The sequence below is a fragment of the Citrobacter sp. JGM124 genome, assembly GCF_018257795.1.
Taxonomy (GTDB): Bacteria; Pseudomonadota; Gammaproteobacteria; order Enterobacterales; family Enterobacteriaceae; genus JGM124.
The window spans coordinates 1-115,343 of the sequence record NZ_JAERJD010000006.1 but is presented as its reverse complement, the minus strand read 5'-3'; the positions used below and the strand labels follow the sequence as shown (position 1 = coordinate 115,343).

Genomic DNA, 115,343 nt, shown 5'->3' with positions numbered 1-115,343 from the left:
CTCACGGTGAAGAAAGGTGAGATGATTGCATTACTTGGGCCTTCTGGTTGCGGAAAAACCACCTTATTAAATGCACTTTGTGGTTTTATTCCGGTACAGCAAGGGAACATCACCGTTGCGGGCCGGGATATTACAGTCAGTGAACCTGAAAAACGTAATATTACGATGGTTTTTCAAAGTTATGCTTTATGGCCACACTTATCAGTAGCGCGTAATATTGGTTATGGCTTAAAACTTCGCAAATGGCGTCGTGATGATATTAAACAGCGGGTTGAGCAACTCTTACAGATAGTCAACCTGCGTGGTCTGGGGGAGGCTAAAATAACCGAGCTTTCTGGAGGACAGCGTCAGCGTGTTGCCCTGGCTCGGGCACTGGCAATAGAACCTGATGTCCTGGTACTGGATGAACCCCTGTCCAATCTTGACGCGAAAGTACGCTTGAGTGTGCGTCATGAAATAAAACAGTTGCAGAAAAAGTTGGGTTTCACCTCTGTTATTGTTACCCATGACCAGCAAGAGGCCTTAGTTATGGCTGATCGTGTTGTTGTGCTGAACAATGGCAAAATTGAGCAAGTGGGAACCCCGGAAGATATATATCAACGTCCCGCTACCCCATTTGTTGCTGATTTTATGGGGGCAGAAAATCATATTTCTGTAAATGAAGTCACTACCTCTGGCAGTAATGCTATGCATCTTGATTTGGCTGATGAATATCAACCAGAAAACTTTATCTATTTCCGTAGTACTGATGTTGAACTTTTTGAAAAAACCCAGGGTAAATCGCCAAAGGGATTAATTTTTGAAGGCATTGTAGAGCAGAGTGCTTTTATTGGGCATCACTATCGCCATAGTATTCGTTGTCACAATCATCTCTTTCTTGCGGATTCACCACAGTGCTGGGCGATGAATTCTACGATTAAACTGCAGGTGCCAGCAGCCGCCTTACATATTTTTAAAACCTTTCATACACCTTAAATGATTCCATTATTTCGAGGGCAATTTATGTTTACCAAAACAAAACTCGCGCTGGTCACTGCATTATTCCTGAGCAGTGTGGCACATGCTGAAACTGTATTAAATGTTGCCACTGCAGGTGACCAAAATATGGTGGACTATGTTAAAACCTGGCTCGGGCCTAAATTTGAAGCAACCCACCCTGGCGTGAAGGTCAGGGTCATTGGAACCGGTCCTGGGGATGCGGGTTCTAACAAGGTGATTGAAAAATTAGCCGCGCAAAAAGAGAGTGGGGCTAAAACTTGGGATATTGATGTTGCCGTTGTCCATCAAAAAGCAGGTGGGGAGCTGGTGGATCAAGGTTTGCTTGGAAAATATCGCCAGCAAATTAAGACGGGTTCAATGGTCAGTGCGGATAATGCAAAAAATGCACTTGGTGTGAACGTTGACGGCTATGTGATGCCGATGTTTTTAAGTCAGACAGCCATAGCCTGGAATAGCGAGGCAATAAAAACCCCGCCTTCTTCCTATGAAGAACTGACGAGTTGGGTACAAAAACACCCCCAGGCTTTCGGTTATAATGGCATCAAAAATGGAATGTCGGGTGTCAGTTTTGTTGTGGGCTGGATCTATGCTTTTGGCACTGACGCTAAACGGTTATCCGCATTGCCGTACGATAAAAGTGTTGAAAAAAATTGGCCACAAGCTTTTGAGAAACTAAAAGATTTTAATAAATATGTAACTTTTACGCCGGGTAATGCAGGGACGCTTGACATGCTGTCACGGGGAGAGATCAGCATGGGGCCAGTATGGGTAGATATGTTCTATAGCTGGAAAGACCAAGGGAAGTTGCCCCCATCACTGAAGCTCACACTATTAGCCCCTGGTATGCCTGGACAACCGATGTACTATGTTATTCCGGCGAAAGCCGCCCAGCCCCAGTTGGCCCGTGAGTTTATTGAACTGGCAACCAGCCCGGAAGTGCAGGCCGAAGGCATTGTTAAACAGTTCAACTGGTATCCAGGAATTGATGCAGACCATGTGAAATCGAAGCTGGACGCACAAACCTGGCAGAAACTGTTTGCTGAAATATCGCCGAAAGCATTAGCTGAATACGGAAAAAGCTTCCCGATAGCACCTTATTTTGACGATATAAAAGAAGGCTACGAAAGTCAGGTTAGCAATAAATGATTTCCTGGTGCTCAGGGGCAAACAGGTTTGCCTCCTGAGCATCTCTCTTTTGTTCCATAAGGTTTGTCATGCGCTTATCGTTAAAATATCTCTTGCTGATTAGCCCGGCCGCTTTGATGATTGTGGTTCTGTTCCTTTACCCTCTTGGTTTTTCACTGATCTCTGCTTTTACATCAAAAAAACAGGGATTCACTCTGGAGCATTTCAGTAAAGTTTTCACGCTTTATTCCAACGATATTCTGTTTACTGTGATTATCGTTTTGATCTCTGTGGCACTACTGGCGTTAATATCCATTACGCTTTCCGCAGTGATTACTTTATCGCCTTATAAAGGCGTGGTGCGCGCACTGGCCTTTCTGTATCGTTTGCCCTTGTTCATCCCTTTTATTGTCGCCGCCCAGATGATGCGTACTTTTCTGGCTAAAAATGGCCTGATGAATAATATGCTGGTTGCAACCGACTGGGTCAGCCCCATGGATACCCTCTCATGGTTAGGCTGGAAGGGGATCATTATTACTTTCGTCTGGAAACAACTGGCTTTTGCTACCCTGTTAATTTGTGGCGCTATGGCCGCCGTGGAACCGGCACAAATACTGGCCGCAAGAAACTTGGGGGCATCGAGGCCACGTATTTTGTTTGGCATTATTTTGCCACAGGTGATGCCCGCTATTGGTGTTGCGTTGGTTCTCTCCACTGTCGTGATGATGTCGGTACTTTCAGTACCTTTAATGATAGGAACAGGGGAGCCTACTATGCTGACGGTTGATATGGCTTTTCGAGTTAATTCCTATAGTGACTATGCGTCTGCCAACGCCTTGGGCGTGATATCCCTGCTGATTTGTGGTGCGCTTTCCTGGTTTTATCTGCGTCACAGCTTGCAGCAAAAAGGAGGGGAGTAAGAATGACACAATATGTACTATCAGGAGCTGAAAATTTTCTGATAAAAGGGTGGAAAAAAATTGCCGGTAGTCTGCTGTTGCAAACCCTGTTAGTTATTTTCATTACTTTTATTATGTTCGGGCCTCTGGTTAATTTACTGATTTGGACTGTAACTGAAAGTTGGTTTTACCCTCATACCTTGCCCAGCCAATGGGGGCTGAAATACTGGTACCAAGTATTTAGTCCCTATAGTGATGTGTCCAGTTCGTTATTCACCAGTATTTTTATTGCGGTTTTATCAGTGATACTGTGCTTATTTATGGCGATCCCCGCTGGTTATGCACTGTCACGGCGGGGCATGCCTCTGCGAATATTCTTTATGTTGTTGTTTCTTATCCCTCAGGCTTTTCCCAACCTGACGGTATATATGAACATTGCACGTATTTTTTACCAGTGGGGGCTTAACGGGACGATCGCAGGCGTGGTACTGGTTCACAGTGTGCATGGCTTGATGTATGCGGTATGGATCTGCGTGGCTGCATTTTCTGCTGTGGATCCTCTTCAAGCCAGAGCCTCTCGTAATCTGGGTGCTGGCCCGATATTTACCTTCTGGTATGTGATTCTGCCACAAGCGTCACCGGGGATTATTGCTGCCGGTATTTTTGTGTTCCTTGAATCACTGGACGAGTTTACCGGAACATTTTTCGTTGGTGCCCCGGAAATAACCACCCTGCCTTTACTGCTGTATAACGCCAGCATGTCTGGTAACTACCAGGTATCATCAATCACCGCCTTGATTCTGCTGGTTCCCTCGATATTGTTTATGCTGACGATAAATCGATTTATGCGTCCTGAGATGTTGTCGAAAATGGGGAAATAATCAGTAAGCATGAGCCGTTCAGATTGACGAAAAGATGGTGGGGCAGGGAATGCCCGGTCATCTTTTCGTCAAAATTCGGGCCAAGGATGTTAAACCACCGGTGATACCGCTAACCCGTCCTCGCGAACAGAAAAAATTCGGTTATAATTGAGCATAATTATTGATTTATCTTATTGAATTATTATCTGTTCCACTCAACAATACCATTAATATAAAGTCACCGGAATTTGTCACTTTTCAACTGAAGTGGCCTGCATAATTAATTAGGGATATCAATCAAATGACACTTTATAAAAAATATACTGCTCTTGTATTTTTAGTTTTGGGCTTATTCACTACAGCACAGGCTAATACCCTGTCACCGCAGTCTACGCCTGAAAATGGTAAAGAATATATTACCCTGGCGACGCCTGTCATTTCGTCACCCAAGGTGGTTGAATTTTTCTCTTTTTATTGTGGCCCTTGTTATCAGTTTGCTGAAAAGTATCCGGTTGCTGAAGCCATCAATAAAATCTTGCCAGAAGGTGAAACAGTCACTAAGTATCATGTTGGCGCGATGGGGCCACTGGGAAATGAGCTCACCGAGGCCTGGGCCATTGCGATGACAATGGGGAAAACTGACGCAGTTGAAAAAAAACTTTTTGAGGTTGTACAAAGCAAAAAACTGAAGAGTGTGGATGATATTAAAGCCGTTTTTGCTCAGGCTGGCATTGATGCAGACACCTATGACAATGCCCGTGGCAGTATGCTGGTAAAAGCGGCCATTGCGAAACAAAATGAAGCCCTGAAAGCGTTCAAAGTTACCGGAACACCGACCTTTTATGTGGATGGTAAATTCCAGATAAATAATGGCGGTATAGCCGTGTCCAGTCTTGAAGACTACCCTGCTGCATTTGCTCAGGTGGTAAAGTTCTTACTGGAAAAGTGAGTTTTCACTGACAATAATTGTCACCATCAGGCTGATTATCACACTCCACCGGGAAAGGGTGAATGCCCCTGAAAGGTCAAACCATGTCCTTCAGGGGCTGGTACAGCACTTATATTTTCAGGTGATCAGCAGGCTGAGGATATCGTCGTGGATCTCCTGCCATTCCTGGTCACTGAATTCATAAAATCCAAAGCCTTTTAGAGTAAAGGTTCCTTCTGTTGCCAGTAACGCCAGCCTGAGGCGGCGACCCGCCAGACTTGATGCATCGAACATCGAAAACAGATTCTTATAAAATGTACTGGTTTCGCTCTGGAAGACAGGGGCTCGCATAAAGCTCACCATCAGGGCGACAGCGCGCTGGATAACCTCAGTGTCTTCATTCCTATTCGCCTCAATATAAGCATGAATACGGTTTTTTGGCGTGTCACCCTGGCGGGCTAAAAAATCCTCAACATAGTGATCATAACTGGCCATGACACGGCGCAGCATGGCATCAATCAATTCATCTTTGGTTGCAAAGGCGTAAAGAACGCCCCCTTTACTGACACCGGCTTCACTGGCGACCGCATCAAAAGTCAGGCTGCCAGCGCCGGAGCGCAGGACGACAGCCTCCGCAGCATTAAGCAGTAATTCTCGATCTATTGTTTTATGTCGTCCCATCACCCTTCTCTTTTAAAACCGTCCGGACGGATATATATTACGATTCAGTTTATCCCCATGCAATGCCCCTCACTGACCCGAAGGTTTTTATATGCCATTTTTTCAAAATCGCTGGTTTGTACTGCTCTGTGTTCTTCTGGCATTTTTACCCATTATCATCGACATGACGATTCTGCATATTGCCATCCCTTCGGTGACCCTGGCTCTGGGGGCGAGTGGCACTGAAATTCTGTGGGTCATTGATATCTATCCACTTATTATGTCTGGCTTACTGGTTCCCATGGGGACGCTATCAGACCGGGTGGGGCACCGACGTATGTTACTGGTGGGGTTATTTATCTTTATGGTCGCTTCCTTAGCCGCAGCCTTTTCGCCCACGGCAGGGTTCTTGATTGCCGCGCGTATCCTGCTTGCCGTAGGTGGTTCTATGGTCATGCCAAATATACTGGCGATCATCAGGCATACATTTGACGATCCTAAAGAACGTGGTATTGCTCTGGGGCTCTGGGGCACGATAGGTTCAGCGGGAGCCGCTTTTGGTCCTTTGGCTGGGGGGGCTCTGCTTGAACATTTTTGGTGGGGTGCTGTTTTTCTGATCAATGTTCCGGTTATTTTAATCGTACTGTCACTTGCCTGTCTGAGCCTTCAGCATCACACGCCAGCAGCAAAGGGGGAATGGCCAATAAAACAGGCGTTGGTACTTATTGCGGGGTTGCTCGCCTCGGTTTATGCCGTGAAATCCGGGTTTAAGGTCGAGACACCACTATTGACTACCTGCCTGATGCTGGGAGTGGGACTTGGCCTGCTTGCCTGGTTCATCCGCCAGCAGCTTTCCAGTACTGACCCGATGCTGGATCTCTCTTTATTCAGTAAGCCCGCTATCCGTATTGGTATTATTATGGCCCTGGTTGCCAGTGGGGCGTTGACGGGCGTGGAGCTGACACTGGCGCAGGAGTTACAGTTTGTTGTCGGTTATTCCCCATTACAGGCGGGTATTTTTATGGTGCCATTAGCTATCGGATCTGCACTGGGAGGCCCCCTGGCAGGTTACACGACAGCACGGTTCGGGCTGGGTAGTGTCGCCGGGACTTCCCTACTGGCGGCAGCGGTATGCCTTGGCGGATTAAGCCTCAGTGATTTTTACCAGCCAAATATTCCAGTTATCACGTTGCTTGTCGTATTAGGGGTATCGCTCAGTATTGGCTTGACGGCCTCATCGATTGCCATCATGAATAGCGCACCACCGGCGAAAGCGGGAGCCACTGGTTCGCTGGAAGTCACAGGTTATGAACTGGGGGCCGGGCTGGGTATCACTTTTTTTGGCGTATTACTTTCAACAGCTTATTCAAAGACCCTTGTTTTTCCGGTAGATTTCCCAGCCGCGCTTCAATCCAGGGCTGTCAGTTCTGTCAGTGATACGATGGTTGTGGCGGATCAACTGGGATCAGCGGGTAATGCTTTAGCACAAGCCGGGCGTGAAGCCTTTTCCAGTTCACATGCTGTTGTGCTCCTGACAGCCGCAACCATGATTGCTCTGTTAGCTGTTGCTGCATTTATTACATTGCGAAATTATCAACATCCAACCCATGAGTAATTTTGTTTTGAGCTCGTTCTCATCATCAAGCCGTGCTGTGGAGATCCGCTCACAGATAAAAAATAGTGAAGTGCGCCAAAATGGCCCCTCTTTATGATCATTTCGGTCACGTCCCGGTTAATTAACCTCCACGTCGATGTGCAATGCGTCGTAGCGCCAGTATTCCAAGTCACAATCAATCACCCGGTCATACTGGTCACGGTTAGTGCGAGTAATAAAAAGGGCCGGGCTGCCAGATGTAACTTTTAAAGCGGAAGAGGCACTTTCGGGCAGGCGCGTTGGCAGCATATCAAAACGCACGCGCCCGTAGCTGATTCCATATTTTGACTGGTAGAGATCGGTGAGTGATTGCGTTAAATCAGCCCCAAGAATGTGGGGGAAAAATGTCGGGTTAAGGTAGTGTTCAACGTACAACACGGGGCGTTCATCAATGTAACGCAGGCGTCGAATGCAGTAGACGGTACTTCTCTTGGGCAATAGTAGTTTCAAACATACGGCATCACTTGCAATTAACTTCTTTGTATCAATGACTTCTGTTCTTGCTATACGCCCTTGTTCTTTCGCCATTGCGTGAAAATGACTGCGTTGCAGCGGGTTATAAATAATGCGCGGGGGAGAAACAAACCAGCCTCGCCGGACTTGTCGATAAATTAATCCCTGCCCTTCGAGTTGAATAAGTGCTTCTCGTAAGGTAATTCTCGTCGTCGTAAATTGTTCACTTAATACCCTTTCCGAAGGCAGACGGTTCTCGGGAGTAAAAAGACCGGCGGCAATACCTTCGCGCAAACTCAGGCAGATAGCCGCCACGGCGGTCAGTGATTCACTCATTGTGGACAAACCTCATTTCGGTGCGTTTTGGCACCAGCATGGAGTACGGGAACGGAATGATGGTGTGTTGTTAGCAGCTTGCGCCAGAAAGAGCCAGGTTTTTTGCGCTGTAATATAAACATCATAATTGATCGTTAAATTGGCTCTGTTCTTGCTGGACTAGACCAGCATTCACGCATACTACCATCCGGAGCATCCGTTATGAAACAGTTGTTCGCTTCAGTGTTCACCAGCGCAATAGTTCTCTCTTCCTCTTCGGCTTTTGCCGCGGAACCCCAGGCCGATTTGATCAAAGCCGCCCAAGCCGAAGGAACGGTTAACAGCGTCGGTATGCCTGATTCATGGGCAAACTGGAAAGATACCTGGGCTGCTTTAAGTAGCCAGTATGGTTTGAAACATAGTGATACTGATATGAGCTCTGCTCAGGAAATTGCAAAATTTGCTGCGGAAAAAGATAACGCCAGCGCAGATATTGGCGACGTGGGTGCCGCATTTGGTCCGATTGCAGTACAGAAAGGTGTAACGCAGCCTTATAAACCGACAACCTGGGATGAGATCCCTGCATGGGCGAAGGATAAAGACGGTATGTGGGCGCTGGCCTATACCGGAACCATTGCTTTTATTATCGACAAATCCCAAGTTCAGGATAAACCACACAGTTGGGCTGAGTTGCTGAAAGGCAAATATAAAGTGACTATTGGTGACGTTGGTACGGCGGCGCAGGCATCTAACGGCGTACTGGCCGCAACGTATGCCATGGGCGGCAACGAGAAAAACCTTAAACCAGGGCTGGAATTCTTTGGCAAACTGGCCAAAGAAGGACGTCTGGGGCTGACGAACCCAACTATCGCCTCCCTGGAAAAAGGGGAAGTACAGGTCGGTGTGGTATGGGATTTCAACGGCCTGAACTACCGCGATCAGATAGACACTTCACGCTTTGAAGTACTGATCCCCTCAGATGGCTCCATCACTTCGGGTTACACCACCATCATCAATAAATTCGCCAAACACCCTAATGCCGCAAAACTGGCGCGTGAATATATCTTCTCTGATGCGGGCCAAATTAACTTAGCCCGTGGTTATGCTCGTCCTATTCGCGCCGATAAAATTACGTTGCCAGAAGATGTGAAAACCAAGTTATTACCTGCCAGCGAATATAAAAACGCTCACCCAATAACAGACACTGAAGCCTGGGATAAGAGTGCAAAAACGCTGCCACGTCTGTGGCAAGAAAACGTGATGATCAATATGCAGCAATAGTTAACGCACGTGCACCAGTCTAGTCATATTAGTAACAAGGCAATAATTCAATGAAAAGCATTTTAGTGGTACTGGATGGCCTGAATTACCAGGTCGCCCATGATGCAATGGGATATTTACAGGCACAGTGTGTTGCTGGACGCGGCCGCTTGTATCAACTGGAATGTGAGCTACCTTCATTGTCACGGCCGCTGTATGAATGCATTCTCACGGGTGTAACGCCCGTTGAGAGTGGCATTGTTAACAATCAGGTGGCGAGGCTTTCCACACAGCGTAGTATTTTTCATTATGCCCGCGATGCCGGTTTGACGACCGCAGCCGCGGCCTATCACTGGGTGAGTGAGCTCTATAACCGGACGCCATTCGACCCGGCACGCGACCGCCATACCAGTGATGAAAAACTGGCTATCCAGCATGGGCATTTTTATTACGATGATACTTACCCTGACTCGCACCTTTTTGACGATGCTGAAAGCCTGCGTCGCCGTTTTTCCCCGGATTTTTTGTTGATCCATCCGATGAATATTGATGATGCAGGCCATCAATTTGGGTTATCGACACCACAATATCGCAACAAGGCACGTAAAGCAGATGGTTTACTGTCCCAGTATCTTGATGGCTGGTTAACTGAAGGCTACCAAGTGATAGTCACCGCCGACCATGGAATGAATGATGATCGTAGCCATGGCGGAGTGCTACCCCAGGAACGTCAAGTCCCGCTATTTGTCTTCGGTTCAGCCTTCAGTCTTAACGATGCGATTCCCCGGCAAACGGAATTGTGCGGCACAGTATGCCAGTTACTCAATGTTGCCCATGACAAGCCCTACAGTGCGGACTTGCTGGCTCAATTCGTCACAGCCTGAGGAGTGTCGATGAAAGCTAAGTGGTTAGCGGCACTGTTTATGTTGCCGTTTGCAATTTTTTTCATTGCTTTCCAACTGGCTCCGCTGGTCTGGGTTGCGGTGAGCAGTTTTTACAGTGAAACTTATGAACAGTGGGGACTGGGTAACTACACGGATATACTGACGTCTTCCTTCTACTTACAAGCCATGCGCTTCTCGCTGGATATCTCTATCTGGTCGAGCCTCTTCGGTCTGTTGATTGCCATGGTGGGTAGCTATTCTTTGCGTCAGTCAGGCCGAACCCGACTGCATGATTTTGTAATGTCCTTCACCAATATGACCAGCAATTTTGCGGGTGTGCCTTTAGCTTTTGCCTTTGTGATTCTGCTCGGGCTGAACGGTTGCCTGACATTGTTGTTGAAGAAGTACGGTGTGATTGACGGGTTTAATCTCTATTCCCGGGACGGGCTTATTGTTCTTTACACCTATTTTCAGATCCCACTCGGCGTGCTTCTGCTTTATCCCGCTTTTGACGGGCTGCGTGAAGAATGGCGCGAATCTGCGGCATTGCTTGGTGCCGGTCGCTGGCGTTACTGGCGATATATTGGACTGCCGGTGATGTTTCCCGCCTTAATGGGCACCTTTATTATCCTGCTGGCCAATGCCCTGGGGGCTTATGCCACGGTTTATGCCTTAACCAGTGGTAATTTCAACGTGGTACCAATACGAATTGCTGCACTGGTTTCCGGTGATATCTCTCTCGATCCCAATATGGGCAGCGCATTGGCCATGTTACTGGTGGTGCTGATGGTATTTATTACTTTGATTCATCAATGGTTATTGCGCAGGAGTTATTTAAATGTGCGCTAAAAATAGGGTTAATGACCAGGGAGGATGCTATGTCTCGCATTGAAGGAGGGTACCATCGCCTGGTGGTTTGGATCTTGATGATCATTTTGTTGTTACCTTTGGCGGCGACACTGGTCTATGCGTTAGTCAGCGAGTGGGGGGCAACCATTCTGCCAAGTGGGTTTACGTTTAAATGGATGATTGCTTTGTGGAGCGATCCGCGTTTCCTGATTGCGCTGGGCCATTCATTACTGATCTGTTTTGGGACATTGGTCTTGTCGATGGCACTGATATTGCCGTTGATGTTTGTCATTGCTTACTACTTTCCAAAGCTTGATACCTTGATGAATGTCTTGATTTTACTGCCTTTTGCCGTGCCGCCCGTAGTCTCGTCTGTTGGTCTGATGTCGCTTTACTCTTCAGGGCCGTTAACTTTGACCGGTACACCTTGGATCCTGATAGGTTGTTACTTCACTATCGCGTTGCCGTTCATCTACCGCGCCATTGCCAACAATATGCAAGGGATTCATTTACGTGATCTCATGGATGCGGCGCACTTGCTGGGTGCCAGTACCTGGAAAGCGGCCCTGTTGGTTGTGCTACCGAATTTGCGTAAAGGCGGAATGATTGCGGTGCTGCTCTCCTTTTCCTTTTTAATTGGCGAGTTTGTGTTTGCGAACCTGCTGGTGGGCAACCGTTATGAAACACTGCAGGTGTATCTGTTTAACATGCGCAACGGCAGTGGGCACTTCACGAGTGCGTTGGTGATTTCCTATTTTTTGGTGGTCCTGATTTTTACCTGGATTGCTAACTCCCTGAACAAGGAAAAAAGCTGAACATGTCATATTTACAGGTCACGACACTGAACAAGCATTACGGCCAGACACAGATTTTCAACGACATTGATTTCAGCGCCGAAAAAGGTGAGTTTGTGACGTTACTGGGGCCAAGTGGTTGCGGAAAATCGACATTATTACGCTGCCTTGCCGGGCTTACAGCGGTGGACAGTGGAAAGATTATATTGCAGGGACAAGATATTGTGCCCCTGAGTCCCCAGGAACGTGGTATCGGTATGGTGTTTCAGAGCTACGCTTTGTTCCCTAATATGACCGTAGAAGGTAACGTGGCGTTTGGCCTCAAAATGCAAAGTCTACCCGTCAATGATATTCGCCGCCGTGTGGGTGAAGTTCTGGCACTGGTTGAAATGCAGGATTATGCCAAACGCTATCCTCACCAGCTTTCTGGTGGTCAGTGCCAGCGGGTGGCATTAGCGCGTTCCCTGGTGACTCGGCCACGTTTGTTACTGCTTGATGAGCCGTTATCCGCCCTGGATGCCCGTATTCGTAAACATTTACGTGAACAGATACGCAGAATTCAGCGCGAATTAAATTTGACGACTCTTTTTGTCACCCATGATCAGGAAGAAGCACTCACCATGTCTGACCGTATTGTGCTGATGAATAAGGGACAAATTGTGCAGAACGCCGATGCAGAAACCCTGTATACCGAGCCGGTTAATGCATTTGCTGCTGGATTTATCGGTAGTTATAACTTGTTATCCCCTGAGCAGGCTCAGGCCCTGACGGGGCTGAAGTACCAGGCGCAGGTGGCGATACGGCCTGAATCAATAGTGATATGTGCGCCAGAGCAGGGGATCCCCGCCCGAATTCTCAATCGTAGCCTGTTGGGTAACATTGTTCGTTACCGTGTACTGGCGAACAATATTGAGTTATCTGTCGATGTATTGAACCGCTCCGTGGCCTCACTTCTTGCCGATGATATTGAAATTGGCCTCCAGTTGGATCTTGTTACCTTACGGGAAGTCGCATGAGTCTGGCACTGTTTGATCTCGATGAAACCCTGATTAGCGGGGATTGCTCCAGTTTGTGGTCAGCTTTTATGGTGTCACAAGGATGGGTCAAAAATGAAGAGGTATTCTTGCAGCGGGATACTGCCCTGATGCAGCAATATGCCCGGGGCGAGATGGATATGCAGGAATATATGAACTATACCCTGGAACCCCTGAAGGGGCATACTCAGCACCGTGTAGCCCACAGTGTGCAGCATTTTATTCATGATGTGATAGCCCCCCGAGTCTACAAGGATGCACGAGACTGTTTGGCACATCACCGGGCGAAGGGTGATCGCCTGGTCATTATTTCTGCCTCAGGCGAACATTTGGTCGCGCCTATAGCCCAGTACCTTGGCGTGAATGAAACCCTGGCGATTGGCATTGGTATCGAAAATGGTGTGTTTACTGGCACCACCCAGGGGGTGATGACGTTCCGTGAAGGGAAGGTGACGCGTCTGATGACACTGATTAATCAGGATATGGCTCAGTTGCAGGATGCCAGTTTTTACTCTGACTCTCATAATGATTTACCCTTATTGTTAAAGGTTGGTCATCCTAATGTGGTGAATCCTGATCCTATTTTGCAGCAACATGCCCGACGCCAGGGATGGCCTGTTTTTGCCTGGAGCTAATCGGGCATGATTTCAGGTTTTTGTCTGCTTTTGGCTGATTCTGGGATTAATCTTGTATTGCTGATTTCAGAGCGTACTATAATGAAGTGACGCCGTGATGTGGGGCTTCATGCCATTCATTCTAATCAAGCGCCTATCTTTGGGTGCCCCTTACCCTATGACTATCCTGGGTCAGCCGCTACCCAAATTTATATCAGCATCATGCTTTTAAACATCTTGTTAAGCAGGAGATTAATTGTGGGATATGCAACAACTAACCCTTATACAGGGGAAATCGTAAAAACATTCCCGGACGCGACTGATTCATATGTTGCTGATGCGATAACGAAAGCTCACCATGCATTTATTGACTGGAGAGAGACTTCTTTTGCCACCCGAGCCAGTATTCTGCAAAAAGCTGCAGATCTTTTACGGGAACAAAAAGATGAATTTGCTCGTCTCCTGACACTGGAAATGGGGAAATTAATCGGTGAAGCTTACGCCGAGATAGAATTATCCGCCCAGATATTTGAATACTATGTGCACAATGCCGGGCGGCTTCTTGAACCTGAGATACTCCCTGTTGCTAATCCCAAAGAGGCATCAGCAGCTATCTATCATGAACCGTTAGGTGTGCTCCTGGCGATTGAGCCCTGGAACTTTCCTTATTACCAGATTGCCCGCATTATCGCCCCGCAACTTTCAGCGGGTAACACGATCCTCCTGAAACATGCGTCTAATGTGCCACAAAGTGCTGCACGCTTTGACAAACTGATGAAAGACGCAGGCTTACCGGAAGGGGGCTTCACCAATCTGTATGCGACCCGCCATCAAATTGAAACCATTCTGAATGATCCGCGTGTTCAAGGTGTGGCCTTAACGGGTTCAGAAGGGGCAGGTGCTGTTGTGGCTCAACAAGCAGCTAACGCTCTGAAAAAATCAACACTGGAGTTGGGTGGGGCTGATGCTTTCATCGTGCTTGCTGATGCTGATTTAGAAAAAACAGTGAAATGGGCTGTGTTTGGACGCCACTGGAATGGCGGCCAGGTGTGCGTGTCCTCCAAACGAATGATCATTGTAGACAGTGTTTATGATGAGTTTTTGGAGCGTTATAAACAGGGCGTTGCCGCTCTCCGGGTAGGTGATCCCTTAGATAAAGATACCACCCTTGCACCGTTGTCCTCCCAGGCAGCAGCGGATGAGGTGAAAGAAAAAATTCAGCTGGCCATATCGCATGGCGCAGTGGCCCTGGAAGTTGGTCCTCAAGTTCCCCAACAAGGTGCTTTTGTTCAGCCGACTATCCTGACCCAGGTTTCCCCAGATAACCCTGCCTATCATATGGAATTTTTTGGCCCAGTGTCCATGCTGTTCCGGGCTAAAGATGAAGATGAGGCAGTGAATATCGCCAATGATTCCCCCTTTGGTCTTGGTGGTTCAGTCTTTACCCGTGATACCAAAAAGGGTGAAGAAGTGGCAAAACGAGTTTCAACGGGTATGGTGTACATTAACCACCCAACTCGAGTGAAAGCGGATCTGCCGTTCGGTGGCGTTCGTCGCTCAGGTTATGGACGCGAGTTGACGGGGCTGGGTATAAAAGAGTTTGTGAATCATAAATTAATCTCTGTTGTTGATATTGATGCTGAATTCTAGGAACCCTAACATGAGCTCGATTAAACTATTGGGTATTGCAGGAAGCCTGCGTCAGGCCTCAACGAACCGTGGTCTCCTGCGTGCTGCGCAGTCCGTGCTTCCGTCAGGGGCATCCCTGGAGATAGCGGATTTGCTGGATGTGCCTTTCTACAATGCCGATCTTAAAGAGATACCAGAATCGGTAAAAAGGATTGCCCGGCAGGCACAAGATGCCCAAGGCTTTGTATTCGCTTGTACAGAATATAATTACTCTATGGCTCCAGCCCTCAAGAACATTCTGGACTGGCTTTCACGTCTTCCTGACACCCCGGTTTTGAATGATAAACCAGCGGCGCTAATGGGAGCGGGGGGCGGCATGGGGACATCCCGGGCCCAGTATCATTTACGCCAGACCTGTGTTTTCTTGAATATTCATCCTCTTAATAAACCGGAAGTGTTCTCTAATGCATTTGCGGGTGGGTTTGATGAACAAGGGAATTTGACTGATCAGAAGATAACCGGATTACTGACAGAACAAATGGCCGCGTTGATCAATGTGATTAAACAGAAAGCGTAAATAGTTAAATAAACGGGTCAGGGAACCCATTCCTGACCCGTTTTTACTGAAATCAGATCCTGTATGCCAGCAGAAAATATCACGGCATCTCCTCCTGCAATCCAGGACGGTTCCCCACAGAATTAACATCAACCCTATGTCCCGGCTGTCATGATCCAGGATTGTGCTAATGATTCCCTGATTCCTGGCTGACATAGCGGCAATGTGCAAGATGATAACAACGTTTCACCACGGGTTATTCAACTCAGAATGTTCATTTTCAGGGGACGCATGCGACAGCAGTAAAAGCATCCGGGCCTGAAAACAGGCGCTTCTCGGCACGGTTGATCGCGTTATGCGGATTTATTTTGTCTCTTTGTTGTTCATATTTTTCATTTTATCGTTATTATAGTGCCAAATAGAAATACGAATCGTTCTTATAACCATAGATCAAATGATTCAGCTTCCTTTGTGTGTCGCATGCCATCTGGCAGGCCATACTTGAGCTTTTTGATAGATGGCGGAAATCATAACAACAAGATTTTCAGGAGAAAAAATGCGTCTTCCTCTGCTAGTGGTTTCATCTCTGTTTGCTGCGGTATTAACTTGCTCTTCCCCCGTTTTAGCTGCCAGCTCATCCACCATTGACGTTGTCCATGCCCAGGGCACGACCCAAGTTCCTAAAAATCCACAGCGTGTTGTGATCCTGAGTCCTGCAACACTGGATATTGCTGATGCACTCGGTGTGGACGTTATAGGCGTTCCGCAAACCAGTTCTCACTTCCCGGCCCATTTAGCCAAATATAACAGTGACGCTTATATTAATGCCGGCACGCTGTTTGAACCTAACTATGAAGCGTTAATCAACGCAAAACCGGACCTGATTATTGCAGGGGCCCGTGCAGCGGCGGCCTATGACAAACTGAGCGGAATTGCACCGACTATTTCACTGGATATTGATCCCAAAAATTTTCTCGCCAGTATGACTCAACGTACCGAGCAGCTGGGAGAAATTTTTGGTAAGCAAGAAAAAGCCAAACAGGTCATTGCTGACTTTGATCATCAAGCCGAAGAGATTCGTAAAGTTTCAGGGCAGGCGGGATCAGCTATGATGCTGATGGTCAACGGCGGTAAGATCAATGCTTATTCCCCTGACTCTCGCTTCGGCTTTATTTTTGATGTTCTTGGATTTAAACCCGCAGCGACTTTCCCGGCGGGCGGGCAGCATGGTAATACCGTTTCCCCGGAATTTATTATGGAGTCCCACCCTGACTGGTTGTTTGTTCTTGATCGCGACAATGCCATCGGCAACAAGAAAGAAGGGGCATCGGCGAGCCAGGTGCTTGATAACCCATTAGTGAGAAGAACCCCAGCCTGGAAAAATCAGCATGTGGTTTATCTTGATTCTGGCGCGCTGTATATCGCTGGGGGAATCCAGAGTTATAGCAACCTGATGACACAGGTTAATAAAGTGCTGAATGAGAATAAACAGAAATAATAAATGAAATCAGTATATTATATCTCTGGCCTGGTGTTGTTACTGGGCCTTATTTTTTGTAGCCTGTTTGTCGGTGTCAGTCGTATTTCCTTGATTGAGCTGTGGCATGATCCCGAAATGCGTGAAGTGCTATTCGTTAGCCGTTTCCCACGTACTGCTGCCCTGGTTCTGGCGGGCAGTGCTATGAGTGTTGCTGGTCAAATCATGCAGATGCTAACCCAGAACCGGTTTGTGGAACCTTCTGTTGTGGGCACCACACAGTCCGCGGGGCTGGGATTATTACTGATGATGATAATCAGCCCGACAGCACCGGTGATAGTCAAGATGGGGGTGGCTTCCCTGTTTGCTCTGTTGGGCACAGCGCTCTTTATGCTGTTGATCAACCGTATTCAGATGAAATCCTCTCTGCTGGTACCTTTAGCAGGCATTATGCTGGGGGCGGTATTTGGTGCTATCACCACTTTCCTGGCTATGCAGTTTGATCTGCTCCAGTCCCTTGGTGGCTGGGAGTCTGGTGACTTTTCCAGTGTCATGCAGGGGCGTTATGAACTGCTATGGGGGGTGGGAATTATCACCATCATCGCGGCGATTATTGCTGACCGCTTTACTGTTAGCGGCATGGGGCGTGATTTTTCAGTTAATGTCGGGCTTAATTATCGCCGCGTTCAGCTCACAGGGATGGGGATGATTGCTGTCATCAGTGGCGTGGTCATTGTGGTGATAGGCGTGCTGCCTTTCCTGGGGCTTATTGTGCCAAATATTGTCAGTATGATGTTTGGCGATAACTTACGACGCACGGTTCCCTGGGTCGCCTTGTTAGGTGCCTTGCTTGTGATCAGTTGTGACATTCTTGGTCGCCTGATTGTTTACCCGTTTGAAATACCGGTAAGTGCCCTGCTGGGGGTATTAGGTGCGGCGGTTTTCCTGATGCTAATCATTAGGGGGAAAGGCAATGCACGCTGAGTCTTCAGTTACTTCCCGCCCGCATAAAATGCCCCTTTCTCCGGGTAAGCGATTATGTGTGCTGGCTTTCGTCGTTCTGGCATTAATCGCCTTTTTTATGCTGATCAATCTCCACGGGAATGTGGTCTATATCCTTAAACATCGTGGACAGGTCCTCGCCACTATGGTTCTGGTGGCTTTTGCGTCTGGCATCAGCACCCTGTTGTTTCAGACGATTACCCAAAATCGCATCCTGACCCCCTCGGTAATGGGGCTGGAGTCGTTATTTGTCCTAATCCAGACTGTGCTGGTCTTCTTTTTAAATATTGCCGGGTTGGGGATGTTGGGTACCATTGGCCAGTTTGCTGGTGAAACAGCACTGCTGGTGATTTTTGCTACCTTACTGTATCGCTGGTTGCTCAGTGGTACTGGGCTTGATTTGCATCGCGTTTTGTTAATTGGCCTGGTATTCGGCACCTTATTTCGTAGCAGTGCCGGGCTGATGCAGCGCTTACTCTCCCCTGGTGAGTTTGCCGTGTTACAAAGCCGTATCTTTGCCAGCTTTACCCGAGCAGACAGCCAGGTTCTGATGATTTCAGGATGTATTATCGCCCTCATCACACTGATTGTGTGGCGTATGCGTCACCGGCTTGATGTTATTGCCCTGGGCAGTAATATGGCGACAGCCCTTGGTATTCCTTATAAACGCTATGTTACGGCGTTACTGTTATTGATCTCCGTTTTGGTTGCTATTTCAACAGCACTGGTCGGGCCAATGATGTTCCTCGGATTGCTTATCGTGAATCTGGCCTATCCCTTGATGGGATCATGGCGTCATACTTATCTGCTTCCAGGATGCGTGATGATAGGTATGATTGCGTTGATCGGGGGACAGCTGATACTGGAGCGTATTTTTGATATGGCAGGAACCCTGTCAGTGGTCATTGAATTTATTGGCGGTGGGTTGTTTATTTATCTTTTATTGAAAAGGGGTGGCAAGTGATTGAAGTTAATAATGTCAGCAAGAGATACGAAGATCAGCTGGTATTAAAAAATATCAATGAAACTCTGCCATCATCAGGTATTACTTCGATTATTGGCCCCAACGGCGCGGGTAAATCAACGTTACTGTCTGTAATGAGCCGGCTACTGCTCCCTGAGCAAGGGCGGGTAAGGGTCGACGCTTTGGATGTCAGTGATGCTAATAGTGAACAACTGGCAAAAGTGCTGTCGGTATTACGCCAGGAAAATCACTTCACGAGTCGTTTAAGTGTATACGATCTGGTGAGTTTTGGCCGTTATCCTTACACTAAAGGGCGTCTGAATAAAGAGGATCAGCACCATATTAACCAGGCTCTCTCTTTTCTTGATTTACTGCCATTAGCCAATCGTTATCTTGATGAGCTATCCGGGGGGCAGCGCCAGCGAGCCTTTGTAGCTATGGTTTTATGCCAGGATACCAAGTATGTCTTGCTGGATGAGCCACTGAATAATCTGGATATGAAGCACAGTGTAGGGATGATGAAACAGCTACGCCGGGCTGCAGACGAGCTGGAAAAATCGATCGTGCTCGTTATTCATGATATCAATTTCGCCTCTACCTATTCTGACCATATTATTGCCATGAAAAAAGGGGAAGTGGTGTTTCGTGGTAAACCTGCTGATATTATGGTGCCCAGTGTCATTGAGCGTATTTTTGAGTTGCCGGTCAAGATTGAACAGTTTGGCGGGCAACATATTGCGGTTTATTATCGCTAGCCGCTTCGCGAACAAGCTCTTTGTATGCGTGCAGTTATCGCATAAGCACCGGGGGCGATAGACTCCCAGGCAGAGGTAAGAACGGCCATGTCAGGGGTGTGGTGAAGCACTGAATGACATGACCGGAAATATGTACAGGCCACTCATCGGTTAGCATAATGGTCACCCCGGGGTGACCATTATGCATCGCGTGAGCCCAGCAGCGCTTGCAAAGCATGCTCCAGTTGCCGCGCATTATCCTCCACGACGAGCCATTCTGGCGGTAGTTCATCGTGATCTTCGGTTGTGGACTGAGTTAGTGTCCCCATAGAAGACTGTGGATCACTCTCCATGAGCGCAATGACGGTTGATTGCCGGGCTAATACCATGCAGTTATCCGATAACCACTGACAGTATTTCATAATCGTGGCCGGTGGTGGGGCTGTCTTGTGTGACATGGCTCTGCTGATACTTTCCGCCAGTAGAAGGGCTGTGGCATAGGCTCGTATTGCATGGCGGTCGTAACGCTGTGTGATGATGGCAAGTCGTCCGGCATTAAGCCTGCCGCGTAGCGACCAGCGTTTGCTGACCTGCGCTTCCGCCACCGCAGCACGAAGTGCGGCCAGATCACCCTGAGCTTGTGAAAGCTGGCTTAGTGCGGCTTCAGCCTCCTCGCTACTTTGTGCTTCGCAGGCCCTGAGCATCCGATTCAGACCATTACCCAGCTGACGCAAAAAGTCAGAGGTTGCCCGCCCGATATCATTGAATGGGTTAGAGGTAAATAGCACCTGGCTGAATAACAATCCTACCGAGCTTCCCAGCAGCACGTCGATTAAACGTGTACTGCCCGCTGTTTCAGGCCCCATGGCAAGAACCAGGGCCATCGACACGCCAGCCTGGATGGGGACCACTGGCGCAGGACCAATGACGGCACCCAACAAAATAGCGAAGAACATACCGATGCTCATGCGTACCAGTGGGTGCGTGTCGGGGAGCTGCCACATTAGCTCCCCCATCACGATACCTAGCGTACAACCAATCACGAGATTACGAGCTTGTTTCAGGTGGCTGGGTACACCCGGTGCAAGGCATACCACGGCGCTGATAATGGCAAACGTAGGATGTTCATGCCCAAATAGCCATACGGCCAGTGCCCACGCCAGAAAGCAGGCTAATGCAGTGGCAAGGGCATCGCGCGCCGCAAGCCTGGCACGTGAAGGGAATACTGTGATGATCTGGCGCCAGGCCAGACGTAGGCGAACTAACCAATGCAACAGGAAACTCCTCAACCATGATGTATATGATAATTCGAGATTTTATGTGCCCCAGACACATTCCAGAAACAGGCTTGTATTTGGTGTCGAATTCTTCTGACGGCAAATATACCCTGAATGTGGGGGATTATCTCACCAAAGTGAAAAGTAAGATCGTTGATGATGGCCACAGAGCGCCTGGCGTTGACAATATCATGGATTATACAAGCATTGCCCTGATGGCCTCCACACTCCGAATATCATTGAAACTGACCGTTTCCTGCGGGTGTGAAGCAGCCATCAGCCTGATTTAAACAGATGGCCATATTAGGTGTGATTAACAAAGTAAATAATGGTTTTTGTTAATTTAATCAGTAAGAATCAACAGATAACGTATATCCTTTACGCGAGTGCAGCCAGGCAAAATAAGCCAGCCCCAGTGCAATAAAGGATAACATAGCGCCTGCCCAGTTCGGTGAGGCCAGACCAAAACCAGCGGCAATAGCCACCCCGCCAGCCCATGCACCCAGCGCGTTACCCAGATTAAACATGCCAATATTGACAGATGATGCCATGGTGGGGGCTCCCGCGTGGTTAGCGCGCTCCATCACCAGTTTCTGTATCGGTGAGACTGTAGCGAAGCCGAATGCCGCCATCAGGAATACCGAGATACTCGCAATCAACGGGTTTTCAACACCGGCCCAGAAGACCAGTAGTACAAGCCCTTGAGCTGCCAGCGTGACGAAAAGCGTGCCGAACAGTGAGCGATCGGCGAAGCGCCCACCAATCCAGTTACCGACGGCAAGCCCCAGGCCAAACAGCACCATCAACCATGCTATACCACCAGTAGAGAAACCGGCCTCCTGAATCATCATCGGGGCAATGTAGGTGATTGAGGTGAAAAAGGCCGCCGGGCCGAAAATGGTGATCCCCATGACAAGCAATACCTGCGGATCTATAAAAGCCCGCAGTTCACTGCGTAAGGCAATGGTTTTGCCCTTGGCAATATGCGGAACCAGTACGACTACGCTTACCATCGTCAGCAGCCCAATACCGGCAATCACCCAGAACACCAGCCGCCAGCTAAAGGTCTGAGCAAGCCAGGTGCCTGCCGGAACGCCGAGCAAATTAGCCATCGTCAGCCCTGAAAACATAAAGGCAATAGCACTTGCCTGGCGGCCGGGAGCGACCAGCGATGCCGCAATAATTGAGCCGATGCCAAAAAAGGCCCCGTGATTAAAGGAAGTGATAATACGGCCCGCAATGGCTATTTCCATTGTCGGGGCGATTGCTGTAATGATATTGCCGGCAATAAAGATTCCCGTCAGTACGATCAGCATGGCTTTGCGAGGAACCCCCGAGCCGATAACCGTTAACAACGGTGCGCCAACAAAGACACCCAGTGCGTAAGATGTCGCCATCATTCCCGCTTTCGGGATACTCACGCTAAACTCTGCGGCAATTTGCGGCAGGATCCCGGCGATGACAAATTCAGTCATACCGATACCGAATGCGCCCACGGCGAGGGCAAAAAGTGCGACAGGCATTGCTACTCCATTATCTGTTTTTTTGGTTAATAATATTAGGCTGAATCAAGTATATTCATACTTTTATTCAGGATGAGAAGCGTTATGAGCATGTTTGATAAAGAAAAAGATGGTATTCGGCAGATAAGGCACAAACCGGCAGAACTGGATGCTATTGACCGAAAAATATTAGGTGCCTTAGCGGAAGACGCGGGTCGTAGCTACACAGAACTGAGTGAGATTGTGAATCTATCGGCCCCTGCGGTTCACGATCGCGTAAAACGACTGAAACGCGATGGGATTATCAAAGGCACTGTGGCAATACTGGATGGCTGCAAGCTGGGACGGACGCTGTTAACGTTTCTGGTGATCGATACCTGCAGCTACCAAGCGACGCGTGCCCTTTTGCAGTTCACCAACCGCAAGGAAGTGGAAGAGTTGCATACCGTCGCAGGAGATGGCTGCGTTTTTATCAAAGTACGCGCCGCTGATACCGAATCGCTGGAAAGTTTCCTGATGGAGATTCAGAGCCTTGATGGCGTTCGCTCTGTGCGCAGTTATATCGCGCTCTCCACGTTTCTGGAGCGTGGCCCCTCACCTGATTGAGCCTGATGAAATCAAACAACCCCACGCGGCATTGGCGTTTTCATTTTGCTCAGGTATCAGGGGCTGCATTTCCTGAAGCTATAAACCAGCCCTCATCATGAGGTAGGGCGAATCAGTGAACCCACAACATTCATAAGCGTGAATGGTGCGTTCATTATCGCGATGAGCATATAAGCACAGTTCCAGCACCTTCTCTGATTTAGCTTCTTTGGTAAAAGATTTTATGCGCTCGTCAGCGAGACCCTTTCCACGCCGCGCATCACCTGAAGTACCGCAAGGCATGCGACGAGCGAACAGTGGGCTGATTCCTCTGATGAAAAATTTGATGGTTAAGCGTTGGCATATAATATGAAAATGCATCAGGATATCGTTAATATTTGGCTATGACGCTAATCATTTAGCAGGATAACTTCCCCGGAGCATTCTCGGTCCTGAATATCCACTACCAGCAGGGCGGTACCATTCTCTGGAGCCCGGGCAACAAGCTCACCACTTGCATCCCATGCTGCACTTTTCCCCACAGGTTTCCAGCCACCTGATGGACCACAGTAATTAGCCATCAGCGTGGGCATTGCGTAAAGTCTGGCGTAGTTTTTAAGTTGTGCCGAATCTTTGTCGTAGCCGCCAGCGCTTAATACTGAGTTCAAGTACACGTTAGCACCCTGTTGTACTGTGCGTTCTGCATGTCTGTGTTGTCCTGCATCAGCACAGACAGACATGCCTATACTGAACGTGCGTTCTGGAAACACACACTCAGTATCACCTGCTGAGAAATAGTCCGACTCCCCAGGATGAAGATACATTTTTCGGTAATAGGTGACAGGGCGCCTTGAAGAAATGATACATGCGCCAATGGCTGGTTTTTTGCCTTCAACATGCAGAGGTGCTCCGGCAATAATTGTCATGTCGTATTTGTCTGACAGTGCCTGGAGTGGCATCAGGCATGTATCATCAGAAAGAGCCAGCAGACTGGCAATTTCTGGCTCATAACCTGTCAGAGACAGCTCTGGAAAAAGGATAAGATTGACACCTGCCGATGCTGCACGTTCAACCAGTAGTTCGTGATATCGCATATTCTCTTCGATAGCACCGCGTACCGGGGCAAACTGTCCTGCTGCGATCTTTAACCTTCTCTCGATACTGACCATATTTCCACCTTACTGGTTTAACTTCCTCAATGACCATACAAAAATGAGCATCAGGCGCCATCTGTCTTATGAGTGCATTGCCCCGGTTTGTAAGAACCCATGTATCAATGACCTTTAAGTAATTTTAACATTTCGTCTTCATGATTTTTTATATTTTGGATGCCCTGGCCCTCAGGTTCCCATACCTCGTAGCTCATCATGATGGCTTGTTTTAGGCTCTCTGCTCGCGCTGTTTCGACGTAGAATTTTTTCTTATCCGCAGGGGAATAGTTACTGAGTCTCGAGTTGCTACTTGGCGATATCAGGCAAAGATTACCGAAACGATGGACGTCATCCCCCATTTTGTTTGCGCCCGAGGGGTCGGTTTGAGGAAAGTAGTGCTCAACTGATGTTCGACTCGGTGAAAGCTGGAAGCCATCAACGTGCTTTTTAATATCTGGATGATTAAGCCCTTTACCATCAAATGACAGGCCGGCAGTAAGGTCACGCCACAAACGATAATCGAGTAAATTGAATACAAAGTTCTGCACGCTGGTACCACGGTGCAGAACCTCAGCGTTAAAATGCTCATGTTCACCACAAATATCAGCGAGAAACTCACTACTGAGCTGTTCAAGCGCCTCCAGATAAACCACGCCGTCAACGTTCAGTTCATCCGAGGCAAGACCATGCAAAATAACCAGCGAGTGATTGAGCCATCGTTTGTAAACATAGGCAGGGTGCGAGACATGGAACATTGACAAGATCATCGCCAGTTGTTTATTGATACCCGTCCCTTTGTCTTGATCGAAAGAGTTGTTATAGCTAAAGCTCGAATTTCTGTCTCTGGCATAGTACTCCAGCGTCAACAGGCTCCACTTCTCATCCTGATCACGCTTGATGATATAGCGGTCAAACAAGACCCGAAACTTCAACAAATCAAAAGCAAACTGAGTGATTTTTTCCCGGTCATTTTTTATGAATTCAAAGGCCTGGAGCAGCTTTTTATCATCCAGAGAAACGTTATCATCAACAGTCACCTTTAGCACATGCAGCAGAAAGTTGGAAAAATCGATAATCGAATCAAACCGCTGCTCTTTTACTTTTTCATCGTTATCATCAGTGTGGTGAAAGCGTCGTTTCGCGATAATTTCCCGTAACATCGGCTTCTCGTCTGTATCAATCTGCGTTCCTGTTGCGTATTTTATCGCCTCAAAATCCGCCGGGAATCCTGACCATTTTTTGTCAAATAAAGCGGTGCGAACCTCTGAACTAAAGCCCAATTGTACATAGCGGCCCATATCCGCGCAGGCATCCCATATGGCAGCAAAGCAGGTTCTTGCTGCTGTGTCGCCGGTATAGACTGACATCAAATTTGCTTTCAACACTTCGTGTTTTTCTAGCTGTTCACCCCGGTTATTCATGATCTCAAAGTAGTGGTTGAGATCAGTTTCTTTTGGTACAGAAACTCGCAAAATAGTGACGTGTTTCAACAGATATCGGCAGAAATCGTTGGTGTCTATTTTATGGTTTTCAAAGTAGCGCCCTATAATGGTAAACGCTGCTCGGATTGAGGGTTCTTCAGGATCATTGCTTTGTGGATATTGGAACAGGTTTTGCAGTGTTTGTGTTGATTTGGGACGACTGTCGAAGCCGAGATTGAGATGAAGAGGGGATAAATCTTGTTCGTCGCAGTAAGCAAGGCTTTTCAAGTACGCGATCAAAATAGACAGCGTTGTGTGCCTTTGTTGCCCATCAATCGTTTCATAGACCACGATACCTTGATGCTTTCTGTCTGCATCATCCCGGGCATATACCACCAGACTGCCCAGGTAGTATTTCTGATCCTCCTGCCCCCCAGTCTTTTTAAGGCCTTGCGCTGCGTCGGTAATGTCCTGAATGAGCTGCTCGATCTCCGGGGCTCCCCAGGCGTAGTTACGCTGATAAATGGGAATAACATAATGACAGTCGTCACTGAATAGCTGTTCGATGGTCAGCAACGCTAAATCATTACTCGGTGACATCTGTATCCCCCAGCATTTGAGCGATTGAAACCTGCACGGGTTCTGCACTTTCAAAGCGGATGTTTTCACAACGCTCTGGCTGAAAACGCAGGACTTGCTGTGGGTGGATAGCTTTACCTAGCATTCTCAATAGTCCTCGGGGCTCACGCGCATAGTTATCAATACTGTCCATGCCGATTTTTTTATATTGCAGACGCAGGTAGTAACCCCAGCAAAAACAAATTTTTGCAGCCGGGATTAACGCTTTGTCACCAAACTTGTCGTAATAGACCATCACCGCACACATAAAGAGATTTTTGATATACATATCTCCTTTGCGTGAACAGCCATCGTAATGGGTGTGTTGTTTTAAGAAATCGCCAAGTAGCGCGTGGTCACCTTCAAACAGGGTGTGATACAGGGATCTGTAGTGCTGGATATACTCAAAAAAGCGTTTCCCGTTAATGATTACCTGATTAATCTGAAACGGGTAAGGTTTATTCTGCTTGTCCCACTTTCTGGCAGGGTCGTTATTGTAATGCTCAACGGCAAAATCCAGGGCGAGCAGGGACTGTATATAGTGGTAATCAGAAGTGGACAGGTTGACGCCTTTGAAAACCTCAAGATTGTGGCGGCTGAACTGAATGCCATAATCCCCCTCCAGCCATCGACGCTGGCGGAACAAAAACTCACCCATGATAAGGTGCAGGCTGGCTGATTCATCATCCGGGCTGACACCTTGTTCCCACAGACTGACGTGGTGCAGCCGTTCTGCCTGCCCGGTTGTGTCCATCATTTCGCGCAAATGGTATGCCTTTAACAAGTCATAAGGCGCAAGGGGCTTACCTCTGGCATTTTGCGAGTCAAAAAACTGGAAGGCTTCGCTTAAATTATCGAGCGTTACTTCGATCAGCTCACACTGGTCACACACAAAATGCAGCAGTGATTTACGTTCATCATCCTTTAACCCCATAAGGCGGTTTTCAATCACTTTGGCATTGTGCTCAAGATTATTGATGCTAACCCGTGAGGTGAAGTTTTGTTCTAAAAGAGGGGAGAAAAACACACCATGCTGATCGAGTAATGTACAAAGCAGGGTCAGGGTCAACAAACGCTGCTGACCATCAACGATATTAAGGCCATCCGTACAGGCCGGATTTAACTCATCCCAGTGCAACACCACCGTTCCAAGGCGGTAGCATGCTTTACTCTGGTGGGCCAGCACATCATCAATCAGTTGATTGACGTGTTTTTGTTGCCATTTATAAGGTCGCTGGTATGAGGGGATGACGAGACGCTGTTTGAGTAAATCCCCGACTTTTTTGACCCGGCTTGATACGCTGCCCATGATTATAACGCCTGTTCAACAATAGCATCTGTTAGTTTAAAGGGGGGCAGCAGTCTGGCTGCCAGACAGGCATTGAGTTGATTACAAGGGGCCATTAGCTCGTTTCCTTTGACTTCAATTTCTTAAATAAAATCCAGATTGCGTTGCGATACTCTGCCGGATATAGCAGGTTGTGGTTGTCCCCACCGTTAAGGGCCATTTTCTGAGCCAATAATAACAAGGACCGTGGCAGGCAAGTCCCTCATTTTTTCTTTAGTTCAGAATCCATATGCTCAAAAGAGAGGAGTTGATATTCTTTGTTAGCTATTTATTACCGTGAATATTTATTCCTGACCCTCTGTCCGATTCTGGTTAAACATCTTCACCCACCGACCAGATAATCGCACCATACATGGTGGTCATGTAGTTCTCCACATGATTGTAGATTTCAATAGGCATCGGTAGACGCAGAAATACTGAGACATGATTTGATTTATTGGGGTTTTGTAGACTTGAGTAGACGTTGGGAGAAGTGAAAATGGTCCCTACAGGATTCGAATTGACCGCGTATCTATATTGAAATAAAAGGATTTTCACCAGTTCGAAAAACGTAGTGGCCCCCAAATGGGCCCCCAAACCTTTCTGGCTGGATTTTTTACGGGTTATCCGCAGTAGGCGGTGGATTATATCCTGTTTTAGGGTAGGGCAGAATATAGCTTATCGGCTTACCCAGTTTTCCACTCGTAACCCAGGCACACGCTCAAATTCACGCACATTGTTCGTTACCAGTATCAAACCTGCTGACCGAGCATGACCCGCGAGCATGGCATCATACGGGCCGATGGGTGTTCCTTGTTTTGCCAGTTCCGCACGAATTTGTCCGGTATGTACGGCAGCGTCAAAACCGTAGTTTTGAACTTCCAGACGCGCAGAAAACCCTTCAATCACGGCGAGATTCTTTTCTGGGTTTACCGATTTCTCCGCACCATAGATCAGTTCCATCAACGTGATAGAACTGATAGCAAACTGCCCGTAATGGCGGTAGAAAGCGTCCCTGACTTCCTGCGGTTTGTTCTTGATGGTGTAAATACAGATATTGGTATCGAGCAGATATTTCAGCATCAGAAATCTTCCCTGATCTGATCATCGGGTTGCTCTCTGGTGATCATAAAGTCAGGTGTTACTCCTTGTTCTTCGAACCAACTGTCCCAGCTTTCCCCTGCCGGAGTAATGATACGTGTGCGACCAATCGCAACGATATCAACCTGCTTGACATCATCGGGCAGCGCAACGGCTTTGGGGAGCCGTACCGCCTGGCTGCGATTGCTTTTAAATACTGTAGTTTTCTCCATGGGAACCTCTGTGGATAAATTTTGTTCTACCTCTAGCATAAAGTGTTGTTGGGATATGTCAATGGGATATACATCGATATTGCAGTACTCGTTGTTATTAGGTTAAAAGAAATTTAGTCTGTTGAGCATTTCTAATACCGTATTTGTACAGTGATACTCTTTTTAAAAACTAAATATGGTGAATAGTCACAAATAAAGGAGTATATTATCAATAATAATATAAATGGTTGATATATATAATATCTTTAATGGTATCATGATGAACCTAAAGCACTTTATCACGGAATATGATGAATCACTAAGTAGTGAATTGAGTATTGACCCACTGGGACAACTGATTATTTGGTCTTCTTTTGGGCAGCAGATTTTTTGCAACCGCATTAGTTCTGTAGCCAATGATGTTCGCCACTACACACTCAACCTGTTACACCATTATGTTATTCGCAGTGTTCTCTATGGTGAGAACACCAAACTTGGGGCGGCATTGCAGAAAAAATATGATGGTAAAAGTGACTTAAAACTGAAACATGCTTGTTTGATTTTTTTGGAAAATATCTACACACTATCGATGTGTTATAGTCAGGGAAAATCAGGAGTGGTCACTACGGGTGTGTTGGGTATTGTTAAAGCTCGAGACAAGTTTGCTAAATCGGATAATAACCCTCAGCTTATTTTCGGAAATGATGCAGATTCCCAACTCCTGACCCAGCAATTATTCCTCGGTACCAATGGTCGTTATAAAACACCAATGATGAATATGCATTTCTTCGATAATAAATATAATTATCACCTATCTGATGGTATTTCTGCGTGGAAGTTAGCTGGGGATTTTATTCTGAATACGCCACATTTGAAAAAGCTCTTTTATGCATTGTGCACCTATTTGCGTGCTCAGTTAAGCGTGCTGCGCCAATCTGAATTAACGATCCGCTTTTTCGATATTGATAGCAAACTCACGCAATCCTATGTGCAGTCATTCCGTTCCGTAGCGTTCGTAGGGCGCTATGCCAAAGATTTCTGGCTCAAGATGACTCGCTTACAAGAGGGCGCTTCTGGCGTACTGTACGATGTGCTTGAGCTGGAATCATCAAATCAAAAAATGGCGGTTGAAGATATTTATCAACAAGCGCTAAGTCGTTGCCACGACGCAGATGACAGGGCGCTATTACAACACATTGTTCATGTTGAACCCTTATTAGCGGGTATTACGTTGCTCTTTTCAGGTCTGTTGCAGCATAAAAAACAGACGCTGGAAAATATGTGCCAATTCTGGGCAGCGCGTGGATTGGATAAGGACACGTTGCCGAAGTGTGCTGATCCGGTTATTAACGATAAAACGCTGTTATCTGTACTCTCTGGCACCGCATACACACGGTTAGAACAGCTAATAAAAGTTGCAAAGGCCTCTTCAGTGACCGAACAAATTAAAGCATTGCTGAAATACCACGAGAGTGTAATGCAAGGCAGAGGTCAGTTACCATGGCTGACGCTATCTGGGAAGACTCTGACGTTACAAGTGCCTGTTCGTGCCTTACGCGCAGATCGCCGCAATGAGGATTGGGTCAACGACTATTACATCTCTCAGTTCCGCCATATGCTGCAAGGATTATGGGGGAAAGATCAGTGAAGTTAATCAATGAGTTTAAAGCGCGGTTAGCAACGTTAGGTGAACTCAAATGTGTGTGGCTGACCAGTTTTAATATAAATATCAGTTTTATTGAAACGTATCTTCTGCCTGCTGTATTGGGGATAGATGAACCGCCAAAGAATCGCAGTGAATTTGAGCATTTACAGTTTGAACTCACCCGTCAAGGGATTGATTTCCGAGTCTATTGTGATCAACGTTTGATAACGCAAGAACAGCATAAGCGCACCTCAATTAATATCTTGCCTGTCTCTGTGCGGCAGATTGCACCGCATCTTGATGCAAAAAACAGTCTTTTTCATCCTAAAGTGATTTATCTAGAGGATGTGAGTGGCAACATGATCCTTGGCGCAGGAAGCGCGAACCTGACACTCAGTGGTTGGGGGCGTAATCAGGAAGCGATGGACTTCCGCTGTGTCAGTAACTACAAACAGTATCAGCAAATTAAGTCATTTTTTACTGCAGTGGATCCCTTGACCGAACCCAACTTTCGCGTTCGACGTAAATTCTCGCATGACGATCACTGCTGGGAGTTTATTCACTCATTTTCCAAAAAAACGTTGCTGAAAGCGTTAGCAGAGGACGAAAGCATTAAAACGCTCTCTGTTTGGTCACCCTATCTGGCGGCGGATCTGGCTGGGTTTACTGATACGGTGTCCCATGCGTTGGGTAACCCCGCGCTCAAGATCAGCTTGATTCCCGATCTGATGCAAGGATGTTTTTTGCGCACATCTGACAGCGAAGGTGTGCAAGCATTGCGTGCATCTGGACGGCTGCTCTTCTGTCATAACCCAATTGAGCGGGATGATCGTTCAGAGCTCACGCATGCCAAAGTATGGTTGGCCACTGGTGAAACGTCAGCCCGATTGGCGATTGGATCATGGAACTTTACCAATCCTGGTTGTTGCAGTGTGAAAGTGGACAGTAAAGAAGAGACACACTGGAACATTGAAGCAGGCATTGTTCGTCCTGTTTCAGTTCGAACCAAGATCGCCGGAAAAAAGCTTGAGGAAACGGATTATGCCTTTGCCAGCGTGGAATTGCTTGAGGAGGAAGGATTAGTGCTTCCTGTCCAGTTGCCCTTTGATTTGCAAGTGCGGTTTTATTGGCGATCCAGCCAATATGAGGTTTGTGGAACGTGGTTTGAAGGCAAACCCGCAAAGGATTATCAACTGAGATTGCCCGGTATTTTACACCCTATATCCCTGTGTTGGCGGGGGAGGTCGCTGGTTGGTCTTCGCACGTTAGCAACTGAACAACCAGATGATCTGTTAACGCAGCGCTTCTACACTGTGAGTACACAAGGTAAGGCTGATTGGCAGGGAATTATTCATGAAGAGGAGCAGATGTTTCGCCGTGTCAATGGCTTTGACACGTTGCACGATCTCTTGAATAGTTATATTGATGATGTGGACCCACAGGAAGACGACAGCGTACATCTTCGGGAATCGCTTCGAGAAGGTCATTCAGCGGAAGATGAACTGCCGATTAACCACTCATTCGTACACGCTAACGCCACCAGCTATTTTCGCCTGTTCTATGCGCTTGATAAACGCCGGCAATATTTATTAACGCTGCAAGATGATGAGCAACTGCATTACTGGTTATTTACCTGTCCAGGTTGTTTGTTGGAGCTGGTTGAAAAGGCTCGTGAAACGCTGGTACAGCAGCCTGGCATGATATTTGGTTGGTTTCTAGCACAAGAGGTGCAAAGTCTCTGTCAACTGGCAAAGAAACGCTACCGCAAAAAGAGCCTAGCCACCTCTCTCTGGCCGAAGTTGTCCATCGACATTCCGGCCATTCCGGCGGAGGAAGAATCACGGAAGAAATACCTCACAGTGATTAAAAAGAGGTGTAAATATGAAGCTTGATAACTGGAAAACCATAACACCATACACTGTCGCAAAGAAAATGCGTTTTGATGCTTATCAAGATGATTGGCACTATGATGCGCAAGATCCATCCATGGCGGCTCGCCAGACAGAAGGTGTCGCAGGGTTATGGAATATTCTGGCAAAACACGCTTTGGCGTTGTTGGCGGATGAAGTCGGGATGGGTAAAACCTATCAGGCGATAGGTGTGATACTGCATTTGTGGCATATAAAACCCGATGCAAAGATCCTGATAATGGTCCCTAATAAGGACATTTGTCTGCATTGGATTCGCGAGTACAAAATCTTTTTGAAGTATCATTATCGGGGTAAGAACGCTAATATTTGTAACGCCAATAAAGATCCTGTGCATGAAGCGCGGATGTTTACCAGACTGTATGAGTTGGAAAAAGATATCCGTGAATCGGCGGGGAATTTATATCTGACGACAATCCACTCGCTGAGCGGCTTGGTTCCGTTGGATGAAAAAGACAATGCGTTGGTAAACGCCGAGCGTTACGCTGCACAATTACATGCCAATATTAAAGCATCGCTTGGTGAGCAAGGTTTTGATCTGATTGTGATCGATGAAGCGCACTATTTCCGTAATCGTGATGGTCAATCTCAGCGTGCGGCGGCGGCCAAATCTTTCTTTGGTGAGGATGATGAGCGACTTGGGCAAAGGACCCTTTTATTGAGCGCAACGCCAAACCACTCCTCATCGCGTAATGTAGCGGATATTTTCAGTTACTTTATCCATCCTGAATCTGTCAGCCCAGACAGTGACGTCAAAACGCTATTAAAGACCTTTGCTATTCGACGTTTACGTAAAATGCAGGGACAAGGTATTACAAATAACAAATATAACTATCGTAATGAGCGAGTGACGGCCGCGAGTTTTGTTAATAATCCAGATGCAGAACTGTTTTTTGCGTTGTATCAGAAAGAGCTGGTAAACGCGTTAGGTGAGAAAGGGGAAAATCGTCAATTCCAGTATGGCTACCTCGAAGGATTTGAATCAACAGGTATTGTTGCCAGAGAGGACAATGATACTGAAATGGAAAATGCAGATGAGATGGCAAAGGATGCTTTTCATAGGGCACCTGACTCCGATTTGCTCACTGCATTGACGAAAGAATTTCAGCATATTTATGATCGTTTTCCGGATCACCCGAAATATGACACACTGGTGAAACAGTGTATCCCTGAGAAGCTATTTTATTCGCGAGCCTCACTTTATTCCTACAAGCATCTGGTTTTCGTGCGCCGAATTCCCTCTGTGCGTGAAATCACCCAGCGTATAAATGCCGAATACGATGAGGTGATGGCGAAAGAGATTATCTCGGCATGGGGCGTAGAATCACCGGACAAAACGCTAAAAGCATGGCGAAAAAGCGGCTGGTCGCGGAAGTATCTCAACCGATTAACTCAGGTATTGGCTGCGCAAGTACAACAAGATGAGATCGACGATGCCGTCGACAAGCTCGAAAGTGATGAAAATGACGATCGGCAACTCAACGAACTGAAGCTTTCATCGAAAATAGCCGATCTGTTTGTGGCGAAAACAAGTGGTATAAAGCGAACCGATTGCACTAACGTTAGCCAACGTTTTCGCCGACCGGAAAACTTGTTTTCTCTGTTTCTCGAGCCTGCGGCTGATTATTTCACTGCCGAGTATCACACTTATTATCGAGTGGCTGAGCAACAGCGAGATAGTTTTAGCGATGCGGCACGGGATTACCGGAGAAGTCAGTGGATCGAGCAGCAGACCCCGTTAAATTCAGCTAATACAAGCAAGCGTCAATATAACCAGCCATTGAAAACTGTCTGGGGAATGATGTTTCCTCTTCTTCCTGAACACTGCCAGCAGCAGATCCAAAAATGGCACCGTACTAATCCGGCAATTGTAGAGAATTTAGGCAGCTATCTTAAGGCTGGGTATGTGTTTGCCAGTCCAGTCATGATTGAGTTGTACTGCTGGTATACACGCTTTAGTCGCAATAATACCCTCCAAGATGTGCAAGAACGCTACAGACATTTCACGGACAGTATTGCTGACAAATTGCCTGGATCTTTATTGTTGCGCTATTTCATTAATGGTATCGAAACTTTCGAAGCAATGTGTGAAAAGATTACCGATCATAAGCTGGATGATTGGACAATGCCGTGGCGCGAGCTAACCAGCCTCTCTAGTCCTGCATGGTATGCCAGTGGTGAAACGGATAATCGGCAGCGTTTGATCCTTGGGTTTAACAGCCCCTTCTATCCCAATGTATTGGTCGCGACATCGGTGTTTCAGGAAGGCGTAAACCTGCATTTGCAATGCAATCAGGTCCATCATTATGGGATTGCGTGGACGCCGGGTGATAACGAGCAACGCGTAGGTCGTATCGATCGTTTATTCGGTCGCGTGAACCACCTGCTAAAAGAGCAGGGGAGTACTGAGCTAGGTATTCACTACCCCTATTTGGCACAGTCTTTGGATCAGGATCAACTTGCTGCGTTCATCCTGCACAAACGTAATTTTGAAGCAAAACTGGATGCCTGCGATTTTGAGCAGTTCAGCCGGGATATAAACCTTAAGGATAATGTTGGAGGCTGGGAAGACGCATTACGTAAACCACAAGTTGATCTTAAACCTGTTGATCCTTATCCAGTTTCTCTAGGGAGAAAACGAGCATCCAGTAAGGATCATAATAGGGGTTAGGTATTTTTAATAAAAATTAATTTGTTATATTAATTTTTATTTGTTGATTTATGGTGTTAATTACTTTTTCGCCAACATCCTCGGATAATGTTTGGCGATAATATCGTTCATCTGATCGATCAGGTCATGACGTTTAAAGGTGAGATGCCCGGTGCCTTTCTGAAAGTAACGCACGCTAAAGAACTCATCCTCGTATTCCTGCTGATGGGGATTATCACGGATATGGTCCATCAGCCGGATGGTGACATCGCCTCGATTGTCGGGGATCGATTTACCATCCAGCAGATACAGCATTCTCTCCATATCAGCTAGTTGATCGCGTCGCCAGCCCCAGTTCAGGCCAAAGCCCCAACGGTTGTACGTCACCAGATTGCTGATGATGATTTTCTTGCCAAAGTAGCAAGGGTGATTGGTCTTGTAATCCCACGATAGCCCTTTGAATACGTTGATGACCCCACGCTCGAATACTTCCAGCTTGCTTTGGTGAAGTTGCTCAAAGGTGCTGAGGATATTGGCTTTGCTGATGGCCGGTAGCTCCCCCTCATCCAGATTCTTGTGCCACTGACTACGCGCTTCGGCATCCATCAGCGACAACATGCCAGATTTCAGCATCAGGTCGCGCCAGATATTGCGATCCAGTGTGCGGGTGATGGCGGGCATCGCCTTGTTGGATGCTTCTGTTAGCCTGCAATCGTAGCGATGCCCCTGCTTTAACGCCCAGTCTTCAGCGGTGCCGCCACCGATAGTCGCCGTTAGCGTTGAAATAGCCTGTAGCTGATTGAGGAGTTGCTCTATCTGTTGCAGCGCGGTATCACGTCCGGTAACGATACGATATTGGTCGAGCAAATCAGTTCGGTGTGTTCGGTTAAAACCTCGGGTTCAATTTGCATAGTTTGCGGTCCATACATAAAAGCAAATGCGCCAGCCGGTCAGGGCTAGCGCATTATGCATCGGGGAGAGAGATAAATTGATTTGGTGCGGTGTTACTGGAAAGCGGCTCGCAGTCTTTATGTAAGTACACCCGTTTTAGTTCCACACACTTTTTGAGATTTCCGGTTTCTTGACCTCCTCCCAATATCCGTACCAGGCTAAATCAGAGATCCGGACCTTTTTGATGACTTCGGGCAAATTCTGCCGGAGTCAGGTTATTTAACGAAGAATGCGGACGAAAATGATTATATTCCTGCCGCCAGTGTTCAATTTTCTCCTGCGCATCTTCCAGAGACAAGAACCAGTGTACGTTCAGACACTCATCTCTCAGGCTGCCATTAAATGACTCGATAAAGGCATTATCCGTCGGTTTTCCGGGGCGTGAGAAGTCCATCGTTACCTGATTTTCATAGGCCCACCGATCCATCGATTTTGAGACAAACTCACTGCCGTTGTCTGTCTGCAGCCTTTGCGGGACTCGCCCTAGTGACCCTTTCAATCGATCCATGACAGCCACCACATCATCACCGCGTAACCCCTGACCAACCTCGATCGCCAGACATTCTCGGCTAAAATTATCCACTATAGTTAGCGCCCTGATCCGACGCCCGTTGAACAGATTATCAGCAACGAAATCCATGCTCCAGCATTGATCTGCGGTGAGTACCTGTGGTCGCCCTTTGCGGTGTTTGGCGGTCACATGCCGTCGTGGCCGTTTTGAACGCAGATTGAGCCCCTCAAGGCAGTAAATACGGTGTGTTTTCTTGTGGTTAACAAGCCAGCCTTCTCTTCGCAGCAGGATATGAATGCGCGGACAGCCATAACGGATGCGCGTCTCCGCAATTTCCCGTATTCGCTGAGTAATAGCCCGATCGTCACGGCGGCTACGATAGTTGTATACCGTGCGGCTCTGCATCATCAGCCTGCACCCTCTGCGTGCTCCGATACGGTACGCCGCCAGCAGATATTCCACCGCCTCACGCTTCTGCAGCGGCCTCAGAACTTTTTTCGGATGACATCCTGTAGCATCTCCTTGTCCAGACTCAGATCGGCCACCAGACGTTTGAGGCGCTGGTTTTCCTCCTCAAGCTGCCGAAGACGGCGTAATTCCGTGACACCCATGCCGCCGAATTTCTTCTTCCAATTGTAAAATGTTGCCTCAGAAATCCCCATCTTTCTACAGACTTCCTCAACGCGAGTGCCGGTTTCAGCCTGTTTGAGTGCAAAAGCGATTTGTTCCTCGGTATAACGCGTCTTTTTCATAACGAATGACCTCTTTTGGGACGGAAAAGAAAGGCCGAAAACTCTACTTTACAGCGGTACTGAACGAAGGGGGAAGATCAATTACAGGCTTGGCGGATTTTACGCAATTTGTCGAGAACGCCGCGTTTTTCCAGTTTTCGCAGTGAGGTTAGCATTTCCAGCGGCTTGATCTCAGCGACAGGCCGTTTGCCGATATCAGGGAAGATGTCGTTCTCAAACGCTTCCATCAAGTCTTCAGCGTACCCCTTCGACCAGTTAGGGCGTTTGTATTCATGCCATTCGAGAGCAATGGCTTTGAAGGTGTTATCGATGTTGATTTTCTTAGCCTGTCTTTCAACCTGCTTTTGTTCACTAGGATCGCCACCAGAGGCGACGATTTTTCGAGCCTCTTCCCGTTTTAATCTCGCTTCTGCCAGCGAGATATCAGGATAAACGCCGATAGATAATTTTTTCTCTTTCCCTGCAACGCGGTACTTCAAACGCCAATATTTGGCTCCATTCGGCTTTATCAGAAGATAAAGGCCTGCGCCATCAGTGAGTTTGTACTCTTTGTCTTGTGGCTTGGCGGTTTCTATCTGTCGAGCATTAAGTGGCATCGTGGGGGCCCCTAATAGTCATTGAACAAGAAGAGCCCCCATAGAGGCCCCCAACATCGATTTGATTTCCAGTATGCTGGGTTGACCTCGGTGGAGCTCAGCGACAGAAAATCCTAGTGGTATCAATGAATATAACGGGGTTTTGTTGAATTCGGTAGAGTCTGGGAGAACTTAAAATGGTACGCCCTACAGGATTCGAACCTGTGACCTACGGCTTAGAAGGCCGTTGCTCTATCCAGCTGAGCTAAGGGCGCATTAGACTCAATGCAGGCAGCCAATATGACTGTCGTCTATAAGACGCGTGGAGGATTATACGGTCAACATCTCCGGAGTCAATGTCTTTTCAATCACCTGCGTATCAATTAAGCATAAACCTGCATCAGAACCTGACAGCGGCTCGCGAGTCTGACAAAATAGCCACTATCCTCTCTCTTATAGATTACAGACGGAATTTTCTCTCAGATGGTAGCGAAGATTATTGATGGTAAAACGATTGCGCAGCAGGTTCGGCTAGAAGTTGCCGAAAAGGTTAAAAACCGTGTTGCGGCAGGAAAACGAGCTCCTGGCCTGGCAGTGATTTTGGTTGGAGTGAATCCTGCTTCCAAGATTTATGTTGCCAGTAAGCGTAAGGCCTGTGAAGAGGTTGGTTTTATTTCCCGTTCGTATGATTTACCGGCAATGACGAGTGAAGCAGAGCTGTTAACGCTGATTGATACTCTGAATGCTGATGACAGTATTGACGGTATTCTGGTGCAACTGCCTTTACCCGCAGGTATTGATAATGTGAAGGTGCTTGAACGTATAGATCCGGACAAGGATGTGGATGGATTCCACCCTTATAATGTTGGTCGGTTATGCCAGCGGGCTCCGCGTCTGCGTCCTTGCACTCCCCGTGGTATTGTCACATTGCTGGAGCGTTACCATGTAGATCTCCGTGGCTTAAATGCTGTGGTGGTCGGTGCATCTAATATTGTGGGGCGCCCAATGAGCATGGAACTGCTGTTGGCAGGTTGTACCACGACGGTGACCCATCGTTTTACCAAAAACCTGCGCCATCATGTGGAGAATGCAGATTTGTTGATCGTTGCAGTGGGTAAACCTGGGTTTATTCCTGGTGAGTGGATAAAAGAAGGCGCTATCGTGGTGGATGTCGGGATCAACCGCCTGGAAGATGGCAAAGTAGTTGGTGATGTTAATTATGCGGATGCCGCAGCTAAAGCATCATTTATTACTCCTGTTCCTGGTGGAGTGGGGCCGATGACCGTTGCGACGCTTATTGAAAATACCTTGCAGGCATGCGAGGAGTATCACGATGTTGGTGGAGAGCTTTAATGGCTACATTTGTATTAGGTAAACATCCCCATGTGGAATTGTGCGATTTACTCAAACTTGAGGGTTGGAGTGAGAGTGGTGCACAAGCCAAGGCCATGATTGCTGAAGGTCTGGTTAAGGTTAATGGCGTGGTAGAAACACGTAAACGTTGTAAGATTGTTGCCGGTCAGACGGTGACATTTGCCAGCCTGAGTATTACAGTCGAGGCCTGATAAGAACCATCAGGTGGATAGTATCATGACTATCCGCCTTTTTCTTTTGCCCGGTACATAAGGCCATTATTCGTTTTTCCCTGACACAGGACGCGATTAAGCCGATTGGGTAACAGGGATAAGACGATGTGTGAACCCTTGTCTGGTGTATCACATCCCCTCCATTTTAGAAGGGGCTGCGACTAGCGGTGGAATTCGCCAGCAGACTCAGGCTGGTATTGCAGTTCCAGCACTTCCAGATGGGTGTTATTGCCATTGGGTAGTTCCCAATTAATGGTGTCACCCACCCGCAATCCTAACAAGGCGGCTCCTACGGGTGCCATCACAGAAAGCTGATTATCGCTGTCGGTCAGGTTGGCGGGGTAGACCAGAGTACGCACAAAGGCTTCCCGAGAGCTGAGATCACGAAACTTCACGCGACTATTCATTGATACCACATCCGCTGGCATTTCTTCTGGGGTACACATCTCAGCGCGATCCAGTTCCGAATTCAGCATATCGGCAACGGGGGTTTTGGCATATTGCGGCTTCTCGAGCAGTCTATCAAGACGTTCAGCATCGAGTTCGTTAATAATGATAGCAGGTCTGGACATCGTTCCCTCCGTGTAAAACGCTCACTTATTTCATGATACGTTATAAAGAAAAACCCTCACCGGAATCGATGAGGGTCAGCTCTGTTTGGATGATACTGAGCTTAAGGCTCAGTTGGAAGCCTGAAGGCGCACATTTTTTATTATTCACTCTGTTTGTGCATCAGATGGCTGGTGGCGATACAGGACGCTTCTAGAACCCGACCGCATCAAGGCGAAAGGCGGTTCCACAATTGCCAGGATGCTTTTGTGTAGCAAAGGAGCCATCGTGTAGTGGCAGATTAATTTTATTTGCCCGCAGTGTGAGTTGTATTTCGGTTAAATAGGCAGGATTACCGTCACAGCTTAATTTAACGGCTTTAACTGCTTTCTCGCCCCAGCTTTCTCTTACGGCTTGATCAAACGCTGCACGGGTCACAACCTTTCCATAATGTTGTTGTATAAATTGGCCCAGAGCCTGGCGTCTAACGTCATTACTTAAGCGTACCATGGTGTCGAAATAATCATTAGAGTTAAAGTCAAAGCAGGCACCATGTTTAGCATATTCGTAGCGCTCAAGGCAGGACTCTCCTCCTGCTGCAGGCATAATGTCAGCAAGCTTTGAAGCGACTTCAAGTGAGATGCCGGTGACAGGCGCACTACACTTATTTGACGCTTTTACCATTGGCATATTGGGGATGGGCCGTGTAGAACAGCCATAGCGAAACCAGCGTTTTTCATCAACCCCGTGGGCGGCAACTGAGGCAGGAAGGCTTGGCCATAATCCGTGAACAGTCAAAAATGAACGCTTATCCGCAAAATCTTGCTGATTTTTACAGAAATCTGACTCCTGATGGTGGTGGTCATGCTGGCTTTGGCAATAACCTGTCTGCCAGGATAGTGCCAGCACATAATAACTAAAATCAGAGAATTTTTTAGGTTCCAGTGGGTCTGCCCATGCTAACGTACTGATAAATGAAGGAAGGGTAAGCAACAGAACACAGCGGCCAAGAGTATACATTATGTATTTTTATCCATAAAAATAGTGCCGTTATTTAATCATAGAATAGTGATTTAAAGAATATATCTGTACTGAGTATGATCCAATTTAGAACATTTCGCGTGTAATCTTTTCCCGGGCTTGCCAGGGGCTGAGTATCTTTTTGTGCAATATGTGGCAAACCCGCAGTCAAATTGATGGTACCAGTACTGGTGGGTAAATATTTCAGTGGCAGATGTCTATTTATTGAAGGTCAATTTAGCACATTAATGATGAGGGACATGTGTTGATGAAAATCATACCTCAAAGTGATTAAACAGAAGCCAATTATATTCTATTTCATTGTATTTATTATTTTTTATGATGCTGGTTGAATATATTTAATCGTATCAGGCACACATAATCGTGTTGATCAGAAAAGCCAGTACCGGCGCCAGGCAGAGAGTGAGATCTTCTTACCTGTATGATTATTTTTTATAAAGGCCGTGGGAGGCGTGATAGTGGTTTAACGTCATTCCGGGCACCATAAAAACGGAGGCGAATGCTGTGCTTCTGGTTAAGAATTTTATTATCTCTACCAGTCAACGGAGTCAGGGGAAAACAGTAAAGACATCGCTAACTTGAACGTTAGCGGTTTCGATGACTTACTGCTTTCGTCTGCGTAATTTTCAATCTGGCTGACTGGCGATAAAAGGGCGGGGCCCTGACGTTATTGACTTAATCACTTATTTGACCATCTTGATGACTGTGACTAGGCTATTGTAAGATCCCCCTTACACGAGTGAATATATCACCATCAGGTTCATTTTTGAGTGTTTTCTGCACCGCAGATTTTTCTTACGACTTGCTATTAATACGGTAATAATGACGTGACTCATTCTCATAGACTATTCTCAATACAGGCTCTGATTGCCTCTTTATTGATCATCTCCCCGTACAGCCAGGCGGCCAGCACAGGGTTCTTCAGTAATGCGTGGAATACATTCTCAGACAATGTTTCACAAACGTGGAAAGCGCCTCAACACTATGACCTTTACGTCCCTGCTATCACCTGGCATGCACGCTTTGCTTATAGCAAGGAGAAAACGGATAGTTATAACGAACGCCCATGGGGGGCAGGATTCGGGCAATCTCGTTGGGATGAAAAGGGAAACTGGCACGGTCTTTATCTGATGGCCTTTAAAGATTCCTTTAATAAATGGGAGCCCATAGGGGGGTATGGCTGGGAAAAAATCTGGCGGCCATTGCAGGATGATAATTTTCGTCTTGGGTTAGGGTATACCGCGGGGGTGACTGCCCGTGACAACTGGAAGTACATCCCTATTCCGCTAGTATTACCCCTGGCTTCTGTAGGATATGGACCGGCAACATTCCAGATGACTTACATCCCTGGTACTTATAATAACGGTAACGTTTACTTTGCCTGGCTACGCTTTCAGTTCTGAATGTAGTAAGTCGCCATATTTGTCTGTGGGTAAGTGGACTTTCAATAACCATTGAAATATAATGGTTATAGCTGGGGGCGATAAAAATTTAGAGATATTTATCACCTTTTAGTCATTATGGACTGGACAAAGTCTACCACAATTGTTGTACTTAAGCGGGACACAGCATTTGTGTCGTTTTTTCATGTAAAGGTAATTTTGATGTCTAAGATTAAAGGTAACGTTAAGTGGTTTAATGAATCCAAAGGCTTTGGCTTTATTACTCCGGAAGATGGCAGCAAAGATGTGTTCGTACACTTCTCTGCAATCCAGAGCAATGGTTTCAAAACTCTGGCAGAAGGTCAGCGCGTTGAGTTTGAAATCACTAACGGTGCCAAAGGCCCTTCTGCTGCAAACGTAATGGCTATCTAGTCACTACTTTTCAGTAGAATATAAAACCCGCGAATGCGGGTTTTTTTTGTCGAAGAAATCTCAGCCACCAGCATAAACACCCACCCAGTCTCTCGGTTGATGACTGGCTGTTTGCCCCCCCTGAAATACACTGTTGCCTGTGCCAGAAGATTCTGGTGATACTGAATGCCAGGGCTACTGATGAGCCGTGGCCGCAACCAACCAGAATGCGAAAGCCGTCATCAAAAATGAGCCAGCGAGATTGACTAAGACGTTTAACCCGGCCCATGCCAGACGCCCTTCCTGCAATAGCATCATGACTTCATATGAAAAGGTAGAGAAAGTTGTCAGTCCACCACAAAACCCGGTGGTGATTAGCAGTTTCCATATGGGATCAACATTGGTGAAGCGGCTGAATAGTGCAAATGCCAGCCCAATAATGAATGCCCCCACCAGGTTTGCAATCAGTGTTCCCATTGGGATAGCCAGGTTTGCCATATTATACTTGGCACTTAACAACCAGCGCGCCACACTTCCCACTCCACCGCCAATAAATACTGCAAAAGCCATCTGTATCACAAGCTATCCTTCCTGATAATATTTTCTTGAGTGTAAACATCGGTATGGTTTTTTGACAATCTATACAGCTAAATTTTTTTCCTGTATCCGGAGAACGCATGAAAGTTGCAATAGGACAATTTGCGGTGGGGCCATGCTGGCAAGACAATGCAAACCTGTGCTCTGCGCTGATGATCAAGGCGGCCGCAGAAGGGGCCTCATTGCTGGTATTACCGGAAGCTATTCTGGCACGTCAGGATTCCTTGCCTGATTTATCGGTTCAGTCTGCTCAACCACTGGATGGGGCGCTTGTTTCTCAGCTGTGTGAAACAAGCCGCCATAATAATCTGACAACGGTGTTAACGCTGCATACACCAACCACCGCAGGGCGCGCTTCCAATACCTTAATTGCGGTGCGCGGAGGGGCAGTCATCGCGCAGTATCAGAAAATCCATCTTTATGATGCATTTAACGTACAAGAATCACGCCTGGTGGATGCGGGGAATGAAATCGCTCCCATCATTACCGTTGATGGGATGAAGATTGGCCTGATGACCTGCTACGATTTACGTTTCCCTGAGCATGCGATGGTACTGGCCCTCAACGGTGCTGAAGTGTTGGTTCTACCTGCTGCCTGGCTGAGAGGCCCCCATAAGGAAAGGCATTGGGAAACGCTACTGGCAGCACGTGCGCTGGATACCACCTGTTATGTTGTGGCATCAGGCGAGTGTGGCAGTAAAAATATTGGCCAGAGTCGGGTTATCGACCCTTTAGGCGTGACTATTGCCGCCGCCGCTGAGACGGACGGGCTTATTTTTGCCACACTGGATCCCCGCCGGGTTGCTGAGGTGCGAGAGATGTTGCCGGTGCTGAAAAATCGCCGCTTTGCTTTACCCTGCCTGGCCAGTGCTGAAAATGGGTTTGATTAATTTTGTTACAGATTAATATTGTGTCCTGATACAGGATGACGGTTAATAAAGCAGGTTTATGATAACCGCCGCTACGGCGTGTTTTACAAAAGAAGGTAAGTATGGGCGAAATTAGCATTACCAAACTGCTCGTGGTGGGTGCACTGATTGTCTTGTTGTTTGGCACCAAAAAACTACGAACGTTAGGCAGCGATCTTGGTTCAGCCATTAAAGGTTTTAAAAAGGCGATGGCGGAAGAGGAGCCAGTAAAACGTGCTGATAATCAGGCGGACACACCCGCGGGCCAGATTGATAATAAAAACTAATCATGTCAGGCAATAAAAAACCGGCTTGTAGGCCGGTTTTTTATTACCTGAAAGTAAAGCGTAACAATCAATAACTGATTATTTAACTTCCATACCTTTGGCTTGTAAATCTGCATGGTAAGAAGAACGTACAAAAGGCCCACAGGCTGCATGGGTAAAGCCCATAGCCATGGCTTCTTCTTTCATCTCTTCAAACTCATCCGGGCTGACATAGCGTTGCACGGGTAAGTGATGACGGCTAGGTTGCAGATATTGCCCCAGGGTTAACATTGTCACGCCATGGCGGCGTAAATCACGCATGACGTCGATAATTTCAGCATTGGTTTCACCCAGGCCAACCATCAGACCAGACTTGGTCGGAATATGGGGATGCGCTTCTTTAAAACGTTCCAGTAACTTAAGAGACCAGTTGTAGTCAGCTCCTGGGCGCACCTGGCGATATACACGCGGCACATTTTCCAGGTTATGGTTAAAGACATCTGGAGGGGTGGCTGTGAGAATATCCAGGGCTTTATCCATACGACCACGGAAGTCAGGAACCAGTGTTTCAATTTTGATTGCCGGACTTTTGGCACGAATTTCACGGATACAATCAGCAAAATGCTGTGCACCGCCATCACGCAAGTCATCCCGGTCAACAGAGGTGATAACCACATAACGTAACGCCATGTCGGCGATGGTTTGTGCCAGTTTTGCAGGTTCATTTGCGTCAGGAACAACGGGGCGGCCGTGTGCCACATCGCAGAATGGGCAGCGGCGAGTACAGATAGCCCCGAGGATCATAAACGTGGCTGTTCCGTGGTTAAAGCATTCCGCAAGGTTTGGACAGGATGCTTCTTCGCATACAGAATGCAGGCCATTCTTACGCATAGCCGCTTTGATGCCTTGAATACGAGTGGAATCAGAGGGTAACTTGATCCTCATCCATTCCGGTTTTCTTAATATGTCCTGGCGTTCTGTCACCAAGTTTTTAACCGGGATCAGGGCCATTTTATCGGCGTCGCGGTATTTTACACCACGTTCCATCACAATAGGTTTGCTCATGCGCTGCGGGTTCCCGTTGCGGATACTCAAGTCAGGCTTATTGAATTCAAGCGAGTGTTGCAAATATCAATTATTTTTTAATGCATACCTGCGAGTATATCATCAGCGCAGGAGAGAATCAGTAAGCCGTGACAGTTAATGTAGAAAGAATTGTAAATTAAATGTTGAACGATGTCTGCGATTTGACACAGTCCAGGGCATCTTATGACACATACGAACAGGCAAATAGGGCGGGGGCAGATTTATGCACGCGCCACTTTTCAGATGATGACAGATGGCGCGTAAACGGGATGTGATGACGTCGCTATTTTTTATCCAGCACGGGAAGATCAGACCCTGAGTAGAGATAAGGCGTGTGGCCCAGCAATGCTATGAGGTTAGCCATCAGGACTGGCTGGATATCCGCCAGGGTTATCTGTGGCACAAAGTCGCTCACCTGTGTCATTTCCATGCCGGCATAGCCACAGGGATTGATGCGTAAGAAAGGCAACAAGTCCATGTTAATGTTGAGTGCCAGGCCGTGAAAAGAGCACCCTTTGCGAATACGTAATCCCAGTGAACAGATTTTTTTCCCCCCGACATAAACACCTGGAGCCTCAGGGCGAGGGTAGGCGGCGATAGAAAATTCAGCCAGTGTATTCACGACGGTTTGTTCCAGTATCGTGACGAGCTCCCGTACTCCCAGTTTGCGTCGCTTCAGATTAAGTAACAAATAGACGACCTGCTGGCCGGGGCCATGATAGGTCACCTGCCCACCACGATCGCTTTGTACGACGGGAATATCACCGCTCTGTAGAATATGTTCAGCTTTACCTGCCTGCCCTTGAGTAAATACAGACGGGTGTTCTACTAACCAAATTTCGTCAGGCGTGTCGGTGCCACGATGATTGGTAAAGTCATGCATTGCCTTAGAGACGGGTTCATAAGGCATCAGACCCAGATCACGAATAAGAAGGGTATCTTGAGACAAAACAGCGTCCCCGGAAAACAAAAGGTGAGAGGGAGTATATCTCAGCGCCGGCAAAAGCAAAAATAGCGGTTAAATCGATCCCGGCATTATGCCGGGATCGCCAGGTTACAGAACCATACGAACAATGTCGATTTTACCCAGCTCTTCATACAGTGTCTCAACCTGCTCAATATGAGTCGCATTGATAGTCACAGAAACTGAATGATAGTTCCCCTTGCTGCTAGGCTTCACTTCAGGGGTATAGTCGCCAGGGGCATGACGCTGGACAACTTCAACCACCAAGTCCACCAGCTCTGGTTGCGCAAGACCCATGACTTTATAAGTAAAGGATGTTGGAAATTCCAGTAATTCGTTCAGTTTGGTTTTCATGGTCGCTCCGGCCTAGGGCTCTATAAATAATCACTCCTGCCGAAGCAGGAGTGGCTTTGTTACTAGATATATGGTGATGAATTTCCGGTTTTCAAGCCAGTGGCGATTAACCGAACCAGTGATGCAGTGTCAGCTTAATATAGTCGATGATACGACCAAAGAAACCACCTTCAGGCATCTCCTGCAGAACCACCAATGGACGTTGTTCAATAGTTTTGCCATCCAGCTGGAAATTAATTGTACCAACGACCTGGTCTTTCTGTAACGGGGCATGTAACTCAGGGGAATTCAGTACATAGCTGGCTTTCAGGTCTTTCATACGACCACGTGGGATCGTCAGATAAACGTCTTTATCAACCCCTAAAGCCGCACGATCGCTTTTACCAAACCAGACCGGCTCAGAAGCAAACTCTTTACCCGCTTTTAGTGGTGAAACTGTTTCAAAGAAACGAAAACCCCAGGTCAGTAGCTTCTTACTTTCAGATTCACGACCTTTATATGTACGCCCGCCCATCACCACAGAAATCAGACGCATGTCCCCTTCTGTTGCTGATGCGACCAGGTTATAGCCCGCGGCATTGGTATGACCCGTTTTGATACCATCAACATTAAGGCTGGTATCCCAAAGCAAACCATTGCGGTTCGTCTGACGGATATTGTTGAAGGTAAATTCTTTTTCTTTATAGATTGCGTACTCGTTGGGCACGTCGCGGATCAGAGCCTGGCCAATCAGGGCCATATCCCGCGCAGAGCTGAACTGCCCATCAGCATCCAGGCCATGTACTGTTTTGAAATGGGTGTTTTTCAATCCTAATGCATTGGCATAGCCATTCATCAGGCTGACAAAGGCATCCTGACTGCCGGCAACGAAATCTGCCATCGCCACACAAGCATCATTACCAGACTGTAAGTTAATACCACGAATCAGTTTACTGACCGGAACCTGCATGCCGGGTTGCAGGAACATTAATGAGGAACCTTTAAAGACCGGGTTACCTGTAGCCCAGGCATCCTGGTTTACGGTGACGACGGTATTCTCATCAAATTTACCTGCTTTCATTGCCTGGCCAATGACATAGCTGGTCATCATTTTGGTCAGGCTGGCCGGATCGCGGCGGGCATCAGCATTGGACTCTGCCAGTACTTTTCCTGAATTAGCATCAATCAGAATATAGGATTCTGCATCAATTTGCGGGACGCCAGGAATCATTGTTTTAAGATTAAGATCATCAGCCTGAACAGTCGCGGCAGATGAAAACGCCAGTAACATGGTGAACGCAATACGTTTCACAAAACGAGTAGGGAAATCTGTAGTCATGATTAAAACAACGGCATCCGTGATGGGATTAAAAAAGTGCCTCACTATAACAAAAGCATTTTTTGCTGGCATCTGACTTTGCTTGCGAGTTTGTTAATAGAGCTTACAAAACCTTACATAGCGACAAATGCCAGCAAATGACTAGTGTGCAGGCGCATTGGTAATGAAAGATTGCTGTTGAGCTTCGGATAGTAAGCGTTGTTGTAGGGCAATAGCCTCACTGCGCTGACTGAACGGGCCTAACTGCACGCGGTAAATCGCACCATTTTGCGAAACCGCTCCTTGAGTAGCAAACTGCTGGCTCAGTTTCTTAAGCCATTGCTGGGCGCGAGTACTATCACTCACGGCGCCCACTTGCACGACATACTGCCCGTGAGCCTGGGATGGCGCGGTTCGTTGTGGTACAGGTGTGCTGGTAACAGGGGGGGTGGTGTCCACTGCTGCTGGCTGTGCTGGTGCTTCAGGCTGCTCAAGAATACCCGCAGGCATAGGCGTTGGAGCCCCTAAAAAACCGCTGCTTTTGACAGGAGCCCCCATGGGGTCTTCACTCTGCAAAGATGCATTATTGATAGCCATTACGTCCTGTTGGGGAGCAGGAGCCTGATAAGAAGACGCGCTCCCCAGGCCGCTGTTTAAATCCGGGCGAGCGGGCAGGGCGTAGGTTTGCTTGGCAATAGTGGTACAAGCCATGCCCGGGCCGGAATAGCTACCGTCAGCAGCGACAATAATCGGGTCGATACGCACCCTGGTATTATTTGAGGTATTAAGACGATCAGCTACTGCCCGGGACAGGGCAACAACGCGGTCTCTGGTGCCATAAGGGCCCCTGTCATTGACACGCACCACCAGCATACGGCCATTTGCCAGGTTAGTGATACGAGCATAACTTGGGACTGGTAATGTAGGATGTGCAACAGTCAATGCGTTCGGATCAAACTCTTCACCGGATGCCGTCAGATTGCTGTCGGTGGGACCATCATAAATGGCCGCAAATCCTGTCTCGCTATAGTTAGCTGGATTTTTCACGATGTTATACTGGCGGCCATCACGCTGGTAATCCTGATTCAGCGAAGGATTCAGTGGCTCAAACCGTGGTTCCTGGCCAGTGATTTCTACCACCGGGCTATTACAGACAGCCACGGGCGGTACCTGATTTGTTGGTTGCTGGCCGTTGTCATTCAACGAACATGCCGTCAGTAATGTTGCTGCTATGCAGACACCAAGCCATTGCTTAACCATTGCGCTCCTCATCCAATTAAACGCTCTTCGATAACATTTTTCTGTGAGTATGTATCGACATGACGATACCAAACCCGGCCATCAGTACGATTAACGCTGACCCCCCATAACTGACTAAAGGGAGTGGTACGCCGACCACAGGTAAGATACCACTAACCATACCGATATTGACAAACACATAAACGAATAAAATTAGCATCAGGCCACCGACCATGACACGGCCAAATGTTGTCTGGGCGTAGGCCGCAATAAAGAGCCCCCGTGCAATGAGCAGCAAATAGAGGGCCAGCAGAACCATTACCCCCAGTAACCCCAATTCTTCTGCCAGTACCGCAAAGATGAAGTCCGTATGTCGTTCGGGTAAAAACTCCAGTTGTGACTGAGTGCCATGCAGCCAGCCTTTACCACGCAACCCTCCAGAACCAATCGCAATTTTCGACTGAATAATATGGTATCCCGCGCCAAGTGGGTCAGTTTCTGGATCCAGTAACATCATAACGCGGGAGCGCTGATAGTCATGCATCAGGAAGAACCACAGTAACGGAATAAAGGCTGCCAGTAGCAGCACCGCGATAAGGATTAAACGCCAGCTGAGTCCTGACAGGAACAAGACGAACAGCCCTGAAGAAGCCACTAATATGGATGTTCCCAAGTCAGGCTGTGCTGCAACCAGCAGCGTGGGCATAAAAATAAGGATTAACGCAATTCCGGTATTTTTCAATGACGGCGGGCAGACGTCCCGGTTAATAAAGCGAGCCACCATTAATGGCACGGCAATTTTCGCTATCTCGGATGGCTGAAAACGAATAATTCCTAAATCGAGCCAGCGTTGTGCCCCTTTAGAGATCGCACCAAAAGCATCCACGGCGACTAATAAAATAATACAGATGATGTAGAGATAAGGCGCCCAGCCTTCATAGACCCGGGGGGGAATTTGTGCCATGACCAGCATTACCACAAAACCAATGCCAATTTGCCCCAGTTTACGCTCCATCATCCCCATGTCTTGACCACTGGCACTCCATACTACCAGCGCACTGAAGACCAGCAGGGCGACAATGGTCACCAGCAACGTGGGATCAAGGTGGACTTTATCCCAGATAGATCTTTTCGTTGAATTTTCGGTCATGTCTATTGGTCCTCGACAGCAGATGCGCCCGGTAATGCATCAGGCAGCACGGTATTGTTATCCCCGAGCATCAAGTGGTCGAGAATTTGCCGCATAATTGTGCCCACCGCCGGGCCGACACCGCCGTTTTCCAGAATAATGGTCACGGCATACTGTGGCTTATCATAGGGGGCGAAGCCGATCATCATTTTATGGTCACGTAAACGCTCGGCAATCTTACTGGCGTTATAGGTTTCGTTCGCTTTCAAACCAAATACTTGAGCGGTACCTGATTTCACCGCGGCTTTATAGGGGGCGTTGGTAAAGTAGCGATGGGCTGTTCCGTTACTTCGATTCGCTACACCGTACATACCATCTTTAGCTATCTCCCAGAAGCCGGAATGAATATCCCCCACGGGTTCTTCTGATGGCTGAACCCAGGGGATTTTTTTACCGTCTTCAACCCGGCTCATCAGCAGGTGTGGCACATGGACGATACCGTCATTAATCAGGATCATCAGTGCTTTGTTCATCTGAATAGGGGTTGCTGTCCAGTATCCCTGACCAATCCCGACTGGAATGGTATCCCCTTGATACCACGGCTTTTTAAAACGCTTCATCTTCCATTCACGGGTTGGCATATTACCCGAACGTTCTTCTGCAAGGTCAATTCCCGTGTAATGACCATAGCCAAATTTGTTCATCCATTCCCCGAGACGGTCAATACCTAAGTCATAGGCAACCTGATAGAAGAAGGTATCTGCTGACTCTTCAAGTGACTTGGTGACGTTCAGGCGTCCGTGGCCCCACTTTTTCCAGTCGCGGTAGCGTTTTTCAGAACCAGGAAGCTGCCACCAGCCAGGATCAAACAGAGAAGTATTACGGTTGATAACCCCGGCACTGAGTGCTGACACGGCAATATAGGGTTTTACTGTTGAGGCCGGAGGATAGATCCCCTGGGTGGCACGGTTAATCAAAGGGGTATCGGGGTCATTGAGCAGCCCGGAATAATCCTTGCTGGAGATACCATCAACAAACAGGTTAGGGTTATAACTCGGCATGGAGACCAGTGCCAGAATCCCCCCGGTATTGGGATCGGTAACGATAACGGAAGCACGGCTGCCTTCCAGTAACGTTTCAATATAGGTTTGTAGTTTCAGATCCAGAGTCAGATAGATATCGTTGCCGGCAATCGGCGGCACTTCTTTAAGCTGACGGATCACGCGGCCACGGTTATTGACCTCAACCTCTTCGTAGCCGGTCTGACCATGAAGAATATCTTCATAGTAACGTTCGATCCCAAGTTTACCGATATCCCGAGTGGCGGCGTAATTGGCCAGTTTCTCGTCTTTTTTCAGACGTTCAACGTCTTTATCATTAATTTTGGAAACATAACCAATAACATGGGTCAGGGCGGAACCATAGGGATAAAAACGGCGTTTATAGCCTTTGACTTCAACCCCAGGAAAGCGGTACTGATTAACAGCAAAACGAGCAACCTGAACTTCGGTCAGGTTATTTTTAACCGGGATCGAGGTGAAGCGATGAGAACGCGCTCGTTCTTTTTTGAAGTTGGCGATATCTTCGTCCGTCAGGTCTATCACTGATCGGAGCGCATCCAGGGTGTCTTGTACGTTATCCACTTTCTCAGGCATCATTTCCATTTGATAGATAGTCCGGTTCGCTGCTAGTGGCGTGCCGTTTCTGTCATAAATAATGCCCCTGCTTGGAGTAATGGGAACCAGTTTGATACGGTTAACATTAGAGCGTGTCTGGTAATCACTAAAGCGGGTAACTTGTAAATGGTAAAGATTGACGAGCAAGACGCCCGTGAGCAGTAAAATGCCTAAAAAAGCGACAAGAGCACGGCGCACAAAGAGCGCCGACTCAGCAGAATAGTCGCGAAAAGAGTTCTGTAATTTCATTGGCCGCCTGATATGACCTGCACAGGTTTATTCACGGTGGTAGGGGTGATTAGTGGTGATGCTCCAGGCTCGATATAAGCTTTCAGCAACCAGAACCCTGACCAGAGGATGAGGCATTGTCAGTGCAGAAAGAGACCAGCTCTGTTCAGCCGCAGCCTTACAGCAGGGAGCCAGCCCTTCAGGGCCACCAATCAATAAACTCACATCGCGGCCATCTTGTTTCCAGCGTTCAAGCTGCACGGCAAGCTGTGGTGTGTCCCAAGGTTGCCCGGGGATATCCAGAGTGACAATCCGATTACCTTTACCCGCAGCAGCCAGCATCATCTCACCCTCTTTTTCCAGGATGCGCTTAATATCAGCATTCTTACCCCGTTTCCCCGCGGGTACTTCAACCAATTCAAATGGCATATCTTTAGGAAAACGGCGTAAATACTCGGTAAATCCGGTTTGTACCCAGTCAGGCATTTTGGTTCCAACAGCGACCAGTTGCAGCTTCACGCGTTAGCTCCAGAGCTTTTCGAGTTCGTACAGCTGACGGCTTTCTTCTTGCATCACATGAACAATGACTTCGCCGAGGTCAACAACGACCCAGTCAGAGGCTGTAATACCTTTGACGCCCATTGGTGTCAGTCCAATTTCGCGTGACGCCTGAACGACGTTTTCTGCAATAGCCATAACGTGACGATTAGATGTACCGGTACAAATAACCATACAGTCGGTGATGCTTGATTTACCTTTGACATCAATCGCGATGATGTCCTGGCCTTTAAGGTCATCAATTTTATCGATGACGAAATCCTGGAATGCTTTACCCTGCAAGAGTCCCCCTGAGAGCGTAATAGTCTGATTTGATACGTTGCGACGTCATTATACAGTAGAGATTGGTTATTCTGACCCAGCCAAAAGGCACCAATTCACCCTTTGGCTATATCATCCCATTGCGAGACAGAGTTTGCATCGCCATTTTTGTAAAACAATTTCAAAGTCGCAACATAATACGGGTAGAAAATAGTGGCAGCGGAGCATAACAGCCTGACAGAGCCTGTCAATGACTGCTTTTCGCGGAGGCCATGACCACTGGATTTTTTACTGAAGAATTACCGTCAGGCCCCGTCTTTTTCTGTTAACGATGTCACGGCAAGTGCATCAGATACTGTGAACAGGGGCGAAACCGGTGGTAAGGGCTCCAGGCTTACAAAGGGGGGCGCTCTTTTTCTGGCGTGTTCGCTGAAAATAGTAATCCCTGGGGTGGATGGGCCATGGCTGGGCAGGGTTAAATCTCTTGGGAGGCCGGGGCTCGGTTATTCAGACACTGCAGTACTGCAAAATCTTCATAGAGCTGTATCTCGCTCCATGCTCCTTGCTCAATGGCAAAGCTCCACATGGCCTCCGGAGGGAGTTTTAACAACTGACAGATCAGCAGACTCAGCACGCCTTGATGGCTGACAACCAGAATATTGGCCTGCTTATCCTCACACTTAAGCTGTGCGATAAATTGTGCAATACGTTGATAAAACGCGGTAAAACTTTCTCCTGCTGGTGGGACCACGTTTTGCCAGTCATCACACCAGGCGGCGTACTGTGTCGGGTACTTCTCTGTCAACTCGAGGGCGCTGTGCATCTCCCAGTCGCCGAAAAACATTTCATTGACTAACGGCGTTGTGATAACTGGCAGCTTACGTTGCTGCAGTACTCGTTGAGTGGTCTGCTGCACCCGGCCTGATTCACCGCAAAAAACCTTATCAAAAGAGAGATGCTGCAACTTTTCCCCCACCGCTAAGGCCTGATCAAGGCCAACCGGTGTCAGCGGCGTTTCTGATTGCCCGCTATAACGCTTGTCGAGATTGGCTTGTGTTTGTCCATGACGGACTAACCAAAGTTTCATCAGTTTTATCTCTCACTCTGTCCGTGGCCCACAGGCAAAGTGTATCATTCACCTGAGCCAGACTATGAATTTTCTGCAGGAGACAGACCATGGCATTTACCAGCCAGCATGGCGGTAATATTCGTGAAGCAGCCGCTTCAATGGGTGTAGAGCCTCATGAATTGATCGACTTCAGCGCTAATATCAATCCACTGGGAATGCCGGCCTCATTAAAGCAGGCAATTATCGATAATTTGTCGCTGGCTGAACACTACCCGGACGAGGCCTATCAGGATCTTCATGATGCCCTGGCACGACATCATGGGGTTTCTGCTGACTGGGTACTGGCAGGAAACGGTGAAACTGAACTTATTTTTAATCTGGTTAAGCAACTGGCTCCGAAGCGGGCATTGTTGTTGACGCCAGGGTTTGCTGAGTATCGCCGGGCGCTGGACGCCGTCATGTGTGAAATACGCGAATATTCTCTGAGTGAAACACAAGACTGGCAGCCTGACGAACAGTTTCTGGCGGCACTGACCCCAGACCTTGATTGTCTGTTTCTCTGTACTCCCAATAATCCTACCGGGCTAATGCCAGACAGACACTTACTGGATGCGATTGTGGCACGCTGTTGCGCCATGAATATCGCTGTGATTATTGATGAAGCCTTTCTCGATTTTATTCCCGCTGATCCTGGATTTATTCCGCGGCTGTCGCACTATCCCCAGCTATACATTTTGCGGTCTGTGACTAAATTCTTTGCCATTCCTGGATTACGACTGGGTTATCTGGTGAGTCGTGATATTGATACGGTGAGTCAGATACGCAAGCGTCGCGAACCCTGGACCATTAATGCTTTTGCCGCGCTTGCCGGGGAACGAGTTTTTCATGACCACCAGTATATTGAGGCCAGCCATACTTGGCTGAAGACTGAACGCAGTCGCCTTTTTGCACAGCTTACGGCTATGACCGCTTTGCGGGTCTGGCCCCCGGCCGCAAACTATATTTTTTTGCGTTGTGAGCGTCCTGGACTGGCCTTGCAACAGGCGCTATTAAAAAGGAAGATTCTTATTCGCAGCTGTGCCAACTACCCTGGGCTTGATGGTCGTTATTATCGTGTGGCAATCAAAAGTGAGGCGGATAATAACCATCTGCTGGCAGCATTACGGGATGTGTTTAGCGATAAAGATGTTGCTGGTGGATAAAATTGAGTACGGGGGCAGGGACTAAATCATCGCAAGGTTGCCCGGCCGCCAGACGCTGGCGAATGAGGGTGGCAGAAATGTCATATAGCGGAGTGGGGGCGATAAAAATGCATCCTGCAGGTTGCTGATGCAGCGAAGCGACGGATGACGTCCGATGCGTTTCCAGCCATTGTTGTCGTTCAGGTGTTTCCATGGTGAGGGGATAACCTGGACGCTGACAGACCAGCAAATGGCAGAGGGACAACAGGGACTCCCAACGGTGCCAGTGGGGTAAACTGAGCAGTGAGTCCTGGCCGATAATAAACGCCAGGGGCTGCTGATTACCTTTTTCAGCACGAACTTCCTCCAGCGTATCGACGGTCCAGGAAGGGGTAGCACGTTTCAGTTCGCGGCAATCCAGTGTGAATAGGGGATTGTTCGCAATCGCCAGTTCCACCATCTTTCGACGTTGTTCACTGGTGGCTTCAGGCTGTGGTCGATGGGGGGGAACATTATTTGGCATAATAATGATCTGGTGGAGCGAAACCTGTTCTGCCAGTGCGGTGACTGAGTTCAGATGGCCGTAATGAATAGGGTCAAAAGTTCCCCCATAAATGGCCTGCAAGGTGGGTCTTGTCTCAGTCATGGATAAATATTTCAGGCAGTGCTTTGTTGCAAATCAGCAGAGAAATTTCTTCCAGCTCATTCCACACGGATTGACCATAGTCTTGTTTAAGTGTCAGCTCTATCCGGGCTAACAGACTGACACCTTGATATAACTGGGGTAAGGTCAGGCGGTTTAAGGCTTCGGTTAATAACGGACGGCGGTTTTGCCAAACCCGCTGTTGATCAAATAACGTGCGGAGCGGCACTGTCACCATTTGGCGTTTAAGCTGTACCAGCTGTAATAGCTCTCGCTGCAGGGTACGCAAGAGAATAACCGGCTCACAGGCTTCCAGATGAAGCTGACGCAGAATATGCAACGCCCGTTTACTCTTGCCATTCATCAGGGCATCAATCCAGTGAAAGGGGCTAAAGTGGGCGGCGTCGTTCACGGCTTGCTCAACCCTTGGTAGGGTGAGTTTACCGTCAGGCCAAATCAATGACAGGCGTTCAAGTGCTTGTGAAAGTGCCAGCAAATTACCCTCATAACAATAGCAGAGGAGCTGACTGGCCGGATCATCCAGTGTCAGACTCATCTGTTTAGCCCGCTGGGCGACCCAGCGTGGCAGATGGTTATGTTCCGGGGTCTGGCAACTCACCTGCACACACTGGTCAGCAATCCTGGTTAACCAGGGGGCATTTTCCTGAGCTTTGGTTAGTTTGTTTCCACGAACCAGGAGCAGAATATCCCCGTGTAAAAGGCTGACGAGCGTATCCAGTTGAGCGTTAATGGTGGCATTAGGGCCATTTTCGGGGAGCAGGAGCAGCAAGGTTTGACGCCGGGAGAACAGGCTTTGTTCCTGACAGAGGGCAAACAGATCCTGCCAGTCAGTGCTGGCATCAATCTGGACGCTGTGATGTTCTTCAAAGCCCTGTTGTTGGGCTGCCTGACGAATGGCATCCTGACTTTCTTGCAGCAACAGAGGGTCATTGCCGGTGATAATATAGGCCGCGCGCAGCCCTTCATGGAGTTGCGCGCGGAGTTGCTCTGGATACAACCGAATCATTGGCTACCGAGCGTGGCCGACAGATTCGTCGAAACCCGACCGGTGGCAGTCACCGCTTCAGATTTACTCTTCTCGCTGAGGCGAGCCGCCTCTTTTCTGTCCGCTTCCTGCTCTGCGGCATCTACAGAAAGTAATGAACGAATCAGCTGTTGGGCGACGTTGGTATACATTTCCTGGATGATAAGTTCCTGCTCTGCATCCTTCGCCAGGGCGGTTAACGGGTTATCAAAGAAAGATCGATAAGTCGTTGCACTGATAGGATAAATATCAGCCCCCGGGATCAGAACCTGGGCTCTGACCGTCATCACCATTTGATATTCTGCCGTCCGGCCATCCTGGAAGATGGAGGCCGTGTCTTTACTCAGGCTGGAGCCCAGAACACGTAAAGAGGGAATATTTTTTGTGGTATCCGTGGCTTTATCATCAACAAGAGTGACACCGTTTAACAGTAATTGCTGGCGGATCTCCCTGGTCAGCGGCCCGTTAGGGTCGCTGGAGTTGAGGATAAGCGTTTTAAGCCCGGTCGGGATCTGCGTGGTACCACGCAGATGAAAACCACACCCTGCGGTCATTAATACCGCCAGGGTGACAAGCAAAGTGATAAAGGGATGTCGCACGTTACCTCCTGCGCTTAGCCCACAACCAAGTTGAGCAGTTTACCCGGAATATAAATGACTTTCCGCAGGGTTACGCCCTCAAGATGTTTTGCTACCAGATGTTCCTGTAGCGCACGCTCATGCACTTGCTGTTCCGTAGCATCAACGGGAACTGTTACTTTACCGCGGACTTTTCCGTTGATCTGCACCACGACCAGACGGGAGTCTTCCACCATGGCTTTTTCATCAGCCTGCGGCCATGGTGCATTGTCGATATCACCATTTCCACCCAGAGATTGCCACATAGCGAAGCTAGCATGTGGAGTAAATGGATAGAGCATAGGCACTACGGCTAACAGTGCTTCGTTGAGCAGTGCGCGGTTGGTATCGTCATCCTGATCAACACGCGTCAGCTTATTCATCAGTTCCATAATCGCCGCGATGGCGGTATTGAATGTCTGACGGCGACCGATGTCATCAGTCACTTTAGCAATCGTTTTATGTACATCGCGACGCAGTGCTTTTTGATCATCGTTCAATGAGGTGATATCCAGCGCTGGTGCAGCACCACGGCTGGTATGTTCATAAACCAGTCGCCATACACGTTTCAGGAAACGGTTAGCGCCTTCAACACCGGACTCTTGCCATTCCAGAGTCATATCAGCAGGGGAAGCAAACATCATAAACAAGCGCACGGTATCTGCACCGTAACGTTCTACCATGACCTGAGGATCAATGCCGTTATTCTTCGATTTCGACATTTTACTCATGCCGGCATAAACCAGCTCATGACCGTCCTGATCCCGGGCTTTAACGATGCGGCCTTTCTCATCCCGCTCAACAATGGCATCCGTTGGGGAGACCCAGTTACGTTCACCGTTGTTGCCGACGTAGTAGAAGCCATCAGCTAATACCATACCCTGGCACAGCAGCTGTTTAGCCGGTTCATTAGACGTTACCATTCCGGCATCACGCATCAGCTTATGGAAAAAGCGGAAGTAAAGCAGATGCATAATGGCATGTTCAATACCACCAACATAGATGTCGACAGGCAGCCAGTAGTTAGCGGCTTTTGGGTCGAGCATGCCTTTATCATAATCCGGGCAGGTGTAGCGTGCGTAGTACCAGGATGACTCCATAAAGGTGTCAAAAGTATCCGTTTCACGCAGTGCAGGCTGACCATTAACGGTGGTTTTTGCCCATTCAGGATCGGCTTTTATTGGGCTGGTTATGCCATCCATAACGACATCTTCCGGCAAAATAACCGGTAACTGGTCTTCTGGTGTGGGCATAACCGTACCATCTTCCAGCGTAACCATAGGGATTGGTGCTCCCCAGTAACGCTGACGGGAAACACCCCAGTCGCGCAGGCGGTAGTTGACTTTGCGTTCACCAACGCCTTTATCCGCCAGTTTATTGGCAATGGCATCAAATGCGGACTGGAAGTCGAGACCGTTGAACTCGCCAGAATTAAACAGTTTACCTTTTTCTGTCATTGCCGCAGCGGACAGATCAGGTTCACTACCGTCATTGTTTAAAATAACGGGCTTAATCGGCAGGTGATATTTCGTGGCAAATTCCCAGTCACGCTGGTCATGGCCTGGAACAGCCATCACAGCACCGGTGCCGTATTCCATCAGAACAAAGTTAGCAATCCAGACAGGAACAGCCTCACCAGTCAGTGGGTGAATAGCATTAATACCTGTTGCAATGCCTTTTTTCTCCATGGTTGCCATATCTGCTTCGGCAACTTTGGTATTACGACACTCTTCGATAAACGCAGCCACATCAGGACGTGTTTCCGCTGCCAGTTTTGCCAGGGGATGCCCTGCAGCAACCGCCAGATAGGTGACGCCCATAAAGGTGTCCGGACGGGTCGTATAAACTTTCAGTTTTTCTGCACTGTTTTCTACGTCAAAGGTAATTTCTACCCCTTCTGAACGACCAATCCAGTTACGCTGCATCGTTTTAACCTGCTCTGGCCAGTGGTCCAGGGTATCCAGGTCATTGAGGAGTTCGTCAGCATAAGCAGTGATTTTAATAAACCACTGAGGGATCTCTTTACGTTCAACTTTGGTGTCACAGCGCCAGCAGCACCCGTCAATGACCTGTTCATTAGCCAGAACAGTTTGGTCATTCGGACACCAGTTGACAGCAGATGTTTTTTTGTACACCAGGCCTTTTTTATACAGCTCAGTGAAAAATTGCTGTTCCCAGCGGTAGTATTCTGGGGTACAGGTAGCCAGTTCACGGCTCCAGTCGTAACCAAAACCCAGCGTTTTCAGCTGGTTTTTCATGTAGTCGATATTTTCATAGGTCCATGGTGCGGGTGCCGTATTGTTTTTTACTGCCGCCCCTTCAGCTGGCAAGCCGAATGCATCCCAGCCGATTGGCTGTAATACATTCTTGCCCAGCATACGCTGGTAGCGTGCCACGACATCACCGATGGTGTAATTACGTACGTGGCCCATATGTAGTCGGCCAGAAGGATAGGGTAGCATTGAGAGGCAGTAGTACTTCTCTTTGCTTTCGTCTTCGGTCACTTCAAAAGTACGTTTCTCTTGCCAGTGTTGCTGGACGTTGGATTCTATCTCTTCCGGGCGATATTGCTCTTGCATGGTAGCCAGTGGTCCTGTTTATGAAAGACAGCTACGGATGTAGCTTTGCACGATATAGGTTTAATAGCCCCATAGCATAGCTGATTCGCCACCAGCAAAACAGCCTTTCCCTCGTTTGAATAACCATTTCATACTTTGTTCCTTGCGGGTATTTTATGACTAAAGGAAGGAATTTAACCAAGGTGTCCCCGTTAAGGTCTATTATTGGTGCAGGTCACCTCTTTGTTCTGATGAGGTCTTTTTAAAGGAGTAGAAAAAGATGAGTAAAGTTTCCAAGTCATACCATGAACTGGTGAAGTCGCTGACCAAAAAGATAGAAGGTGGCGATCGCGATATTGATAAGTTGGTAAAAGAAGCGCACCAGTCACTGGAAGAAAAACATGAGCTGACACCCGAAGAAATCGCCCAGGTGACCAATGCCGTTCGTCGCGATATTAAAGCCTTTGCCGCCAGCTATAGTGAAAACGCAGATTCGTTTGGAGATAGCGTTTTTATGCGGGTCATAAAAGAAAGCCTGTGGCAGGAGCTGGCCGATATCACTGATAAAACTCAAATAGAGTGGCGGGAAGCATTTCAGGATATCGAAAACAAGGGTGTTTATCGTAGTGGGGAGTTGGTCGGTTTCGGGAATTTGGTGTGCGATAACTGTCATTTCAGTCTCGCAATCTATGCCCCTGAGGTTTTAACCGTCTGTCCTCAGTGTGGCCATGATCGTTTTCATCGTAAACCTTTTGATCCCTAAAATAACGATGCGCCCGTCTACGGGCGCATTATTAAGCGGTGATAAATACGGTAAAATTTAGTGCAGAATTTTAGCCAGGAAGTCTTTGGCGCGATCAGACTGTGGATTATTAAAGAATTCATCTTTATCGATGTCTTCGATAATTTTCCCTTCATCCATAAAAATAACACGATTGGCAACTTTACGGGCGAAGCCCATCTCATGAGTTACCACCATCATAGTCATCCCTTCGTTGGCCAGTTCCACCATCACATCCAGTACTTCATTGATCATTTCTGGATCCAGTGCCGAGGTGGGTTCGTCAAATAGCATGACCACCGGATCCATGCAGAGTGCCCGGGCAATAGCCACACGCTGTTGCTGACCACCGGAAAGCTGCGAGGGATATTTATTGGCATGATTACCCAGCCCTACACGCTCCAGGAGTTTGAGCCCTTTTTCACGTGAAAGGGTCTTATCGCGTTTCAGCACTTTCACTTGGGCTAGCGTCAGATTTTCGATAATGGATAAATGAGGAAACAGTTCAAAGTGCTGGAATACCATGCCGACGTGGGAGCGCAATTTGGCAAGATTGGTTTTTTTATCGTTCACTCGGGTGCCATTAAAAATGATTTCACCCTGTTGTATTGGCTCAAGGCCATTAACGGTTTTAATCAGCGTTGATTTACCGGAACCAGACGGACCGCAAACGACGACCACTTCGCCTTTTTTTACTTCTGTTGAGCAGTCGGTGAGCACCTGAAAGTGACCATACCACTTGGATACATTTTTCAAAGAGATCATTAGACAGTCCTTTTCTTCAAATAGCTGACCAGCAAAGAGGCGCTAAGACTAATAACAAAATAGACGAAGCCAGCAAACAGAATCATTTCGACCTGGGTGCCATCACGTTCACCAATGGTTGATGCGGTACGGAAGAAATCCGCCAGACTGATAACATAGACCAGAGAGGTATCCTGAAACAAGACAATACCTTGAGTTAACAGTAATGGCACCATGGCCCGGAAGGCCTGCGGTAAAATAACCAGTCGCATTGACTGGGCTTTGGTCATCCCCAGCGCCAGGGCTGCATTGGACTGTCCACGTGAAACACTTAATATCCCGGCACGAATAATTTCTGAATAGTAAGCGGCTTCAAACATGGCAAAGGCGACCATGGCTGAAATTAACCGAATATCTCGTTGGGGGGATAATCCCAGAATTGATTGTAAAAATCCGGGTACCACCAAATAGAACCAGAGCAGCACCATGACCAGGGGGACTGAGCGGAATACGTTGACATAAGCAGCAGCAAACCAGGCGACAGGTTTAAAACTGGATAAACGCATGACGGCCAGTAATGTCCCCCAGACGATACCGACAACGACAGCCGTAACTGTTATCTCCAGCGTAATGATCATGCCCTGCATCAGGAATGGCAGGGTTGGAATGATAGAACTCCAGTCGTATTCTGACATTATTTGCTCCCCATATTGCCAGGCAGACGAACTTTCCGTTCAACCAAGTACATAACACCCATAATGACAACGTTAATAAGAACATAGGCGAGGGTTATCGCGGTGAAAGACTCATAGGCGTGGGCAGAGTAATCAAGAAGCTTACCGGCCTGGGCTGCCAGATCCATCAAACCAATGGTTGATGCAATGGCGGAGTTTTTCACCAGGTTCATCATTTCCGAGGTCATCGGTGGCACAATCACACGGTAAGCATTTGGCAGCAGTACATAGCGATAAGCCTGGGTTTGTGTCAGTCCCATTGCCAGCGCTGCATTTTTTTGCCCGCGTGGCAGAGACTGAATGGCAGCCCTGACTTGCTCACAGACACGGGCAGCAGTAAACAGCCCCAGACAAAGCATAGAAGAGACAAAAAATTGTATATTGGGATCCAATTCTGCCTTAAACCACATGCCAATACTTTCTGGTAATAACTCAGGGATGACCAGATACCAGGTGAAAAACTGTACGATTAACGGGACGTTACGGAACAGCTCGACATAAACCGTGCCAATTGACGACAAGAGTTTATTTGGGACAGTACGCAGGATACCGAAAAGTGAACCTACGAAAAAAGCAATAATCCAGGCACTGAGAGAGAGCGCAACGGTGACCTGAAAGCCACTCCAAATCCAGCCCAGATAGGTAGTGTTGCCGAATGGGGTGGGCTGTAAAAAGATACCCCAATTCCAGTCTATGGACATAACATACTCCGCGATAAAAAAGAGGGTAGCGACGCTACCCTGAGATCGATGACGAACAGGATAAATCATCAACCTCGACGGACTGCAATATAGCCAGCTGACGTCCTTGTTACACAAAGAGGGTGCCAGGCACCCCTCAATGATTGATTAGAACCTTAGCCTCCCCATCTGATCTTTGTCAGCGTATTGAGGAGGGTTAACGGTTTCAGGGGAACGGCCTGTTACCGTTAACGAAGGGGGTTTCCATATTTCAATCAACAAGACGAATCACATCGCCCTGGTTTTTCTCATCTAGTTGAGTGCTTTGTCATTCGGTGCTTTGAAGGTCGCTTTCATCTCTTTAGAGAGGTCGAAATTCATATTTAAATTTTTTGGTGGAATAGGCTGTTTGAACCAGACTTCAAACCATTTTTCAGCTTCACCAGAGGTTTGTGCCTGGGCAATAGTCTCATCGACCAATTTTTTAAATTCAGGATCATTTTTACGCAGCATACAGCCATAGGCTTCTTCAGACTGTGGTGTCCCAACGATATCCCAGTCACCTGGTTTTTTCGCTTTCGCGCGTTCACCTGCCAGCAGGGCGTCATCCATCATAAAGGCGACCGCACGACCACTTTCCAGGGTACGGAAGGAGTCACCGTGATCTTTGGCACTGATAATGCGCATATCCATTTTCTTCTCATCGTTCAGCTTGTTGAGTAATGCTTCAGAGGTCGTTCCTGAAGTTACAACAACCGCTTTACCTTTCAGGTCAGAAAAGTCTTTGATAGGGCCGTTTTTCTTCACTAACAGACGGGTTCCGACGACAAAAATGGTATTAGAGAAGTCAGCCTGTTTTTGACGCTCAAGGTTGTTGGTGGTTGAGCCACATTCAAAATCGAAAGTGCCATTTTGCAGTAATGGAATACGGTTTTGTGAAGTAATAGGAATGAGCTTAACTTGTAAATCAGGCTTATTCAGTTTCTTCTTCACCGCATCAACAATGGCATTAGAGTAGTCCTGAGAATACCCGACAACTTTTTGCTGGTTATCGTAATAGGAAAACGGAACTGAAGACTCGCGGTGCCCGACGACAATCACGCCATTTTGATTAATTTTATCCAGGGTGGACTGCTGGCCAGAAGCCGGGGCCGCATCTTCCGCATGAGCAATTCCCAGACTCGCACCCATTCCCAGCACTAATGCAGCAGTAGCGGTCAGTTTACGTAATTGCATGTCTAACTCCTTAATCTGTGTGCTTAAACGGTGATTAAACCGAACTAATCAGTTTGTTGTTGTGTTGGATAATGGTCGAATAATTATTCAATGGTTACCATTGATGTTAGTTTCATGTCACCATTTTGATGCATTAATGTTTTTTTTTGAGATGTAACCCGCATCATTTAAAGGTGTTTGTCCTGCTTTTCATCAACCCGGTGCTATGCTTGCCACTTAATGGTGCATCGTGTTCACTTATAGTGCACCGTTGTCCCTGTTTTGCTCTTTTATGTTGCATCCTCCTTCATTCTGTCCGGTAAATGAGGTGGATACTAAAATAAAGCAACTTTTGTGCCAGAAATAAACATACGGGCTGAGGTTTACCTGAGGGCGAGCACAGAACGGAATAATCTACCCCATTCGTGATATTTGATGGCGGTTCTCGTGTATAGCGGTTTGGTTGTAAAGCAACCAGAAGATTGTGTTCGCCGGCTCTTGCTGTAATAGGTGAAAAGCAAAGAAGGAAAAACGACGTTTTTCCTTCTTTATCTGTAATAAAAGCCAGGATGAAGCCTGACTTTTATTATGTCGGGTGGGAATCAGGTACGGGGGCGCACTTTCAGGCTAATGATCAGCGCGGTAATACCGAACACCAGTGTTAATAGCCACAGGGGAGTATCACCAAAACGTGCGTAAGGTGTTAAACCACGTGCGGGGATAACGGTGGTTTCCAGCACTCCTCGCGTAAACTGCGGCAACATTTTAGTTATTTCACCTTTTGCATCAACCGTAACGGTAATGCCGTTATTGGTGCTGCGCAGTAAAGGACGTCCGAACTCCAGGGCACGCATTCGCGCCATTTGCAGGTGCTGCCACGGACCGATGGATTTACCAAACCAGGCATCATTCGAGATGGTCAGGAGATAGTCCGTATCCGGGCGGAAATTAGCACGTACTTGCTCACCGAGGATAATTTCGTAACAAATTGCCGGTGTCAGTTTGACATTTGCCGCTTCAAGCTGGGGCTGAACATAGGGGCCGCGGCTGAAAGAGGACATGGGTAAATCGAAGAAAGGGGCCAGTGGGCGCAGGATTGACTCCAGCGGGACAAATTCACCAAAGGGAACCAGGTGATTTTTATTATAGCGATCGCTACTGTTATAACTGTAGGGGCTACCCTCACCGAGAGTAATGATCGTGTTATAGGTATCATAGCGGTTATGGCGATTCAGACGGACATCCACAATACCGGTTATTAATGAGCTATGCTGTTGCAGCAGATGCTGGTTCAACATGTTCAGAAACGGTTGCTGGTTAATTTCCAGGTCCGGGATGGCTGATTCAGGCCAAATGATGAGTTGCGACTTCCCTAACAGGGGTTCTGTCAGGCCGTAATAGATCCGCAATGTATTCAGAAGCTGGGTTTCATCCCATTTCAGTGCCTGGGGAATATTACCCTGTACCAGCGCCACCTTAAGTGGTCGGTCAGTTTGTGGCTGAAACCACTGTAGTGTATTGAGTGGCCATGGCAGAAATAATAAGGCTGCTGCAAGCAACGCCGGTTTCCAGCTTTTTACATTCAGCGCATAAACCAGTAGACCACTGACAACCATCAGCAGCAGTGTAATAGTTTCCACACCAAAAATGGGTGCCAGACCTTTCAGAGGCCCGTTTATCTGGCTATAGCCAAATTGTAACCACGGAAAACCGGTTAAAATCCAGCCGCGCAGAAACTCGGTGACTTGCCACAGGGCCGGGGCTGCAAGGGCCAGACGCCACCAGCTGGTTTTCGGCCACAGGCGACTGAGCAGGCCAGCAAACAATCCGGTATACAGTGAGAGGTAGGCCGCCAGCAGGATAACCAGAAAAATGTTAACCGGGCCAGGCATGCCACCAAACTGGGCGATACTGACGTAGACCCAGTTAACACCGCTGCCAAATAACCCTAATCCCCAGAAGAAGCCGATCCAGGCACTTTGCGTTGCCCGGCGGTTGAGGGTCAGAGCCTGTAGCCCTGCCAGGGAGACAAGTGCCGCTGGCCAGAAATCATAAGGGGAGAAGGCCAGTGTGCCGCAAGCGCCGAACAAAAGCGCCAGCAGTAAACGTACTGACTGGCGTTGTAAGTATAGGGTGTAGCCCATAAAGGAGTTAGCTTTCCAGTTTCGGTTGAGGTGAGTCATCCGGTATACGGATATGAACCTGAATAATACGACGGCTATCCGCCATGGCGACTTTAAACTGGTAACCGTCTATTTCAATGGTTTCGCCGCGAGCAGGAAGGTGACCAAAGGCTTGCATCACTAGCCCACCTATGGTGTCGACCTCTTCATCACTGAAGTGAGTATCAAAGGCTTTGTTAAAGTCTTCAATTGATGCAAGGGCACGTGCCGTCCATGTGTGACGACTTAACTGACGGAAATCGATATCTTCCTCGTCATCGTACTCATCTTCTATATCGCCAACAATAAGCTCGAGAATATCTTCAATCGTGACAAGGCCAGAGACACCACCAAATTCATCAATGACAATCGCCATATGATAGCGTTGCTGACGAAATTCCTTGAGCATACGGTCAACACGCTTACTCTCAGGCACCACAACAGCCGGGCGTAACACCTTGTCGATACTGAATGGCTCACTGTCACTGCGCATAAATGGCAGCAGATCTTTGGCCATTAAAATCCCTTCAATGTGATCCTTGTCCTCGCTGATAACAGGAAAACGGGAGTGCGCTGACTCAGTGATCACATTAATGCATTCATCCAGTGTCTGATTGAGCTTAAGTGTCACGATTTGCGAGCGTGTGATCATAATGTCACGTACCCGCTGGTCAGCAATATCCATAACCCCTTCGAGCATATCGCGAGTATCCTGATCAATGAGTGCGTTTTGCTCTGAATCACGGATCAGTGTCAGCAAATCATCACGGTTTTTGGGTTCACCGTGGAACAGTTGACTCAGGAACAGGGAAAAAAATCCCTTTTTAGTGGCAGGCATATCACTATTATGTGAATTGTCGTCGCTCATGGCGTTAGGTTTGAGGCCTCTGGTTAGTCAAAACTCACAGGCGGTGAGATTGACCGCCGCCTGCATGTGTTACCCGATAATTCTATATCGTAGTAATTACTCTTTTTCGGCAATGTACGGATCCGCATACCCGAGGGCAAGCATTATCTCTGTTTCCAGTGCTTCCATCTCTTCTGCTTCATCGTCTTCAATATGATCATAGCCCAGAAGATGCAGGCTACCATGTATTACCATATGTGCCCAATGGGCGATTAGGGGTTTTTCTTGTTCCAGCGCTTCTTGTTCAACCACCTGGCGGCAAATAATTAAGTCACCCAGCAGGGGCAGTTCAATACCGGGCGGCGCCTCAAACGGAAAAGAGAGCACATTGGTTGGTTTGTCTTTACCCCGATAAGTCAGGTTTAGCTCATGACTTTCCGCTTCATCAACAAGACGTACCGTGACTTCTGCTTCTTCCTGAAATTGTGAAATCACCGCGTTGAGCCAGGTCTGGATCTGGCTCTCTTCAGGCAGGCCTGTGTTGTCTTCACAGGCCAGTTGTAGGTCAAGGATAACCTCGCTCATTCGCTCTCCCGAGGCGTGATATGATTTGTTTGTGCGTCATATTTACGTGCCGCTGCCAGGGCATCTTTACGCTGCTGTTCGCTGTTTTCCCACGCCTCATAGGCATTGACGATACGGGCCACCACCGGGTGACGTACCACATCCTCACTGTTGAGAAAATTAAAGCTTATTTCATCAACTTCAGCCAGCACGTCAATCGCATGGCGCAGACCTGACTTAATATTGCGTGGTAGATCGATTTGCGTTGCATCACCAGTAATAACTGCCTTGGAGTTGAATCCAATACGAGTCAGAAACATCTTCATCTGTTCGCTGGTGGTGTTCTGGCTTTCATCGAGAATAATAAAGGCATCATTGAGTGTTCTGCCACGCATATAGGCCAGCGGTGCCACTTCAATAACGTTACGTTCGATCAGTTTTTCTACACGTTCAAAGCCGAGCATCTCGAACAGTGCGTCATACAATGGACGCAAGTAAGGATCGACTTTTTGGCTCAGATCCCCGGGCAGAAAGCCCAGTTTTTCACCTGCTTCAACTGCCGGGCGGGTTAACAGGATACGGCGAATTTCCTGACGCTCAAGAGCGTCAACGGCTGCTGCGACAGCAAGGTAGGTTTTACCCGTACCAGCGGGGCCAATACCAAATGTAATATCATGGGTCAGAATATTAGAAATATACTGAGCCTGGTTAGGGGTGCGCGGCTTAATGACACCCCGTTTGGTTTTGATATTAATCCCTTTACCGTAATCCGGTACACTGTCAGCGACTTGTTCCAGTACGCCCGTCTCTTTAATCGCCAGATGGATTTTCTCGGGATCAATATCCTGGCTTTCGCCACGCATGGGGGCAGTGTCCACGTAGAGTGTCAGTAATATTTTTGCGGCAGCATTTACCGTCATGATGCGCCCTGTGATGCGAAATACATTATCACGGCGGCTGATATCGATGCCCAGGCGGCGTTCAAGCTGTTTGATGTTGTCATCAAATGGGCCGCAGAGGCTCAGAAGACGGGCATTATCTGCGGGCTCTAGTGTTATTTCACGCGTTTCGATATTCAAACTTATCCTCTGGATTATTCAGGCCAGTGAGTGTCAACAATAGGGTTTATGCCGCAGTCCTGATAACAATGCCTTCTCTGTTCGGTCAGGCAAGGACTGGCATCCAATAAGATATTTGGTTTATCACATCAGAATACAAGCATAAACAATAAAATTGACTACCGGGGGAGCCTTTTGCTACCCCGATATCATTTACTGAGCTTATGGCTGATAAACCCCAACCCCAATCTCATTTTCTTTGCGGGTTCGGGCAATCACCGAGGCAGGGGACTCGACAATCCGTAGGCCCATTTCTTCTTCGGTACGTACTAACTTACCGCGCAAAGAGTTAGGACGGACTTCGGTGATTTCTACATCAACAAATTTGCCGACCATATCCGGGGTACCTTCAAAATTAACCACACGGTTATTTTCGGTACGTCCTGATAGCTCCATGATACTTTTACGAGACGTTCCTTCCACCAATATCCGCTGCACGGTCCCTAACATGCGACGGCTCCAGGCCATGGCCTGCTGGCTGATACGATCCTGAAGAATATAGAGACGCTGTTTTTTCTCTTCTTCCGGAACATCGTCCACCATATCGGCTGCCGGGGTACCTGGACGGGCAGAGAAGATAAAGCTGTAGCTCATATCAAAATTCACATCAGCGATAAGTTTCATTGTTTGTTCAAAGTCTTGCTGGGTTTCCCCAGGGAAACCGACAATAAAGTCAGAGCTGACTTGAATGTCTGGACGAGCAGCACGAAGTTTGCGAATGATCGCTTTATATTCCAACCCGGTATGGGTACGGCTCATCATATTCAGGACACGATCAGAGCCGCTTTGAACAGGTAAGTGCAGGAAGCTTACCAGTTCAGGGGTATCCCGATAGACTTCGATAATATCGTCTGTGAACTCAATAGGGTGGCTGGTGGTGAAGCGAATACGGTCAATGCCGTCGATTGCCGCGACCAGGCGTAGCAGTTCGGCAAAGCTTCCCAGTTCACCATCAAATAATGGGCCACGCCATGCGTTGACGTTTTGACCTAACAGATTGACCTCACGGACACCTTGGGCGGCCAGTTGTGCGATTTCAAACAGAATATCGTCACAAGGACGGCTGACTTCTTCACCACGGGTGTAAGGCACCACACAGTAAGTACAATATTTGTTACAGCCTTCCATAATCGAGACGAATGCCGTTGGTCCTTCGGCGCGAGGTTCTGGCAGGCGGTCAAATTTTTCAATTTCAGGGAAACTGACATCCACCACGGGGCTACGGGTGCCACGAACCTGGTTAATCATCTCAGGCAGACGGTGCAGCGTCTGTGGGCCAAAAATAATGTCAACATAGCTGGCACGCTGACGAATATGGGCCCCCTCTTGTGAGGCGACACAACCGCCGACACCAATGATAACGTCAGGTCTGGTTGCTTTGATAAGCCGCCAGCGACCTAGTTGGTGGAATACTTTTTCCTGGGCTTTTTCACGGATAGAACACGTATTCAGGAGAAGAACATCAGCCTCTTCTGGATTTTCTGTTAGCGTAAAGCCGTGAGTGCTGTCCAGGAGATCGGCCATCTTTGATGAATCGTACTCGTTCATCTGACAGCCCCAGGTTTTTATATGAAGTTTTTGGGTCATCGACTTGTCATTGCTCAGGTGTAGCCAAGAGTTAAGCCGTATAGTGTAATGCTTTGACGCGGATGTGACCAGCCTGAGAAAAGCCAGTAGAATTAACTCAGGCAAATTAAGGATAAACATCATGAAAGATCAACCCATTGAAGTCGCCGTTGTCGGTGGCGGTATGGTCGGCGCGGCTGCGGCTCTGGGCCTCGCAAATAGCGGTTTTAACGTTGCGGTGATTGAACATCAAGCACCGGCGGCCTTTCAGCCAGATAGTCCACCAGATGTGCGAATTTCTGCACTTGGCGTACAGTCTGTGGCGTTATTACAGTCTTTAGGCATTTGGCAGCATGTTCTTTTGATGCGTGCTCACCCTTATCGCCGCCTGGAAACCTGGGAGTGGGAGCGTGCTCACGTTAGTTTTGATGCCAATGAGCTGGGCATATCTGAACTGGGTTATATGGTCGAAAATCGGGTTCTGCAGTCTGCACTTTGGCAGGCGCTGGAGAACCACCCTAAAGTGACGCTATTTTGTCCTGCTCAGTTAAGCCAGATATATCGCACGGATCCTGGCTGGAGACTGCATTTTGCAAAAGGAGAGATACTGGATGTGCCGATGGTTGTGGGGGCTGACGGTGCAAATTCACAAATCCGTCAGTGGGCAGGTATTGGTATCCATGCCTGGCAGTATCACCAGTCTTGTATGTTAATCACGGTTGAGTGTGATGATGCTCCCGGAGATAGCACCTGGCAGCACTTTACGCCGACAGGGCCTCATGCATTTTTACCCCTGTATGAAAACTGGGCATCGTTAGTCTGGTATGACGAACCAGCACGTATTCGCCAGTTACAGGGTATGAATATGGCCCAGTTACAGAAGAGTATTACCAGCCACTTTCCATCACGGCTGGGGGCTGTGAGACCTGTGGCCAGTGGGGCATTTCCTTTAACCCGTCGTCACGCACTCAGCTATGTCAAACCCGGTCTGGCATTGGTCGGTGATGCTGCCCACACTATCCATCCCCTCGCCGGGCAGGGAGTGAATCTTGGATATCGGGATGTGCAGGCGTTATTGAATGTGATGACCCGCGCACGAAGTGAGGGGGAGCAGTGGGCAGGCCTGGATGTGTTACGGCGTTATCAGTCCCAACGTCGGGGCGACAACTTACTGATGCAGACGGGTATGGATTTCTTCTATGCGGGTTTTGGTAATGATCTGCCCCCCGTGCGCGCGCTACGTAATCTGGGGCTGATGGCCGCACAGCGAGCCGGTAAACTGAAACAGCAAGCATTAAAATACGCGCTAGGGCTGTAAGTATCGCCAGCAGGGTGTACAAGCCCTGCACATCAAAAACTGAATCAGCAAATAGCAAAAAAGCCTGCATTAGCAGGCTTCTTTAATATGGCTGGGGTACGAGGATTCGAACCTCGGAATGCTGGAATCAGAATCCAGTGCCTTACCGCTTGGCGATACCCCAAGAGCAATGCTCGCAGGTGCAAACATACAAAATATTGGCTGGGGTACGAGGATTCGAACCTCGGAATGCTGGAATCAGAATCCAGTGCCTTACCGCTTGGCGATACCCCAATCATAAAACTAAATCTGTTCAGTCTTAAACTGAAAATGGTGGCTACGACGGGATTCGAACCTGTGACCCCATCATTATGAGTGATGTGCTCTAACCAGCTGAGCTACGTAGCCATCTCAATTACGCATCACCTTATCGGCGTTGCGGGGCGCATTATGCTAAGTTGACCGTACAGCGTCAACAAATTTTTTCCGGAAAGGCTACGGAAAATGCTCATTTGCCTGACTTGCGAACAGCTTGATGGAATAATCTACAATCTTTGCCGCTATTGTCAGATATTCAGGTTAATAAATACCGTTTTTATCTTGAGTCTGTCTGTAAAAAAGAGGGCGTGATCATAGCGGGGACGTAAACAATAACAGGAAATGTCATGTGTTTTTACGGGGAAAAGAAAAAAGGCTAACCGTTTTGCATTGTGCAACGGTTAACCTTTTTCTCATGGTAGCTAATTAGTAAGCAGACTGATGCACACCAACGGCACGTCCTGATGGATCGTTCATCGCTTTGAAGGATTCATCCCATTCAATGGCTTTCGCTGAAGAGCAGGCTACTGACGGCCCCCCAGGGACACACTTAGCGGCATCCGCCAGTGGGAACAGTTCTTCAAAAATTTCACGGTACAAATAAGCCTCTTTAGACACTGGCGTATTGTAGGGGAAGCGATAGCTGGCGGTGGCTAATTGCTGATCAGTGACCTGCGCTGCTGCCACCTCTTTCAGGCTGTCAATCCAGCTATAACCTACACCATCAGAGAACTGCTCTTTCTGACGCCATGCAATACTGGCGGGTAAATAGGACTCAAAACATTCACGCAAGATGTGTTTTTCGATTTTACCGTTACCACACATCTTATCTTGTGGGTTAATACGCATGGCTACATCAAGAAACGCTTTATCCAGGAATGGTACACGGGCTTCTACACCCCAGGCTGACATTGCTTTGTTGGCGCGAGCACAGTCAAACATATGCAGGGCCTGTAACTTACGCACGGTTTCCTCGTGGAGTTCTTTGGCATCCGGGGCTTTATGGAAGTAGAGATAACCACCAAACACCTCGTCAGACCCTTCACCAGAAAGGACCATTTTAATGCCCATTGCTTTGATTTTGCGTGACATCAAGTACATTGGCGTGGACGCGCGGATCGTGGTCACATCATAGGTTTCAATGTGATAAATCACATCACGGATCGCATCCAGCCCTTCCTGAACAGTAAAGTGAATTTCATGGTGAACGGTACCCAAATGATTAGCCACTTCCTGGGCGGCTTTCAGATCGGGAGAGCCTGCCAGACCGACGGCGAAGGAGTGCAGTTGAGGCCACCAGGCTTCGCTGCGTTCATCATCTTCAACACGGCGTGCGGCAAATTTTTTGGTAATGGCAGAAATAACAGACGAGTCCAGCCCACCTGACAGCAGCACACCGTAAGGCACATCCGACATTAAATGGCTCTTGACTGATTCTTCCAGTGCCTGGCGAAGATCTTCCCTGTTGGTGACATTATCTTTTACGGCATCATAACTAAACCAGTCACGTTGGTAGTAAGAGCGAATTTCGCCATCTTCACTGGACAGGTAACTCCCTGCTGGAAACTCCTGAATAGACCGGCAGACTGGCACCAGGGCTTTCATTTCTGATGCGACATAGAAGTTGCCGTGTTCATCATGCCCCATATAGAGGGGAATAATACCAATATGGTCACGCCCAATCAGGTAGGTATCTTTTTCACTGTCATAGAGAATAAAGGCAAACATCCCTTGCAGATCATCAAGAAATGCGGCGCCTTTTTCCTGGTACAGCGCCAGGATGACTTCACAGTCTGAACCGGTCTGGAAGGTGTATTTATCTTTATATTCTGCACGTAGTTGCTGATGGTTATAAATTTCACCGTTGACGGCCAGGATATGTGTTTTGGCTGGGTTATATAGTGGTTGAGCGCCAGCATTGATATCAACAATCGACAGGCGTTCATGCACCAGAATCGCTTTTTCACTGTCATAAACACCGGACCAGTCCGGGCCACGGTGGCGCATGAGACGTGATAATTCCAGGGCTTTTTTACGTAACTCAACGCTATCTGTTTTGATATCCAGTATGCCAAAAATTGAACACATAATACTTCTCCGTAACACTGATCTGAGCGATTAATTCGATTTGGGAATCATCTAATTATTTAGCAATTTCCCTATGTCATTTATTAATAAAAATGCGCAATTACTGAGGTAAATGCAATGCTTTTTACCCGCTATTGAAAGATATTTGAAAGTGACTGCTGATTAATGAAAAAAAACGATAAACAGGGGGCCAAAATTAGCGATTCACTAATTTTTTAACGAAATCTATAGGGAAATATCAATAAGGGGAGAATAAAGCATGACTATCAATAAAAACGCCGGCAAGTGTCGCCGGCGACTGATGTCAGAAAAGGTCGATATCGGCGACAGAAGGGTAAATCCAGCTCGGGCGGAAGGGGACGGCGTCGATATCCGCCAATGTAGATACCCCTGAAAGTACCAGAATCGTTTCCAGACCAGCCTGAAAACCAGCCAGAATATCGGTACGCAGATTGTCTCCGACAATGACCGTGTCTTCAGAGTGAGCCTGAATTTTATTGAGCGCGGCACGAATGATCAACGGGCTGGGTTTCCCCACATAAAAGGGCTCGTGGCCGGAAATTTTCTCTATGCCGGCACAAAGCGCGCCACAGGCGGGAGAAAAGCCATGGCCGTGGGTATCTGGATTGGTCGCAATAAACCGAGCACCATTGGCAACAAAATAGGCGGCCTTGTACATCATGTCCCAGTTAAAAGAGCGGGTTTCACCGACAATGACGAAGTCCGGGTTAATATCGGTAATAGTAAAACCTGCCTTATAGAGCTCATGAATCAGTGCCCCTTCCCCTACGACATAGGCTTTTTTTCCTTCCTGACGGCGTAAGAAGTCTGCAGTCGCCATGGCAGAGGTATAAAACATGCTATCCGGGACATCGATACCTGCAGAAGCAAAACGGTTGGACAAGTCCTGCCCGGTTTGAGAAGGGTAGTTAGTCAGCATGATGAGCGGCATCCCTTTCTCCTGGATACGCTCAAGGAACTCTTTGGCTCCCGGTACGGCGACGTTGTCGTGCATGAGGACACCGTCGATATCACAAATTACATTTTTTATAGTGGTCATCAGATCATGGCTCACGGCAAAGAAGTCGGTAACTATAGCGCAAAATGTCTGGCGTGATTGGGATATTAGTTATCCAGCAAACGTAGCAGCAACATACCATTTAACATCGAGCGTTTAACTAAAGCAAAGGCACCAATTGCTGAACGATCATCAAGCTGAGAGCATACCACGGGCATGTCCTGGCGAAATGCATTCAGCACTTGGGTATTAATACACTGTTTAATGGCGGGAAGAATGATCTTTTCCGCGGCGGTTATTTCCCCCGCCAGTACCACTTTTTGTGGGTTAAATAAGTTAATGGCCATAGCAAACGCTTTACCGAGATGACGCCCGACATATTCCAGTACTTCACAGGCCAGGGTATCTCCTTTGTTGGCGGCTTTGCAGATGGCATTAATACCACAGTCATCAAGTGTCAGACGGCTCTTATAGCCCTGTTCCAGTAGGTGGCGGACACGTTGTTCAATGGCGGCATTCGCGGCAATGGTTTCAAGGCAACCAAAATTCCCACAATGGCAACGTTCTCCTAATGGATCGACCTGAATATGGCCTATTTCGCCAACATTGCCATTACGGCCGAGGAATATTTTGCCGTTGGCTAAAATACCGGCACCGGTTCCCCGGTGGACACGCACCAGGATGGCATCCTCACAATCCTGAGTTGCCCCAAAATAATGCTCCGCCAGGGCCAGGCTACGAATATCGTGGCCGACGAAACAGGTGACACTGAAACGCTCCTTCAGCGCGGCAGAAAGGGACCAGTGATTAACCTTGATGTGCGGCATGTAGTGCACGATACCACTGTCAGAATCAACCAGGCCGGGTAAGATGACAGAGATAGCGATTAATTCACGAATCTTACGGGCGTTGTTATCAATAAACTGATTAATAGCATTAAATAACGCGTCTTCCAGTGTTTCCTGGCGCTTCTCAGGCAACGCAACGTGTTCTTCTGCCAGAGATTTTGCACTGAGATTAAATAACGTCAGGGTGGCATCATACCGACCTAAACGTACCCCGATAGCCTGGAAATTACGGGTTTCGGTAACAATGGAGATCGCGCGTCTGCCTCCCGTGGATGCCTGTTGATCCACTTCTTTAATCAGCCCTCTTTCGATTAAATAACGGGTGATCTTGGTAACACTGGCGGGGGCAAGCTGGCTCTGTTCGGCTATCTGAATACGTGAAATAGGGCCATGCTGATCAATAAGACGATAGACTGCTGCACTATTTAACTGTTTTACGAGATCAATATTGCCAATCGGTGCTTGTCCGCCAGTAACCATTCGATTTACTCAGTGATGACCTCGTTACCATTAACGATGGTCTTGATTATTTTATAATCGTGGGTAAACACCGTCAGGTTAGCGACCTTACCCTCTTCCAGGGTTCCCAACTGTTTATCCACGCCGATAGCCCGGGCAGGGTAGAGGGTTGCCATGCGCAATGCTTCATCCAGAGCAATGCCCACATGTTCAACCAAATTACTGACCCCTTCAATCATTGTCAGAGCCGAGCCACTGAGTGTGCCATTCTCATCTACACACAGGCCATTACGATAGTATATTGTTTTACCAGCAAAAATGAACTGGTCTATATGTGCACCAGCAGGCGCCGTGGCATCGGTTACCAGGCAGAGTTTATTGCCTTTGATACGTTTTGCTGTGCGAATATTGGCGTAATCAACATGTAAGCCATCGGCGATAACACCGCAGTATATCTCTTCAGAATCAAAGATAGCACCAGTCAAGCCTGGCTCACGCCCGGTCAGATAAGGCATGGCATTGAACAGATGGGTGGCAAAGGTGATACCCGAACGGAATCCAATTTTTGCCTGTTTTGCCGTGGAATTTGAGTGGCCGGCAGAAACGATAATTCCCGCAGCGACCAGACGGCGAATAACGTCAGGCTCCACCTCTTCCGGTGCCAGGGTCACTTTCGTGATCACATCTGCATTCTGGCACAAAAAGTCGACCAAGTGTGGCTCAGGCTGACGAATATACGCCGGATTATGCGTTCCTTTTTTTGCCAGACTGATCCATGGGCCTTCAAGGTGCAGGCCGAGTGCCTGGTTCTGATGCTTACTCAGATACTCCCGCATCACTTGCACGCCCTGCATCATCAGTTCATCGCTACAGGTAATCAGGGTCGGCAGAAAACTGGTGCAGCCAGAACGTTCGTTAGCACGCTGCATGGTTTCCAGTGTTGCGAGGGAAACGGCATCAGGACTGTCATTAAACTGAACGCCCCCACAGCCGTTTAATTGCACATCAATAAAACCAGGGGCAATGATTGCCCCTCCCACATGACGGGTTTCAATACCAGCGGGTAAGGCGTCAACAGGAGTGATCTGCTGAATTTGGCCGTCAGCAATGACAACAGCCTGACCATCCAAAATATCATGGCCGGTATAAATACGGCCGTGGGTTAAAGCGTACATAAGTTACCCCGGTAAAAAGATGTCTACAGCGATTGAATATTTTCTGCTTCCAGTTCATTGAAGTACTTCAATGTTTTTACTTTCAGTTCCATGGTGGATGGCTCGTCGCAGACGATGATCGCTTTCGGGTGCAACTGCAGACAACTGATGGTCCACATATGGTTCACGTTTCCTTCAACTGCGGCTTGCAACGCCAGGGCTTTCACACTGCCGAGCACCAGGATCATGACTTCTTCTGCATCCAGCAGTGTGCCAACACCAACGGTCAGGGCATATTTAGGTACCTGATTTACATCACCGTCAAAAAAGCGTGAATTTGCCACACGAGTTTCATGTGTCAGCGTTTTAATGCGAGTACGTGAAGCTAAAGAAGAGGCGGGTTCATTAAAAGCGATGTGACCATCGTTACCTACGCCCCCCATAAACAGATTAATTTTCCCGTAACTGCGAATTTTTTCTTCATAGCGACGACATTCAGCATCGAAATCATCCACACAGCCATTAAGTAAGTTAATGTTTTCTGCAGGAATGTCTACATGATCGAAAAAGTTCCGATGCATAAAAGTGTAGTAACTTTCTGGGTGGTCTTTGGGCAGGCCGACATACTCGTCCATATTGAACGTGACCACATGTTTGAAACTGACCTGGCCTGATTTATGCATCTCAATGAGTGCCTTATATGCCTCTAAGGGTGTTCCCCCGGTCGGTAATCCTAAAACGAAAGGGCGGTCAGCGGTAGGGTTGAAGGCATTAATACGATTGACGATATGGCGGGCAGCCCATTTGCCGACTTGAGATGGTGTTGCTAAAGGGATCAGTCTCATCATTTACCTCAAAAGTTAGATATGAACAGAAATCATTGCTACAGGGGTATCTGTTTTCAAGATAGTCCGTATCATAATGACTGGCGTATAAATCGAGTCATGCTGATTTTTTTAATCATAAAATAAGTTTTATTTAATAGCCAGATTGTAGGGGGGGTAAAAGCGATACTTGGTGATATTTATCACAAAACATCGTGAATTAATTTGCGATACAAATTAATTTTTCTCACACTGCAACACGTGATGTTAAACGTCGGCATGCAGTAAACATTGCCTAACAATAAAAAGAGTGCTTTGAGCAAACCGTATACGGGGCCTCATAGGGGGAATAAACAGTGAGTATACTAGGTTATTTACAACGCGTAGGCCGTGCACTGATGGTGCCAGTGGCAACACTGCCGGCGGCAGCAATACTAATGGGGGTTGGTTACTGGATCGATCCTGTTGCATGGGGGGGAGGCAACGCTCTCGCGGCTTTCTTCATTAAGTCCGGTTCGGCAATTATTGATAATATGTCGGTACTGTTTGCGATTGGTGTCGCATACGGTATGTCAAAAGATAAAGACGGTGCAGCAGCTCTGACGGGGTTTGTGGGGTTCCTTGTACTGACCACACTCTGTTCACCTGCCACGGTGGAAATGATTCAAAAAATTCCGGCGGATCAGGTTCCGGCGGCTTTTGGTAAAATTAATAACCAATTTGTAGGGATCCTGGTAGGGATTATTTCTGCGGAGCTTTATAACCGTTTTAGTGGTGTGGAACTGCCTAAAGCTCTCTCTTTCTTCAGTGGTCGTCGTCTGGTTCCTATCCTCACTTCGTTTGTGATGATCCTGGTGGCTTTCATCATGATGTATGTTTGGCCCATTATTTTTGATGGTCTGGTTAACTTTGGTGAGCATATCCAGAAAATGGGCTCTGTGGGGGCGGGTATTTATGCCTTCTTTAACCGTCTGTTAATTCCGGTTGGTTTGCACCATGCTCTGAACTCCGTATTCTGGTTTGATGTGGCCGGGATTAATGACATACCGAATTTCCTGGGCGGGGCACAATCCATTGAAGCGGGCAAAGCCATTCCGGGGATCACCGGACGTTATCAGGCAGGCTTTTTCCCTATTATGATGTTCGGCCTGCCAGGGGCTGCATTGGCGATTTACCACTGCGCACGCCCGGAGAATAAAGCAAAAGTGGGCGGCATCATGCTGGCAGCAGCATTTGCGGCCTTCTTTACCGGGATTACTGAGCCGCTTGAATTTTCCTTTATGTTCGTTGCGCCTGTTTTGTATGTTATCCATGCCTTCCTGACTGGGGTTTCCGTCTTTATTGCGGCGACAATGCACTGGATTGCCGGTTTCGGTTTCTCCGCAGGGCTGGTGGATATGGTGCTTTCTTCCCGTAACCCACTGGCAACCCATTGGTGGATGCTGGTTCCTCAAGGTATTGCGTTCTTTGTGCTTTACTACGTGATATTCCGTTTCGTGATCAAAAAATTCAATCTGTTTACACCAGGCCGTGAATTGGCTGTGGCGGGTAACGAAGAAGACGGTCAGGATGTGAATTTAAGCCATGCTGAGTTGAATAAAGACAATGCTACGGGCCTGGCTCGCGAATATATCGCCGCGGTGGGCGGTTCGGATAACCTGACGAATATTGATGCCTGTATTACACGTCTGCGTTTAACCGTGAAAGATTCTTCGCACGTTAATGAAGCACGAGTAAAACGGCTGGGTGCCACGGGGGTTATTCGTCTGAATAAAACCAGCGTGCAAATCATTGTCGGCTTCGCGGCTGAGAAAATTGCTAATGCAATGAAAACCGTGGGCCATGTGAAAGAGGCTGATCTGGCAGACAGCCAACAGGCTGCTCCGGTAGCAGCAAATGTTCAGGCAGAGCCTAACGTTGGCACCGTTACCGTGGTGACCCTGGTTTCTCCTGTGACGGGTAATGTGGTTGCCCTGGATCAGGTACCTGATGAAGCCTTTGCCAGTAAAGCGGTGGGTGATGGGGTTGCGATTAAACCAACGGGTAAGGTTGTGGTTTCGCCGGCCGCAGGAACCCTTGTGAAAATTTTCAATACTAACCATGCGTTTTGCCTGGAAACATCACAAGGTGCTGAAATTATTGTACATATGGGACTTGATACCGTCGAACTCAACGGCAAAGGCTTCACGCGGTTGGCTGAAGAAGGGGCGGAGGTCACTGCAGGGCAACCGATTCTGGAAATGGATCTCGACTTCCTGAATACTCATGCTCGTTCCATGATAAGCCCAGTCGTGTGTAGCAATATTGATGATTTCGGCGGCCTGGTAATGAAAGCCGGCAGTGAGGTTGTTGCAGGCCAAAGCCCACTGTATGAGATCAAAAGTAAGTAGCTTCCTCTGATGGCGTGCTTCTTGCCCGTCGTCAGGCAGTGAAAAAAGAGGGGAAAAATGCGTTTTTTCCCTCTTTATCATTAACGTAGAAATTGTAATAAATTTTTTTTGTTAACTGATGCCTGTTAAACCAAAGGCAGCTCAAGGTTTCTCATCGTCCTTTCGGCTGACATTTTGCACGTTTTTTTGATAGCAGAATGTGTTTGCTGGCCACTATCCCGGCTTTTCAGCAATGCTATTCGTTTTTCATCCGCCCTCTGATACGCAAATTAAATTATTTAAGGCATTAAAGGTTGTTTCCCGTTGCGGGTTATAAGATCATATGCAGTTAATAAGAGAAGACTATGCTTTGAGGAACCCGCAATGAGTGAGGCAGAAGCCCGCCCAAGTAACTTTATCCGTCAGATAATCGATGAAGATTTGGCGAACGGTAAGCATACCCAGATTTGTACTCGTTTTCCGCCTGAACCGAATGGCTATTTGCACATTGGTCATGCCAAATCTATTTGTCTGAATTTTGGTATTGCTCAGGATTATCACGGGCAGTGCAATCTGCGTTTTGATGATACTAACCCGGTAAAAGAAGATATCGAATACGTTGAGTCCATCAAGCGCGACGTAGAGTGGCTGGGTTTTCATTGGTCAGGTGATATTCGCTATTCCTCTGATTATTTCGATATGCTGTTTAACTACGCTATTGAACTGATCAATAAAGGGCTGGCTTATGTGGATGAGCTGTCGCCAGAACAAATTCGTGAATATCGTGGCACTCTCACAAGCCCGGGCAAGAATAGTCCTTACCGTGACCGTACTGTTGAAGAGAACCTGGCGCTGTTTGAAAAAATGCGGAAGGGTGAGTTTGCCGAAGGTAGTGCCTGCTTACGTGCAAAAATCGATATGGCCTCGCCTTTTATCGTGCTGCGTGATCCGGTTCTCTATCGTGTGAAGTTTGCAGAGCATCATCAGACGGGCAACAAGTGGTGTATCTACCCAATGTATGACTTTACGCATTGTATTTCCGATGCGCTCGAAGGCATTACACACTCCCTCTGTACGCTGGAATTCCAGGATAACCGCCGTCTTTATGACTGGGTACTGGATAACATTACTATCCAGGCCCATCCTCGCCAGTACGAGTTTTCTCGCCTTAACCTTGAATATGCCATCATGTCCAAGCGTAAGCTGAACCTCCTGGTGACGGAAAAGATCGTTGAGGGCTGGGATGACCCGCGGATGCCAACCATTTCTGGTCTGCGTCGCCGCGGTTACACAGCGGCTTCTATTCGTGAGTTCTGCAAACGTATCGGTATCACCAAGCAGGATAATACTGTCGAAATGGCCTCCCTGGAGTCCTGTATTCGTGATGATCTGAACGAAAGTGCACCCCGTGCCATGGCGGTTCTGGATCCGGTAAAAGTGATTATCGAGAACTATCCCCAAGGGGAAGCGTTACTGATAACGATGCCAAATCATCCGAACAAACCAGAAATGGGGACCCGTGAGGTGCCATTCAGTCGGGATATTTATATCGACAGGGCGGATTTCCGGGAAGAGGCGAATAAACAGTACAAGCGTCTGGTACTGGGCAAAGAAGTCCGCCTGCGTAATGCTTATGTGATTAAAGCTGAACGTGTAGAGAAAGATGAACAGGGTAATATTACCGAGATTTATTGCTCATATGATCCAGAAACACTGAGCAAAGATCCGCAAGATGGGCGTAAAGTAAAAGGCGTTATTCACTGGGTGAGTGCCGCGCATGCGCTGCCGATTGAGATTCGTTTATACGATCGTCTATTCAGCGTTGCTAACCCCGGGGCTGCGGAGGACTTCCTCTCTACCATTAATCCTGAATCACTGGTGATTAAACAAGGTTTTGCTGAACCTGGTCTGCAGAATGCGGAACAAGGTAAGCCTTATCAGTTTGAGCGTGAGGGTTACTTCTGCCTTGATACTCATTATGGCAGTGCAGATAAACCGGTATTTAACCGTACCGTTGGTCTGCGTGATACCTGGGCAAAAACCGGCCAGTAAATAGCGTTCATAGCGTTGAAGAAAGCTGTAACGGATCAACTCTGTTGCAGCTTTTTTTATTCTGTCAGTAAGGAAAAGGTGAAATAAGCGCAAAGGGCAAAATAAAAAACCGGAACAATTTGCAGATGCAGGAACCGGTTTTTACTCTAACAGGCAGGATGATGCAGGACGCTATGCCAGGGGCTTATTTATTGATGTCGTCGTGAGCATGTTCATTGGTACGACAATCACCTTCTTTACAGTGACCATAGAGATACAGACTATGGTTAGTCAGGCGAATACCATGACGTGACGCGATTTCACGCTGACGCTGTTCAATTGAGTCATCACTGAATTCAATGACTTTTCCGCAATCAAGGCAGATCAAGTGATCATGGTGATGCTGTTGAGTCAGTTCAAAAACAGACTTCCCACCTTCAAAATTATGGCGGGTGACAATGCCCGCGTCATCAAACTGGTTGAGCACGCGGTAGACTGTTGCCAGGCCGATTTCTTCACCCATATCAATCAGGCGTTTATATAAATCTTCCGCACTGACATGGTGATTATCCGGTTCTTGTAACACTTCGAGGATTTTTAATCGTGGAAGCGTGACTTTCAAGCCGGCCTTTTTTAATGCGGTATTGTTGTCAGTCATGCGGAAATTTTCCTGTTGCTTAACGATTCGCTCAGAATGCAGTGAGCGTTAAGAGTCGTGGTTATCATTATAGAGTCGTGCGTTCAAAATGTGAACTGCTACTGTAAGGTAAAATATAGCTGAAAAATCATGACGCTATAGTGATTCATCGCTAGTTTCAGTTAATTAGCTAGTGGGTATTGTACAAGGATAAACAAGAAAGTTACAAACATGTAGCAATTATTTTCATCGCTAAAAGCTATCAAAATGGCGCAAAATTTATTTTGCGCCCTTTGCGTCAGGCATTGATGATGCTGTCGAGATTCAATTCATCAGCAACCTGTTGGGTCCATTTCGCAACACGCTCTGCGGTTAACTCTGGTTGACGATCTTCATCAATAGCAAGGCCGAGAAAGTGATCATCGTCAGCAAGACCTTTTGACGCTTCAAAGTGGTAACCCGCCGTTGGCCAGTGACCCACAATGACGGCACCGTTAGGCTCAATGATGTCACGAATGGTGCCAAGTGCATCGCAGAAATATTCTGCATAATCTTCCTGATCGCCACAGCCAAACAGTGCCACTAACTTACCGTTGAAGTCGATCTCTTCAAGTGTAGGGAAGAAATCATCCCAGTCACACTGGGCCTCACCATAATACCAGGTAGGGATACCTAACAGCAGGATGTCAAAACCTTCAAGATCTTCTTTGCTGCATTTAGCGATGTCATGCACTTCTGCAACATCTTTACCAAGTTGCTTTTGAATCATTTTAGCGATGTTTTCGGTATTACCCGTATCACTGCCGAAAAAAATGCCTACGATTGCCATGAGTAAGATAACCTCTTGAAACTTAATTTAATGTCGGCTGTTCATGCCTATACTTGGGGCAATCATAGCAGAATAGCCCAGTGGCTTAAACGAGTATTGAATCGGTGTGCACAGTCTGCAACATCATGCACGACGAAAACGCGTTTCTGTTAAGCGACTAATCCAGCTTCTTAAGCTGCATCAGCAGTATTTCTTCAATCAATTCACTACGACTTAGCGCACGCAATTCAGTCAGTTGATTCAGAGCATCAACTGCCTCGCCACTTAATTTTAGCTCGACGCGTTTGAATCCACGTACTTTATCGCGCTTTAGCTGATTACGTTTGTTAATACGTAACTGTTCGTCGCGTGAAAGTGGATTCGTTTTAGGTCTTCCAGGGCGACGCTCGTCTGCGAACAGATCTAATGTAGTACGGTCCGTTTGTTCTTTTGCCATGATTAGGGTACTGACAGGAAAGTCTGATGCACGAGCAGGGTGCCATGGTGCATTTTAGCGCGCCATCATACATTAGCGCGCCAGTTCAGCCAATGTGTTCGCACCCTGAGCCATTCACTCGCTCTTTTTTTAATCAACCCTGGGTTGCTGCACCAAGAAAACGATGAATGACGCGCAAAACCGCATCGGGTTTTTCAGCGTGAACCCAATGCCCCGCGCCAGAAACGACATAAGCCTGGGATTGAGGAAATTGTTTAAGTAGCTCATCACGGTAGCGTTCTTCAATATAAGGTGAATTTCCCCCACGAATAAACAGTATCGGATGTGGCCAGGCTGGCACCGGTTGCCAGCCAATAATATTCTCGTATCTGGCTTCGAGTACCGGAACATTGAATCGCCACTCTCCTTGATGAAATGACTTAAGTAAAAACTGGATCACTTCGGCTTCACTAATATAGCGTTTCATTATTTCGGTGGCCTGCGGGCGTGTTGTGGCCCCAGCTTCGGTAACCGCATGAAGTGCAGTAAAGATTTCCCGATGCCGATGCTCACTGTAAGCCACAGGGGCAATATCGATAATCACCAGTTTTTCGACGCGTTCTGGGGCGAGGGCGGTTAGTGCCATGGCCACTTTACCTCCCATAGAATGACCAATAATGATCACTTTATCCATGCCGGCAGCATCCAGGGTATCGAGTATATCTGCCGCCATTGCAGGGTAATTCATTTCGTCGCTGCGTGGTGATAACCCGTGGTTACGCAGGTCGACCTGTAACAGTGTATAGGTTTGGCTGAGATCACGAGCCAGTATGCCAAGGTTGTCGAGGCTGCCGAAAAGGCCATGTATCAGGACAATGGGGTAATTATTGTTCGATTGTTGAGCTGTTTGCAGACGGGCATTTAATTTCATGGCAAAGATCTTTATTTTGATACGTTTTGTTAGAGTATCATGAAGCTATTACTATGAGTACGCGGCAAATATTTCACCAAGTCAGGTTCCGCGTCACCTGTTAACCTACCCCCCGTTGGGTTTTAGTCTTATAATCCCCGTCAATGGGGTCAAAAATAAAGCGTACCGGATTAAGATGAAAACAATCGAAGTTGATGACGAGCTGTATCGCTACATTGCCAGCCATACTCAGCATATTGGTGAGAGCGCGTCCGATATTTTACGGCGCATGCTTAAGTTTACTGCCGGTCAGGTTTCTGTGGTGCCTGTTGTGGCTGATAAAAATGAAACCACGCCTGAGGATAAACCGGTAAATATGGCCCGTCAGCGTGTTCGTGCGCTGCGTGAGCTACTGCTTTCCGATGAGTATGCTGTGCAAAATAAAGCGGTGAATCGTTTCATGATGATTCTCTCCATACTTTATCAACTGGATGCGAAGGCCTTCGGTGAGGCGACAGAATCGCTGCATGGGCGCACGCGTGTCTATTTTGCAGGCAATGAGCAAACGTTGCTGGCTAATGGTAATCACACCAAGCCCAAACATATTCCAGGCACCCCATATTGGGTGATCACTAATACCAATACTGGCCGTAAGTGCAGCATGGTAGAGCATATTATGCAATCAATGCAGTTCCCTGCAGAACTGATTGAGAAGGTTTGCGGTACCATTTAAAACTCGCCGTCAGTAAGGAATAATCAATGGCTAACGACAAGCGCGCAGGTCAGCCTGCACAACAAAGTGATTTGATTAACGTAGCTCAACTTACAGCGCAGTATTACGTGCTGAAACCCGACGTCAACAACGCTGACCACCAGGTAAAATTTGGTACTTCTGGTCACCGCGGTAGTTCAGTACGTCACAGTTTTAATGAGCCACATATCCTGGCCATTGCGCAGGCGATTGCCGAAGAACGGGCTAAAAATGGTATTACCGGTCCGTGCTATGTGGGTAAAGACACGCATGCCCTGTCAGAGCCGGCCTTTATCTCGGTACTGGAAGTGCTGGCAGCGAATGGGGTGACGGTGATAGTGCAGGAAGATAATGGTTTTACGCCGACGCCTGCTATTTCCCACGCGATTCTCGAGCATAACAAGCATGCCACCGTACTGGCTGACGGCATTGTGATAACCCCATCCCATAATCCTCCTGATGACGGTGGGATTAAGTATAACCCCTCAAACGGTGGGCCTGCTGACACTAACGTGACCAGCGTGATTGAAAAACGCGCCAACGAATTATTAGCCCAAAATCTCAACGGGGTGAAGCGTCTGACTCTGGATGCGGCTTTGGCCAGTGGTTTTGTGAAACAACAAGACTTGGTCCAGCCGTTTATTGAAGGGCTGGTCGACATCATTGATATGGGTGGTATTCAGAAAGCGGGTTTAACGTTGGGCGTTGATCCCCTGGGCGGTTCTGGTATCGAGTACTGGAAACGTATTGCCAGTCACTACAACCTGAATTTAACCCTGGTTAATGATTCTGTTGATCAGACTTTCCGCTTTATGCATCTTGATAAAGACGGCGCTATCAGGATGGACTGTTCATCTGAATGTGCCATGGCGGGATTGCTGGCGCTGCGTGACAAGTTTGACCTGGCTTTTGCCAATGACCCGGATTACGACCGCCACGGCATTGTCACTCCAGACGGGCTGATGAATCCAAACCACTATTTAGCAGTAGCGATTAACTACCTGTTCCAGCACCGTCCTCAATGGAAGGCCGATGTGGCAGTAGGTAAAACGCTGGTTTCCTCTGCAATGATTGACCGTGTTGTTGATGACTTGGGGCGCAAGCTGGTAGAAGTCCCTGTGGGTTTCAAATGGTTTGTTGATGGTTTGTTTGATGGCAGTTTAGGGTTCGGTGGCGAAGAGAGTGCGGGAGCCTCATTCCTGCGATTCGATGGCACACCATGGTCGACGGATAAAGACGGCATTATTATGTGCTTACTGGCAGCGGAAATTACCGCTGTGACGGGTAAAAACCCGCAGCAACACTATAACGAACTGGCTAAACGCTTTGGTTCCCCAAGCTATAATCGCCTGCAGGCGCCGGCGACACGGGCACAAAAAGCGGCGCTATCCAAGCTGTCTCCTGAAATGGTCAGTGCTGACACACTGGCGGGCGATCCTATTATTGCGCGCCTGACCACCGCCCCTGGTAATGGTGCATCGATTGGTGGTTTGAAGGTGATGACGAAAAATGGCTGGTTTGCCGCGCGCCCATCAGGCACCGAAGATGCTTATAAAATTTATTGTGAAAGTTTCTTAGGGGCTGAACATCGCCTGAAAATTGAAAAAGAAGCTGTTGATATTGTCAGCGAAGTACTTAAAAACGCAAAATAATACTCACATGCGAGAGACTGAAAAGGCACCTGCGGGTGCCTTTTTTATGCCAGTAAAAGCGCTTATCCCAGGGCGACCATCAACGCTCCCCCGGTAATCAGTGCGATGCCTATACCGGCAATCAGTGACACCTTTTCGCCAAATAAAATGACCGCCAGCACGACGGCAAAGACCACACTCAGCTTATCAATCGGTGCGACTTTGGATACTTCACCACTTTTAATCGCCATAAAATAGAAAAGCCATGAGAGGGCGCCAGCAACGCCACTGAGCACAATGAACAACAGGGCTTTTTTATCGGCAAAGACGGTGCTCACCAGATTCAGCTTGCCTTGAATAACCACCACACCCACCAAAAATAAAGCCATAACAATGGCACGAATCGCCGTGGCCGTGTTGGCATCAAGATGTTGCAGACCGATTTTACCAAAAATTGCAACCAAAGCCGCACTGGCGGCCGATAGTAGCGCGTAAAACAACCAGGCGCTCATGATGATATTCCCTAATGAGTCGTGAGTGATTTATTTATAACATAAAGCCGTGACATGGTCTGGTTTCCATACATGAACATTTTTTTCAGTATTGATAATGCACCATCACCCGGGACAGGAGGCCTGGTCTGTAAACGCAAAGAATTCATTCCTGCAAGAATAAATGCATCTTTCTGGTCGGATGAGTGGTCATGGCTGTTTTTTTAGGCTATGATTTTTATCAGGTAACAAGTCTCTGTTTTTCGCTCTTTGCTGCAGGCATATTTTCTTTCTGGCGGGTATTTTTGTTTTTATTTTTATCAAATAAAACAATAGGAAAGCCGCTGTGTGAGCCATAACAAGCAACTGGCGCGAAAACCATTCGTAAACTGGAGGGAGGTTCCTGTGTCTCTATACCAAACTTATCCTGCATGGCTGGTCATTTTACGTCGATTGTTTGCCGTCACGGTGGGCGTTATCGCACTACCGGGTATGTTATTCTGGAAAGACCGGGCGCGATTTTACAGCTATTTGCACCGTGTCTGGTCGAAAACCAGTGATAAACCTGTATGGATGGATCAGGCAGAAGCCGCTGCGGGTGATTCTTACTAAGTGATAAACTAACCACAGGGCTGCACCTGAAACGGGCGCAGGCCTGTTTTATGTATCCCTCTTCTTTTCTTATCTTTCATCCTGTTATGCGCTGCTATCAGACAGATGCCATACACTATGGCAATATATTGTCATTGTTCTTTTTATTCAGCCGACAATCTTGCCGTTTTTGAACCGTTAAACGGCTTAAATCCAGGGGCAGGAAAACAGGAGCACTATGACAACCCATTTAGTTTGGTTTCGTAATGACTTACGTGTGCACGACAACTATGCATTATCCGCAGCATGCCGTTCGCCGGATGCGCAGGTTCTGGCATTATTTATTGCAACCCCGGAACAATGGCGAGCACACAATATGGCTCCCCGCCAGGCGGAGTATATTAACCAGCATCTGAATGCCCTTGGAATACAGCTGGCTGAGAGAGGTATTACCCTGCATATCAGGCAACAAACCGATTTTTCTGCCGCAATTGAAGAGGTGAAGCAGTTCTGTCAGCAGCACGGTGTAGACACCCTGTTTTATAATTACCAGTATGAGCTCAATGAGCGTGAGCGGGATGCCCGCCTTGAACGTGAACTGGATGGCCAGGTTGTTTGTCAGGGGTTTGATGACAGCCTGCTGCTGGCACCGGGAACGGTCGTCACGGGCAATGGTGAGATGTATAAAGTTTTCACCCCCTTTAGCCGGGCGTTTATTAAGCGGCTTAAAGAACAATTACCGGAGTGTGTTGCTGCCCCCGCTGTGCGTGGCGGCAGGCTGACCTTCACCCCTTGCGAACTCGACTATCCACGACGCGCTTTTAATCCACTACGTTTCCCTGTGGATGAACGGGGGGCGATTTCACATCTTCGTACTTTTTGCCAGAATACCGTGGCCAATTATGGTGAGCAGCGAGACTTTCCGGCGATGAATGGTACCAGCAGCCTGTCAGCCCCACTGGCTATTGGTGTGCTCTCCCCCAGGCAGTGCCTGTATCGGCTATTGAAAGAACACCCCAGCGCTCTTGACGGCGACAGTGGTGCCAGTATCTGGCTGAATGAGCTGATTTGGCGCGAGTTTTATCGCCATCTTTTGGTCGCTTATCCCCGTCTCTGCCGTTATCGCCCATTTATTCAGTGGACAGACAACGTTCGCTGGAATCACAATCCCGAAGCGCTAAATGCCTGGCAGCAAGGTAAAACCGGTTACCCAATAGTGGATGCTGCCATGCGTCAGCTCAATGAAACGGGCTGGATGCATAATCGCCTGCGTATGGTGGTGGCGAGCTTTCTGGTTAAAGACCTGCTTATCGACTGGCGGGAAGGGGAACGTTATTTTATGTCTCAGTTGATTGATGGTGATCTGGCCGCGAACAATGGTGGCTGGCAGTGGGCGGCCTCAACCGGGACAGATGCAGCCCCTTACTTTCGTATTTTTAACCCAACCACCCAGGGACAACGATTTGACAGTGACGGGAGTTTTATCCGTCACTGGCTCCCTGAACTGGCAACCGTGCCGGGTAAACATATCCATATTCCTTGGGAATGGGCCGATAAACAGCGACAAATACTCGACTATCCACGACCCATTGTCGATCATAAACAAGCGCGTGTTGCCACCCTCGCAGCTTACGAAGCCGCACGTCAATAGATAAGAGATACCTCATGAAAAATAGCGAACTGGAGCGTCTGATTAATGAAAAACTTAACAGCAATGCCATCAGCGACTTTGCTCCTAATGGCTTACAGGTAGAAGGACGGGAAGATGTTCATAAAATTATTACTGGTGTAACCGCGAGCCAGGCACTACTGGATGAGGCGGTACGGCAGGAAGCCGATGCGATAATCGTTCACCACGGTTATTTCTGGAAAAGCGAACCTGCAGTGATCCGTGGCATGAAACGACGTCGGCTGAAAACATTGCTGGCGCATGATATCAACCTGTATGGCTGGCATCTGCCACTGGATATGCATCCCCAGCTGGGGAATAACGCCCAGCTGGGGCAATTACTGGGTATTGAACATCAGGGCGAAATTGACCCGCTGGTGCCATGGGGCGTTTTCCCCACTGCGTTATCCGGTATTGAACTGGCCTCCTGGCTGGAAATACGTCTGGGACGTACCCCGCTATGGTGTGGTGATACCGGGCCGGATAAGATCCATCGTGTTGCCTGGTGTACAGGAGGAGGGCAAGGATTTATTGATAATGCAGCCCGTTTCGGGGTGGATGCTTTCATTACCGGTGAGGTATCTGAACAGACGATTCACTCGGCACGGGAACAGGGGCTGCATTTTTATGCCGCCGGGCATCATGCCACAGAACGGGGCGGTATTCAGGCATTAGGGGATTGGCTCAATAGTGAGACAGACCTTGACGTGACCTTTATTGATATTCCCAATCCCGCCTGACCGGGGGGAAAGCAGGAGAGGCGCTGGAGTAATGCTGGCGACTTTCCTTGATCAGGTGAAACCGGTTTACACATTATTTGCCAGGAGAATACCATGCCTGAAGGCCCTGAAATACGCCGGGCGGCGGATAGTCTTGAGCGGGCGGTTGCGGGACATCCACTGACCCGTGTCTGGTTTGCCTATGAAGAATTGAAACCTTTCACCGAGATGCTGGTGGGGAAAAGTATTGAGCGCATTGAAACCCGTGGCAAAGCGATGCTGACGCATTTTTCCAATGGGTTAACGCTTTACACCCACAACCAGTTGTACGGTGTCTGGCGTATTGTCGACGCGGGGGAAACACCACAAAGCTCCAGGGTGTTACGGGTAAGACTGGAAACGGCGGATAAAGCGATACTGCTCTATAGTGCCTCTGATATTGAAATCGTTGAGCAGTCACAACTTGGCCAGCAGCCATTTCTGAAGCGGCTGGGGCCTGATGTACTGGACGATAGTTTGACAATCGGGAGCGTTAAAGAACGGATACTGTCTGCCAGTTTTCGCCGTCGACAACTCGGCTCCCTGATGCTGGATCAGGCTTTTCTGGCCGGCCCTGGTAACTACTTGCGAGCCGAGATCCTCTGGGAAGCTGAAATTGCGCCACGGCACTGTGCTGGCGATTTGGATGATGATGCACTGGATCGGCTGGCACAGGCAATACTTGATGTTCCGCGTCGCTCTTATCTGACCCGCGGTGAGAGCTCGAACAGCAAACATCACGGCACGCTATTTCGTTTCCGGGTGTTTCACCGGGCGGGAGAGCCTTGTGAACGTTGTTTTAACATAATAGAAAAAATAACCTTATCTTCAAGACCCTTTTACTGGTGCCCTCACTGTCAGAAATAACCAGCCAGCATGGGTATCCTTCCGGGGTCAGGAATGACCTGGCCTCTGAAGGTTTTTTTTAATTCCGGGGTGTCAATCGTCAAGCTGAATATATAATCATTTGTTATGTTATTGCTATATTATCAGCCGATATTTGAAACCGCTGCCTGATGACTTTTTGCTACGGTTCATCTTTCAAAATATCAGCGATGGTAATCGCTGAGTGGGAAAACGTTAAAAATAATATGCAAGCAATGCGGTTTTATTATTTCCTCTGTGTCATTGAACATCGTGATTTATGATATACAGCTCGCGCAAGAGGCAGGTAATATGTATTTTAGTTGTTGCTTTATGTAATCAATGATATTTGTTCTCACCTGGGGTTTTAATTTTAAGATGGGTGGCAATATTATATTAGATATGGAACGTCTCACAGGGCGGATGAAAAGGAGAAGTTATCATGAAACTGGAATTATCTAATGATACTGCAAAAGTGAGAGTGTCAGAAAACACATCTTATAGTAAGCATCAGTCATCAACGAGTACACATCCTTCCGATGGCATCAGTGGAGTATCGAATAGTCCGGTTCAGATTACCCCCGGTGTCACGGCCAGTTCAGTGAAAAAAAAGAGCGTGAAATTCGACAGGTTTGTTAATTTTTTTTATTTTAATCACGTTATTGATGATAATCAGGATGGCTGTTACACCGGACAAAAATTATCTCTTATCGAACGTTGCTACAGGCAGGAGATGGATAAACAAGCCAGAATGAATGGGTTATCTTTTGCCGCCGGGCACCATGGTTTTCGGGATGGTCCAATGAATTATAACCACGGGTTGGCATTGTGTGAATATGCGAAGTTGTAGTGATAATAATAGATTATATATACCGGGTGGTTTTTACTGTCAGAGATAATTCTATCGCCAGCGCAGCCGTCTTAAGCTTGTTAATATTAGTTTTGTACCACCGGTTTTAATGGTCAGTCATCTCAGTTACGTTAATGTAATTAAGGGAAAACCTATCGTTTTCCCTTTGGTGTATATTGTGCCGTTAACCGTTATTTATTTTTTCAAATCTGATTTGAAATCGCGTTTTTCATAACCGGTATATAACTGACGAGGTCGGGCAATTTTCAAACCGTCGTCATGCATTTCATTCCAGTGTGCAATCCAGCCTACAGTTCGTGCCATGGCAAAAATAACAGTAAACATGGAAGACGGAATGCCCATGGCTTTAAGAATGATCCCGGAATAAAAGTCTACGTTAGGGTAGAGTTTTCTTTCAATAAAATAAGGATCATTCAGTGCGATATGCTCAAGTTCCATGGCGACTTCCAGCAGGCTGTTATCTTTGAGATTCAGCTCTTTCAGCACTTCATGGCAGGTTTCACGCATTACCGTGGCTCGTGGGTCGTAGTTTTTGTAAACACGATGACCAAAGCCCATCAGACGGAAAGCATCATTCTTGTCTTTCGCACGGCGGATAAACTCAGGGATGTAGTCAACGCTGTTGATCTCTTCCAGCATTTTCAGCGCCGCTTCATTGGCCCCACCGTGAGCGGGTCCCCACAGTGAAGCAATACCTGCAGCAATACAGGCGAAGGGGTTAGCACCGGAAGATCCAGCCGTACGCACTGTTGAAGTGGATGCATTCTGTTCATGGTCAGCGTGCAGGATCAATATCCTGTCCATCGCACGTTCCAGGATAGGATTGACAACGTACTCTTCACACGGCGTCGAGAACATCATATTCAGGAAGTTACCTGAATATGACAGGTCATTACGTGGATAAACGAATGGTTGACCAATCGAATACTTGTAACACATTGCTGCCACGGTCGGCATTTTTGATAACAGCCGGAACGCTGCGATTTCGCGATGTTTTGGATTATTCACATCCAGTGAATCATGGTAAAACGCCGCCAGGGCACCGGTCACACCACACAATACCGCCATTGGATGAGAGTCACGACGGAACCCGTTGAACAAACGGGTGATCTGTTCATGAATCATGGTATGACGGGTTACCGTTTTCGTGAACTCTTCAAACTGCTCCTGAGTCGGTTTTTCACCGTTGAGCAGAATGTAACATACCTCAAGATAAGTCGATTCAGTCGCCAGCTGGTCGATGGGAAAACCGCGATGCAGAAGTATGCCGTTGTCACCATCAATGTAGGTGATTTTAGACTCACAAGATGCCGTCGAGGTAAAGCCAGGGTCAAAGGTAAAAATGTTGTTAGAACCAAGACTACGGATATCTATTACATCCTGACCGATTGTTCCTTTTAGAACATTCAGTTCGATAGCATCATCACCAGTTAAGCTGATTACTGCTTTTTTGTCAGACATTTACGGTCTCCTTAGCGCCTTATTTATATGACTGCTGGATGCCTGATTTGCACTAAAATCGCATTTTTTTATTACCCGTAGTTTTATTCGACTCGTAGCTCTGTTTAGAGTTTTATCGCCAGGGTACAGAGCAATGGGCGCTTTCAGGTAATATTCGCGTTTTGGTGTACGACAGCAAATCAGGGTGCTAGCAGCCAATATCATTTAAATCTTTATACCACTAATAACCGTCCTGATTACACGGGTCAATAGCATCACACTGTTACATAACTATTCTTCAGGTAAAAGACTAGCCCTATAACTTTTGTGTATTATATGGCTTTTATTAAGCCACTTGTAACAATATTGTTTCGTTTTTGTCAAATTAAATGGCTAAAGATTAAAACATTGTTATTATCGTGATCATTGTCACTGTTCAGAGCAAAACCCCGTAAACAGTATTGCTGTTAATTGTAATGATTTTGTGAAAAGCCTATACTCCCGCCAGGTCTCCGGAACACCCTGCTACCGGGAGCCAACCAGCGTTGTGGCCTGTTTTTAGCCTCTGGATGTAGCTGTATTTTGTTCTGTACACAGTTATATGAAGTAAGCGCTGTCTGACCCCGAATGCAGATCCGGAGGAAAGAAATAATAAGAAGAGCATGTGGGCGCTATTCATGATAAAAAACGTGAAAAAACAACGACCTGTCAATTTGGATCTGAAAACGATTCGATTCCCCGTCACTGCAATTGCTTCCATTCTTCACCGTGTTTCGGGTGTGATAACCTTCGTCGCGGTGGGTATCCTGTTATGGCTATTAGGGCTGTCTCTTTCTTCCCCGGAAGGTTTCCTGACTGCATCTGCAGTTATGGGCAGTTTTATCGCTAAGTTTATTATGTGGGGCATTCTTACTGCACTTGCTTACCACGTCGTGGTAGGTATCCGTCACATCATGATGGATGTGGGATGTCTGGAAGAAACATTACAAGTGGGCAAACGATCCGCATATTTCTCCTTTGTTATTACTGTCGTGCTTTCAATCCTTGCAGGAGTCCTCGTATGGTAAGCAATGCCTCCGCATTGGGTCGCAATGGCGTGCATGATTATTTACTGGTTCGTGCTACTGCCATCGTCTTAACGCTGTACATTATCTATATGGTGGGTTTTGTTGCCATAACTGGCGATATGACCTATGAAATTTGGCACGGCTTTTTTGCTGCCGCCTTCACCAAAGTGTTTACTCTGCTGGCACTCTTTTCGATTTTGATCCATGCCTGGATTGGCATGTGGCAGGTGTTAACCGACTACGTTAAACCACTGGCAATACGCCTGGTATTACAGCTTGCGATTGTGATTGCGCTACTGGTTTACGTTCTGTATGGATTCGTTGTGGTGTGGGGTGTGTAATGAATTTACCTGTCAGAGAGTTTGATGCTGTTGTTATCGGCGCGGGTGGTGCTGGCATGCGTGCTGCACTGCAAATTTCCCAGTCAGGCCAGACTTGTGCCTTACTGTCTAAAGTATTTCCAACCCGTTCTCATACGGTATCTGCCCAGGGGGGGATTACTGTCGCATTAGGTAATACCCATGAAGATAACTGGGAATGGCACATGTACGATACCGTCAAAGGGTCTGACTACATTGGTGACCAGGACGCGATTGAATATATGTGTAAAACCGGCCCTGAAGCGATTCTGGAACTTGAACATATGGGGTTACCCTTCTCTCGCCTTGATGATGGCACTATCTATCAGCGCCCGTTTGGTGGCCAGTCAAAAAATTTCGGTGGCGAACAGGCTGCCCGTACTGCGGCCGCGGCAGATCGTACCGGACACGCGTTGTTGCACACGCTTTACCAGCAAAACTTAAAAAATCATACGACGATCTTTTCTGAATGGTATGCCCTGGATTTAGTTAAAAACCAGGATGGTGCGGTAGTGGGTTGCACGGCACTGAGTATCGAAACGGGTGAGGTTGTTTATTTTAAAGCTCGTGCCACCGTACTGGCTACGGGAGGGGCTGGCCGTATTTATCAGTCTACTACGAATGCGCACATTAATACGGGGGACGGTGTTGGTATGGCACTGCGTGCCGGTGTTCCCGTCCAGGATATGGAAATGTGGCAATTTCACCCAACTGGCATCGCTGGTGCGGGGGTTCTGGTGACAGAAGGCTGCCGTGGGGAAGGGGGCTATTTGCTCAATAAACACGGTGAACGTTTTATGGAACGTTATGCCCCGAATGCCAAAGACCTGGCAGGGCGTGATGTTGTTGCCCGATCCATCATGATTGAAATCCGCGAAGGCCGTGGTTGTGATGGTCCGTGGGGGCCTCATGCCAAACTGAAGCTTGATCATTTAGGTAAAGAAGTTCTTGAATCACGTCTGCCTGGTATCCTTGAATTATCTCGTACTTTTGCTCACGTTGACCCAGTAAAAGAGCCTATCCCGGTGATTCCTACTTGTCACTATATGATGGGAGGCATCCCGACCAGGGTGACAGGTCAGGCACTGACTGTTAATGAAAAAGGCGAAGATGTGGTGATACCCGGGTTATTCGCTGTGGGTGAAATCGCTTGTGTATCGGTGCATGGTGCTAACCGCCTGGGGGGGAACTCTTTGCTTGACCTGGTGGTATTTGGTCGCGCCGCAGGCCTGCATCTGCAAGAGTCGATTGCTGAACAAGGCCCAATGCGGGATGCCAGCGAATCAGATATTGAGGCATCTCTCACACGAATGAATCGCTGGAACAATAACCGTAATGGTGAGGATCCGGTACAGATTCGCAAAGCCCTGCAAGAGTGTATGCAGCATAACTTTTCGGTATTCCGTGAAGGTGATGCCATGGCTAAAGGGCTGGAACAACTGAAAGTAATTCGTGAACGCCTGAAAAACGCCCGTCTTGATGATACATCCACAGAATTTAACACTCAACGTGTTGAGTGTCTGGAACTGGATAACCTGATGGAAACCGCCTATGCAACGGCTGTTTCCGCTAATTTCCGCACTGAAAGCCGTGGTGCGCATAGCCGTTTTGACTTCCCTGAACGTGATGATGCGAACTGGTTGTGTCACAGCTTGTATCTGCCTGAGACGGAAAGCATGACCCGTCGCGAGGTGAATATGCAACCGAAGCTGCGTCCGGCATTCCCGCCGAAAGTGCGTACTTATTAATAGCGGAGATGAGTCGATGAAACTCGAGTTTTCTATTTATCGTTATAACCCGGACGTGGATGATGCTCCCCATATGCAGGAGTATGTTCTGGAAGGGGAAGAAGGGCGTGACATGATGCTGCTGGATGCCCTGATGCAGCTAAAAGAAAAAGATCCGACCCTGTCATTCCGTCGCTCTTGCCGTGAGGGGGTTTGTGGCTCCGACGGGTTAAATATGAACGGCAAAAATGGACTGGCTTGTATTACTCCGATATCCGCGCTGGGTAACGGTCAGCAGAAGATTGTGATTCGCCCACTGCCTGGTTTGCCAGTTATTCGCGACTTGGTCGTAGACATGGGGCAATTCTATGCTCAATATGAGAAGATTAAACCTTATCTGCTGAATAATGGGCAAAATCCACCGGCGCGTGAGCATTTACAGTCCCCGGAGCAGCGTGAAAAACTCGATGGCCTGTATGAGTGTATTCTCTGTGCTTGCTGTTCCACGTCTTGTCCATCTTTTTGGTGGAATCCGGACAAATTTGTTGGTCCGGCGGGTTTGCTCGCGGCCTACCGTTTCCTTATCGACAGCCGTGATACTGAAACGGCGAATCGTCTGGATGGGTTAAGCGATGCTTTCAGTGTATTCCGCTGCCACGGTATTATGAATTGCGTTAGCGTGTGCCCAAAAGGTTTAAACCCGACAAAAGCCATTGGTCATATTAAATCAATGTTGTTACAGAAGAGTGCTTAATAAGTGACCTCCCTCTTCGCTGGGGGAGGCGCTTAAAAGAGTAGTGACAGGATGTGATGCAGGAAACCTTTGAAAACTGCCAGGGTGACAGTTTTCAAAGGTTCCTTAGCGGGCCATTTTGATGATGCTCGCAGTGAGTGAACCCTGGAACGTATACTTCGCAGTGTGCGTATAGTTTCCACGGCGTAATAAGCATAATAATGCGTAAGGGATCACGATGCAGAACGGCGCAATGAAGCCCTGGCTGGACTCTTCCTGGCTGGCGGGCGCAAACCAGTCCTACATAGAGCAGCTCTATGAAGACTTCTTAACCGATCCTGACTCTGTTGATGCGCATTGGCGCACTCTTTTCCAGCAGTTGCCTGGAACCGGAGCCAGACCAGATCAATTCCATTCTCAAACACGTGAATATTTTCGTCGTCTGGCGAAGGACCCGTCACGTTACTCCACCGCAATAACTGACCCCGATGTTGATGCCAGGCAAGTCAAGGTGCTTCAGCTGATCAATGCCTGGCGTTTTCGTGGACACCAGGCAGCAAACCTGGATCCATTAGGGCTGTGGAAACAAGAAGCGGTGCCGGATCTTTCCCCTGAGTTCCATAATTTGACAGAGGATTGTCTGCAGCAAACCTTTAACGTGGGCTCTTTTGCCGTGGGCAAAGAGACCATGAAACTTGCGGACTTGATTGAAGCCCTGAAACAAACTTATGGTGGTTCAATCGGTGCGGAGTATATGCATATTACCAATACCGAGGAGAAGCGTTGGATCCAGCAACGTATCGAGTCTGTAGCCGGCAAGTCCACTTTTACGGCAGAAGAGAAGACGCGCTTTCTTACCGAGTTGACTGCAGCAGAAGGGTTGGAACGCTATCTTGGTGCTAAATTCCCCGGTGCTAAACGTTTCTCTCTTGAAGGTGGCGATGCTCTGGTTCCGATGCTCAAAGAGATGATCCACCATGCAGGCAAAAGTGGTACGCGCGAAGTGGTGCTGGGGATGGCCCACCGTGGACGTCTGAATGTTTTAATTAACGTTTTAGGTAAACAGCCACAAGAATTGTTTGATGAATTCTCGGGTAAACATAAAGAACACCTGGGTACCGGTGATGTGAAATATCACATGGGATTCTCTTCTGAATTTGAAACAGAAGGTGGATTGGTCCATCTGGCACTGGCATTTAACCCTTCACACCTGGAAATCGTCAGCCCGGTCGTTATCGGCTCAGTACGGGCCCGTCTGGATCGTCTGGTTCAGCCTGGGAGTAATCAGGTCCTGCCCATTACTATTCATGGTGATGCGGCTGTCGCCGGGCAGGGTGTGGTTCAGGAAACCCTTAATATGTCCAAGGCGCGGGGTTATGAAGTCGGTGGCACCGTCCGTATTGTGATTAACAATCAAATTGGTTTCACCACCTCCAACCCACTGGATGCCCGCTCAACGCCATACTGTACCGATATTGGTAAAATGGTGATGGCACCGATCTTCCATGTGAATGCTGATGATCCAGAGGCGGTGGCTTTTGTGACTCGTTTAGCTCTCGACTTCCGTAATACATTTAAGCGGGATGTGTTTATTGATCTGGTTTGTTACCGTCGCCATGGCCATAACGAAGCAGATGAGCCGAGCGCCACTCAGCCAGTGATGTATCAGAAGATCAAAAAGCATCCGACACCACGTAAAATTTATGCAGATAAGCTGGAACAAGAGGGCGTTGCGACCCTGGAAGATGCCACTGAAATGGTCAATCTTTACCGTGATGCACTTGATGCGGGTGAATGTGTAGTAAAAGAGTGGCGTCCAATGAACATGCACTCTTTTGCCTGGTCTCCTTACCTTAACCATGAATGGGATGAAGCTTATCCCAGCACGGTAGAGATGAAACGCCTGCAAGAACTGGCTAATCGTATTAGTACAGTTCCTGATGCGGTAGAGATGCAGTCCCGTGTGGCTAAAATTTACAGCGACCGCCATGATATGGCCCAGGGCAACAAGTTGCTGGACTGGGGGGCTGCTGAGAATCTGGCTTATGCCACACTGGTTGATGAAGGCATCTCCGTTCGTCTTTCGGGGGAGGATGTCGGGCGAGGAACCTTCTTCCATCGTCATGCGGTGATCCATAATCAAAGTAATGGTTCTACTTATATTCCGCTGGCTCATGTCCATAACAGTCAGGGAGAGTTTAAAGTCTGGGATTCAGTACTATCAGAAGAAGCCGTGCTGGCCTTTGAATACGGTTATGCCACGGCAGAACCTCGCACGTTAACCATTTGGGAAGCTCAGTTTGGTGACTTTGCCAATGGAGCCCAGGTGGTTATCGATCAGTTCATCAGTTCAGGTGAACAGAAGTGGGGGCGTTTGTGTGGCCTGGTGATGCTATTGCCACATGGCTACGAAGGTCAGGGCCCTGAGCACTCTTCTGCACGCCTGGAGCGTTACCTCCAACTCTGTGCCGAACAGAATATGCAGGTTTGCGTACCCTCTACGCCGGCGCAGGTGTACCACATGTTACGTCGTCAGGCCCTGCGTGGTATGCGTCGTCCGCTGGTGGTTATGTCTCCGAAGTCTCTGTTGCGTCATCCACTGGCCGTTTCAACCCTTGATGAACTGGCTAATGGCTCGTTCTTGCCTGCTATTGGTGAGATTGATGAACTGGATCCTAAAGAGGTGAAACGTGTAGTACTTTGTTCTGGTAAGGTTTATTACGATTTGCTCGAGCAACGTCGTAAAAACGATCAGAAAGATGTGGCCATTGTACGTATCGAACAGCTTTACCCATTCCCGACTCAGGCGGTACAAGAGGCACTGAAACCTTTCGCTCATGTACATGATTTTGTCTGGTGTCAGGAAGAACCATTGAACCAGGGGGCATGGTACTGCAGCCAGCACCACCTCCGTGAAGTGATTCCGTTCGGATCCGCCCTGCGTTATGCAGGCCGTCCGGCCTCTGCTTCACCCGCGGTAGGGTATATGTCCGTTCACCAGAAACAGCAACAAGCGCTGGTCAATGATGCGCTGAACGTCGAATAAATTTAAAGGATAAATAATGAGTAGCGTAGATATTCTCGTTCCTGACTTGCCTGAGTCCGTCGCTGACGCCACCGTGGCTACCTGGCATAAAAAACCGGGTGACAGTGTTAAACGTGACGAAGTGCTGGTAGAAATCGAAACTGACAAAGTGGTTCTGGAAGTACCGGCCTCTGCTGATGGCATCTTAGATACCATTCTGGAAGAAGAGGGCGGTACGGTGACCTCTCGTCAAATTCTGGGCCGCCTGAAAGAAGGGAATAGCACAGGGAAAGAGAGTTCAGCCAAAGTAGACAGTAAGGAGTCTACCCCAGCCCAGCGTCAGCAAGCCTCTCTGGAAGAGCAGAATAATGATGCACTTAGCCCGGCCATTCGTCGTCTTCTGGCAGAACATACTCTGGACGCCAGTGCGATTAAAGGCAGTGGGGTCGGTGGGCGTCTGACTCGTGAAGATGTTGAAAAACATTTGGCCCAGGCTCAGACGCAAACCCAACAACCCGCAGCACAAAGCGCGGCATCCGCAACACCGGTGGTGGGGCGCAGTGAAAAACGTGTGCCAATGACGCGTTTGCGTAAGCGCGTTGCTGAACGCTTGCTGGAAGCGAAGAACTCAACAGCCATGCTCACAACGTTCAACGAAGTGAACATGAAACCCATTATGGACCTGCGTAAGCAGTATGGTGATGCGTTTGAGAAACGCCATGGTGTCCGTCTGGGCTTTATGTCCTTCTATATTAAAGCGGTTGTGGAAGCGCTGAAGCGTTATCCGGAAGTTAATGCCTCCATCGATGGGGAAGATGTGGTTTACCACAACTACTTTGACGTCAGTATTGCCGTCTCTACCCCACGTGGTCTGGTGACTCCGGTTCTGCGGGATGTGGACACCCTGAGTATGGCCGACATTGAGAAGCGTATTAAAGAACTGGCGGTAAAAGGACGCGATGGCAAGCTGACAGTGGAAGAGTTAACCGGCGGGAACTTCACCATCACTAATGGTGGCGTGTTCGGTTCTCTGATGTCTACACCGATTATCAATCCTCCACAGAGTGCCATCCTGGGGATGCATGCCATCAAAGACAGACCAATGGCAGTAGAGGGTAAGGTAGAAATTCTACCGATGATGTATCTGGCACTCTCCTATGACCACCGTTTGATTGATGGTCGTGAGTCAGTAGGGTATTTGGTGACTATTAAGGAATTGCTGGAAGACCCGACACGTTTGCTGCTTGATGTTTAATCAATAAAACGCAGGCAGGTGGCATGATGTCACCTGCCGTGCGAATAAATCTAACCTTACCCCTGAGCAGTTGTGCTCTTTACCTGAATGGATAGAACTCATGAACTTACACGAATATCAGGCGAAACAGTTGTTTGCCCGGTCAGGGTTACCGGCACCAGTAGGTTACGCTTGCAATACCCCCCGTGAAGCAGAAGAAGCGGCCTCCAAGATTGGTGCCGGGCCTTGGGTAGTGAAATGCCAGGTACATGCGGGTGGTCGCGGTAAAGCGGGCGGCGTGAAAGTGGTTAAAAGCAAAGAAGAGATCCGTGCATTTGCTGAACATTGGCTTGGTAAAAATCTTGTCACTTATCAAACTGATGCGAATGGTCAGCCTGTGAACCAGATCCTGGTTGAAGCGGCGACAGATATTGATAAAGAGCTGTACTTGGGGGCCGTCGTTGACCGTAGCTCGCGTCGAGTGGTGTTTATGGCCTCCACTGAAGGTGGCGTAGAGATCGAAAAAGTTGCAGATGAAACACCGCACTTGATCCATAAAGTTACCCTCGACCCTCTGGCAGGACCAATGCCATACCAGGGGCGCGAACTGGCCTTTAAACTCGGTCTTGAAGGTAAGCAAGTTCAGCAGTTCACCAAAATTTTTATCGGTCTGGCGAATATTTTCCTTGAGCGAGACCTGGCACTGATTGAAATCAACCCACTGGTTATCACCAGGCAGGGTGACCTGACGTGCCTGGATGGTAAACTCAGCGCTGATGGCAACGCCTTATATCGTCAGCCAGAAATGCGTGAACTGCGTGACCCAAGCCAGGAAGATGCCCGTGAGTCTCAGGCGGCACAATGGGAGCTGAACTATGTTGCTCTCGACGGTAATATCGGTTGCATGGTTAATGGTGCAGGCCTGGCGATGGGAACCATGGATATCGTGAAGCTGCATGGCGGTGAGCCAGCAAACTTCCTGGATGTCGGCGGTGGTGCCACTAAAGAACGTGTCACTGAAGCGTTTAAAATCATTCTGTCGGATGAAAAAGTAAAAGCTGTTCTGGTTAACATTTTTGGTGGCATTGTTCGCTGTGACTTGATTGCTGACGGGATTATTGGTGCGGTTGCCGAAGTAGGTGTCAATGTGCCGGTAGTGGTTCGCCTCGAAGGCAACAACGCCGAACTGGGTGCGAAAAAATTGGCTGACAGTGGCCTGAATATTATTGCTGCACAAAGCCTGACGGATGCAGCACAGCAAGTGGTTGCTGCCGTGGAGGGGAAATAATGTCCATTTTGATCGATAAAAACACCAAGGTAATTTGCCAGGGATTCACAGGCAGTCAGGGCACTTTTCACTCAGAACAGGCAATTGCTTATGGTACGCAAATGGTGGGGGGGGTGACGCCAGGAAAAGGTGGGACGACTCACCTGGGATTACCCGTGTTTAATACCGTGCGTGAAGCAGTTGAAGCAACGGGGGCGACAGCAAGTGTTATCTATGTGCCAGCACCGTTCTGTAAAGACTCAATTCTGGAAGCCATTGATGCAGGTATCAAGCTGATTATCACCATAACTGAAGGCATCCCGACGCTGGATATGCTGGTCGTCAAAGTTAAGCTGGATGAAGCTGGTGTCCGTATGATTGGGCCAAACTGCCCGGGCGTGATTACCCCCGGGGAGTGTAAAATCGGTATCATGCCGGGCCATATTCATCTGCCAGGTAAGATTGGTATTGTATCCCGCTCAGGTACTCTGACCTATGAAGCGGTTAAGCAGACGACGGATATTGGTCTGGGCCAGTCGACCTGTGTCGGTATTGGTGGAGATCCTATTCCAGGTTCAAATTTTATCGATATCCTGAAACTGTTTGAGGCGGATCCGAAAACGGAAGCGATTGTGATGATCGGTGAAATCGGTGGCAGCGCAGAGGAAGAAGCCGCGGCATACATTAAAGACCATGTCACCAAGCCTGTGGTCGGCTATATTGCAGGAGTAACCGCGCCCAAAGGTAAGCGTATGGGCCATGCGGGTGCCATCATTGCGGGTGGGAAAGGTACAGCTGATGAGAAATTTGCCGCACTGGAAGCTGCTGGTGTCAAAACTGTACGCAGCCTGGCTGATATCGGTGAAGCACTGAAAAGTATCATACCTGGTTAAGCTTCCCTCCTGTAAAAGGGGGCGGTTTTCATACGGATACCATTGTTTGGCCACTCGTCAGAGTGGCCTTTTCTTTGGCTTATTTTGGTCAACAGGTCGCGCTTATTATTACCTGTACTAGAATGAGCAAGGGGCTTGTCTAAAACAGTGTATTGTTAATTTACATGGTCTGACTGGTTACATTTCTGTGAATATAAAAAGAGGGAACAGGAATAATAAAATAATGTGATTTTTCTCTTACTTGGCAATCTTTCCATCGTTCAGGGCAAGTTAAGATGAAAAAATAAACTTGCAGATTATTAATTATCGACTATGTATCACTAAATGATTTTTTAACACAATTGATTAACAATCAGGTAATGATTAAATACTCACATGCAAAAAAATTAACAATTTTGATTAAATTGAGCAGGATCAATAAGTAAAGATGTCAATAAAGGTATAAATAACCGGAAATTGTCTTAGATCAAACTGGCTGAAAAGTGATAATTTAGCTATAAATGAGACACTGTCGAGAAACGCAAAAAACATTCAGCGAATACCTGTTTATTGTAAGGGCTTTGCAGGGTAATATATTTGCGACCTGTTTCATTTATTTTTTAACGTATTTGTAACCTTTACCTTCGATACCTAATTAAAATATATACGGGTAGCTAAGGGTGTGCGGAAGCAAATGTATTTGTATTAGGGCATACGTTGTGGCGCGGTTTATCGCGAACCACGGGTGGAGTCTTCATGCGAAGAGCAAGGAGTCAAGATGTTTGATATTGTTGAACTGTCGCGATTACAGTTTGCCTTGACCGCGATGTACCATTTCCTTTTTGTGCCACTGACGCTGGGTATGGCGTTCTTGTTGGCCATTATGGAAACGGTATACGTTTTGTCTGGCAAGCAAATCTATAAAGATATGACCAAATTCTGGGGCAAGTTATTTGGTATTAACTTCGCTTTGGGTGTGGCTACTGGTCTGACGATGGAATTCCAGTTTGGTACTAACTGGTCTTACTATTCTCACTATGTCGGTGATATCTTCGGTGCGCCTCTGGCGATTGAAGGTCTGATGGCATTCTTCCTCGAGTCCACCTTTGTTGGTCTGTTCTTCTTTGGCTGGGATCGCTTGAGCAAAGTTCAGCATATGGCTGTCACCTGGTTGGTGGCGCTAGGCTCAAACTTCTCTGCGTTGTGGATCCTTATTGCCAATGGCTGGATGCAAAACCCTATCGCTTCAGATTTCAACTTTGAAACGATGCGTATGGAAATGCTCAGTTTCTCTGAACTGGTATTCAACCCTGTAGCCCAGGTGAAGTTTGTCCATACTGTTGCAGCAGGTTATGTTACTGGTGCAATGTTTATTCTTGCGATCAGCTCTTACTACATGCTTAAAGGACGTGATTTTGCTTTTGCAAAACGTTCCTTTGCTATTGCATCGGCGTTTGGTATGGCTGCTGTATTGTCCGTTATCGTTCTGGGTGATGACTCAGGTTACGAGCTGGGTGATGTTCAGAAAACCAAACTCGCAGCAATTGAAGCCGAATGGGAAACGCAACCTGCGCCAGCCTCATTTAACTTGTTTGCTATTCCTAATCAGGAAACGCAATCAAACAGCTTCGCGATTGAAATCCCTTATGCCCTCGGTATCATCGCAACCCGTTCTCTGGATAAACAAGTTATCGGTTTGAAAGAGCTGATGGCGCAGCATGAAGTACGTATTCGTAACGGGATGGTAGCCTACAAGCTGCTGGAAGAGTTACGTGCTGGCTCTGCTGATCCTGCCGTGCGTGCGAATTTCAATGATGTGAAAAAAGACCTTGGCTATGGCCTGCTGCTGAAACGTTATACCCAGGATGTCTCTGGCGCTACTGAAGACCAGATTCAGATGGCGGTAAAAGACTCTATTCCTGAAGTTCTGCCTCTCTACTTTGCGTTCCGTATTATGGTCGCTTGTGGCGTGCTGATGCTGCTTATCATCGCAGCCTGTTTCTGGAGCGTTATTCGTAACCGTATTGGTGAGAAAAAATGGCTGCTGCGTGCTGTTTTCTACAGCCTGCCTCTGCCATGGATTGCCGTCGAATCTGGCTGGTTTGTTGCGGAATATGGCCGTCAGCCTTGGGTGGTTGGTGAAGTTCTGCCAACAGCGATGGCACACTCAGCATTGCAAATTAGTGATCTTGTGTTCTCCATTTCGCTGATTTGTGGTCTCTATACGTTGTTCCTCGTAGCGGAGCTATTCCTGATGTTCAAATTTGCTCGTCTTGGGCCGAGCAGTCTGAAAACAGGTCGTTACCACTTTGAGCAGTCCACCGTGGCTTCTAAAACGGCACGCTAAGACAGGAGTTCTCAAATGTTCGATTACGAAGTATTACGTTTTGTCTGGTGGCTGTTAATTGGCGTGTTGCTAATTGGTTTCGCGGTCACTGATGGTTTTGATATGGGTGTCGGTATGCTGTCGCGGGTTATCGGGCGTACAGACGTTGACCGACGTATCATGATCAACTCTATCGCACCACACTGGGATGGTAACCAAGTCTGGCTTATCACTGCTGGTGGTGCATTATTTGCCGCATGGCCTCAAGTATATGCAACGGCTTTCTCTGGCTTCTATGCGGCAATGATTCTGGTACTGGCATCACTGTTCTTCCGTCCGGTTGGCTTTGATTACCGTTCCAAAATTGGCGACAACCGCTGGCGTGGCATGTGGGACTGGGGCATCTTTATTGGTAGCTTCGTTCCGCCTCTGGTTATTGGTGTGGCTTTCGGTAACTTACTGCAAGGCGTGCCGTTCACCATTGACGAGTACCTTCGTGTTCAGTACACCGGTACTTTCTTCCAGCTACTAAATCCTTTTGCCTTGCTGGCAGGTATTGTTAGCCTGTTTATGATTCTGGCTCAGGGGGCGACCTACCTGCAAATGCGTACAGTAGGGGAGATTAACCTGCGTGCCCGCTCTGCGGCACAGATTTCAGCGTTAGTCACTCTGGTTGCTTTTGCACTGGCTGGTATTTGGGTTATCTACGGCATTGATGGATATGTTGTAACGTCAACCATTGATCATACCGCGCCATCTAACCCACTGGCTAAAGAAGTTGTACAGCAGGCGGGAGCCTGGCTGATTAACTTCAATCACTATCCGGCTCTGTGGGTTATCCCGGCACTCGGTGTTCTGCTGCCGCTACTGACGACGCTTATGTCTCGTCTGAATCGTCCTGCGATGGCGTTTCTGTTTTCTTCACTGACGATTGCTTGTGTGATTCTGACGGCGGGCGTTGCTATGTTCCCATTCATTATGCCATCCAGCATTATGATGAACGCGAGCCTGACCATGTGGGATGCGACCTCAAGTCACTTAACGCTGAATGTGATGACCTATGTTGCGATTATCTTCGTCCCTATCATTCTGATTTACACCACGTGGTGTTACTGGAAAATGTTTGGTCGAATCACTAAAGAGCACATTGAAAGCAACACCCACTCTTTGTATTAAGAAGGAGCTAGTTATGTGGTATTTTGCATGGATCCTGGGAACGCTTCTCGCCTGTGCCTTCGGGATTATCACTGCCCTGGCCATTGAGCAGGCAGAAGATAATCAGGCTCGAAAAGAAGAACACTGATGGAGTCTATTATCGCAAAATTATATGCGGTAATGGATAAGGGCCCGCTAAGGGCCCTTTCCTTAGTGATGGCACTGCTGCTGGCGGGAATGATCTTTTGGGATCCGACGCGCTTCGCGGCCAAGACCAGTGACTTTGAAATCTGGCAAGGTTTTGTGCTGATGTGGGGAATATGTGCAGGGGTTATCCACGGAGTGGGGTTCCGCCCACGAAAATTACGCTGGCAGACTCTTTTTAGCCCACTATTAGCCGACATTGTGCTGATTTATGTCCTGATTAAGCTCTTCTCTTAACCATCCTACCGCCAGAATATTTCAGAAAAAAATTATGGGTTTTCATAAGCTCATAATTTTTTACTCAACGTTAATCTCAACCCATTCCAAAGCTGCATGCTCTTGCGTATAGTAACTGAGTTTAATGGTATTTCCGGAAGGCATCGTGACTACAACGCTATTTTCATGGCCGGTACGTGTTTATTACGAAGACACGGATGCCGGTGGTGTCGTCTATCACGCCAGTTATATTGCTTTTTACGAGCGGGCGCGCACAGAAATGTTGCGTAAGCACGGCTTTAGTCAACAGTTATTACTGGCTGAGCATGTCGCCTTTGTTGTGCGCAAAATGACCGTTGAGTATCTTGCGCCGGCACGACTCGACGACTTACTCGAAATTCAAAGTGAAGTTAAATCGATGCGAGGCGCCTCTATGGTGTTTTCGCAACGGGTTGTTAATGCTGAAAATCAGGTACTCAATGAAGCAGAGGTCCTGATTGTCTGTGTTGATTTATCCCTAATGAAGCCTCGTGCGCTTCCCAAGTCTATTGTCGCGGAGTTTAAGCAGTGACTGACATGAATATCCTTGATTTGTTCCTGAAGGCGAGCCTTCTGGTCAAATTCATCATGTTGATTTTGATTGGTTTTTCTATTGCATCATGGGCAATCATCATTCAGCGAACGCGTATCCTTAACGCCGCAGGGCGTGAAGCCGAAGCTTTTGAGGATAAATTCTGGTCTGGTATTGAGTTGTCGCGTCTTTACCAGGAAAGCCAGGGTCGTCGTGATAGCCTTGGAGGGAGTGAACAAATATTTTATTCGGGGTTTAAAGAGTTTGCCCGGTTGCACCGTTTGAATACCCATGCACCAGAAGCCGCAGTTGATGGGGCGACACGTGCAATGCGCATATCCATGAGCCGTGAACTGGAAAGTCTTGAGACCCATATTCCCTTCCTCGGTACAGTCGGTTCCATTAGCCCTTATATTGGTTTGTTCGGAACCGTCTGGGGGATCATGCACGCCTTTATCGCACTGGGGGCGGCGAAGCAAGCAACGTTACAGATGGTCGCGCCCGGTATTGCTGAAGCATTGATAGCGACAGCCATTGGTTTGTTTGCTGCCATACCGGCGGTGATGGCATATAACCGGCTTAACCAGCGAGTGAACAAACTGGAATTAAACTACGATAACTTTATGGAAGAGTTCACGGCTATCCTGCACCGTCAGGCTTTTACCAGCAGCGAAAAGCAGTAAGGGGTAAGTCATGGCCAGAGGTAGACGTGGTCGTCGTGAATTAAAGTCGGAAATTAACATTGTTCCGTTGCTGGATGTGTTGCTGGTGTTGCTGCTTATCTTTATGGCGACAACACCCATTATTACACAGAGTGTTGAGGTCGATTTACCGGACGCAACAAACTCTCAGACCGTCAGCACTAACGATGATCCACCAGTCATTATCGAAGTCTCGGGTATTGGGCAGTATAGTGTCGTTGTTGAAAAAGACCGTATGGATCAGCTCCCGGCGGAGCAGGTCGTAGCGGAGGTTCAACAGCGTTTACAGGCCAATCCAAAGACAGTTTTTTTGATTGGTGGTGCGAAAGAGGTTCCGTATGACGAAATTATCAAAGCGCTAAATCTGTTGCATCAGGCGGGCGTTAAGTCCGTTGGTTTGATGACTCAACCCATCTGATCCATCTTGCGTATAACGTTTGGGTATCGATAGTGTCAAAGGCAACTGAAGAAAACGCTAAATTAAAACGTTCGCTAACCTGGTCAGTCGTGCTGCATGTCCTCTTGATAGCATTACTGATCTGGAGTTCGTTTGATGAGCACATTGATACATCTTCCAGTGGCGGCGGTTCATCCATTGACGCCGTTATGGTTGATCCAGGTGCAATAGCACAAAATTATAGCCGACAGCAGCAACAGCAGGCGGACAGTAAACGCAAAGCTGAGCAGCAGGAAAAACAGGCACAACGACAGGCGGAAGAGCTCCAGGAAAAACAGGCAGCAGAGCAACAACGGCTGAAAGAACTGGAAAAAGAGCGTCTGGCGGCAGAGCAACAAGTTAAGCAGCAAGCTGAACAGCAAAAACAGGCAGAAGCGGCAGCTAAACAGGCTCAGGAACAACAGAAACAGGCGGAGGCCGCCGCGGCAAAAGCACAGGCGGAAGCCAAAGCTCAGGCCGATGCTGTCGCGCAAGCCAAAGCAGAAGCTGCAGCCAAAGCCGCTGCCGATGCTAAAGCTGCTGAAGAAGCTGCAAAAAAAGCTGCGGCAGATGCGCAGAAGAAAGCCGCTGCTGAAGCAGCAAAAAAAGCGGAAGAGGCTGAGAAAAAGGCTGCTGCTGATGCCAGTGCCAAGAAGGCTCAACAGGAAGCTGAGAAAAAAGCTGCTGCTGAAAAAGCTGCCGCCGAAAAAGCGGCTGCTCAGAAGGCTGCGGCTGAAAAAGCAGCTGCAGATAAAGCCGCTGCGGACAAAGCAGCAGCACAAAAAGCAGCCAGTGATAAAGCCGCTGCTGCAAAAGCTGCCGCCGAAAAGAAAGCGGCTGCAGATAAAGCTGCTGCTGCTAAAAGTAATACCAAAGAGGTGGACGATCTTTTCGGTGATTTAAGTTCGAGTAAGAATGCACCTAAAAGTGGTGGTGGGGCGCCAGGAACTGCTGCAACTTCTGCAGGAAAAGGTAAAAGTAAGGGGGCTTCACAGTCGGATATTGACAGTTATGCCGGTCAGATAAAATCAGCTATTCAGAACCGTCTCTACGATAGTTCGTCCTATGCGGGCAAAACATGTACGCTGCGGTTAAGAATGGCTCCAGATGGTCTGTTACTGGATGTTAAATCGGAAGGTGGTGATCCTGCCTTATGTCAGGCTGCTCTGGCAGCGGCCCGGCAAGCAAAGATCCCAAAACCGCCGAGTCAGGCTGTGTATGAAGTCTTTAAAAACGTCCCTCTCGACTTTAAGTTATAGAAAACTTTTCTCGCATTGTTGAGAAAAACGACCAGACTTAAGTTATCAGGGATCAGAAACTTTATTGGCATTCTGCTAGATTATCGCGGGTAAAGCACCCAGATAAGGGAGATATGATGAAGCAGGTATTACGAGTAGCGTTAAGTTTCTTGATGCTGTGGGCAGCCGTGTTGCACGCAGAAGTTCGTATCGAGATAACCCAGGGTGTTGACTCTGCACGCCCGATTGGCGTCGTGCCATTCCAGTGGAATGGTTCAGGGGCTGCACCTGAAGATATCGGTGGCATTGTGGCTGCTGATTTACGCAATAGCGGGAAATTTAATCCGTTGCCAACGTCACGTTTGCCTCAGCAGCCCAGTTCTGTCGGTGAAGTACAACCCGCGGCCTGGAGTGCTTTAGGTATTGATGCTGTGGTTATTGGACAGCTGACTGCTAATCCTGATGGTAGCTATACTGTTGCTTATCAGCTAGTAGACACGGGGGCTGCGCCGGGCACTATTCTGGCTCAAAACTCCTATAAAGTGGATAAAAAATGGCTCCGTTATGCGGCCCATACTGCCAGTGATGAAGTCTTTGAAAAACTGACAGGGATTAAAGGGGCATTCCGTACTCGTATTGCCTATATAGTGCAGACCAATGGTGGCGAGTTCCCGTATGAGCTGCGAGTTTCTGACTATGACGGTTACAACCAGTTTGTGGTACACCGTTCACCTCAGCCACTGATGTCACCAGCCTGGTCACCGGACGGTAACAAACTGGCTTATGTGACTTTTGAGAGTGGTCGTTCTGCACTGGTCGTTCAGACACTGGCTAACGGAGCGATCCGTCAGATAGCGTCTTTCCCTCAGCATAACGGTGCACCGGCATTCTCCCCGGATGGTAGCAAACTGGCATTTGCACTGTCTAAAACCGGTAGTCTGAATCTGTATGTTATGGATTTAAACTCTGGTTCGATTCATCAGGTGACGAATGATCGCAGCAGTAACACAGAACCTTCATGGTTCCCGGATAGCCAGACTCTTGCCTTTACCTCAGGCCAGGCCGGTCGTCCACAAGTGTATAAAACCAATATCAACGGTGGTAGTGCACAACGTCTGACTTGGGAAGGGGCACAGAATCAGAACGCAGATATCAGTTCTGATGGTAAATTAATGGTGATGGTGAGCACAAATAATGGGCAACAACACATCGCCAAACAAGATCTGGAAACGGGTGCTGTTATGAATTTAACGTCAACGTTCCTGGACGAAACGCCAAGTCTGGCACCTAACGGCACTATGGTTATCTACAGCTCCTCTCAAGGGATGGGTTCAGTGCTGAATTTGGTTTCAACAGATGGGCGTTTCAAAGCGCGTCTTCCGGCAACTGATGGACAGGTAAAATTCCCTGCCTGGTCGCCGTATCTGTGATAACAATAAATTGATTATTAAAGGATCAAAGAAATGCAACTGAACAAAGTGCTGAAAGGGCTGCTTATTGTTCTGCCGGTTATGGCCATCGCGGCATGTTCTTCTAATAAGAGCGCCAACAACGGTCAGAGCGGTGAAGGTATGCTGGGTGCCGGCACTGGTATTGGTAACGGCAACGGCAGTATGTCTTCTGACGAGCAAGCTCGTCTGCAGATGCAACAACTGCAGCAAAACAACATCGTTTACTTTGGCCTGGACAAATACGATGTGAGCCCTGATTTTGCTAATATGCTGGATTCTCACGCAAATTTCCTGCGTAGCAACCCGTCTTACAAAGTGACTGTAGAAGGTCATGCGGATGAGCGCGGTACCCCAGAGTACAACATCTCCCTGGGCGAGCGTCGTGCTAACGCAGTTAAAATGTATCTGCAAGGTAAAGGCGTTTCTGCAGATCAGATCTCTATCGTTTCTTACGGTAAAGAAAAACCAGCAGTACTGGGCCATGACGAAGCGGCTTACGCTAAAAACCGTCGTGCCGTACTGGTTTACTAAGAGCATCACATGATTGGTAACTTCAGAACTCATCTATTGGGTCTGTCGTTACTGATTGGCATAGCGGCCCCCTGGGCCGCTATTGCACAAGCGCCAATCAGTAGTGTCGGCTCAGGCTCGGTCGAGGACCGTGTCATTCAACTTGAGCGTATTTCTAACGCTCACAGTCAGCTTTTGACTCAACTTCAGCAGCAACTTTCCGATAGCCAGAATGATATTGATACTCTGCGTGGGCAGATACAGGAAAATCAGTATCAGCTAAATCAGGTCGTTGAGCGTCAGAAAAGTATTATGTTGCAGATTGACAGTCTCGGCAGCGGTAGTGCGTCTACAAACGCCAGTGGTACCACAGGATCGACGGCACCTGCAGAGACTAACAGTACCGCTGCAGCAGCCACACCTGCTGCCGCTGTTCAAGGAAAAGATGCCAATAGCGACTATAACGCGGCTATTGCTCTGGTACGCGATAGTGCGCGTCAGGATGAGGCTATCATTGCGTTTCAAAATTTTATTAAAACGTACCCGGACTCAACCTACTTACCCAATGCAAATTACTGGCTTGGTCAGTTGAATTTCAACAAGGGTAAAAAGGATGATGCAACCTTTTACTTCGCTTCAGTGGTAAAAAGCTATCCCAAATCCCCCAAAGCACCGGACGCAATGTTAAAAGTCGGTATCATCATGCAGGATAAAGGTGACACGGCAAAAGCAAAAGCGGTCTATCAGCAAGTGGTAAAACAGTACCCGGGTAGTGATGGTGCGAAACAGGCTCAAAAGCGTCTGAGTAGCCTGTAATGTATGTGCGATGACCAGGGATTGCTGTTTTTCTGGTCTTGCCGTTTGAAATCCAGGCAGTTGCGTTATTTAGATATAAATACTTGTTGCGTCAAATTCTTAAATCAGTAATATATGCCGCCGTTGCCCAGGGATGATGTCACCACCCGGGGTGCGAACTAAATGGGTCGTTAGCTCAGTTGGTAGAGCAGTTGACTTTTAATCAATTGGTCGCAGGTTCGAATCCTGCACGACCCACCAA

107 protein-coding genes, 5 tRNA genes and 2 pseudogenes (1 of these 114 running past the window's edge) are annotated in these 115,343 nt (G+C 47.9%); 61 read left to right on the top strand and 53 right to left on the bottom strand.

Annotated elements, in window-relative coordinates:
• The 5 genes from JK154_RS09890 to JK154_RS09870 form a co-directional block, all read left to right on the top strand.
• On the top strand, positions 1-975 hold the 3' portion of the coding sequence (locus JK154_RS09890) for an ABC transporter ATP-binding protein (protein ID WP_211992379.1). Its footprint begins 69 nt before the window's first position; 975 of the gene's 1,044 nt are visible here — the last part of the coding sequence; its start codon lies off the left edge, out of view; its stop codon occupies positions 973-975.
• A 27-nt stretch (positions 976-1,002) separates the two neighbouring features.
• Positions 1,003-2,145, top strand: coding sequence for an extracellular solute-binding protein (locus JK154_RS09885; protein WP_211992378.1), 1,143 nt, complete (start codon positions 1,003-1,005; stop codon positions 2,143-2,145).
• A gap of 68 nt (positions 2,146-2,213) precedes the next feature.
• Positions 2,214-3,044 carry a sugar ABC transporter permease gene (locus JK154_RS09880; protein ID WP_211992377.1) on the top strand — a complete coding sequence of 277 codons (831 nt, stop codon included), beginning with the start codon at positions 2,214-2,216 and terminating at the stop codon, positions 3,042-3,044.
• Between the two features lie 2 nt (positions 3,045-3,046).
• Entirely contained in the window at positions 3,047-3,904 is an 858-nt protein-coding gene (locus tag JK154_RS09875) for an ABC transporter permease subunit (RefSeq protein ID WP_211992376.1), read from the top strand.
• 280 nt (positions 3,905-4,184) lie between these two features.
• A complete protein-coding gene (locus JK154_RS09870) occupies positions 4,185-4,832 on the top strand; it encodes a DsbA family protein (protein ID WP_211992375.1) in 648 nt (215 codons plus the stop codon).
• A 117-nt stretch (positions 4,833-4,949) separates the two neighbouring features.
• Here the strand turns inward: JK154_RS09870 and JK154_RS09865 are convergent, their stop codons facing one another.
• Entirely contained in the window at positions 4,950-5,492 is a 543-nt protein-coding gene (locus JK154_RS09865; RefSeq protein ID WP_211992374.1) for a TetR/AcrR family transcriptional regulator, read from the bottom strand.
• Between the two features lie 91 nt (positions 5,493-5,583).
• Between JK154_RS09865 and JK154_RS09860 the strand changes: the two genes are divergently transcribed.
• Entirely contained in the window at positions 5,584-7,086 is a 1,503-nt protein-coding gene (locus tag JK154_RS09860; RefSeq protein ID WP_211992373.1) for an MFS transporter, read from the top strand.
• Positions 7,087-7,203: 117 nt separating this feature from the next.
• On the opposite strand, the gene JK154_RS09855 is transcribed toward JK154_RS09860, so the two are convergent.
• Positions 7,204-7,914, bottom strand: coding sequence for a UTRA domain-containing protein (locus tag JK154_RS09855; RefSeq protein WP_211992372.1), 711 nt, complete (start codon positions 7,912-7,914; stop codon positions 7,204-7,206).
• Positions 7,915-8,115: 201 nt separating this feature from the next.
• Here JK154_RS09855 and JK154_RS09850 point away from each other — a divergent pair, with 201 nt between their 5' ends.
• From JK154_RS09850 to JK154_RS09795, 12 genes are all read left to right on the top strand, one after another.
• The gene (locus tag JK154_RS09850) at positions 8,116-9,174 is read left to right on the top strand and encodes an ABC transporter substrate-binding protein (protein WP_211992371.1); all 1,059 of its coding nucleotides are present in this window, start codon (positions 8,116-8,118) and stop codon (positions 9,172-9,174) included.
• 50 nt (positions 9,175-9,224) lie between these two features.
• Complete coding sequence (locus JK154_RS09845; RefSeq protein ID WP_211992370.1) at positions 9,225-10,037, top strand: alkaline phosphatase family protein; 813 nt, start codon at positions 9,225-9,227, stop codon at positions 10,035-10,037.
• Positions 10,038-10,046: 9 nt separating this feature from the next.
• Positions 10,047-10,886: an ABC transporter permease subunit gene (locus JK154_RS09840; protein WP_211992369.1), complete on the top strand. Its 840-nt coding sequence runs from the start codon at positions 10,047-10,049 to the stop codon at positions 10,884-10,886.
• 29 nt (positions 10,887-10,915) lie between these two features.
• Positions 10,916-11,701, top strand: a complete 786-nt coding sequence (locus JK154_RS09835) for an ABC transporter permease (protein ID WP_211992368.1) — start codon at positions 10,916-10,918, stop codon at positions 11,699-11,701.
• A gap of 2 nt (positions 11,702-11,703) precedes the next feature.
• Positions 11,704-12,696: an ABC transporter ATP-binding protein gene (locus JK154_RS09830; RefSeq protein ID WP_211992367.1), complete on the top strand. Its 993-nt coding sequence runs from the start codon at positions 11,704-11,706 to the stop codon at positions 12,694-12,696.
• The gene (locus JK154_RS09825; RefSeq protein ID WP_211992366.1) at positions 12,693-13,349 is read left to right on the top strand and encodes an HAD family hydrolase; all 657 of its coding nucleotides are present in this window, start codon (positions 12,693-12,695) and stop codon (positions 13,347-13,349) included. Before JK154_RS09830 ends, JK154_RS09825 begins: the two co-directional genes overlap by 4 nt.
• A gap of 237 nt (positions 13,350-13,586) precedes the next feature.
• Positions 13,587-14,978, top strand: coding sequence for an NAD-dependent succinate-semialdehyde dehydrogenase (locus JK154_RS09820; protein WP_211992365.1), 1,392 nt, complete (start codon positions 13,587-13,589; stop codon positions 14,976-14,978).
• A 10-nt stretch (positions 14,979-14,988) separates the two neighbouring features.
• Positions 14,989-15,534, top strand: coding sequence for an NADPH-dependent FMN reductase (locus tag JK154_RS09815; protein WP_211992364.1), 546 nt, complete (start codon positions 14,989-14,991; stop codon positions 15,532-15,534).
• 535 nt (positions 15,535-16,069) lie between these two features.
• A complete protein-coding gene (locus JK154_RS09810) occupies positions 16,070-17,011 on the top strand; it encodes a siderophore ABC transporter substrate-binding protein (RefSeq protein ID WP_211992363.1) in 942 nt (313 codons plus the stop codon).
• A gap of 3 nt (positions 17,012-17,014) precedes the next feature.
• The gene (locus JK154_RS09805) at positions 17,015-17,974 is read left to right on the top strand and encodes an iron chelate uptake ABC transporter family permease subunit (RefSeq protein WP_211992362.1); all 960 of its coding nucleotides are present in this window, start codon (positions 17,015-17,017) and stop codon (positions 17,972-17,974) included.
• Positions 17,964-18,956, top strand: a complete 993-nt coding sequence (locus JK154_RS09800) for an iron chelate uptake ABC transporter family permease subunit (RefSeq protein WP_211992361.1) — start codon at positions 17,964-17,966, stop codon at positions 18,954-18,956. The genes JK154_RS09805 and JK154_RS09800 overlap by 11 nt, the downstream gene beginning before the upstream one ends.
• Positions 18,953-19,711 (top strand): ATP-binding cassette domain-containing protein, encoded by a 759-nt coding sequence (locus JK154_RS09795; RefSeq protein ID WP_211992360.1) that lies wholly within the window; start codon positions 18,953-18,955, stop codon positions 19,709-19,711. Before JK154_RS09800 ends, JK154_RS09795 begins: the two co-directional genes overlap by 4 nt.
• A 179-nt stretch (positions 19,712-19,890) precedes the next feature.
• Here the strand turns inward: JK154_RS09795 and JK154_RS09790 are convergent, their stop codons facing one another.
• On the bottom strand, positions 19,891-20,964 hold the full coding sequence (locus JK154_RS09790) for an FUSC family protein (protein ID WP_211992359.1): 1,074 nt from the start codon (positions 20,962-20,964) through the stop codon (positions 19,891-19,893).
• 83 nt (positions 20,965-21,047) lie between these two features.
• Here JK154_RS09790 and JK154_RS09785 point away from each other — a divergent pair, with 83 nt between their 5' ends.
• Positions 21,048-21,257 carry a hypothetical protein gene (locus JK154_RS09785; protein WP_211992358.1) on the top strand — a complete coding sequence of 70 codons (210 nt, stop codon included), beginning with the start codon at positions 21,048-21,050 and terminating at the stop codon, positions 21,255-21,257.
• Positions 21,258-21,314: 57 nt separating this feature from the next.
• Here JK154_RS09785 and JK154_RS09780 read toward each other — a convergent pair whose 3' ends face one another.
• Entirely contained in the window at positions 21,315-22,490 is a 1,176-nt protein-coding gene (locus JK154_RS09780; protein ID WP_211992357.1) for an MFS transporter, read from the bottom strand.
• A gap of 84 nt (positions 22,491-22,574) precedes the next feature.
• Between JK154_RS09780 and JK154_RS09775 the strand changes: the two genes are divergently transcribed.
• Complete coding sequence (locus JK154_RS09775) at positions 22,575-23,075, top strand: Lrp/AsnC family transcriptional regulator (protein ID WP_211992356.1); 501 nt, start codon at positions 22,575-22,577, stop codon at positions 23,073-23,075.
• 389 nt (positions 23,076-23,464) lie between these two features.
• Here the strand turns inward: JK154_RS09775 and JK154_RS09770 are convergent, their stop codons facing one another.
• The 5 genes from JK154_RS09770 to JK154_RS09750 all read right to left on the bottom strand — a co-directional run bounded on the left by JK154_RS09770 (position 23,465) and on the right by JK154_RS09750 (position 28,884).
• On the bottom strand, positions 23,465-24,223 hold the full coding sequence (locus tag JK154_RS09770; RefSeq protein WP_211992355.1) for a carbon-nitrogen hydrolase family protein: 759 nt from the start codon (positions 24,221-24,223) through the stop codon (positions 23,465-23,467).
• A 104-nt stretch (positions 24,224-24,327) separates the two neighbouring features.
• On the bottom strand, positions 24,328-26,226 hold the full coding sequence (locus JK154_RS09765; protein ID WP_211992354.1) for a DUF262 domain-containing protein: 1,899 nt from the start codon (positions 26,224-26,226) through the stop codon (positions 24,328-24,330).
• A complete protein-coding gene (locus JK154_RS09760; protein WP_211992353.1) occupies positions 26,213-27,553 on the bottom strand; it encodes a DUF262 domain-containing protein in 1,341 nt (446 codons plus the stop codon). The genes JK154_RS09765 and JK154_RS09760 overlap by 14 nt, the downstream gene beginning before the upstream one ends.
• Before the next feature lie 696 nt (positions 27,554-28,249).
• On the bottom strand, positions 28,250-28,654 hold the full coding sequence (vapC, locus tag JK154_RS09755; protein WP_205546785.1) for a tRNA(fMet)-specific endonuclease VapC: 405 nt from the start codon (positions 28,652-28,654) through the stop codon (positions 28,250-28,252).
• Entirely contained in the window at positions 28,654-28,884 is a 231-nt protein-coding gene (locus JK154_RS09750; protein WP_039360473.1) for an AbrB/MazE/SpoVT family DNA-binding domain-containing protein, read from the bottom strand. Before JK154_RS09750 ends, vapC begins: the two co-directional genes overlap by 1 nt.
• Positions 28,885-29,140: 256 nt before the next feature.
• On the opposite strand from JK154_RS09750, the gene JK154_RS09745 reads away from it, so the two are divergent.
• From JK154_RS09745 to JK154_RS09735, 3 genes are read left to right on the top strand one after another with little or no spacing between them, the layout of a single operon-like run.
• Positions 29,141-30,511 carry a hypothetical protein gene (locus JK154_RS09745; protein ID WP_249215855.1) on the top strand — a complete coding sequence of 457 codons (1,371 nt, stop codon included), beginning with the start codon at positions 29,141-29,143 and terminating at the stop codon, positions 30,509-30,511.
• Entirely contained in the window at positions 30,508-32,400 is a 1,893-nt protein-coding gene (locus JK154_RS09740; RefSeq protein WP_211992352.1) for a hypothetical protein, read from the top strand. Before JK154_RS09745 ends, JK154_RS09740 begins: the two co-directional genes overlap by 4 nt.
• The gene (locus JK154_RS09735) at positions 32,390-35,107 is read left to right on the top strand and encodes a DEAD/DEAH box helicase (RefSeq protein ID WP_211992351.1); all 2,718 of its coding nucleotides are present in this window, start codon (positions 32,390-32,392) and stop codon (positions 35,105-35,107) included. Before JK154_RS09740 ends, JK154_RS09735 begins: the two co-directional genes overlap by 11 nt.
• A gap of 60 nt (positions 35,108-35,167) precedes the next feature.
• Here the strand turns inward: JK154_RS09735 and JK154_RS09730 are convergent.
• From JK154_RS09730 to JK154_RS09715, 4 genes and pseudogenes are all read right to left on the bottom strand, one after another.
• Positions 35,168-35,997: pseudogene (locus JK154_RS09730) on the bottom strand (DUF4942 domain-containing protein).
• 203 nt (positions 35,998-36,200) lie between these two features.
• Positions 36,201-37,300, bottom strand: a protein-coding gene (locus JK154_RS09725) for an IS3 family transposase (protein WP_211992350.1) whose coding sequence is annotated in 2 segments (ribosomal slippage) — positions 36,201-37,039 and positions 37,039-37,300 — 1,101 coding nt in all. Because the reading frame shifts where the segments join, the coding sequence is not laid out codon by codon here.
• 80 nt (positions 37,301-37,380) lie between these two features.
• Positions 37,381-37,896: pseudogene (locus JK154_RS09720) on the bottom strand (integrase arm-type DNA-binding domain-containing protein); the annotation flags it as partial.
• Positions 37,897-38,073: 177 nt separating this feature from the next.
• Positions 38,074-38,150 (bottom strand) — tRNA-Arg (locus tag JK154_RS09715).
• A 208-nt stretch (positions 38,151-38,358) separates the two neighbouring features.
• Here JK154_RS09715 and folD point away from each other — a divergent pair.
• Both folD and ybcJ read left to right on the top strand, forming a co-directional pair.
• Complete coding sequence (gene folD / locus JK154_RS09710) at positions 38,359-39,228, top strand: bifunctional methylenetetrahydrofolate dehydrogenase/methenyltetrahydrofolate cyclohydrolase FolD (protein ID WP_211992349.1); 870 nt, start codon at positions 38,359-38,361, stop codon at positions 39,226-39,228.
• A complete protein-coding gene (gene ybcJ, locus JK154_RS09705) occupies positions 39,228-39,440 on the top strand; it encodes a ribosome-associated protein YbcJ (RefSeq protein ID WP_211992348.1) in 213 nt (70 codons plus the stop codon). Before folD ends, ybcJ begins: the two co-directional genes overlap by 1 nt.
• A 182-nt stretch (positions 39,441-39,622) precedes the next feature.
• Here the strand turns inward: ybcJ and rnk are convergent, their stop codons facing one another.
• Both rnk and JK154_RS09695 read right to left on the bottom strand, forming a co-directional pair.
• Positions 39,623-40,033 carry a nucleoside diphosphate kinase regulator gene (gene rnk / locus JK154_RS09700; protein ID WP_211992347.1) on the bottom strand — a complete coding sequence of 137 codons (411 nt, stop codon included), beginning with the start codon at positions 40,031-40,033 and terminating at the stop codon, positions 39,623-39,625.
• 190 nt (positions 40,034-40,223) lie between these two features.
• Positions 40,224-41,030 carry a ribonuclease I gene (locus JK154_RS09695; protein WP_211992346.1) on the bottom strand — a complete coding sequence of 269 codons (807 nt, stop codon included), beginning with the start codon at positions 41,028-41,030 and terminating at the stop codon, positions 40,224-40,226.
• 899 nt (positions 41,031-41,929) lie between these two features.
• Here JK154_RS09695 and pagP point away from each other — a divergent pair.
• Positions 41,930-42,454, top strand: a complete 525-nt coding sequence (pagP, locus tag JK154_RS09690; RefSeq protein ID WP_249215869.1) for a lipid IV(A) palmitoyltransferase PagP — start codon at positions 41,930-41,932, stop codon at positions 42,452-42,454.
• 201 nt (positions 42,455-42,655) lie between these two features.
• A complete protein-coding gene (cspE, locus tag JK154_RS09685; RefSeq protein ID WP_012542460.1) occupies positions 42,656-42,865 on the top strand; it encodes a transcription antiterminator/RNA stability regulator CspE in 210 nt (69 codons plus the stop codon).
• Positions 42,866-43,039: 174 nt separating this feature from the next.
• Here cspE and crcB read toward each other — a convergent pair whose 3' ends face one another.
• Positions 43,040-43,423, bottom strand: a complete 384-nt coding sequence (gene crcB / locus JK154_RS09680) for a fluoride efflux transporter CrcB (protein ID WP_211992345.1) — start codon at positions 43,421-43,423, stop codon at positions 43,040-43,042.
• A gap of 98 nt (positions 43,424-43,521) precedes the next feature.
• Here crcB and JK154_RS09675 point away from each other — a divergent pair, with 98 nt between their 5' ends.
• Positions 43,522-44,331, top strand: a complete 810-nt coding sequence (locus tag JK154_RS09675) for a deaminated glutathione amidase (protein ID WP_211992344.1) — start codon at positions 43,522-43,524, stop codon at positions 44,329-44,331.
• 101 nt (positions 44,332-44,432) lie between these two features.
• The gene (gene tatE / locus JK154_RS09670; RefSeq protein ID WP_211992343.1) at positions 44,433-44,636 is read left to right on the top strand and encodes a twin-arginine translocase subunit TatE; all 204 of its coding nucleotides are present in this window, start codon (positions 44,433-44,435) and stop codon (positions 44,634-44,636) included.
• Positions 44,637-44,714: 78 nt separating this feature from the next.
• On the opposite strand, the gene lipA is transcribed toward tatE, so the two are convergent.
• The 10 genes from lipA to JK154_RS09620 form a co-directional block, all read right to left on the bottom strand.
• Positions 44,715-45,680 (bottom strand): lipoyl synthase, encoded by a 966-nt coding sequence (lipA, locus tag JK154_RS09665; RefSeq protein ID WP_211992342.1) that lies wholly within the window; start codon positions 45,678-45,680, stop codon positions 44,715-44,717.
• A gap of 304 nt (positions 45,681-45,984) precedes the next feature.
• Positions 45,985-46,650 (bottom strand): lipoyl(octanoyl) transferase LipB, encoded by a 666-nt coding sequence (lipB, locus tag JK154_RS09660; RefSeq protein WP_211992341.1) that lies wholly within the window; start codon positions 46,648-46,650, stop codon positions 45,985-45,987.
• A 105-nt stretch (positions 46,651-46,755) separates the two neighbouring features.
• Positions 46,756-47,019, bottom strand: coding sequence for a DUF493 family protein YbeD (gene ybeD, locus JK154_RS09655; RefSeq protein ID WP_211992340.1), 264 nt, complete (start codon positions 47,017-47,019; stop codon positions 46,756-46,758).
• 106 nt (positions 47,020-47,125) lie between these two features.
• Complete coding sequence (gene dacA, locus JK154_RS09650) at positions 47,126-48,337, bottom strand: D-alanyl-D-alanine carboxypeptidase DacA (protein WP_211992339.1); 1,212 nt, start codon at positions 48,335-48,337, stop codon at positions 47,126-47,128.
• 141 nt (positions 48,338-48,478) lie between these two features.
• Positions 48,479-49,576, bottom strand: a complete 1,098-nt coding sequence (rlpA, locus tag JK154_RS09645; protein ID WP_211992338.1) for an endolytic peptidoglycan transglycosylase RlpA — start codon at positions 49,574-49,576, stop codon at positions 48,479-48,481.
• Between the two features lie 16 nt (positions 49,577-49,592).
• On the bottom strand, positions 49,593-50,705 hold the full coding sequence (mrdB, locus tag JK154_RS09640) for a peptidoglycan glycosyltransferase MrdB (RefSeq protein WP_211992337.1): 1,113 nt from the start codon (positions 50,703-50,705) through the stop codon (positions 49,593-49,595).
• A gap of 2 nt (positions 50,706-50,707) precedes the next feature.
• Positions 50,708-52,609: a peptidoglycan DD-transpeptidase MrdA gene (gene mrdA / locus JK154_RS09635; RefSeq protein ID WP_211992336.1), complete on the bottom strand. Its 1,902-nt coding sequence runs from the start codon at positions 52,607-52,609 to the stop codon at positions 50,708-50,710.
• A gap of 27 nt (positions 52,610-52,636) precedes the next feature.
• A complete protein-coding gene (rlmH, locus tag JK154_RS09630) occupies positions 52,637-53,107 on the bottom strand; it encodes a 23S rRNA (pseudouridine(1915)-N(3))-methyltransferase RlmH (protein ID WP_211992335.1) in 471 nt (156 codons plus the stop codon).
• A gap of 3 nt (positions 53,108-53,110) precedes the next feature.
• Positions 53,111-53,428, bottom strand: coding sequence for a ribosome silencing factor (gene rsfS / locus JK154_RS09625; protein ID WP_211992334.1), 318 nt, complete (start codon positions 53,426-53,428; stop codon positions 53,111-53,113).
• Between the two features lie 454 nt (positions 53,429-53,882).
• Positions 53,883-54,494: an adenosylcobalamin/alpha-ribazole phosphatase gene (locus tag JK154_RS09620; RefSeq protein ID WP_211992333.1), complete on the bottom strand. Its 612-nt coding sequence runs from the start codon at positions 54,492-54,494 to the stop codon at positions 53,883-53,885.
• Between the two features lie 89 nt (positions 54,495-54,583).
• Between JK154_RS09620 and cobD the strand changes: the two genes are divergently transcribed.
• A complete protein-coding gene (gene cobD / locus JK154_RS09615) occupies positions 54,584-55,678 on the top strand; it encodes a threonine-phosphate decarboxylase CobD (protein WP_211992332.1) in 1,095 nt (364 codons plus the stop codon).
• Here the strand turns inward: cobD and nadD are convergent.
• From nadD to leuS, 4 genes are read right to left on the bottom strand one after another with little or no spacing between them, the layout of a single operon-like run.
• On the bottom strand, positions 55,650-56,303 hold the full coding sequence (gene nadD, locus JK154_RS09610) for a nicotinate-nucleotide adenylyltransferase (RefSeq protein ID WP_211992331.1): 654 nt from the start codon (positions 56,301-56,303) through the stop codon (positions 55,650-55,652). The genes cobD and nadD overlap by 29 nt on opposite strands.
• The gene (gene holA / locus JK154_RS09605) at positions 56,296-57,327 is read right to left on the bottom strand and encodes a DNA polymerase III subunit delta (RefSeq protein ID WP_211992330.1); all 1,032 of its coding nucleotides are present in this window, start codon (positions 57,325-57,327) and stop codon (positions 56,296-56,298) included. Before holA ends, nadD begins: the two co-directional genes overlap by 8 nt.
• Positions 57,324-57,944: an LPS assembly lipoprotein LptE gene (gene lptE / locus JK154_RS09600; RefSeq protein WP_211992329.1), complete on the bottom strand. Its 621-nt coding sequence runs from the start codon at positions 57,942-57,944 to the stop codon at positions 57,324-57,326. The genes holA and lptE overlap by 4 nt, the downstream gene beginning before the upstream one ends.
• 14 nt (positions 57,945-57,958) lie before the next feature.
• Positions 57,959-60,541: a leucine--tRNA ligase gene (gene leuS, locus JK154_RS09595; RefSeq protein WP_211992328.1), complete on the bottom strand. Its 2,583-nt coding sequence runs from the start codon at positions 60,539-60,541 to the stop codon at positions 57,959-57,961.
• 259 nt (positions 60,542-60,800) lie between these two features.
• Between leuS and JK154_RS09590 the strand changes: the two genes are divergently transcribed.
• Positions 60,801-61,283, top strand: a complete 483-nt coding sequence (locus JK154_RS09590; RefSeq protein ID WP_211992327.1) for a zinc ribbon-containing protein — start codon at positions 60,801-60,803, stop codon at positions 61,281-61,283.
• A gap of 57 nt (positions 61,284-61,340) precedes the next feature.
• Here the strand turns inward: JK154_RS09590 and JK154_RS09585 are convergent, their stop codons facing one another.
• The 9 genes from JK154_RS09585 to miaB all read right to left on the bottom strand — a co-directional run bounded on the left by JK154_RS09585 (position 61,341) and on the right by miaB (position 70,952).
• The gene (locus JK154_RS09585) at positions 61,341-62,066 is read right to left on the bottom strand and encodes an amino acid ABC transporter ATP-binding protein (RefSeq protein ID WP_211992326.1); all 726 of its coding nucleotides are present in this window, start codon (positions 62,064-62,066) and stop codon (positions 61,341-61,343) included.
• Positions 62,066-62,740 carry a glutamate/aspartate ABC transporter permease GltK gene (gltK, locus tag JK154_RS09580; RefSeq protein ID WP_211992325.1) on the bottom strand — a complete coding sequence of 225 codons (675 nt, stop codon included), beginning with the start codon at positions 62,738-62,740 and terminating at the stop codon, positions 62,066-62,068. The genes JK154_RS09585 and gltK overlap by 1 nt, the downstream gene beginning before the upstream one ends.
• The gene (locus tag JK154_RS09575; protein ID WP_211992324.1) at positions 62,740-63,480 is read right to left on the bottom strand and encodes an amino acid ABC transporter permease; all 741 of its coding nucleotides are present in this window, start codon (positions 63,478-63,480) and stop codon (positions 62,740-62,742) included. Before JK154_RS09575 ends, gltK begins: the two co-directional genes overlap by 1 nt.
• Positions 63,481-63,771: 291 nt before the next feature.
• Positions 63,772-64,695: an amino acid ABC transporter substrate-binding protein gene (locus tag JK154_RS09570; RefSeq protein WP_211992323.1), complete on the bottom strand. Its 924-nt coding sequence runs from the start codon at positions 64,693-64,695 to the stop codon at positions 63,772-63,774.
• A 581-nt stretch (positions 64,696-65,276) separates the two neighbouring features.
• On the bottom strand, positions 65,277-66,818 hold the full coding sequence (gene lnt / locus JK154_RS09565; RefSeq protein ID WP_211992322.1) for an apolipoprotein N-acyltransferase: 1,542 nt from the start codon (positions 66,816-66,818) through the stop codon (positions 65,277-65,279).
• A gap of 7 nt (positions 66,819-66,825) precedes the next feature.
• Positions 66,826-67,704 (bottom strand): CNNM family magnesium/cobalt transport protein CorC, encoded by an 879-nt coding sequence (gene corC / locus JK154_RS09560; protein WP_211992321.1) that lies wholly within the window; start codon positions 67,702-67,704, stop codon positions 66,826-66,828.
• Between the two features lie 96 nt (positions 67,705-67,800).
• Positions 67,801-68,268: an rRNA maturation RNase YbeY gene (gene ybeY / locus JK154_RS09555; protein ID WP_211992320.1), complete on the bottom strand. Its 468-nt coding sequence runs from the start codon at positions 68,266-68,268 to the stop codon at positions 67,801-67,803.
• Complete coding sequence (locus JK154_RS09550) at positions 68,265-69,326, bottom strand: PhoH family protein (RefSeq protein WP_211992319.1); 1,062 nt, start codon at positions 69,324-69,326, stop codon at positions 68,265-68,267. Before JK154_RS09550 ends, ybeY begins: the two co-directional genes overlap by 4 nt.
• Positions 69,327-69,527: 201 nt before the next feature.
• Positions 69,528-70,952 carry a tRNA (N6-isopentenyl adenosine(37)-C2)-methylthiotransferase MiaB gene (miaB, locus tag JK154_RS09545; RefSeq protein ID WP_211992318.1) on the bottom strand — a complete coding sequence of 475 codons (1,425 nt, stop codon included), beginning with the start codon at positions 70,950-70,952 and terminating at the stop codon, positions 69,528-69,530.
• A gap of 121 nt (positions 70,953-71,073) precedes the next feature.
• Here miaB and ubiF point away from each other — a divergent pair, with 121 nt between their 5' ends.
• On the top strand, positions 71,074-72,249 hold the full coding sequence (gene ubiF, locus JK154_RS09540) for a 3-demethoxyubiquinol 3-hydroxylase (RefSeq protein ID WP_211992317.1): 1,176 nt from the start codon (positions 71,074-71,076) through the stop codon (positions 72,247-72,249).
• An 88-nt stretch (positions 72,250-72,337) separates the two neighbouring features.
• Here ubiF and JK154_RS09535 read toward each other — a convergent pair.
• The 8 genes from JK154_RS09535 to nagB form a co-directional block, all read right to left on the bottom strand.
• Positions 72,338-72,412: transfer RNA gene (locus JK154_RS09535), tRNA-Gln, on the bottom strand.
• 35 nt (positions 72,413-72,447) lie between these two features.
• Positions 72,448-72,522, bottom strand: a tRNA-Gln gene (locus JK154_RS09530).
• A 37-nt stretch (positions 72,523-72,559) separates the two neighbouring features.
• A tRNA-Met gene (locus JK154_RS09525) sits at positions 72,560-72,636 on the bottom strand.
• Positions 72,637-72,972: 336 nt separating this feature from the next.
• Positions 72,973-74,634, bottom strand: a complete 1,662-nt coding sequence (gene asnB, locus JK154_RS09520; protein ID WP_211992316.1) for an asparagine synthase B — start codon at positions 74,632-74,634, stop codon at positions 72,973-72,975.
• 304 nt (positions 74,635-74,938) lie between these two features.
• Entirely contained in the window at positions 74,939-75,694 is a 756-nt protein-coding gene (locus JK154_RS09515; protein WP_211992315.1) for an HAD-IIA family hydrolase, read from the bottom strand.
• 65 nt (positions 75,695-75,759) lie between these two features.
• On the bottom strand, positions 75,760-76,980 hold the full coding sequence (locus JK154_RS09510) for an N-acetylglucosamine repressor (protein WP_211992314.1): 1,221 nt from the start codon (positions 76,978-76,980) through the stop codon (positions 75,760-75,762).
• Positions 76,981-76,985: 5 nt separating this feature from the next.
• Positions 76,986-78,134 carry an N-acetylglucosamine-6-phosphate deacetylase gene (nagA, locus tag JK154_RS09505; RefSeq protein WP_211992313.1) on the bottom strand — a complete coding sequence of 383 codons (1,149 nt, stop codon included), beginning with the start codon at positions 78,132-78,134 and terminating at the stop codon, positions 76,986-76,988.
• Between the two features lie 23 nt (positions 78,135-78,157).
• Positions 78,158-78,958 (bottom strand): glucosamine-6-phosphate deaminase, encoded by an 801-nt coding sequence (nagB, locus tag JK154_RS09500; protein WP_211992533.1) that lies wholly within the window; start codon positions 78,956-78,958, stop codon positions 78,158-78,160.
• A 335-nt stretch (positions 78,959-79,293) separates the two neighbouring features.
• Here nagB and nagE point away from each other — a divergent pair, with 335 nt between their 5' ends.
• The gene (gene nagE / locus JK154_RS09495) at positions 79,294-81,327 is read left to right on the top strand and encodes an N-acetylglucosamine-specific PTS transporter subunit IIBC (protein ID WP_211992311.1); all 2,034 of its coding nucleotides are present in this window, start codon (positions 79,294-79,296) and stop codon (positions 81,325-81,327) included.
• 363 nt (positions 81,328-81,690) lie between these two features.
• Entirely contained in the window at positions 81,691-83,358 is a 1,668-nt protein-coding gene (glnS, locus tag JK154_RS09490) for a glutamine--tRNA ligase (RefSeq protein ID WP_211992309.1), read from the top strand.
• A 184-nt stretch (positions 83,359-83,542) separates the two neighbouring features.
• Here the strand turns inward: glnS and fur are convergent, their stop codons facing one another.
• The 4 genes from fur to ybfF all read right to left on the bottom strand — a co-directional run bounded on the left by fur (position 83,543) and on the right by ybfF (position 86,149).
• Positions 83,543-83,995 (bottom strand): ferric iron uptake transcriptional regulator, encoded by a 453-nt coding sequence (fur, locus tag JK154_RS09485; protein WP_211992308.1) that lies wholly within the window; start codon positions 83,993-83,995, stop codon positions 83,543-83,545.
• A 277-nt stretch (positions 83,996-84,272) separates the two neighbouring features.
• On the bottom strand, positions 84,273-84,803 hold the full coding sequence (gene fldA, locus JK154_RS09480) for a flavodoxin FldA (protein WP_211992307.1): 531 nt from the start codon (positions 84,801-84,803) through the stop codon (positions 84,273-84,275).
• 157 nt (positions 84,804-84,960) lie between these two features.
• Positions 84,961-85,239: a LexA regulated protein gene (gene ybfE, locus JK154_RS09475; protein ID WP_211992305.1), complete on the bottom strand. Its 279-nt coding sequence runs from the start codon at positions 85,237-85,239 to the stop codon at positions 84,961-84,963.
• A 133-nt stretch (positions 85,240-85,372) separates the two neighbouring features.
• The gene (ybfF, locus tag JK154_RS09470; RefSeq protein WP_211992303.1) at positions 85,373-86,149 is read right to left on the bottom strand and encodes an esterase; all 777 of its coding nucleotides are present in this window, start codon (positions 86,147-86,149) and stop codon (positions 85,373-85,375) included.
• A 175-nt stretch (positions 86,150-86,324) separates the two neighbouring features.
• Here ybfF and seqA point away from each other — a divergent pair, with 175 nt between their 5' ends.
• Entirely contained in the window at positions 86,325-86,861 is a 537-nt protein-coding gene (gene seqA / locus JK154_RS09465; RefSeq protein ID WP_211992302.1) for a replication initiation negative regulator SeqA, read from the top strand.
• A gap of 26 nt (positions 86,862-86,887) precedes the next feature.
• Complete coding sequence (gene pgm, locus JK154_RS09460; RefSeq protein WP_211992301.1) at positions 86,888-88,531, top strand: phosphoglucomutase (alpha-D-glucose-1,6-bisphosphate-dependent); 1,644 nt, start codon at positions 86,888-86,890, stop codon at positions 88,529-88,531.
• A gap of 62 nt (positions 88,532-88,593) precedes the next feature.
• On the opposite strand, the gene JK154_RS09455 is transcribed toward pgm, so the two are convergent.
• Positions 88,594-89,022 (bottom strand): EamA family transporter, encoded by a 429-nt coding sequence (locus JK154_RS09455; RefSeq protein WP_211992299.1) that lies wholly within the window; start codon positions 89,020-89,022, stop codon positions 88,594-88,596.
• Positions 89,023-89,406: 384 nt separating this feature from the next.
• Here JK154_RS09455 and JK154_RS09450 point away from each other — a divergent pair, with 384 nt between their 5' ends.
• From JK154_RS09450 to JK154_RS09430, 5 genes are all read left to right on the top strand, one after another.
• A complete protein-coding gene (locus JK154_RS09450; protein ID WP_211992298.1) occupies positions 89,407-89,613 on the top strand; it encodes a YbfA family protein in 207 nt (68 codons plus the stop codon).
• Between the two features lie 217 nt (positions 89,614-89,830).
• On the top strand, positions 89,831-91,243 hold the full coding sequence (phrB, locus tag JK154_RS09445; protein WP_211992297.1) for a deoxyribodipyrimidine photo-lyase: 1,413 nt from the start codon (positions 89,831-89,833) through the stop codon (positions 91,241-91,243).
• 14 nt (positions 91,244-91,257) lie between these two features.
• Positions 91,258-92,001: a type 2 GTP cyclohydrolase I gene (locus tag JK154_RS09440; protein WP_211992296.1), complete on the top strand. Its 744-nt coding sequence runs from the start codon at positions 91,258-91,260 to the stop codon at positions 91,999-92,001.
• Between the two features lie 93 nt (positions 92,002-92,094).
• Positions 92,095-92,886 carry an endonuclease VIII gene (nei, locus tag JK154_RS09435; RefSeq protein ID WP_211992295.1) on the top strand — a complete coding sequence of 264 codons (792 nt, stop codon included), beginning with the start codon at positions 92,095-92,097 and terminating at the stop codon, positions 92,884-92,886.
• Between the two features lie 439 nt (positions 92,887-93,325).
• A complete protein-coding gene (locus JK154_RS09430) occupies positions 93,326-93,733 on the top strand; it encodes a hypothetical protein (protein WP_211992294.1) in 408 nt (135 codons plus the stop codon).
• 195 nt (positions 93,734-93,928) lie between these two features.
• Here the strand turns inward: JK154_RS09430 and JK154_RS09425 are convergent, their stop codons facing one another.
• Entirely contained in the window at positions 93,929-95,215 is a 1,287-nt protein-coding gene (locus JK154_RS09425) for a citrate synthase (protein ID WP_211992293.1), read from the bottom strand.
• A gap of 641 nt (positions 95,216-95,856) precedes the next feature.
• Between JK154_RS09425 and sdhC the strand changes: the two genes are divergently transcribed.
• The 20 genes from sdhC to JK154_RS09325 all read left to right on the top strand — a co-directional run bounded on the left by sdhC (position 95,857) and on the right by JK154_RS09325 (position 115,342).
• Positions 95,857-96,261 (top strand): succinate dehydrogenase cytochrome b556 subunit, encoded by a 405-nt coding sequence (gene sdhC / locus JK154_RS09420; protein WP_211992291.1) that lies wholly within the window; start codon positions 95,857-95,859, stop codon positions 96,259-96,261.
• A complete protein-coding gene (gene sdhD, locus JK154_RS09415; protein WP_211992290.1) occupies positions 96,255-96,602 on the top strand; it encodes a succinate dehydrogenase membrane anchor subunit in 348 nt (115 codons plus the stop codon). Before sdhC ends, sdhD begins: the two co-directional genes overlap by 7 nt.
• A complete protein-coding gene (gene sdhA, locus JK154_RS09410) occupies positions 96,602-98,368 on the top strand; it encodes a succinate dehydrogenase flavoprotein subunit (protein ID WP_211992289.1) in 1,767 nt (588 codons plus the stop codon). The genes sdhD and sdhA overlap by 1 nt, the downstream gene beginning before the upstream one ends.
• A gap of 16 nt (positions 98,369-98,384) precedes the next feature.
• On the top strand, positions 98,385-99,101 hold the full coding sequence (locus JK154_RS09405; protein ID WP_211992288.1) for a succinate dehydrogenase iron-sulfur subunit: 717 nt from the start codon (positions 98,385-98,387) through the stop codon (positions 99,099-99,101).
• A 217-nt stretch (positions 99,102-99,318) separates the two neighbouring features.
• Positions 99,319-102,126, top strand: coding sequence for a 2-oxoglutarate dehydrogenase E1 component (gene sucA, locus JK154_RS09400; protein ID WP_211992286.1), 2,808 nt, complete (start codon positions 99,319-99,321; stop codon positions 102,124-102,126).
• Positions 102,127-102,142: 16 nt separating this feature from the next.
• Entirely contained in the window at positions 102,143-103,360 is a 1,218-nt protein-coding gene (odhB, locus tag JK154_RS09395; RefSeq protein WP_211992284.1) for a 2-oxoglutarate dehydrogenase complex dihydrolipoyllysine-residue succinyltransferase, read from the top strand.
• A gap of 100 nt (positions 103,361-103,460) precedes the next feature.
• Complete coding sequence (sucC, locus tag JK154_RS09390) at positions 103,461-104,627, top strand: ADP-forming succinate--CoA ligase subunit beta (protein ID WP_211992283.1); 1,167 nt, start codon at positions 103,461-103,463, stop codon at positions 104,625-104,627.
• A complete protein-coding gene (gene sucD / locus JK154_RS09385) occupies positions 104,627-105,499 on the top strand; it encodes a succinate--CoA ligase subunit alpha (protein WP_211992282.1) in 873 nt (290 codons plus the stop codon). The genes sucC and sucD overlap by 1 nt, the downstream gene beginning before the upstream one ends.
• Before the next feature lie 757 nt (positions 105,500-106,256).
• Positions 106,257-107,825: a cytochrome ubiquinol oxidase subunit I gene (cydA, locus tag JK154_RS09380; protein ID WP_211992281.1), complete on the top strand. Its 1,569-nt coding sequence runs from the start codon at positions 106,257-106,259 to the stop codon at positions 107,823-107,825.
• A gap of 15 nt (positions 107,826-107,840) precedes the next feature.
• The gene (gene cydB, locus JK154_RS09375; RefSeq protein ID WP_211992280.1) at positions 107,841-108,980 is read left to right on the top strand and encodes a cytochrome d ubiquinol oxidase subunit II; all 1,140 of its coding nucleotides are present in this window, start codon (positions 107,841-107,843) and stop codon (positions 108,978-108,980) included.
• A gap of 13 nt (positions 108,981-108,993) precedes the next feature.
• Positions 108,994-109,107 (top strand): cytochrome bd-I oxidase subunit CydX, encoded by a 114-nt coding sequence (gene cydX / locus JK154_RS09370; protein WP_211992279.1) that lies wholly within the window; start codon positions 108,994-108,996, stop codon positions 109,105-109,107.
• On the top strand, positions 109,107-109,400 hold the full coding sequence (gene ybgE, locus JK154_RS09365; RefSeq protein ID WP_211992278.1) for a cyd operon protein YbgE: 294 nt from the start codon (positions 109,107-109,109) through the stop codon (positions 109,398-109,400). Before cydX ends, ybgE begins: the two co-directional genes overlap by 1 nt.
• A 145-nt stretch (positions 109,401-109,545) precedes the next feature.
• Positions 109,546-109,950, top strand: a complete 405-nt coding sequence (gene ybgC, locus JK154_RS09360; protein ID WP_211992276.1) for a tol-pal system-associated acyl-CoA thioesterase — start codon at positions 109,546-109,548, stop codon at positions 109,948-109,950.
• Positions 109,947-110,633: a Tol-Pal system protein TolQ gene (tolQ, locus tag JK154_RS09355; RefSeq protein WP_211992275.1), complete on the top strand. Its 687-nt coding sequence runs from the start codon at positions 109,947-109,949 to the stop codon at positions 110,631-110,633. Before ybgC ends, tolQ begins: the two co-directional genes overlap by 4 nt.
• Before the next feature lie 10 nt (positions 110,634-110,643).
• On the top strand, positions 110,644-111,069 hold the full coding sequence (tolR, locus tag JK154_RS09350; RefSeq protein WP_211992274.1) for a colicin uptake protein TolR: 426 nt from the start codon (positions 110,644-110,646) through the stop codon (positions 111,067-111,069).
• 32 nt (positions 111,070-111,101) lie between these two features.
• Positions 111,102-112,346: a cell envelope integrity protein TolA gene (gene tolA / locus JK154_RS09345; protein WP_211992273.1), complete on the top strand. Its 1,245-nt coding sequence runs from the start codon at positions 111,102-111,104 to the stop codon at positions 112,344-112,346.
• Between the two features lie 116 nt (positions 112,347-112,462).
• Positions 112,463-113,755: a Tol-Pal system beta propeller repeat protein TolB gene (gene tolB, locus JK154_RS09340; RefSeq protein ID WP_211992532.1), complete on the top strand. Its 1,293-nt coding sequence runs from the start codon at positions 112,463-112,465 to the stop codon at positions 113,753-113,755.
• 33 nt (positions 113,756-113,788) lie between these two features.
• A complete protein-coding gene (gene pal / locus JK154_RS09335) occupies positions 113,789-114,307 on the top strand; it encodes a peptidoglycan-associated lipoprotein Pal (RefSeq protein WP_211992272.1) in 519 nt (172 codons plus the stop codon).
• 9 nt (positions 114,308-114,316) lie between these two features.
• Positions 114,317-115,102, top strand: a complete 786-nt coding sequence (gene cpoB / locus JK154_RS09330) for a cell division protein CpoB (RefSeq protein WP_211992270.1) — start codon at positions 114,317-114,319, stop codon at positions 115,100-115,102.
• Positions 115,103-115,266: 164 nt separating this feature from the next.
• Positions 115,267-115,342, top strand: a tRNA-Lys gene (locus JK154_RS09325).
• Position 115,343: the final 1 nt, after the last annotated feature.

Excerpts from the sequence above, each read along its gene's own strand:
- JK154_RS09745 (WP_249215855.1), top strand. The coding sequence starts at position 29,141 with ATGATGAACCTAAAGCACTTTATCACGGAATATGATGAATCACTAAGT.
- JK154_RS09875 (WP_211992376.1), top strand. The coding sequence starts at position 3,047 with ATGACACAATATGTACTATCAGGAGCTGAAAATTTTCTGATAAAAGGG.
- ybgE (WP_211992278.1), top strand. The coding sequence starts at position 109,107 with ATGGAGTCTATTATCGCAAAATTATATGCGGTAATGGATAAGGGCCCG.
- folD (WP_211992349.1), top strand. The coding sequence starts at position 38,359 with ATGGTAGCGAAGATTATTGATGGTAAAACGATTGCGCAGCAGGTTCGG.
- ybfF (WP_211992303.1), bottom strand. The coding sequence starts at position 86,149 with ATGAAATTAAATGCCCGTCTGCAAACAGCTCAACAATCGAACAATAAT.
- JK154_RS09780 (WP_211992357.1), bottom strand. The coding sequence starts at position 22,490 with ATGCCTGTCGCACTTTTTGCCCTCGCCGTGGGCGCATTCGGTATCGGT.
- JK154_RS09830 (WP_211992367.1), top strand. The coding sequence starts at position 11,704 with ATGTCATATTTACAGGTCACGACACTGAACAAGCATTACGGCCAGACA.
- ybfE (WP_211992305.1), bottom strand. The coding sequence starts at position 85,239 with ATGGCAAAAGAACAAACGGACCGTACTACATTAGATCTGTTCGCAGAC.
- ybcJ (WP_211992348.1), top strand. The coding sequence starts at position 39,228 with ATGGCTACATTTGTATTAGGTAAACATCCCCATGTGGAATTGTGCGAT.
- odhB (WP_211992284.1), top strand. The coding sequence starts at position 102,143 with ATGAGTAGCGTAGATATTCTCGTTCCTGACTTGCCTGAGTCCGTCGCT.
- mrdA (WP_211992336.1), bottom strand. The coding sequence starts at position 52,609 with ATGAAATTACAGAACTCTTTTCGCGACTATTCTGCTGAGTCGGCGCTC.
- rnk (WP_211992347.1), bottom strand. The coding sequence starts at position 40,033 with ATGTCCAGACCTGCTATCATTATTAACGAACTCGATGCTGAACGTCTT.
- vapC (WP_205546785.1), bottom strand. The coding sequence starts at position 28,654 with ATGCTGAAATATCTGCTCGATACCAATATCTGTATTTACACCATCAAG.
- JK154_RS09585 (WP_211992326.1), bottom strand. The coding sequence starts at position 62,066 with ATGATCTCTTTGAAAAATGTATCCAAGTGGTATGGTCACTTTCAGGTG.
- JK154_RS09675 (WP_211992344.1), top strand. The coding sequence starts at position 43,522 with ATGAAAGTTGCAATAGGACAATTTGCGGTGGGGCCATGCTGGCAAGAC.
- nagB (WP_211992533.1), bottom strand. The coding sequence starts at position 78,958 with ATGAGACTGATCCCTTTAGCAACACCATCTCAAGTCGGCAAATGGGCT.
- miaB (WP_211992318.1), bottom strand. The coding sequence starts at position 70,952 with ATGACCCAAAAACTTCATATAAAAACCTGGGGCTGTCAGATGAACGAG.
- ubiF (WP_211992317.1), top strand. The coding sequence starts at position 71,074 with ATGAAAGATCAACCCATTGAAGTCGCCGTTGTCGGTGGCGGTATGGTC.
- JK154_RS09835 (WP_211992368.1), top strand. The coding sequence starts at position 10,916 with ATGTCTCGCATTGAAGGAGGGTACCATCGCCTGGTGGTTTGGATCTTG.
- mrdB (WP_211992337.1), bottom strand. The coding sequence starts at position 50,705 with ATGACCGAAAATTCAACGAAAAGATCTATCTGGGATAAAGTCCACCTT.
- ybeD (WP_211992340.1), bottom strand. The coding sequence starts at position 47,019 with ATGAAAACCAAACTGAACGAATTACTGGAATTTCCAACATCCTTTACT.
- ybeY (WP_211992320.1), bottom strand. The coding sequence starts at position 68,268 with ATGAGCGAGGTTATCCTTGACCTACAACTGGCCTGTGAAGACAACACA.
- JK154_RS09510 (WP_211992314.1), bottom strand. The coding sequence starts at position 76,980 with ATGGTTACTGGCGGACAAGCACCGATTGGCAATATTGATCTCGTAAAA.
- cydX (WP_211992279.1), top strand. The coding sequence starts at position 108,994 with ATGTGGTATTTTGCATGGATCCTGGGAACGCTTCTCGCCTGTGCCTTC.
- JK154_RS09760 (WP_211992353.1), bottom strand. The coding sequence starts at position 27,553 with ATGGGCAGCGTATCAAGCCGGGTCAAAAAAGTCGGGGATTTACTCAAA.
- JK154_RS09620 (WP_211992333.1), bottom strand. The coding sequence starts at position 54,494 with ATGAAACTTTGGTTAGTCCGTCATGGACAAACACAAGCCAATCTCGAC.
- JK154_RS09695 (WP_211992346.1), bottom strand. The coding sequence starts at position 41,030 with ATGTATACTCTTGGCCGCTGTGTTCTGTTGCTTACCCTTCCTTCATTT.
- JK154_RS09860 (WP_211992373.1), top strand. The coding sequence starts at position 5,584 with ATGCCATTTTTTCAAAATCGCTGGTTTGTACTGCTCTGTGTTCTTCTG.
- JK154_RS09735 (WP_211992351.1), top strand. The coding sequence starts at position 32,390 with ATGAAGCTTGATAACTGGAAAACCATAACACCATACACTGTCGCAAAG.
- nagA (WP_211992313.1), bottom strand. The coding sequence starts at position 78,134 with ATGTACGCTTTAACCCACGGCCGTATTTATACCGGCCATGATATTTTG.
- phrB (WP_211992297.1), top strand. The coding sequence starts at position 89,831 with ATGACAACCCATTTAGTTTGGTTTCGTAATGACTTACGTGTGCACGAC.
- leuS (WP_211992328.1), bottom strand. The coding sequence starts at position 60,541 with ATGCAAGAGCAATATCGCCCGGAAGAGATAGAATCCAACGTCCAGCAA.
- JK154_RS09825 (WP_211992366.1), top strand. The coding sequence starts at position 12,693 with ATGAGTCTGGCACTGTTTGATCTCGATGAAACCCTGATTAGCGGGGAT.
- tatE (WP_211992343.1), top strand. The coding sequence starts at position 44,433 with ATGGGCGAAATTAGCATTACCAAACTGCTCGTGGTGGGTGCACTGATT.
- sdhA (WP_211992289.1), top strand. The coding sequence starts at position 96,602 with ATGAATTTACCTGTCAGAGAGTTTGATGCTGTTGTTATCGGCGCGGGT.
- gltK (WP_211992325.1), bottom strand. The coding sequence starts at position 62,740 with ATGTCAGAATACGACTGGAGTTCTATCATTCCAACCCTGCCATTCCTG.
- rlpA (WP_211992338.1), bottom strand. The coding sequence starts at position 49,576 with ATGGTTAAGCAATGGCTTGGTGTCTGCATAGCAGCAACATTACTGACG.
- JK154_RS09765 (WP_211992354.1), bottom strand. The coding sequence starts at position 26,226 with ATGTCACCGAGTAATGATTTAGCGTTGCTGACCATCGAACAGCTATTC.
- nadD (WP_211992331.1), bottom strand. The coding sequence starts at position 56,303 with ATGACTGAGACAAGACCCACCTTGCAGGCCATTTATGGGGGAACTTTT.
- JK154_RS09430 (WP_211992294.1), top strand. The coding sequence starts at position 93,326 with ATGAAACTGGAATTATCTAATGATACTGCAAAAGTGAGAGTGTCAGAA.
- JK154_RS09455 (WP_211992299.1), bottom strand. The coding sequence starts at position 89,022 with ATGAGCGCCTGGTTGTTTTACGCGCTACTATCGGCCGCCAGTGCGGCT.
- tolR (WP_211992274.1), top strand. The coding sequence starts at position 110,644 with ATGGCCAGAGGTAGACGTGGTCGTCGTGAATTAAAGTCGGAAATTAAC.
- cydB (WP_211992280.1), top strand. The coding sequence starts at position 107,841 with ATGTTCGATTACGAAGTATTACGTTTTGTCTGGTGGCTGTTAATTGGC.
- cydA (WP_211992281.1), top strand. The coding sequence starts at position 106,257 with ATGTTTGATATTGTTGAACTGTCGCGATTACAGTTTGCCTTGACCGCG.
- cspE (WP_012542460.1), top strand. The coding sequence starts at position 42,656 with ATGTCTAAGATTAAAGGTAACGTTAAGTGGTTTAATGAATCCAAAGGC.
- asnB (WP_211992316.1), bottom strand. The coding sequence starts at position 74,634 with ATGTGTTCAATTTTTGGCATACTGGATATCAAAACAGATAGCGTTGAG.
- nei (WP_211992295.1), top strand. The coding sequence starts at position 92,095 with ATGCCTGAAGGCCCTGAAATACGCCGGGCGGCGGATAGTCTTGAGCGG.
- JK154_RS09850 (WP_211992371.1), top strand. The coding sequence starts at position 8,116 with ATGAAACAGTTGTTCGCTTCAGTGTTCACCAGCGCAATAGTTCTCTCT.
- fldA (WP_211992307.1), bottom strand. The coding sequence starts at position 84,803 with ATGGCAATCGTAGGCATTTTTTTCGGCAGTGATACGGGTAATACCGAA.
- JK154_RS09800 (WP_211992361.1), top strand. The coding sequence starts at position 17,964 with ATGCACGCTGAGTCTTCAGTTACTTCCCGCCCGCATAAAATGCCCCTT.
- JK154_RS09865 (WP_211992374.1), bottom strand. The coding sequence starts at position 5,492 with ATGGGACGACATAAAACAATAGATCGAGAATTACTGCTTAATGCTGCG.
- JK154_RS09515 (WP_211992315.1), bottom strand. The coding sequence starts at position 75,694 with ATGACCACTATAAAAAATGTAATTTGTGATATCGACGGTGTCCTCATG.
- lipA (WP_211992342.1), bottom strand. The coding sequence starts at position 45,680 with ATGAGCAAACCTATTGTGATGGAACGTGGTGTAAAATACCGCGACGCC.
- fur (WP_211992308.1), bottom strand. The coding sequence starts at position 83,995 with ATGACTGACAACAATACCGCATTAAAAAAGGCCGGCTTGAAAGTCACG.
- JK154_RS09770 (WP_211992355.1), bottom strand. The coding sequence starts at position 24,223 with ATGGTCAGTATCGAGAGAAGGTTAAAGATCGCAGCAGGACAGTTTGCC.
- pgm (WP_211992301.1), top strand. The coding sequence starts at position 86,888 with ATGGCTAACGACAAGCGCGCAGGTCAGCCTGCACAACAAAGTGATTTG.
- JK154_RS09425 (WP_211992293.1), bottom strand. The coding sequence starts at position 95,215 with ATGTCTGACAAAAAAGCAGTAATCAGCTTAACTGGTGATGATGCTATC.
- JK154_RS09590 (WP_211992327.1), top strand. The coding sequence starts at position 60,801 with ATGAGTAAAGTTTCCAAGTCATACCATGAACTGGTGAAGTCGCTGACC.
- JK154_RS09775 (WP_211992356.1), top strand. The coding sequence starts at position 22,575 with ATGAGCATGTTTGATAAAGAAAAAGATGGTATTCGGCAGATAAGGCAC.
- JK154_RS09815 (WP_211992364.1), top strand. The coding sequence starts at position 14,989 with ATGAGCTCGATTAAACTATTGGGTATTGCAGGAAGCCTGCGTCAGGCC.
- JK154_RS09405 (WP_211992288.1), top strand. The coding sequence starts at position 98,385 with ATGAAACTCGAGTTTTCTATTTATCGTTATAACCCGGACGTGGATGAT.
- JK154_RS09840 (WP_211992369.1), top strand. The coding sequence starts at position 10,047 with ATGAAAGCTAAGTGGTTAGCGGCACTGTTTATGTTGCCGTTTGCAATT.
- tolB (WP_211992532.1), top strand. The coding sequence starts at position 112,463 with ATGAAGCAGGTATTACGAGTAGCGTTAAGTTTCTTGATGCTGTGGGCA.
- glnS (WP_211992309.1), top strand. The coding sequence starts at position 81,691 with ATGAGTGAGGCAGAAGCCCGCCCAAGTAACTTTATCCGTCAGATAATC.
- JK154_RS09880 (WP_211992377.1), top strand. The coding sequence starts at position 2,214 with ATGCGCTTATCGTTAAAATATCTCTTGCTGATTAGCCCGGCCGCTTTG.
- JK154_RS09885 (WP_211992378.1), top strand. The coding sequence starts at position 1,003 with ATGTTTACCAAAACAAAACTCGCGCTGGTCACTGCATTATTCCTGAGC.
- sucA (WP_211992286.1), top strand. The coding sequence starts at position 99,319 with ATGCAGAACGGCGCAATGAAGCCCTGGCTGGACTCTTCCTGGCTGGCG.
- JK154_RS09870 (WP_211992375.1), top strand. The coding sequence starts at position 4,185 with ATGACACTTTATAAAAAATATACTGCTCTTGTATTTTTAGTTTTGGGC.
- cobD (WP_211992332.1), top strand. The coding sequence starts at position 54,584 with ATGGCATTTACCAGCCAGCATGGCGGTAATATTCGTGAAGCAGCCGCT.
- JK154_RS09570 (WP_211992323.1), bottom strand. The coding sequence starts at position 64,695 with ATGCAATTACGTAAACTGACCGCTACTGCTGCATTAGTGCTGGGAATG.
- holA (WP_211992330.1), bottom strand. The coding sequence starts at position 57,327 with ATGATTCGGTTGTATCCAGAGCAACTCCGCGCGCAACTCCATGAAGGG.
- JK154_RS09855 (WP_211992372.1), bottom strand. The coding sequence starts at position 7,914 with ATGAGTGAATCACTGACCGCCGTGGCGGCTATCTGCCTGAGTTTGCGC.
- sucD (WP_211992282.1), top strand. The coding sequence starts at position 104,627 with ATGTCCATTTTGATCGATAAAAACACCAAGGTAATTTGCCAGGGATTC.
- lnt (WP_211992322.1), bottom strand. The coding sequence starts at position 66,818 with ATGGGCTACACCCTATACTTACAACGCCAGTCAGTACGTTTACTGCTG.
- JK154_RS09805 (WP_211992362.1), top strand. The coding sequence starts at position 17,015 with ATGAAATCAGTATATTATATCTCTGGCCTGGTGTTGTTACTGGGCCTT.
- cpoB (WP_211992270.1), top strand. The coding sequence starts at position 114,317 with ATGATTGGTAACTTCAGAACTCATCTATTGGGTCTGTCGTTACTGATT.
- JK154_RS09440 (WP_211992296.1), top strand. The coding sequence starts at position 91,258 with ATGAAAAATAGCGAACTGGAGCGTCTGATTAATGAAAAACTTAACAGC.
- dacA (WP_211992339.1), bottom strand. The coding sequence starts at position 48,337 with ATGACTACAGATTTCCCTACTCGTTTTGTGAAACGTATTGCGTTCACC.
- corC (WP_211992321.1), bottom strand. The coding sequence starts at position 67,704 with ATGAGCGACGACAATTCACATAATAGTGATATGCCTGCCACTAAAAAG.
- seqA (WP_211992302.1), top strand. The coding sequence starts at position 86,325 with ATGAAAACAATCGAAGTTGATGACGAGCTGTATCGCTACATTGCCAGC.
- JK154_RS09575 (WP_211992324.1), bottom strand. The coding sequence starts at position 63,480 with ATGTCCATAGACTGGAATTGGGGTATCTTTTTACAGCCCACCCCATTC.
- pal (WP_211992272.1), top strand. The coding sequence starts at position 113,789 with ATGCAACTGAACAAAGTGCTGAAAGGGCTGCTTATTGTTCTGCCGGTT.
- sucC (WP_211992283.1), top strand. The coding sequence starts at position 103,461 with ATGAACTTACACGAATATCAGGCGAAACAGTTGTTTGCCCGGTCAGGG.
- sdhC (WP_211992291.1), top strand. The coding sequence starts at position 95,857 with ATGTGGGCGCTATTCATGATAAAAAACGTGAAAAAACAACGACCTGTC.
- sdhD (WP_211992290.1), top strand. The coding sequence starts at position 96,255 with ATGGTAAGCAATGCCTCCGCATTGGGTCGCAATGGCGTGCATGATTAT.
- JK154_RS09845 (WP_211992370.1), top strand. The coding sequence starts at position 9,225 with ATGAAAAGCATTTTAGTGGTACTGGATGGCCTGAATTACCAGGTCGCC.
- JK154_RS09750 (WP_039360473.1), bottom strand. The coding sequence starts at position 28,884 with ATGGAGAAAACTACAGTATTTAAAAGCAATCGCAGCCAGGCGGTACGG.
- JK154_RS09810 (WP_211992363.1), top strand. The coding sequence starts at position 16,070 with ATGCGTCTTCCTCTGCTAGTGGTTTCATCTCTGTTTGCTGCGGTATTA.